The organism is Erwinia sp. LJJL01, from assembly GCF_047300805.2.
Taxonomy (GTDB): Bacteria; Pseudomonadota; Gammaproteobacteria; order Enterobacterales; family Enterobacteriaceae; genus Erwinia; species Erwinia aphidicola.
On record NZ_CP178576.1, the window covers coordinates 3657089 to 3768797 of the forward strand.

The following is a 111709-nucleotide window of genomic DNA, read 5'->3' on the forward strand; positions in this document are numbered from 1 at the left end:
TTCATGCACGACAAACCCCGGGTCTCTCAGGTATGATAGCGCCGCAAAATTTTCCCTCTCTTTAGAATTCAGGAACGTACACCATGCCAGTGTTACATAACCTTGTTTCCAATGAAGAGCTGAAGGCACGCATGCTGGCCGAAACCGAGCCGCGTACCACAGTCTCTTTTTATAAATACTTCACTATTGACGATCCGCGTGCGTTTCGCGACGCGCTCTACGTTACCCTCACCAAACTAAACGTGTTTGGCCGCGTCTACGTCGCCGCCGAGGGAATTAACGCGCAGGTCAGCGTTCCCGCCAGCCAGTACGAGCAGATGAAAGCCGCGCTGTACGCTTTCCACCCGGCGCTGAATAACCTGCGCATGAACATCGCGCTGGATGATGACGGTAAATCTTTCTGGGTACTGCGTCTGAAAGTACGTGAGCGCATTGTGGCTGACGGTATTACCGACGACAGCTTTGATGCCAGCGATGTCGGCGCCTATCTGAAAGCGGCGGAAGTGAACGCCATGCTGGACGATCCGCAAGCGGTGTTTGTCGATATGCGTAACCACTATGAGTATGAAGTGGGCCATTTTGAAAACGCGCTGGAGATCCCGGCGGATACTTTCCGCGACCAGCTGCCGATGGCAGTTGATATGCTGCAGCAGGATAAAGACAAAAAAATCGTCATGTACTGCACCGGGGGGATCCGCTGTGAGAAAGCCAGCGCCTGGATGCGTCATAACGGTTATGAGAATGTCTACCACATCGAAGGCGGAATTATTGAGTATGCCCGCCGCGCGCGCGAGCAGGGCTTACCGGTGCGCTTTAAAGGCAAAAACTTTGTCTTCGATGAGCGAATGGGCGAGCGGATTTCAGACGATGTGATTGCCAACTGCCACCAGTGCGGAGCGCCCTGTGACACCCATGTAAACTGCCTGAATGACGGCTGCCATCTGCTGTTCATCCAGTGCCCAAGCTGCGCCGAGAAGTTTCATAACTGCTGCAGCCCGCTCTGTATGGAAGAGCTGGCACTGCCGCCGGAAGAGCAGCGTGCGCGTCGTGCGGGCCGTGAAAACGGCAATAAGATTTTCAACAAGTCGCGCGGCCTGCTGAGCACCACCATGCATATTCCTGAAGAGTAACAGGCTGAACTCACCGGGCTCAGGCCCGGTGAGTGTGATGGCTACTGGCGCACGCCTTCCACCGAGATCATCAGCTCCACTTGCTGCGATGCCGGGCCCAAATCCTTATCAATGTTGAACTCTTTCAGCGCGATAGTTCCCGTTGCTTCAAAGCCAGCACGGTAGCCACCCCACGGATCTTTACCTTCCCCGGTCAGTTTTGCCGCCAGTTTTACCGGTTTAGTCACGCCGTTCAGCGTCAGGTCACCGTCTACGATCAGACCATCGCCCTGTTTGCTGACCTTGGTGGAAACAAACGTTGCCTGGGGGAACTTCCCGGCATTGAGGAAATCAGCGCTGCGCAGGTGCTTGTCACGCTCGGCGTGGTTAGTGTCGACGCTGCCGGTATTGATAGTCACGTTAACTTTGTCTTTGCCAGGGTCGGCCTGGTCAAAGGTAAAGCTGCCGTCGAAATCTTTAAACGTGCCGTAAAGCCAGCTGTAGCCCAGGTGCTTGATGCGGAACTGCACGAAAGCATGCTGCCCCTCTTTATCAATTTTGTAGTCGGCTGCGGCGGCTGTCCCCGCCGTCATCAGCAGGGCGGCGGTAGTGATGGCCAGAATACTTTTCTTCAACATGGTGTTCTCCATTCCAGAGGTTAATGGATGCGGCGGCCCAGCATCCTTTTCAAGGTAATATCACGATCGATAAAGTGGTGTTTTAGCGCGGCCAGGGCGTGCAGCCCGGAGAGGATCACCACGCTCCACGCCAGCCAAAGATGGACTTCCCCCGCCAGATCCGCCTGCTCGCCCAGCCCGGAAAACAGCGCAGGAACCGGCAGGATACCGAAGACATTGATCGGTTTGCCCTCTGCGGTAGAGATCAGATAACCGGTAATCAGAATGGCGAACAGCACGCCGTACAGCAGCAGATGCGCGGTGATGGCGCTATAGCGTACTAGCGGGGAATAGCTGCTGAGCGGTTTCGGCGGCGGCGAAACAAAGCGCCACACCACGCGTACAATCATGACCGCGAACAGCGTGATGCCGATGCTTTTGTGCAGTTCGGGAGCTTTGTGATACCAGGTATCATAATAACCGAGGGTGACCATCCACAGTCCGAGGGCAAACATTCCGTAGACCGCAGCCGCGACCAGCCAGTGCAGGGTGATGCTCAGTGAGCCATATTTTGCAGCGCTATTTTTTAACGGCATCCTGGGTTCCGCCAATAAGAATTTTAAGTCAGACTGACGGCGACAAGGGTGAAAATCAACAAATAAATTAACTGATTACTAAATTAAATCTCATCATGAAATATTTTGAATAAAATAATGGCTTATCACCAGTAAATCAGAAAGCGGGTGGCCTGATATGGCTCTGTGCTCGATTTTGTCGAGAAGATTTGCCATGGTGAGGGCAGGATCATGTTCTGTATTTTTGTCTTTAATTTCAATAAATGTCATTTTTATGTCACGTTATGTCAATAATACCTGCGGTGTAATAGTTATTTTGCTTAATGAATAGGGCGGGCGTGATAGCCGCCGGGGGCCGCCTGCCAGTGGACTCTATTAACCAGGGCGGAGAGGGTGGCGAATACGGCAGGTTTGCTCGCCAATGGCAGCGATTAGTATGGTTAACTTGAAAAATCACCGAATCTTGTATAGATTAAATTTGTGTAAGCAGCGGCAGTCTAAGATTTACCGTTCATTACCATCCGCATTTTCGCTGCGTTATAGCTTTCTTCCCCTCTGTTATTCCCCACTATTTTTCAGGCGACGAAAGCTATAAGGCTGCTCACTCACTACTAAAGGGAGCTGCTATGAGCAATACATCTGAAGGGCAACAGCCGCAGAAGAAGCATTTCTGGAACAAGAACAAAAGCGCGAAGAAGGAGCTGAGCGTCGATGATATTACTATCGTCGATAAAGACATGCTCAAGCGTGCGGTCGGCGCGGCCGCGCTGGGTAACGCCATGGAGTGGTTCGACTTCGGGGTTTACAGCTACCTGGCTGTGACTATCGGTAAAGTCTTCTTCCCCGGTGGCAGCCCGGCAGCGCAGCTGCTGGCGACCTTTGGGGCATTTGCCGCCGCCTTCCTGGTTCGCCCGGTGGGTGGACTGGTGTTTGGCCCGCTTGGCGACCGCATCGGACGCCAGAAGGTGCTGGCGATTACCATGATTATGATGTCGATCGGCACCTTCTGTATCGGGATTATTCCTGGCTATCACTCCATCGGGATTATGGCGCCCGTGCTGCTGCTGGCAGCGCGTCTGCTGCAGGGGTTCTCCACCGGCGGTGAATACGGCGGTGCAGCCACGTTTATTGCTGAGTATTCAACCGATGAGCGCCGCGGCTTTATGGGCAGCTGGCTGGAGTTCGGCACGCTCGGCGGCTATCTGCTGGGGGCGGGGCTGGTAACGGGCCTGACGGCGGCGATGCCGGAACAGGTCCTGCTTGACTGGGGCTGGCGTATTCCGTTCTTTATCGCGGCGCCGCTCGGCCTGTTTGGCCTCTATATTCGACTGAAGCTGGAAGAGACGCCGGCATTCCAGAAGCATATGGAAAAGCAGGAAGCGCTGGAGCACAGCAAACCGCGCCTTGGGTTGTGGCAGATGCTGAAGAAGTACCGTGCCTCAATGCTGAAATGTATTGGTCTGGTGCTGCTGTTTAACGTCTCCAACTATATGCTCACCTCGTATATGCCAAGCTACCTGACCGGGATCCTGGGTCTGAGCGAGCTGAGCAGCCTGCTGCTGATTCTGGTGGTGATGTTTGTCATGATGCCGCTGACCCTGTTCTGGGGCCACTGGAATGACCGTTTGGGCCGTCGTCCGGTGATCTGGGCCGGTGCCATCGGCCTGATCGTTATGGCAGTGCCGTGTATGATGCTGATTGGTACGGGCAACCTGTGGCTGGTGTTCCTGGGGCTGATTATTCTCGGGGTGATCCACACCTGCTTCAGCGGCTCAATGCCGGCGACATTACCGGCGCTGTTTGCCACCGATATTCGCTACAGCGCGCTGGCAATCGGCTTTAACCTGTCGGTTTCACTGTTCGGCGGCACCACGCCGCTGGTGACCACCTGGCTGGTGGAGAGCACCGGCAATCTGCTGATGCCGGCTTATTATCTGATGGGGGCGGGCGTTATCGGGGTGATTACGGTGTTCACGCTGCGTGAAACGGCGCGTAAGCCGCTGCGCGGCTCTGCACCCTCGGTCGGTAGCCGTGCCGAAGCACACCGCCTGGTCAATAAGCTGCGTCTGCGTCGTAAGAAAGAAGACGATGCCGCCAAAGCCGAAACGCTGACCAACAAATAACGGCCACTGACTGCCATTTAAAAAGGCTCACAGTTGAACTGTGAGCCTTTTTTTATCGTTTAATATTGCTGACGAACGTCAGGCGAAGCGCGATAAAGAGAACGGGGTTAAGTCGAACTCGCTGCTTTTACCCTGAGCAAACTGTGCGGCGATCTCACCCAGCACGCTGGCGAATTTAAACCCGTGCCCGCTCAGGCCGGTAATGATCATGCGATCGGTTTCACCAGGGAAGCGGTCGATAATAAAGTCTTCATCCGGTGAGTTATCGTAGGTACAGGCTTCACCGCGCAGGCAGACGCCGACCCCGGGTAAGAACTGACGCAGGAAGCCAAACAGTTCGTTGCCGTCCGCCGCCACGCTACCAAACGGCTTGCGGCCTGCCGGGGAGTCGATCGGCTGTCCGCCTTCATGCTTTCCGATTTTAATGGCGTTATTATCCGCCGGGAAGCCGTAATAGTGGGTGCCGTCCGGCATCTGCGCGGTAAATGCCGGAAATGTGTTGTTCTCGCTGTAGCGGCCGTCAGCCTGATGCCAGGCAAAGACCTTGCGCACCGGCGCGACCGGCAGAGCAGGGTAGAGCGTTTTCACCCAGGTGCCGGCACTCAGCAGCAGCTTGCGCCCCTGGTAAATCCCGTCTGCCGTGGTGACGGTTTGCAGGCCGTCCAGCGTGTCGATCTGGCTGACCGGGCAGTTAAACAGCTGCGCGCAGCCGGCTTCTTTCGCCAGACGGATCCAGCTTTTAATCGCCACTTCGGATTTCAGATAGCCGGAGCCGGGTTCAAAAACGCCGATATAGCCCTGCGGCACGCTGATTTGCGGCCAGCGCTGCACGATCTCGTCGCTGTTGAGGATCTGCACTTCAAGCTGGTACTGCTGCGCGCTTTGCATCACGTTCTGAATAAATTCGGACTCCTGCGGCGCGAAGTTGAGCACGCCGCTGCGCTGCATGATGCGTTCACCGCTCTGCTGCTCCAGCTCATCCCACAGCTGCTGGGCACGCAGCACCATCGGTACGTAGCGCGCACCTTCACCGTAAGCGTGACGAATTAAGCGGCTTTCACCATGATGGCTGCCTTCGCGGTGCGGCGGATGGTGACCGTCGATCATCAGTACCTTCAGGCCGGCCTGGGTGGCATACCATCCGGCGGCAGCCCCTACGGAACCACTGCCGACCACAATTAAATCGTAAACCATTTGCAGCACTCTTTTTTTTCAGGAGAGGGCAGCAGAATAGCAAATTATTGCGGGCATGAAAAAGGCACCCTGTTGTGGGTGCCCTTAGGCGAAACGTTGAGCGAATTAGTGCTTCTTGTAATCACGATCCTGGTAATCGGTCGCTTCAATCTTGGCAATGCCAGCTTCGAGAATGGAGATAAATTGTCTGGCAACATCAGTGGTCAGCCAGTAAGTCTGGCCTACATCGGCATCTTCGGCTTGCTGCTGATTAGAAGAGAGCGAATGCAGACGGATCATCATGGCATCATAGCTGTCTACAGTACTGATATCCCATCCGATGAGGGGATGTGTCTGGATGACTTCTTTGCTTCTGTCCATTAAAACCCCCTATAACTCGTGAATAATGACGATACCGGTCATACTTCAAGCTGCAGGTGCCTTGGCTTCTCTGGCTCACCCGAATCACTGACTGATGCAGGCTCATCGGGATTTGCTCATTTTCCGCCTTACTGCAACTCGAATTATTTAGGGTAACCAAGTGATTTTTCGAGGTTCAATGCGGCTTTTTTTCCATGGAGCACTGTCATTATAACAGCAATTCTCTCTTTCGCAGGATTAAATTTTAGCCTGGGTTAATATCGGGTGTTATTGGCACGCTTATTAAGCCGGGAGCCTGGGAAATAATCAACGTTAAGAGTAAAAGAAGGATTATTCAGGGCTGACTATCAGATTGTACTGATGGTGAACCCAAACGTTTTTCCAGCTCCTGCGCCAGCCGAATGAAATGCTGCTGTAGCTGTTCATCACGATTCTGGTTTTGCCCTTCAAGGCGTAAGCTGTGGATTAACAGCTGGTTAGCTTTGTCATCAAGGCAAAATGACAGCGTAGAAAACGCGTTTTCTAATACGGTCAGGCGGCGCTGTTGCTCGGCGATCATTGCCAGCAGCTCACCAAATGTCATTGCCTCTTCTGGATTATCGGCAGCCATGAAAAAAACCTCAGTAATTAATCACCGCCTCAGAATAGGTTATTCTGCCTGCGCCGTCTATCGGTGTTGCGGGGTAATAATTGGGCATAAAAAAGCCGGATAGCGTATCCGGCAAAAACGGCACAAGCGGTCGAAAGCGCAGCGCTTAATCGGTAATAAACCAGTCGTCGGCGCTTTCCCAGGTTTCCTGCAATATATCGGTGATGCGATCTTTGGCTTCTTTACCACCGCCCATCACCGTCAGGTTATTAGCGCTGGCGTAGCGTACCGAAATGGTATTGCTGCCATCCGGAAAATGCTGATCGATTCGTTTGCTAAGCTCCTGCGTCAGCGCGTCAATCGCGCCCGCGGGCAGGGATGTGGTTTTTGCTACAGTGACTTCAATACGCATGATAGCCTCCGGTTGAATTACTGTAAATATATACAGTAATACCAGCGTAAGCAAACATTATTACTGGAGCAGTGAAATGCCGGGGACGCCCGCTGAGGGATCGCCATAAACATCGATCTGAATATCATCGCGGGATGACAGGCGTCAGGTTTCATGAGGGAGGGCTGCTTTCCGCACCGGCATGAATACATCCCTGTAGCCTGGCTCACGGCCATCCCTGGCCGTAGGCCTGCTGCAATCAGCCCTCCCTCCTGCCACCCAAAGCCTCAGCGTCGCGGTTTAGAACCCACAGCGAGCACGATGATAGTGGGGGATGAGCTTGGCCTGAGGTAAGCCGGACGTCACGCGGCAGGGATGCCGCGTGCCGAGGCCCGCAGGGAGCGTCTTTTGCCGTTCCGGCGTGCTCAGGTTGAGCTCAGACCGGTTAGCGGACGATTAGCGATAGCAGTCATTTCAGGGGATCCCCAGAGGACGACTGCTTTTCTGGTCGTCCCGCTGGACAGGTTAACTCTCGACGCGCCAGTTCAGCGTCTCGCCGGCCAGGAACGGCACCAGCGTATGGCCATCGTTACCGACCTGTACGCTTTCCGGCACGGTCCACGGCTGGCGCACCAGCTTGAGGGTGCCTTCATTCAGCGGCAGCCCGTAGAAGTTAGGGCCATTTTCGGAGCAGAAGGCGGCAAAATGCGCCAGCGCGTCGATCTCTTCAAACACCGTGGCATAAGCGCTCAGCATAGACGGGGCGTTGAACACGCCGGCACAGCCACAGCTGGTCTCTTTACGGTCGCGGGTATGAGGTGCGGTATCCGTACCGAGGAAAAAGCGTGAGTGCCCGCTGGCAACCGCATCGCGCAGCGCCTGCTGATGGATGTTGCGCTTAAGGATTGGCAGGCAGTAAAGATGCGGGCGAATGCCGCCAACCAGCATGTGGTTGCGGTTAAACATCAGGTGCTGAGGGGTAATAGTGGCCGCAAGAAAACGATTGCCTTCCAGCACATAAGCAGCGGCTTCTTTGGTGGTGATGTGCTCGCACACCACCTTCAGCTCCGGAAACTGCTGGCGTAGCGGGTCAAGCACGCTTTCAATGAAACGCGCCTCACGGTCAAAGATATCGATATGGGCATCGGTCACCTCGCCGTGGATCAGCAGCGGCATACCGATCTTCTGCATGCGTTCCAGCACCGGAGCAATCGCCGCGATGCTGGTAACGCCATGCGCGGAGTTGGTAGTGGCATGCGCCGGGTAGAGTTTCGCCGCGGTAAACACCCCTTCATGAAAGCCCGTTTCGATTTCGTTCGGATCCAGGCCGTCGGTCAGGTAGCAGGTCATCAGCGGCGTAAAGGCGTGCGCGGCCGGAACGGCAGCCATGATGCGCTCGCGGTAGGCGCGGGCAGTGGCAACGCTGGTCACCGGCGGAACGAGGTTAGGCATCACAATGGCGCGGCCACAGACCTCACTGGTAAACGGCACCACGGCCTCCAGCATCTCACCATCGCGCAGATGGATATGCCAGTCATCAGGGCGGCGAATAATCAATTCTTGAGGTTGTGCGGTCATGCGATCTGCTCCGGCAAAGGGGTGGAATAGCTGTTTTTAGCCGGGTATAAAGATTAATGATAAAGCGCGGTGAATGCACCTGCTTTATACGCAGCGGGGAAAAAAACGCTGCGCGCAAGCCGCAGCGTTATCAGACGATCAGTCAGTAAATGGGATAATCAGCTCGCCCGGCTTCACTTCCAGCCCTTTGGCGAACCGTTTGGCCAGCGACTCGGCCTTACTGCGGTCGGTACTCAGCACGTAAGCGGGTTTCTGGTTGAAGTAACTTTTCAGCGACTCATTAAGATACGGCGTCAGGGTTTTCAGCACGCCCTGCATTTTTTCCGGCTGCACTTGCACATCCACCAGCTCCATATCTTTCAGATAGATAGCCCCTTCCTGCTGGTTAAACACCGGCTGTGCTTTCATTGTCAGCTTCATATCCGCTTTTTGCGGGCCAAACAGGGAAGTGATATTCACTTTGGCATTGCCGATCAGCGTGACTTTATTCGGCTCCTCGCGGCCAATCTGGCTGCTGAGGTCCGTCAGGGTGATATGGGCATCGGCCAGCCCGGCCACGCCAATCTGCTTCTCATAATTGTTGTGTTTCGCCAGCGCCTGATTAATTTCCTGCTCGCTGATGCTGTATTGGGCAATCTGATTACAGCCGGTGACTAAGCCTGCTAACAGCAGCGCACCAAGACCAAAAAATGTCTTCTTCATGTTATTCCTCTGTTTTATTCACCGGTCGACCCTACCGGGCAGCGAATAGCATGCACCACCGGGCGGCATTCGTCACCAGGACAACGCTTAACCGGCAGGGGGAAAGCACAACGGAATGTGTCGGGCCAGCAAAAACTGGCCCGGCAATATCAGGAAGCGACAGAGGATAACAGGTTGATTTGCGTCTGTTTAGCCATGTTATCGCGGTAATCCGCCACGCGGGAAGGGTACTCAATACCGGCTACCAGCGACAGCGAACGCAGCAGTGGGAACAGATGGATGTCGTCCAGCGACAGCTCGCCGCTGACGGCATTCGGCTTAACGATCAGCTTATCCAGCTTGCGCAGGTCATCATTGACGTTTTTAATCCAGCCCGCCGAGTGTTCGCGCAGCTCGGAAAAATCACCATAAGTGCCCTGCTTTTTGTTTTTGAAGTAGTCGCGCGCTTCCGGCGTGGCGAACTCGGCAAACGGCGCTTCCGCCACGCGCGGGATCAGCAGCTTGTTAACATAGCTGTTGATATGGCGCAGCCAGTCGGTGATGGCCGGATTGGTTTTTCCGGTCAGCAGCGGCTCGCGATCGATACGATCGATATAGTGCACGATATCCAGACTTTCCGGCATGCAGCTGCCGTCTTCCTTCATCAGAATCGGCGCCATTTTCTGACCAATCAGGCGGGTGGGCGTCGCTTCGTCATCGTTCAACATCACCACCAGCTCAACCGGAAGGTTTTTCAGGCCGAAGATCATGCGGGCTTTTACACAGAACGGGCAGTGTTCATAGATATAGAGTTTCACTATCAATTCCTTCTTTTGCGATATCGATGAATTAACATCAATTATCTGAATGTATTATGAAAGTATGGAAGAGAACCCGCAGAAGGGCAACCGCAGGGGCGGGTATGGCGAGGTTTTAAGCTTAATTTCGTGGATTATGCCATTTTTTATGCGGCAGCGTATTACCGGCAAACGGGATGGCGGTTATAGTGAAACGAGTAGAGTGACGCGCCGTGGTGCGCGGTCTCACTCCCCAACTCACAATGCTTTCCAGACACGTGTTTCAGGAGAAATGATGTTTGGCTATCGTACTGCTGCACCTAAAGTGCGCCTGACTACCGATCGTTTGGTGATTCGTCTGGTCAACGAACGTGATGCCTGGCGGCTGGCTGATTACTATGCTGAAAACCGTGCTTTTCTTAAACCGTGGGAACCGGTGCGCGATGAGAGCCACTGCTATCCCTCCGGCTGGCAGGCGCGGCTGGGGCTGATTGCTGAGATGCAGAAGCAGGGCAGTGCCTTCTACTTTGCGGTGATGGACTCGGACGAGAATGAAGTGCGCGGCGTAGCGAACTTTAGCAACGTGCTGCGCGGTTCGTTTCACGCCTGCTACCTCGGCTATTCGCTGGGGGAGAAGTGGCAGGGGCAGGGGATGATGTTCGAAGCGCTGCAAAGCGCAATTCGCTATATGCAGCGGCAGCAGCGCATGCACCGCATTATGGCTAACTATATGCCGCATAATCAGCGCAGCGGCAATTTACTGGCGCGCCTCGGTTTCGAAAAAGAGGGTTATGCCAAAGAGTACCTGCTGATCGATGGACGCTGGCAGGATCATGTCCTGACGGCACTGACCTCCCACGAATGGACGCCGGACCGGCGCGGAGTGTAATTTCACATGATCAAATCCCCTTTTACCGCCGTTGAAGCGCGGGTGATCGGCTGCCTGCTGGAAAAGCAGGTCACCACCCCGGACCAGTATCCCATGTCGCTGAACGGCGTAGTGACCGCCTGTAACCAGAAGTCTAACCGCGAGCCGGTAATGTCGCTGAGCGACAGCGAGGTGCAAAACACACTCGACCTGCTGGTAAAAAAACATCAGCTCACCGCGCTAAACGGCTTTGGTAGCCGGGTGGTGAAATATGAGCAGCGTTTCTGCAACTCGGAGTTTGGTCAGCTGAAGTTCACTCCTGCAGAGGTGGCGGTGATCGCCACGCTGCTGCTGCGCGGCGCCCAGACGCCGGGCGAGCTGCGCACGCGCAGTTCGCGCATGCATGACTTTGCCGATATGAACGAAGTGGAGCAGACGCTGGAGCGACTGACGCAGCGCGAAGACGGTGCGCTGGTCGTGCGGCTGGCGCGCGAGCCGGGCAAGCGTGAAAGCCGCTATATGCACCTGTTCAGCGGAGAGGTGGATGAGAGCCTGGCCGCCAGCCCGCAGCCGGAAACGGACAGCGGGCTGGAAGCGCGGGTACAGCTGCTGGAGCAGCAGGTCGCCACGCTGCAACAGCAGCTATCCGCGCTGCTGGCAGAGGGGGAGGGCACATGAGCGGCTTGAAAGTGGGCATCGTCGGGCTGGGCGGCATTGCGCAGAAAGCCTGGCTGCCGGTGGTGACCCGCACCGACGGCTGGCAGATTGCCGGGGCATTTTCGCCCAATCAGCAAAAAGCGCGCCCGGTCTGCGACAGCTACCGCATTCCGCTGCACGCATCGCTGGACGATCTCGCCGCCGCCAGCGATGCGGTGTTTGTCCACAGCAGCACCGCCAGCCACTATGAGATCGTTAATCGCCTGCTGCGCGCGGGCATCGATGTCTGCGTTGATAAGCCGCTCGCCGCTACGCTAAGCGAGGCCGAGCGGCTGGTGGCGCTGGCGGAAAAGCGCGGGCGCAAGCTGATGGTGGCGTTTAACCGCCGCTTTGCCCCGCGTTATCTGCAGCTGCAGGCGGCACTGCAACAGCCTGCGTCACTGCGCATGGATAAACATCGCAGCGACAGCGTCGGGCCCAACGATCTGCTGTTTACCCTGCTGGATGATTATCTGCACGTGGTGGATAGCGCGCTGTGGCTGTGCGGCGGGGAGGGTAAGCTGCAAAGCGGCACGATCCAGACTAACGACAGCGGGCAGATGCTCTACGCCGAACACCATTTTAGCGTGGGGGGGACGCAGGTGACCACCTGTATGCATCGCCGCGCCGGAAGCCAGATGGAGCGAGTGATGGCGGTCGATGATGGCGCAGTCTACCAGCTGAGCGAGATGCGTGACTGGCAGCAGGAGCAGGCGGGCGTCGTGACCATCGACCCGATCCCCGGCTGGCAAACCACGCTGGAGCAGCGCGGATTTGTCGGCGCGGCGCACCATTTCATCCGCTGCGCAGAAAATCAGACAATGCCGCAAACCAGCGGCGAGCAGGCGCTGATGGCGCAGCGGCTGGTGGAGAAATTATGGCGTGAAGCCGAGCGGGAATAGGGTACAGGGGCGGAGGGCGGACCGAAAAAGAGGGTCCGCCCCTACAACATCCTGTAGGGGGCGACCGCTTTTTGGGTCGCCCCGCGTTCATCGGGGATATACCCGGTAACAAACCGCTATGGTTATTTCCTTTTACTTCAGTAGACTATCCGCATCAAAAAACGATCGGGGTTCCCCGGTCCGTTATCCAGAACCAGGAAAGACATGAACCTGTTGAAATCACTGGCAGCGGTCAGCTCAATGACCCTGTTTTCACGCGTGCTGGGATTTGCCCGCGACGCGATTGTCGCGCGCGTATTTGGCGCCGGGATGGCAACCGATGCCTTTTTCGTCGCGTTTAAGCTGCCTAACCTGCTGCGACGCATCTTTGCCGAAGGGGCGTTCTCCCAGGCGTTTGTTCCTATTCTCGCCGAATACAAAAGTAAACAGGGTGAAGAAGCCACGCGCGTCTTTGTGGCTTATGTTTCCGGCTTGCTGACGCTGGCGCTGGCGATTGTCACGATTTTGGGGATGTTTGCTGCCCCGTGGGTGATCCTCGTCACTGCCCCCGGCTTTGCAGATACCGCCGATAAGTTCGCACTGACCTCATCGCTGCTGCGCGTGACCTTCCCGTATATCATGCTGATTTCACTGGCTTCGCTGGCCGGGGCGATCCTCAACACGTGGAACCGTTTTTCGGTCCCGGCGTTTGCCCCGACGCTGCTCAACGTCAGCATGATTGGTTTTGCGCTGTTTGCCGCACCGCACTTCCACCCGCCGGTGATGGCGCTGGCCTGGGCGGTCGTCGCCGGCGGCGTATTACAGCTTGGCTATCAGCTGCCGCATCTGAAAAAAATCGGCATGCTGGTGCTGCCGCGCCTTAACCTGAAGGATGCGGGCGTGTGGCGCGTGATGCGCCAGATGGGGCCGGCGATCCTTGGCGTGTCGGTCAGCCAGATCTCGCTGATCATTAATACCATTTTCGCCTCGTTCCTTGTTTCCGGCTCGGTGTCGTGGATGTACTACGCTGACCGCCTGATGGAGTTTCCCTCCGGGGTGCTGGGCGTGGCGCTGGGCACTATTTTGCTGCCGTCGCTGGCGAAGAGTTTTGCCAGCGGCGACCAGGCAGAGTATTCGCGCCTGATGGACTGGGGCCTGCGCCTCTGTTTCCTGCTGGCGCTGCCGAGCGCCGTGGCGTTAGGGATTCTGGCAAAACCGCTGACCGTTGCGCTATTTCAGTACGGCAAATTTACCGCCTTTGATGCCGCAATGACCCAGCGTGCGCTGGTGGCCTATTCGGTCGGTTTGATGGGGCTGATCGTGGTGAAGGTGCTGGCTCCGGGCTTCTACTCGCGGCAGAACATCAAAACGCCGGTGAAGATTGCTCTCTTCACGCTGCTGGCAACCCAGGCGATGAATCTGGCATTTATTGGTCCACTGAAGCATGCCGGACTGTCGCTGTCGATCGGTCTGGCGGCCTGCCTGAATGCCGCGCTGCTTTACTGGCAGCTGCGCAAGCAGGATATTTTCCAGCCGCAGCCGGGCTGGGCGAGTTTCCTGGTGCGTCTGTTCTTCGCCGTTGTGGCGATGGCGGCCGCGCTGGTCGGCGTGCTCTATCTGATGCCCGACTGGGCTACCGGCAACATGCTGTGGCGGTTAATCCGTCTGGCAGCGGTCTGTGCGGTGGGTGGCGGCGTCTACTTTGCCGTGCTGGGCCTGTTAGGTTTCCGCCCGCGTGATTTTGCCCGCCGCACCGTGGCATAAACAGAAAAACCCCGCAGCGCAGGCGCGGCGGGGTAAAGTCTGACAATAATTACGCTTTACGGCTGACGGGCGCGCTGTGGATCGCCTGGCCGTCGGGGCCATAAAATTTTTGTGACTGATAAGGCTTCAGTACCTGCAACGCATGCTCGTTATGACTGATTTGATGATTGAGCAGCATACCGTTGTGTAGATTGGTATCGCGTAATTTTACCGTGTGATCCTGAATCGATGACCAGCGTCTCGCCAGTTCCGCGTGGCGGCTGTAGGGCACGTGCAGCCCGGCCGCTTTTTCTTCATCGCGGCGCATTTTTTCCAGGAAGTCCAGGGTCGCAAGCAGCGAGCTTTTATCCTCGGTAATTCGCTGCAATAAGCTGCTGTTGACCTGACCCGCCGAGAGCTGTTCTTGCTCCGCATTCATCACATCGGCCAGCGACGAAAGAACTTCCAGCATTTTATCAAGCGTGTTGAGCAGCTTATCCATTGAGTTAATTACCTTGCAGTGAGTCTTTAGCTTCCTGAATCAGTGCGTCGGCGATTTTGCCGCTGTCCATCTTCAGTTCGCCGTTACGAATAGCGGTTTTCAGCTCTTCCACGCGGGCAGTATTAATGTCCTGTGAGCTGGCCTTGGTCAGCTGTGACTGTGCGCCACTCAGTACCACCTGGGTGCCGGCAGTTTCAGTAGTTTTGCTTTCTGCTGCGCGAGCCTTCGGCTGGGCAACATCATTAGTATCGCGTTGTTGAACGGTGCTGGCCGGGTTCAGTGGCTGGGTTCTGTCGATGCTCATATCTGGCTCCTGTTAACTCAGGTGTGACTACGCCTGATGCTCAATATTCTAATAGTACTACGGCTGTTATTAACACTATCGGCAGAACTGATGCCTTCTTTAGTGGTTTATAGCGATATCAGAATATTCCCATCCGAGTCGACTTTGCCCATCACAATCTGGCCGGAGCTCATGCGTACCCTGACCGACTGCAGGGCCGTTGCGTTGTTCATTGCTTTGCCTTCGCTGCTGATATTGAAGCCGTCGCCGCTGGCGGTCACGGTGACCATCTGCCCGGCTTTTACGCGCCACGGCTGGCGCATCATCATCTGGGTTACCGGCTGGCCGGGATTGATATCGCGCAGGGTGATGGCACCTACCGCATCTTCAGCTTTCATCAGCGTGCGGGCGGGCAGAGTATCTAAGCGGCCCTGCTGCATACGCAGATCGCCAGCGGCGATAGCGGTTCCGCGCGGCACCTGGCGGGTGGCCACCAGATAACTGCCGCTGACCTGCACCTGCACCTGAATATAGCGGCGGTTCTGATCGCAGTTGGCCGCGACGCTGATATTGCCCCACATGCGGCTGTTGCCCGGCAGGGAGAACTGCGGCGCATCACAGGCGGGCCACATATTCTGCGGTGTCTTCACCACCACGCTCAGGTTATCGGCACCCTGGCCGTTTTCCCCATAGCGGTTTTTAAAAAACTGGTTGAGCTGTGCGTTGAGATCGCCAGCAGTGGCGGTGACGCTCGCCAGGCTCAGCAGCGCGCTTAACAGCAGTGTGGCTCCACGCATGGCGCCCCCTCTTTTTTATCAACATGGCAGCGATTCTACCCTCGCGGGTGCGATGTCAAGGCGCAAATTAGCGACCATTTTTAGCGCTATTCAAACGATAGGCCTTCCCACCCCGAGATTATGCTGTCAGCTCTAAATTCTCACTTGCGGAGGACGCATGCTCGACAAACTGGACGCAGCACTACGGTTTAACACCGAAGCTCTGAACCTGCGCGCACAGCGGCAGGAGATCCTGGCATCCAACATCGCGAACGCAGACACGCCAGGCTATCAGGCGCGCGATATCGATTTCGCCAGCCAGATGAACAAGGTGATGGAACAGGGGCGGGCGCAGGGTTCCGGGCTACAGCTTGCGGTCACGTCGGCACGCCATATTCCTGCAGAAACGCTTCAACCCCCATCCATGGATTTGATGTACCGCATTCCTGACCAGCCTGCACTGGACGGAAACACGGTTGACATGGACCGGGAGCGTACCGAGTTTGCAGATAACAGCCTGAAATATCAGACCGATCTCACCATGATCAGCAGTCAGATCAAAGGCATGATGTCCGTGCTACAGGGGCAATAAGTTATGGCACTTTTGAACATTTTTGATATTGCCGGTTCGGCAATGGCTGCACAGTCACAGCGTCTGAACGTCAGCGCCAGTAACCTGGCCAACGCCGACAGCGTCACCGGGCCGGATGGTCAGCCCTACGTCGCGAAGCAGGTGGTTTTCCAGACTAACGCGATGCCGGGTTCACCGACCGGTGGCGTGAAGGTCGCTCAGGTGATCGACGACCCGGCGCCCGCGCGCCTGGTGTACGAGCCGGGTAACCCGATGGCGGATGCCAAAGGCTACGTGAAGATGCCGAACGTGGATGTCGTAGGGGAAACGGTGAACACCATGTCAGCTTCGCGCAGCTACCAGGCCAACGTTGAGGTTTTAAACACCGTTAAACAGATGATGATGAAAACCTTAACGCTGGGCCAATAAGGAGCTTCCCAATGAGTATTGCTGTAGGCGTAAACGAAAAACAGGCGACCACCACGTTAACGAACTCTTCATCCAGCTCTGATACCTCAGCAGCGGATCTCCAGAGTAACTTCCTGACGCTGCTGGTCACCCAGCTGCAGAACCAGGATCCGACCAATCCAATGGATAACAGTCAGCTGACCTCTCAGCTGGCGCAGATCAATACCCTGAGCGGGATTGAGAAGCTGAACACCACGCTGGGTTCCATTTCCGGGCAGATCACCAGCGGCCAGTCGCTGCAGGCATCGACCCTGATTGGCCACGGTGTGATGGTAGACGGTTCGCAGATCCTGGTCGGCAGCAGCACCACCACGCCGTTTGGGGTGGAACTGACTCAGGCCTCAACCAGCACCACCGCCACCATTAAAGATGCCAGCGGCGCAGTGGTTCAGACCATTGACCTTGGCGCACAGACTGCAGGGGTTCATACCTTCCAGTGGGATGGCAAAGCGGCAGATGGCACCACCGCGGCAGACGGCAAATATACCGTGTCTATCGCTGCCAGCAACGCCACCGGCCAGCTGGTCGCACAGCCGTTGAACTACGCCTACGTCAGCGGCGTAACCACAAATTCTACCGGTGCGGTGCTCGACCTCGGCACCATGGGCACGACAACCCTGGCTAACGTTCGTCAGATCGTTTAATCCACTAATTTTGCTTCAGGAGTGACAACATGGGCTTTTCACAGGCGGTCAGTGGCTTAAACGCTGCGTCCAGCAACCTCGACGTTATTGGTAACAATATCTCCAACTCCGCCACCGCGGGCTTTAAATCCAGCACTATCGCGTTTGCCGATATGTTTGCCGGTTCTAAAGTCGGCCTCGGCACCAAAGTGGCTGCTGTGGTGCAGGACTTTGGTGACGGTACCACCACCACCACCAGCCGCGGTCTTGACGTGGCGATCAGCTCTGCAGGCTTCTTCCGTATGGCCGACACCAGCGGCGCGGTCTATTACAGCCGTAACGGCCAGTTCACGCTGGACGCGGATCGCAACATCGTGAACATGCAGGGCCTGAAGCTGACCGGCTACCCGGCATCCGGCAACCCGGCCACCGTGCAGACCGGTGCTAACCCGGTGGCGCTGACCATTCCTGAAGCGTCCATGCCGGCCAAGATGACCAGCACCGCGTCACTGACTGCCACGCTGAACTCTTCCTCTGCCGCGACCACCGGTGCGTTTAACGCCTCCGACACGTCGACCTATGACAAAAAAACCTCGCTGACCGCGTATGACTCGCAGGGCAACGAGCACACCATCAACATGTACTTCGTCAAAACTGCGGACAACAGCTGGACCGTTCACGCGCAGGATGCCTCTGCTACTGACCCGTCCACCACCGACACCACCACTAACCTGGTGTTCGATACCAGCGGCGCCCTGACCACCGCCAGCGCCAAAGCGATTAGCGTGACCATGGACAACAAAGGTGGCAGCGTCACCGCCAGCCCGTTCAGTGTGGATATCACCGGCAGCCTGCAGCAGAACAACGGTGGGTCCACTTTTGGTAACCCAACGCAGAATGGTTATGCCCCGGGTGACCTGACCAGCTACCAGATCAATGACGACGGTACGCTGGTCGGTAACTACTCGAACGAAAAAACCCAGGTACTGGGTCAGATCGTGCTGGCGAACTTTGCTAACCCGGAAGGGCTGAAGTCGGAAGGCGACAACGTCTGGTCTGCCAGTGCTTCCTCTGGCCAGGCGCTGACCGGTATCGCCGGTACCGGTAACCTCGGTACGCTGACGGCGGGTGCGCTGGAGTCCTCCAACGTCGACCTGAGTAAAGAGCTGGTGAACATGATCGTGGCGCAGCGTAACTACCAGTCGAACGCGCAGACCATCAAAACTCAGGACCAGATCCTCAACACGCTGGTCAACCTGCGTTAATACGGTTAACAGGGGAGTTCAATGGATCACGCGATATATACCGCAATGGGGGCTGCCAGTCAGACCCTCGATCAGCAGGCAGTGACGGCGGCCAACCTCGCCAACGCCTCTACGCCGGGCTTTCGCGCACAGCTAAATGCCGCGCGCGCGGTGCCGGTGGAAGGCTTATCTCTGCCTACCCGTACGCTGGTCACGGCTTCAACGCCGGGATCGGATATGAGCCAGGGCGCGCTGGATTATACCGAGCGCCCGCTGGATGTGGCGATGCAGGGTGACGGCTGGCTGGCGGTGCAGACCGCTGACGGCACTGAAGCCTACACCCGCAACGGCAATATGGAAGTCAGCCCGGCCGGGCAGCTTACCGTGCAGGGCAACGTGGTGATGGGCGACGGCGGGCCGATTGCGGTGCCGCAGGGTTCGGAAATCACCATCGCGGCTGACGGTACCATTACCGCGCTGAATCCGGGCGATGCACCAAATGCCACGGTACAGCTGGGCAAGTTGAAGCTGGTGAAAGCCAGCGGTAGCGAACTTCAGCGCGGTGATGACGGCATGTTCCGTCTCACTGCCGCTGCCCAGACTACCCGCGGCGCAACGCTGCCGCTGGACGCGACGATGAAAGTGATGCCTGGCGTGCTGGAAGGTAGCAACGTCAGCACCACCCAGACCATGGTCGATATGATCGCCAACGCCCGTCGCTTTGAGATGCAGATGAAAGTGATCTCAAGCGTTGACGAGAACGAACAAAAAGCCAACCAGCTGCTGTCAATGGGCTGATCAGAGGAATAAACAGATGATCCGTTCTTTATGGATTGCCAAGACCGGCCTTGACGCTCAGCAGACCAATATGGACGTTATCGCCAACAACCTGGCCAACGTCAGTACCAACGGTTTCAAACGTCAGCGTGCGGTCTTTGAAGACCTGATGTACCAGACCATGCGTCAGCCGGGTGCGCAGTCATCCGATCAGACCACGCTGCCTTCCGGCTTGCAGATTGGTACCGGTACGCGTCCGGTTGCCACCGAGCGCCTGCACAATCAGGGCAACCTGTCGCAGACCGACTCGTCTAAAGACGTGGCGATTAACGGTCAGGGCTTCTTCTCGGTCCTGATGCCGGACGGCACCACGGCGTATACCCGCGATGGCTCTTTCCAGACTGACCAGAATGGCCAGCTGGTGACCAACGCCGGATTCCCGGTGCAGCCAGCCATCACCATCCCGGCTAACTCGCTGAGCATGACCGTCAGCCGTGACGGCGTAGTGAGCGTCACGCAGCAGGGCCAGACGAACCCGGTGCAGGTCGGTCAGCTGACCCTGAGCACCTTTGTCAACGATGCCGGCCTGGAAAGTATGGGTGAGAACCTGTATCAGGAAACTCAGGCCTCCGGTGCGCCAACCGAAAGTAACCCGGGCAACAACGGGGCCGGTACGCTGTATCAGGGCTACGTTGAAACCTCAAACGTTAACGTCGCAGAAGAGCTGGTCAGCATGATCCAGACCCAGCGCGCCTACGAAATTAACAGTAAGGCCGTCAGTACTTCCGACCAGATGCTGGCGAAGCTGACCCAGCTGTAATACGACGGAGAGCTTGACCGTCGCAGGTGCCGGGCTTTACTGCCCGGCCCGTTAATAAAATATTCACGTAATGAAAGGTTCATTTCCATGGCGCAGCAGATCTCATTGCCTGGACGTTTGTTAGTAGCCGCGATGCTGCTGACGCTTAACGGTTGTGCGTTAGTTCCCCGTAAGCCTCTGGTAGAAGGTTCGACAACGGCTCAGCCGCTGCCTGCTTCTCCGCCGGTGGTCAACGGCTCTATTTTTCAGGGTGTGATGCCAATGAACTACGGCTACCAGCCGCTGTTTGAGGATCGACGCCCGCGTAATATTGGCGACACATTAACCATCACGCTGCAGGAAAACGTCAGCGCGAGTAAGAGTTCTTCTGCCAATGCCGGACGTGACGGCAGCAGCAGCTTCGGGCTGACCGCCACGCCGAACGCGCTGGCTGGCCTGCTGGGCGGTGATAAAACCACCTTCGCCGGGGCCGGTAAAAATGATTTCGCCGGTAAGGGGGGCGCAACGGCCAATAACACCTTTACCGGTACGATTACCGTTACCGTCAATCAGGTACTGCCAAACGGCAACCTGAGCGTGGTCGGTGAGAAACAGATTGAGATTAATCAGGGAACTGAATTTATCCGCTTCTCCGGGGTGGTTAACCCACGCACGATTAGCGCCAGCAACAGCGTAGTATCAACCCAGGTGGCGGATGCGCGCATTGAGTACGTCGGTAACGGCTACATCAATGAAGCACAAACCATGGGCTGGCTGCAGCGGTTCTTCCTGAACATATCACCGATGTAAGAGGTTTTCATGCGTAATGTACTGATTCGATTTGCTTTGCTGCTGACGGTGGGGATCAGCGCCCTGGCGCAGGCCGATCGTATTCGCGATCTCACTACCGTTGGCGGAGTGCGCGATAACTCCCTGATCGGCTACGGCCTGGTGGTGGGGCTGGACGGCACCGGTGACCAGACTACCCAGACTCCGTTTACCACTCAGAGCCTGAGCAACATGCTGTCGCAGTTGGGGATCACCGTCCCCGCCGGCACCAATATGCAGCTGAAAAACGTCGCGGCGGTGATGGTTACCGCCAAGCTGCCGGCCTTTGGTCGCCAGGGGCAGGTGGTGGACGTGGTGGTTTCCTCTATGGGTAACGCCAAAAGCCTGCGCGGCGGTACGTTGCTGATGACTCCGCTGAAAGGCGTGGATAACCAGGTATATGCGCTGGCGCAGGGTAACGTGCTGATCGGCGGAGCCAGTGCCGCCGCCGGTGGCAGCAGCGTGCAGGTCAACCAGGTGAACGGCGGGCGCATTACCGGTGGCGCCACCATTGAACGTGAGCTGCCAAACAACTTCGGCAGCAGCAACGTGATTAACCTGTTCCTTAATCAGGAAGATTTCAGCATGGCGCAGCGCATCAGCGACGCCATCAACAGCCGCGGCGGCTATGGCATGGCGCAGGCGCTGGATGGCCGCACCATTCAGATCCGCAGCAGCGCTAACAGCACCTCGCAGGTGCGCCAGCTGGCCGATATTCAGAATATCGACGTCTCCGTGCCGATTCAGGATGCCAAAGTGATCATCAACTCGCGCACCGGCTCGGTGGTGATGAACCGGGAAGTGATGCTGAGCCAGTGTGCAGTGGCGCAGGGCAACCTGTCGGTGACGGTGAATCAGACTCAGAACGTCAGCCAGCCGAACACGCCGTTTGGCGGCGGTCAGACGGTGGTGACGCCACAGACGCAGATCGATCTGCGCCAGAGCGGCGGAGCGTTGCAGAGCGTGAATGCCAGCGCCAATCTCAACAGCGTGGTGCGCGCCCTGAATGCGCTGGGTGCAACGCCAATCGATCTTATGTCCATTCTACAGTCGATGCAGAGCGCCGGTTGCCTGCACGCCAAACTGGAAATTATCTGATGAGTGACACCAGCCAGTCGATGATGGGCGCGGCGTATGACAGCCGCTCGCTCAACAACCTGAAGCGCCTTGCCAGCAGCGATCCGAAAGCGCATGCGCTGCAGGTTGCTAAGCAGGTGGAAGGGATGTTCGTGCAGATGATGCTGAAAAGCATGCGTCAGGCGCTGCCGCAGGACGGCATGCTGAGCACCGAACAGACGCGGCTGTACACCTCAATGTATGACCAGCAGATCGGCCAGCAGATCGCCTCGAAGGGGTTAGGGCTGGCCGATATGATCGTCAAGCAGATGGAAACGCAGAAAGCCCCGGACGAAAAAGCCGGAACGGTGCCTATGCCGTTGGATAAAGCTTTTATCAACACGCTGCCGCCGCTGGCGATGGAACAGATGGTGCGTAAAGCGGTTCCGCGCTTCAACGCCAGCGAAATGCCGCTTTCCGGCGATAACAGCGACTTTATCGCCCAGCTGTCGCAGCCGGCAAAAGCCGCCAGCGAGCAGAGCGGAATTCCGCATCACCTGATCCTCGCCCAGGCGGCGCTGGAATCCGGCTGGGGGCAGCGCCAGATCCTGACGCGTGACGGTAAGCCGAGCTATAACGTCTTTGGCATCAAAGCTACGGGCAGCTGGCAGGGCAAAACCACCGACGTAATGACCACCGAATATGAGAACGGCGAAGCGAAGAAGGTGAAGCAGAAGTTCCGCGTTTATGACTCCTACTTCGACGCGCTGACCGACTACGTCAAACTGCTGAGCAACAACCCGCGCTACGCCGCCGTCACCACGGCAGCGTCACCGGAGCAGGGCGCCCAGGCCTTGCAGGCGGCGGGTTACGCGACCGATCCGAAATATGCACAGAAGCTGGTGGGGATGATCCAGCAGTTCAAAAACATGGGTGAAAAAGTGGTGAAAGCCTATGGTCAGGATATAAAAGATATCTCCACGTTATTCTGATTTTTTTGGCTTTTGGTCTCAAGTTTACCCCGGTTGTACCGATAACCTTTTCAGGCCGGATTTGAGTTAACCCAACTTACCGGCAAACGATTCGTCAATGCTGGCTCTGCAGTTGCCGGTTAACAAGGACCCGAAATGGCAAACTTAATTAATACCGCGATGAGCGGATTGAGCGCCGCCTCCGCCGCGCTGAATACCACCAGTAATAACATCACTAACTATGCCGTTAGCGGTTATTCACGCCAGACCACGGTCCTTGCCCAGACCGCCAGCACCCTGAGCGGCAACAACTATTACGGCAACGGGGCCAGCGTCTCGGCGGTGTATCGCGAATATGACCAGTTCATCACCAATCAGCTGCGTGCCGCCAGCACTCAGGCTAGCAGCATTAGCACGCAGTACAGCCAGATGTCGAATATCGACGATATGCTGTCCAGCACCACCAATACCCTGTCGAGCAACATCCAGGACTTCTTCAGCTCGCTGCAGAGTCTGGTCAGCAATGCCAGCGACTCCTCGTCGCGTACTGCCGTGCTGGGTAAAGCGGAAGGGCTGGTAAACCAGTTCAAGGTCACCGATACCTATCTGTCCAATCTGGACAGCAGCGTCAATACCTCTGTCACCTCGACCGTTGATCAGATCAATAACTACGCTAAGCAGATCGCGAACGTTAACCAGCAGATCGGCAAGCTGAAGGGTGCAGGAGCGGGCAGCGAACCGAATGACCTGCTGGATCAGCGCGATCAGCTGGTGAGCGAGTTGAATAAGCTGGTGGGTGTTACCGTCAATCAGCAGGATGGCGGCAGTTACAACATCTCCATCGGCAGCGGCGTCTCGCTGGTGCAGGGCAGCAGCTACAGCCAGCTGGCGGCCGTGCCGTCCAGCGCCGATCCGTCGCGTACCACTATCGCTACCGTGGATGCCACCACCGGCGCAAAAAGCGAACTGCCTGAATCACAGGTGACCAGCGGTTCACTCGGGGGCCTGCTGGCGTTCCGTAAAGAGCTCGACGGTGTGCGTAACCAGATTGGCCAGCTGGCAATGGCGCTCGGCACCAGCCTGAACACCCAGCACCAGGAAGGTGTGGATGCCAACGGCGATGCGGGCGGCGCGCTGTTCAGCCTCGGCAGCCCGGCGGTGGTCTCGAACACCAAAAACAGCGGTGGGGCATCGTTAAGCGCCACCTGGGCGGACACCACGAAGGTACAGGCCTCCAACTACACCGTCAGCTATGACGGCACTAACTGGACGGCAACACGCCTTTCCGACAACAGCAAAGCCGCTATCACCGTTGACAGCACCGCGCAGACGCTCTCTTTTGATGGTCTGACGCTCAGCTACGATAAGCTGCCTGCTGCCAAAGACAGCTTCACGGTCAAGCCGGTTGCCGACACCATTACCGGAATGAGCGTGCTGATCTCCGATGAAGGCAAACTGGCTGCCGCCAGTGCTGTCGGTGGCGCAAGTAACAACGAGAATGCGCAGAAGCTGCTGAATATCCAGACCGCCGGTGTGATTAACGGCAAAAGTACCCTGACTCAGGCCTATGCCAGCCTGGTGGCGGATGTGGGAAACAAAACCAGCACGCTGAAAACCACCAGTACCACGCAGACAGCGGTGGTGACGCAGCTGACCAATCAGCAGCAGTCTGTTTCCGGCGTCAACCTTGATGAAGAGTATGCCAACCTGACGCGTTATCAGCAGTACTATATGGCGAATGCCCAGGTACTGCAGACCGCTTCCACCCTTTTCCAGTCGCTGATGTCCGCAGTCAGCTGATTATTGCAGAGGAATTAAACCATGCGTCTTAGTACCAGCATGATCTATGACCAGCAGGCGCGCGGCATTGCCAACTCGCAGCAGAGCTGGTTGAAAGTCGGTGAGCAGCTCTCTACCGGTAAACGCGTCGTCAATCCGTCGGATGACCCAGTGGCAGCCGCGCAGGCGGTGGTGGTTTCCCAGGCTCAGGCCCAGACTGCGCAGTTCTCAACCGCGCGCGTGTTTGCTACGCAAAACCAGTCAACCGAAGACACTACGCTGAAGCAGGTTGCCGATGTGGTGATCGGCGCCCAGACTACCCTGGTCGCCGCGTCGAACGGGACGCTGTCTGATGATGACCGCGCCTCTTATGCCACTCAGCTGGAGGGCCTTCGTGCTCAGTTGCTGAACCTGGCTAACAGCACTGACGGTAATGGCCGCTATGTGTTTGCTGGCTACAAAAGCGACACTGCGCCGTTTGTGACCGACGCCACCACCGGTGAAACGACCTATGCCGGCGGTACCACGCCGATTACCCAGAAGGTAGACGCCAGCCGTACGCTGACGACCAACCATACCGGTGCACAGATTTTCGATTCACTGACCAGTAACGCGACGAAAGAGCCGGACGGTTCCAGCGGGGAGAGCAATATCTTCACCATGCTGGATACTGCGATTAAAGCGCTGAAGACACCGCTGGCTGATGCCGATCAGACCACTGTCGATTCCGCCTCCGCCGATATGGAAAAATCGATCCGTGGCCTTAAGAACGCGCTGAATAATGTCTCTACCGTGCGCGCGGAGGTGGGGACTAACCTGCAGGAGCTGACCAACCTCGACTCCAAAGGGGATGACACTACCCTGAACCTGAAAACTCAGCTAAGCGGGCTGGTAGATGCCGATACTACCGAAACTATCTCCAGCTACACCATGCAGCAGGCCGCTTTGCAGGCTTCCTACACCGTGTTCCAGCAGATGTCCAAGCTGTCGCTGTTCAAGCTAAATTCCTGATCCCCTTTTAAATTTTGAGCATGCTTAAACCGGGTGTGCTCAGTTTCCCCCGCTGTCGGTATTTACCTGCTGACAGCGGGATTTTTTTTGCCTGCTATTCCACTTTTGTGGCGGTGACTTCCCCGAGTAAAGCTTGCGTGCACAACGGGGCAGGGTTTGTGACCTGCGTTGAGCCGGGGGTAACTCCGGTGATCGGCCCGTTGGCAGCTGGATGCAGGCCGTGGCGTGGTGCAGGGATTATCGATACAGGCCAGAGACGGTAAGAGTCTGGCCGTGTGCGAGCAGGCATAGACGACAGGATGCGGGTGTGGGATTCACTGGCCGTTCAGGCATAAAAAAAGCCCCGGTCATCAGACCGGGGCTTTTTACTCAGCGGGACAGTTACGGACGCGTTGCCGGTGCCGTCGCCTGATGAGTTGCAGCATGACCGCCTGCGGAGCCTTTACCTTCAAAGTTGAAGTCAGGGCGCACCCAGTCGCTTTGGCGAGCAGGTTCTGGCTGGTAAGCCGGAGCCGGCGCTTTAGTCATTGGCGCGGTTGCATGGTGCTTGAAGCTGCTCTGGGCTGGCGCGGCAACGGCAGCAGTGGCCGGCTCGTCACGTGCCGGAACCGGAGCCTGTGGCTCGCTGATGTTCGCTGGCTGCTCAGCGGCAGCTTCTGGTGCATGCAGCACTTCGGCAACCTGCTGTTCAACTTCCGGGCTGACGTCAGCGGCAGTTTCATGCGCCAGTTCGCTGGCCGCTTCAGTCACCTGAGGCTGTTCAGTTTGCTGGGCTGCTTCCACCATTTCTGCCACGGCATCCACCGCTTCGAAAGCTGGTGCAGGCTGCGCCGGAACCGCTTCGGCTGCCGTTTCCTGTGCAACAACTTCGTCAGCGCTGGAGATCACAGCCGGCTCTTCGTTCACCGCAGCATCGATAGCTGAAGTGTCCGCCGCGTCCACCGGAGCAATCTCCGGCTGCATTTCCGGCTGGGGTTCTGCGATGTGCACAGGTTCAGCTTCGGGTGCTGGCACCGCTGGCGTCTGCGCAACCGGGGCCTCTGCCACGGCTGCCGGTGCAGTCACTTCCGTCGGAGCCGCTACTTCAGCAGGGGCCTCAACCGCAGCAGGTGCTTCAACCGCAGCAGGGGCTTCGATAGCAGCAACGGTTTCAACAGCGGCAACGGCGGCAGCGGTTTCCACGGCGGCAGGTTCTGCCACATCGGCGTGACCGTAAGCGGGAACCACTGACTGATGCTCAGCATGCGTTTCGTGGTCATTAACCTGAGCAACCGGATAGGAGACCCACACTTTCCCGGATGCCATCTCTGGCGATGCAGCAGCGTTAGCCAGCGGCATTGGTGACTGTGTTGGGTAACGCTCATCACGGTAACGGCGACGACGCTGACCGCTGACGCGCAGGTGGCGCGGCGAACGGCGTGAACGGCGCGGCATGTTGTTGCTTTCGCGATCTTCGCTGTCATCGGTTTCTGCTGCGGCTGGTTCATTCACAGCAGCTGATGGTGCAGCGGCTTGCGGTTCGAATGAGCGCGCGGCAGTCTGCTCGGCGGTTTCGATACGCACTTTCTGATTCAGCTGGCGCGGTTTACGGCGCGGCATCACCTGTACGTTCTCTTCCTGCGCATCCTGATTGTCATCAACAGCGGCGACGATCGGTTCAACAATCGCTTCTTCCTGCACAACCGGGCGTTTTTCTTCCTGGTTCTGCCCTGGGCGACGGCGCTGACGTTCCTGACGCGGCTGCGGCTGCGAAGGCTCGCTGCGCTCGAACTCGTCCGGCACCATGCGCTCGCTGCGTGGATCGTTCTGCTGCGAGTTGCGCTTGTTGTTATTGTTGCGGCGATTGTTATCACGGCCTTCACGCGCTTCATTGTTACGCTCGCGCGGGGCGCGATCGTTACGTTCAGTACGCTCGCCGTTGCGATCGGCATTACGATCGTTGCGCTCCGCGTTACGATCGTTGCGGTCGTTATTACGCTCACCACCACGCTCGTTACGCTCACCGCTACGTTCGTTGCGGTCACCGTAACGCTCATTGCGCTCGCCGTTGCGGTCACCATTACGGTCGCGACGGTTATTCTGGCGGCGGTTGTTGCGGCGTTCACCACGCGGTGCGGCTGCTTCTGGTGCTTTCTCTTCTACCACCGGCTGTACTGGCTGCGCCGGCGGTTTCTCTTCCGCGGCAAACATCTTCTTCAGCCCGGTTAAGAAGCGGCTCATCAGGCCCGGCTGAGTTGGGGCCGCAGGGGCTTTCGCTTCCGGTTTCGCAAGGGCGGCAGGAGCAGCTGCTGCGGTCACTTCTTCTACCGGTGACGGTGGTGCATCTGTCATCACGAAGGCGGCCAGAGCGGGCTGTTCAGGGCGCTTACGCTCGGAATGCTCTTCCTCAGACGGCAGGGCCATTTCGGCTTCGTGCAGCTTCGGCAGGTGGTAGCTCAGGGTTTGAGTCTCTTCGCCGTTACGCACGCGCAGCACGGAGTAGTGCGGAGTCTGCATCTGATCGTTTGGCACGATGATGGCTTTGACGCCACCCTGGCGCTTCTCGATGGCACTGACCGCTTCGCGCTTCTCGTTCAGCAGGTATGACGCTACCTGGACTGGAACAATCGCGTGAACTTCTTTGGTGTTCTCTTTCAGCGCTTCTTCTTCAATCAGACGCAGGATAGAGAGCGCCAGCGATTCGTTATCACGGATGGTGCCGGTACCGCTACAGCGTGGGCACACGTGATGGCTGGATTCACCCAGTGACGGGCTGAGACGCTGACGCGACATTTCCAGCAGGCCGAAGCGTGAAATATGGCTGATCTGAATACGCGCACGATCCTGGCGAACCGCTTCACGCAGGCGGTTTTCTACCGCACGCTGGTGGCGTACCGGGGTCATATCGATAAAGTCGATGACGATCAGGCCGCCGAGGTCACGCAGGCGCAGCTGGCGGGCGATTTCGTCAGCCGCTTCCAGGTTGGTGTTGAATGCGGTCTCTTCGATGTCGCCGCCGCGGGTTGCGCGCGCGGAGTTGATATCGATAGCGGTCAGGGCTTCGGTGGTGTCGATAACAATCGAGCCGCCGGAAGGCAGACGCACTTCACGCTGGAAAGCGGACTCGATCTGCGACTCAATCTGATAGTGGCTGAACAGCGGGATTTCACCGGTGTACAGTTTAATTTTGCTGCTGAAATCCGGGCGGCCCAGCGCGGCGATATGCTGGCGCGCCAGTTCGAGCACTTTCGGGTTGTCGATCAGGATTTCGCCGATGTCCTGGCGCAGATAGTCACGGAAAGCACGCACAATCACGTTGCTCTCCTGGTGGATCAGGAACGGAGCAGGGCGGCTGTCGGCGGCTTTCTTAATGGCGTCCCAGTGCTTCAGGCGGAAACTGAGGTCCCACTGCAGCGCATCGGCCTGTTTGCCAACGCCCGCAGTGCGCACGATCAGGCCCATGCCGTCTGGCAACTCAAGAGCCGAAAGGGCTTCTTTCAGTTCGGTACGGTCGTCACCCTCGATGCGGCGTGAAATCCCGCCTGCACGTGGGTTATTCGGCATCAGGACCAGATAGCTGCCTGCCAGGCTGATAAAGGTGGTCAGGGCAGCACCCTTGTTACCACGTTCTTCTTTATCAATCTGTACGATGACTTCCTGGCCTTCACGCAGTACGTCCTTAATATTTGGGCGGCCGTGTGCGTTGTAGTTAGCAGGGAAGTATTCGCGGGAGATTTCTTTCAGAGGTAGGAAACCGTGTCTTTCAGCGCCGTAGTCAACAAATGCGGCTTCCAGACTGGGTTCAATGCGGGTGATCTTGCCTTTATAGATGTTGGCTTTTTTCTGTTCGTGTCCAGGGCTTTCAATATCCAGATCGTACAGACGTTGTCCGTCCACGAGGGCAACACGCAACTCTTCCTGCTGAGTTGCGTTTATCAGCATTCTTTTCATCGTAACTTACTCATTATTCTTACATTAGTGACAAAGCTGCGGGCAAAGTAACGCTGGACGTGAAAGACCGATGACCCCGTGTCTCATCGCAAAGCCGTCAACCTCACGGATGTCGGCTGCTCTTGGGGCGCAAATACTCGGTAGCCTGTTTTACATATGGAAAAACAGCGCTTTGATAGGGAGAACCGCCAGTATAATACCAGGTGAACCAATCCCGTTTTCGTCCAGGCTGCAACCCGCAGCCCGCTAAATGCCTGATTGCACAATACGTCTTACGCCATTGCTGCGTGTATGGGCTATCCGGCAAAATTTCGTATTACACCCTTATCTTTCAACTGCCATATATAAGGAAGGCTGAAAGCTATCGGGTAAACGCTTTTTTCTTGCATTCACAAGTCTTAGCGTCAAAACGGAAACATTATTCCATTGCTAAGCGGGTGATCGCAAGATGACTTTCTCCGCGTTGAGAAGTTTCTCTCAGCTTTTAGAGCGAATTGCAGTGCTTTTCAGCAGATCGTCTAAAAACCGATCATAACCTCCTGCGAAACCGTCCAACTCAGTTAAGCACAGAAAAAGAGGTGGCGCTATCACAGCGCACTATTTAGAATCGCCAACCATGAAAACCAATACTCCAGCCGTACATTTTATTGCTATTTCTGCCGATGAGGCAGGACAGCGCATCGATAACTTTTTGCGCACCCAATTAAAAGGGGTGCCGAAGAGCATGATTTATCGCATTTTGCGTAAGGGCGAAGTGCGGGTGAACAAAAAGCGCATCAAGCCTGAATATAAGCTTGAGGCCGGGGATGAGGTGCGTATTCCGCCAGTGCGCGTGGCTGAACGTGAAGAAGAGAACGTTTCGCCGAAGTTGAGCAAAGTGGCTGCGCTGGAAGGCGCGATTGTCTACGAAGATGACCATATTCTGGTGATGAATAAGCCTTCCGGCACCGCGGTTCACGGCGGCAGCGGTCTGAGCTTTGGCGTGATTGAAGGCCTGCGCGCGCTGCGCCCGGATGCCCGCTTCCTCGAATTGGTGCACCGCCTGGACCGCGATACGTCCGGCATTCTGCTGGTGGCGAAGAAGCGCTCGGCGCTGCGCTCGCTGCACGAGCAGCTGCGGGAAAAGGGCATGCAGAAAGATTATCTGGCGCTGGTGCGCGGGCAGTGGCCTTCGCACGTGAAGGCGGTGCGTGCGCCATTGATGAAAAATATTCTGCAAAGCGGCGAGCGCATCGTCAAAGTGAACAGCGAAGGTAAGCCCTCCGAGACGCTGTTCAAAGTGGAAGAGCGCTACGCAATAGCAACGCTGGTGAAAGCCAGCCCGGTTACCGGGCGTACTCATCAGATCCGTGTGCATACGCTCCATGCCGGGCATCCGATTGCGTTTGACGATCGCTATGGTGAGGCCGAGTTTGACACGCAGCTGAGCGGCACCGGGCTTAAACGTCTGTTTCTGCATGCTGCCGCGCTGCGCTTCACCCATCCAGCGAGCGGCGAAGTGATGCGCGTGGAAGCACCACTGGACGACCAGCTCAAGCGCTGCCTGGATATCCTGCGGAAGCAGTTCCCGGCAACGTAACGTGTTATTTAACCGGGTCAGGCATGCCTGACCCGCATCACCGTCGCGCTATCATCCTAGCGGATTAACCCCTGCCTTTCTTAACATCTCACACAGCGCTATCAGCGGCAGCCCGACCAGCGTATTGGGGTCGCGCCCCGATAAACGGTCAAATAGCGTGATGCCCAGCCCCTCACTTTTAAAACTGCCTGCGCAGTTTAGCGGCTGTTCTTTGGCAACATAGGCCGCAATTTCACTGTCGCTTAATTCACGGAAATCAACGCTGAATGGCTCACAGATAAGTTGCGTTGTCCCTTCACGGCTGTCATGCAGTGCCAGGCCGGTGTAAAACACCACGCTGTGCCCGCTGGCGGCACGCAGCTGGGCGTGGGCATTCTCCTCGGTATGCGGTTTGCCGCAAATTTTGCCCGCGACCACGCAGACCTGATCTGAGCCGATAATCAGGTGATCGGGGTAGGCAGCCGCCAGTGCCTGAGCTTTCGCTGCCGCAAGGCGGGCCACCAAATCTGTCGCGGACTCCCCGGCTAGCGGGGTTTCATCAACCTGCGGTGCCGCAGTGACAAACGGCAGCTGAAGCTTGGTGAGCAGCGCCTTTCGGTAGGTGGACGTAGAGGCTAAAACCAGTTGGCGCATAATTTTTTCCAGAATATATAGCGAATCGGTGGCAGGCATTTTAAACTATGCGCCGCACAGGATGCGAATCATGGCTGAAAGATGCCGTTTTACGGCCTTTTTCTTTGACTCTATGTCGTTACAAAGTTAATATGCGCGCCCTATGCAAAAGGTAAAATTACCCCTGACTCTCGATGCGGTCCGAACCGCTCAAAAACGCCTGGACTACCAGGGTGTTTACACCCCTGAACAGGTTGAGCGTATCGCCGACTCGGTGGTTAGCGTGGACAGTGATGTTGAATGTGTGATGTCGTTTGCGATTGACGAACAGCGCCTGGCGGTACTGAAAGGTACGGCTGAAGTTTCTGTGACGCTGTGCTGCCAACGCTGCAATCAGACATTCCCGCATCATGTCCACGTATCGTACTGTTTCAGCCCGGTCGTCACTGACGAACAGGCCGAAGCATTGCCGGAAGCGTACGAGCCGATCAACGTCAACGAGTTTGGCGAAACCGATCTGCTGGCATTGGTTGAGGATGAAATCATTCTCGCCCTGCCTGTCGTTCCGGTGCATGATTCTGAACACTGTGAAGTGTCCGAGGCGGACATGGTCTTTGGCAAGTTGCCTGCAGAGGCAGAAAAACCAAACCCATTTGCCGTATTAGCCAGTTTAAAGCGTAAGTAATAGGAGTAAGGTCCATGGCCGTACAACAGAATAAACCAACCCGTTCCAAGCGTGGCATGCGTCGTTCACACGATGCCCTGACCACTGCAGCTCTTTCCGTAGACAAAGTTTCTGGCGAAACTCATCTGCGTCACCACATCACTGCGGATGGTTACTACCGCGGTCGCAAGGTCATCGTTAAGTAATTCCGCGGCTAGCGGAGCTATTTTGACACGATTGACCCTGGCGATAGATGCCATGGGCGGGGACTTCGGTCCCTGCGTGACAGTGCCTGCATCACTGCAGGCACTGGCATCTAACCCACATCTGCATCTTCTATTAGTCGGCGATCCCGACAAAATCACGTCATTACTTACCACAGCTGATTCTGCCCTCAGGGCGCGTCTGCAGATTATTGCTGCCGAATCGGTTATTGCCAGTGATGACAGCCCTTCAAAGGCGATTCGCGCCAGCCGCGGGTCATCCATGCGAATGGCGCTGGAGCAGGTGAAAGAAGGGCAGGCTCAGGCCTGCATTAGCGCGGGCAATACCGGGGCGCTGATGGGGCTGGCCAAACTATTATTAAAACCGCTGGACGGCATTGACCGCCCGGCGTTGGTGACCGTGTTACCGCATCAGCAGCACGGCAAGACCGTGGTTCTGGATTTAGGCGCTAACGTCGATTCTGACAGTGCTATGCTGGTGCAGTTTGCTGTTATGGGTGCGGTAATGGCGGAAGAAGTGTTAGCCATTACGCGCCCAAGAGTGGCACTACTTAATATTGGTCAGGAAGAGACCAAAGGGTTGATTTCGATTCGCGATGCGTCAGCCAGGCTGCGTGAAACGCCAGAAATTAACTATATTGGATACCTCGAAGGCAACGATCTTCTTACCGGTAAGACAGACGTGCTTGTCTGCGACGGTTTCGTGGGCAATGTCACGCTGAAAACGATGGAAGGCGTGGTAAGAATGTTCCTTTCGCTGTTGAAATCACAGGGCGAAGGTAAAAAGACGGTCTGGTGGTTGCGAGTGCTGGGGCGCGTTCTACAAAAGCGCCTGGCGAAGAAATTCGGCCATCTCAACCCCGACCAGTACAATGGCGCCTGTCTGTTAGGATTACGCGGCACCGTGATTAAGAGTCACGGTGCCGCGAATGAACGCGCATTTGCGGTGGCTATCCAACAGGCAGAGCAGGCGGTGCGGCGGCAAGTACCCGAGCGGATTGCTGCCCGCCTTCAAGCTGTATTACCTAAGAGTGACTGAGCGTACATGCATACGAAAATTATCGGTACGGGCAGCTATTTGCCCGAACAGGTGCGGACTAACGCCGATCTGGAAAAAATGGTGGATACGTCAGACGAGTGGATTGTCACTCGTACCGGTATCCGTGAACGTCGTATCGCCAGCCCGGATGAAACCGTGGCAACCATGGGTTTCCACGCTGCAGAACGTGCGCTGTCCATGGCCGGAATTGATAAGAACGACATTGGCCTGATCGTGGTTGCGACCACCTCCTCAAGTCACGCATTCCCAAGTTCCGCCTGCATGATCCAGCAAATGCTGGAGATTGATGATGCGGCATCTTTCGATCTGGCTGCCGCCTGCGCGGGTTTCACCTATGCGCTTAGCGTGGCCGACCAGTACATCAAAAACGGCGCAGTAAAACATGCCCTGGTGATCGGCGCTGATGTGCTGGCGCGCATGCTTGACCCTGAGGATCGCAGCACGATCATTCTGTTTGGTGATGGCGCAGGCGCAGTGGTACTGGGTGCCAGCGAAGAGCCGGGTATTATCTCGACTCACCTGCATGCCGATGGCCGCTATGGCCAGCTGCTGACCCTGTCAAATCAGGATCGTGAGCATCAGGATCAACCATCCTATGTGACCATGGCGGGTAACGAAGTCTTTAAAGTCGCCGTGACCGAGCTGGCACATATCGTTGACGAAACCCTTCAGGCCAATAATCTTGACCGCAGCGCCATCGACTGGCTGGTGCCGCATCAGGCTAACCTGCGTATCATCAGCGCCACCGCCCGCAAGCTGGGTATGGATATGGATAAAGTGGTGGTGACGCTCGATCGTCATGGCAACACCTCGGCGGCCTCGGTGCCGACGGCGCTGGATGAAGCGGTGCGCGATGGTCGTATTCAACGCGGCCAGTTAATCCTGCTGGAAGCCTTTGGCGGCGGGTTCACCTGGGGTTCGGCGCTGGTGCGCTTCTGATTATCTTTTTTGATTAATAAGAATTTTATTAATAAGTCATCGCGACTAACAGGAAATCACAATGACGCAATTTGCAATGGTTTTCCCTGGACAGGGATCTCAGGCGCTGGGCATGCTGGCCGATTTGGCGAGCGAAAACAAGCTTGTGGAAGAAACCTTTAGTGAAGCCTCTGCTGTGCTCGGTTATGACCTCTGGCAGCTGGTTCAACAGGGACCTGCTGAAGAGTTGAACAAAACCTGGCAAACTCAGCCTGCTTTACTGGCTGCATCTGTTGCCATTTTCCGCGTTTGGCAGGAAAAAGGCGGAAAAGCGCCGTCAATGCTTGCAGGCCACAGCCTGGGTGAGTACAGTGCGCTGGTTTGTGCAGGTGTCATTGCTTTTGCCGATGCGATCAAGCTGGTTGAGCTGCGTGGCAGACTGATGCAGGAAGCCGTTCCTGAAGGAACGGGCGCGATGCAGGCCATTATTGGTCTGGACGATGCGTCTATCGCCAAAGCCTGTGAAGACGCTGCGCAGGGGCAGGTTGTTTCTCCGGTAAACTTTAACTCCCCTGGCCAGGTCGTGATTGCCGGCAACAAAGAAGCCGTTGAGCGTGCGGGTGCTGCCTGTAAGGCCGCCGGCGCTAAACGCGCGTTGCCACTGCCAGTGAGCGTTCCGTCGCACTGCGCGCTGATGAAGCCCGCTGCGGATAAGCTGGCGGTAGCGCTGGAGCAACTTACCTTTAACGCCCCCGCCTTCCCGGTGGTGAATAACGTTGATGTGAAGTGCGAGACATCAGGCGAAGCGATTCGCAGTGCGCTGGTTCGCCAGCTGTACAGTCCGGTACGCTGGACAGAATGTGTAGAATTTATGGCTCAGCAGGGCGTCACTTCGCTGCTGGAAGTGGGCCCGGGTAAGGTTTTGACCGGGCTGACTAAACGTATTGTTGACACTCTGACGGCGGCGGCGGTAAACGACCAGGCCAGCCTGTCAGCGGCGCTTGAACAATAAACGAGGATGAACATGAACTTCGAAGGTAAAATCGCGCTGGTCACCGGTGCAAGCCGTGGAATTGGCCGTGCTATTGCAGAAACTCTGGTAGCTCGCGGTGCCAAAGTTGTGGGTACTGCAACCAGCCAAAGCGGTGCCGATGCTATCAGCGCCTATCTGGGTGATAACGGTAAAGGCCTGCTCCTGAACGTTACCGACTCAGCCTCGATTGAGAGCGTGTTGGAAAATATTCGTGCCGAATTTGGCGAAGTTGACATTTTAGTCAATAATGCAGGCATCACGCGTGATAATCTTCTGATGCGCATGAAGGACGATGAGTGGCAGGATATTCTGGACACCAATCTGACTTCCGTATTCCGCCTGTCGAAAGCGGTAATGCGTGCCATGATGAAAAAACGCGCGGGCCGAATTATTACCATTGGCTCCGTAGTTGGAACAATGGGTAATGCGGGCCAGGCAAACTACGCGGCAGCAAAAGCGGGTTTGATTGGCTTTAGCAAGTCACTGGCGCGTGAAATCGCGTCACGTGGCATTACCGTTAACGTCGTGGCACCCGGTTTCATTGAAACCGACATGACGCGTGCGCTGAGCGAAGATCAGCGTGCGGGCATTCTGGCGGAAGTGCCTGCAGGTCGCCTCGGCGGCGCGCAGGAAATCGCCAATGCCGTTGCATTTTTAGCCTCTGACGAGGCTGCGTACATCACTGGTGAAACGCTGCACGTCAACGGCGGAATGTATATGGTCTGATCATCACGAAAGTATTTGCGTTATTTGGGGTAAAAGCCGCAAAATAGCGTAAATCGTGGTCATACCAGCCGGGATTTAGTTGCATCTTTTTCAACATTTTATACACTACGAAAACCATCGCGAAAGCGAGTTTTGATAGGAAATTTAATAGTATGAGCACTATCGAAGAACGCGTTAAGAAAATCATTGGCGAGCAGCTGGGCGTTAAACAGGAAGAAGTTGTTAATACTGCCTCTTTTGTAGATGATCTGGGTGCTGATTCTCTTGATACCGTTGAGCTGGTAATGGCTCTGGAAGAAGAGTTCGATACCGAGATTCCGGACGAAGAAGCTGAGAAAATCACTACCGTTCAGGCTGCCATTGATTATATCAATTCAGCTCAGGCATAAGTGAACATCTCCAGGCGGTCATTCGACCGCCTGAGTTTTATCTGAACTTCCCACACAGTGTCAACTTTTCCCTCCCTGGAGGACGAACGTGTCTAAGCGTCGTGTAGTTGTGACTGGTCTTGGCATGTTATCTCCTGTCGGCAATACCGTAGAGTCCACCTGGAATGCTCTTGTTGCCGGTCAGAGTGGCATCAGCCTTATCGACCATTTTGATACTAGTGCCTACGCAACGCGTTTTGCTGGCTTAGTAAAAGATTTCAATTGTGATGAATTTATCTCGCGCAAAGATCAGCGCAAGATGGATGCTTTCATCCAATATGGCGTCGTCGCTGGCATTCAGGCCATGCACGATTCCGGCCTGGAGATCACCGAAGAGAACGCCGACCGTATTGGTGCCGCTATTGGTTCCGGTATTGGCGGGTTAGGTCTGATTGAAGAAAACCATGCCTCTCTGGTGAATGGTGGCCCGCGTAAAATCAGCCCGTTCTTTGTGCCTTCGACCATTGTGAACATGATTGCGGGTCATCTGACCATCATGTTCGGTATGAAAGGTCCTAGCATCTCTATCGCTACCGCCTGTACTTCCGGTGTGCATAACATCGGTCACGCTGCCCGTATCATCGCGTATAACGACGCGGATGTGATGCTGGCAGGCGGTGCTGAGAAAGCCAGTACCCCACTCGGCGTCGGTGGATTCGGGGCGGCACGTGCGCTCTCAACCCGCAACGAAAACCCGCAGGCGGCAAGCCGTCCGTGGGATAAAGACCGTGACGGTTTCGTCCTCGGTGACGGAGCAGGGTTAGTGGTGCTGGAAGAGTATGAGCACGCGAAAAAACGCGGTGCGAAAATCTATGCAGAAGTCGTTGGTTTCGGCATGAGCAGCGATGCTTATCATATGACTTCGCCACCAGAAAATGGTGCCGGTGCCGCACTGGCGATGGTTAATGCATTGAAAGATGCACAGCTGTCTGCGGAGCAGATTGGTTATATCAACGCGCACGGTACTTCGACGCCGGCCGGTGATAAAGCCGAAGCTCAGGCGGTGAAATCCGTGTTTGGTGCTTCAGCGCACAGCGTTATGGTCAGCTCGACCAAATCCATGACCGGGCATCTGCTCGGCGCGGCGGGGGCGGTGGAGTCTATTTTCACTATCCTTGCGCTGCGCGATCAGGTTATCCCACCCACCATCAATCTGGATAATCCGGATGAGGGTTGTGACCTGGATTTTGTCCCGCATACCGCACGTCAGGTGAAAGGTATGGAGTACAGCCTGTGTAACTCCTTCGGCTTTGGCGGAACTAACGGCTCGCTGATCTTCCGTAAAATCTGATCCTGCACGTACTTATCTAAGGCCCGCACCCAGCGGGCCTTTTTTATTTGTGGCCGTTGCGGGCCGGTTCTATACGCTTCATTACCTGGAATCAGATGATTCTGGCGCGCCGGACAGGTAATCTGTTCGGGTAAAAATTACGGAGAGCAAGCATGATGTGGGTGAATGGCCTGGCGCAGGAGAGCATTGACGCACGCGACCGTGCCGTGCAGTTTGGTGACGGCTGCTTTACGACCGCCCGTGTTCTGCACGGCAGTATGCTACGACCGCAAGCCCACCTCCAGCGGTTGCAACAGGCCTGCGAGCGCCTGAGGATCGCGGGGGTTGACTGGCAGCTCCTTGCGCAGGAAATCACGGCTATCGCCAGCACGATAGATGATGGCGTGCTGAAAGTGATTATTACGCGCGGTAGCGGCGGGCGTGGCTACAGCGCCAGCGGCTGCCAGCAGCCTGCTCGAATTATTTCACTCTCCGCCTGGCCCGTGCACTATCTCAGGTTGCGCCAGACCGGGGTGCGTCTGGCGCTCAGCACGGTCAGGTTGGGGAAAAATCCGCTACTGGCCGGGATAAAACACCTCAACCGCCTTGAGCAGGTGATGATCCGCACAGAGCTTGAGCAGACCGCCGCGGATGAGGCGCTGGTGCTTGACAGTGACGGCATGCTGGTGGAATGCTGTGCGGCAAATTTATTCTGGCGCGTGGGAAAACAGGTATTTACCCCCGATCTCAGCGCCTCCGGGGTGAACGGCATCCAGCGCCAGCAGGTGATGCAACAGGTCATCGCACTTGGTTATACCCTGAGCGAAGTGCGCCAGGGCTATGAGGTGTTGGCCGATGCGGAAGAAGTGCTGATTACCAACGCGCTGATGCCGATATTGCCGGTCAGCCAGATTGAGGCGTGGCGCTATACGTCACGCGACCTGTTCAGCCAGCTCAACCCTGATAATGAATGATGTGGAAACTTCATGACTAAAATCCGAAAGATACTCGTCGCGCTGCTGGCTATCGCCGTGCTGGCTGCCGCATTCAGCTACTGGAAAACGCGTCAGTTTGCCGATTCCGCCCTGACTATTGACAGTGAAACTCTCTTTACGCTGCCGGCCGGTTCCGGGCGAGTGGTACTGGAAGCGCAGCTGGAATCAAAACACATTATCAGCAGCACGCCGTGGTTTGGGATGTTGTTGAAGCTGGAACCGGAGCTGTCGAAATTCAAAGCCGGGACCTACCGCTTTACGCCAGAAATGACCGTGCGTGAGATGCTGCAACTGCTGGCCAGCGGTAAAGAAGCGCAGTTCCCGCTGCGTTTTGTTGAAGGTACGCGCATGCAGGAGTGGCTGAGCCAGCTACGCAGCGCGCCCTACATCAAGCACACGCTGAGCGACGATAAGCTGGCGACGGTGGCCGCTGCGCTCAAGTTAGAGGGCGAGCAGCAGGGCGTGGAAGGCTGGTTCTATCCGGATACTTACCTGTATACCGCAAACACCACCGATGTGGCGCTGCTGAACCGCGCCCATGAGCGCATGGAAAAACTGGTGGATAGCGTCTGGCAGGGCAAAATGGATGATCTGCCGTATAAAAGCAAAAATGATATGCTGACCATGGCCTCAATTGTTGAGAAAGAGACGGCGGTGAGTGAAGAACGCAGTAAAGTGGCCTCGGTGTTTATTAACCGCCTGCGCCTTGGTATGCGTCTGCAAACCGACCCAACCGTGATCTACGGGATGGGCGACAGCTATAAAGGCACCCTGACGCGTAAAGATCTGGAAACGCCGACCGCCTATAATACTTACACCATCAGCGGCCTGCCGCCAGGCCCGATTGCGATGCCGGGTAAGGCCTCCCTGGAAGCAGCAGCCCACCCTGAAAAGACCAACTTCCTCTATTTTGTCGCCGATGGGAAAGGGGGGCACACCTTTACTACCAACCTGGCGAGCCATAACAAAGCCGTGCAGGTGTATCGCCTCGCGCTGAAGGAAAAAAATGAACAGTAAATTTATCGTTATCGAAGGGCTGGAAGGCGCAGGAAAAACCACGGCACGCGATGCGATAGTCAGTGAACTGCAGCGCCACGGCATTAACGATATTGTTTTCACCCGCGAACCGGGCGGCACGCCGCTGGCCGAGAAACTGCGCGATTTAATCAAACAGGGCATTGAGGGGGAGCAGGTTACTGACCAGGCCGAGCTGCTGATGCTCTACGCCGCACGCGTGCAGCTGGTGGAAAACGTGATTAAACCTGCGCTGGCACGCGGTGCATGGGTGGTGGGCGATCGTCACGATCTCTCTTCTCAAGCCTACCAAGGGGGCGGGCGCGGTATGGACAGCAACCTGATGAGCAGCCTGAAGCAGGCCGTGCTGGGCGATTTCGCACCGGATTTGACCCTGTACCTTGACGTGACCCCGGAGATTGGCCTGCAGCGCGCGCGCGCGCGCGGTGAGCTCGACCGTATCGAACAGGAGTCGCTGAACTTCTTTACCCGCACGCGTGAGCGCTATCTTGCCCTGGCCGCCGCCGATAGCCGTATCCGCAGCGTGGATGCCACCCAGCCGCTGGAACAGGTCAGCGCCGCGCTGAAGGCCACGCTCAACCAGTGGCTACAGGAACAGCAATGAACTGGTATCCGTGGCTGAACCACAGCTATCGCCAGATCCTCAGCCAGCACCAGGCACAGCGCGGGCATCATGCCCTGCTGATTCAGGCGCTGCCCGGTATGGGGGACGATGCGCTGGCCTGGGGCATCAGCCGCTGGCTGATGTGCAAACAGCCGGACGGACTGAAAAGCTGCGGCGAGTGCCACCCCTGCCAGCTAATGCAGGCGGGGACGCATCCGGACTGGTATCGGCTGGAAGCGGAGAAGGGCAAAAGTTCGCTCGGCATTGATGCGGTACGTAACGTGACCGAGAAGCTCTGGCACCACGCGCAGCAGGGCGGGGCAAAAGTCGTCTGGCTACCGGATGCCGGGCAGCTGACCGAAGCGGCGGCCAATGCTTTACTGAAAACGCTGGAGGAGCCGCCGAAGAATACCTGGTTTCTTCTCAGCAGCCGTGAACCGTCGCGCCTGCTGCCAACGCTGCGCAGCCGCTGCCTGTTGTGGCACCTCGCGCCGCCGGATGAAGCACAAAGCCTGCAGTGGCTGCATAAGCAGTGTGCCGCCGGGCTGAATGAGCGCACCGCTGCGCTGCGCCTTGCCTCCGGGGCACCGGCGGCCGCGCTTGAACTGCTGCAAGAAAAAACCTGGCAGCAGCGCCAGCAGGTTTGTCAGGCGTTGCCTGCCGCCCTGCAGGGCGATACGCTGGGCCTGCTGCCTGCACTCAACCATGATGACGCTGCACGGCGCATCGGCTGGCTCTGTTCGCTGCTGGTGGATGCCGTCAAGTGGCAACAGGGCGGCGGGCAATATATCAGCAATGTTGACCGCCAGGCTGAAGTGATTCACCTTGCCAGCCTGCTGCCCTCGGCGGCGATCGATGCCAGCCTGCGCCAGTGGATGCAGTGCCGCGATCGTCTGCTCAATGTGGTCGCGGTTAACCGCGAGCTGCTGCTAACCGAACAGCTGCTGAGCTGGGAAGCTATTGTTAAACCGGCTGCGGCCGCTTCACCGAATTAGAGAGTAATGCGATGTTTTTAGTCGATTCCCACTGCCATCTTGATGGCCTGAATTATGAAACCCTGCATCAGGACGTGTCCGACGTGCTGGCCAAGGCCGCCGCGCGCGATGTGAAATTTATGCTGGCAGTGGCGACCACGCTGCCGGGGTACAAGGCCATGGTTGACCTGATTGGCGAGCGGCCAAACGTGGCCTACTCCTGCGGTGTGCATCCGCTGAATCAGGAAGAGGAGTACGACTTCGCCGAGCTGCGCGCCCTGGCAGCCCATCCGCGCGTGGTGGCGATGGGAGAAACTGGGCTGGACTACTTTTACCAGAAAGAGACCAAAGCGCGTCAGCAGGCCTCCTTCCGCGAGCATATCCGCGTAGGGCGCGATCTGAACAAACCGGTGATCGTCCACACCCGCGATGCGCGTGAAGACACGCTGGCGATCCTGCAGGAAGAGAAGGCCGACGAGTGCGGTGGCGTGCTGCACTGCTTTACCGAAGATCGTGAGACGGCCGAAAAGCTGTTGGATATGGGCTTTTACATCTCGTTCTCCGGCATTGCCACTTTCCGTAACGCGGAGCAGATCCGTGACGCGGCGCGCTACGTTCCGCTCGACCGCATGCTGGTCGAAACCGACTCGCCTTATCTGGCCCCGGTGCCGCATCGTGGTAAAGAAAACCAGCCGGCTTACACGCGCGATGTGGCGGAATATATGGCGGTGGTCAAAGGGGTGAGTATTGAAGAGATGGCCCAGGCCACTACGGAAAACTTCTCACGCCTGTTCCACGTCCCGATGTCGCGCCTCGCCGATTAATGATTGAGCAGCTATTTCTTTTATAGCTCGTAATTAATAGGCAGAAGTCGTAAAGTGCAGCGCCATTAAAGGCTGCTGCACTTTTTTTGTGCCGGAAAACGGCCCTTTTTTGCCGGAATCTTCTAAAGAAATGGCCCACGTTCAACGAAACGTGATAGCCATCAAACAAATTTTAACGGATTTATTTTACTCTTCGTAATAAATACCGAGAGCGCAAAGCGCTCCACCCGCAGCGGGTCCTCCCCCCTCTGCAACGCAGGCCGATCTCTCAGCCTGCGATAAAAAAAGCACTCATACTCAGGAGCTTTACACTATGTTCAAAAATGCATTTGCGAACCTGCAAAAGGTCGGTAAATCGCTGATGTTGCCCGTATCGGTTCTGCCGATCGCGGGTATTCTGCTGGGCGTTGGTTCTGCCAACTTCAGCTGGCTGCCTCTGGTAGTTTCACACGTTATGGCGGAAGCCGGTGGTTCGGTGTTCGCCAACATGCCGCTGATTTTTGCTATTGGTGTGGCGCTGGGCTTCACCAATAACGACGGCGTTTCAGCACTGGCGGCCGTAGTGGCCTACGGTATTATGGTGAAAACCATGGCCGTGGTCGCCCCGCTGGTATTACATCTGCCAGCCGAAGAAATTGCGGCGAAACACCTGGCGGACACCGGGGTACTGGGCGGTATTATTGCCGGTTCCATCGCCGCGTATATGTTTAACCGCTTCTACCGCATCAAGCTGCCTGAGTATCTGGGCTTCTTCGCCGGTAAACGCTTTGTGCCGATTATCTCCGGTTTCACCGCCATCTTCCTCGGCGTGATCCTCTCCTTTATCTGGCCACCGGTCGGTACCGCCATCCAGACGTTCTCACAGTGGGCGGCTTATCAGAACCCGGTTGTGGCCTTTGGTATCTATGGGGTGGTTGAGCGCTCGCTGGTGCCGTTTGGTCTGCATCATATCTGGAACGTACCTTTCCAGATGCAGATCGGTGAATACACCAACGCCGCGGGCCAGGTGTTCCATGGCGATATCCCTCGCTACATGGCGGGTGACCCGACTGCGGGCATGCTGTCCGGCGGCTTCCTGTTCAAAATGTATGGTCTGCCAGCGGCGGCAATCGCCATCTGGCACTCAGCGAAGCCTGAGAACCGCGCAAAAGTGGGCGGCATCATGATCTCCGCTGCGCTGACCTCGTTCCTGACCGGGATTACCGAACCGATCGAGTTCTCGTTCATGTTCGTTGCGCCAATCCTGTATGCCATCCACGCTATCCTGGCGGGCCTGGCCTTCCCAATCGCTATCCTGTTAGGCATGCGTGACGGCACCAGCTTCTCACACGGTCTGATCGACTTTATCGTGCTGAGCGGCAACAGCAGCCGCATCTGGCTGTTCCCTATTGTCGGGGTGGTTTACGCGCTGGTTTACTACACCGTGTTCCGCGTGCTGATTGTCAAACTGAACCTGAAAACCCCTGGCCGTGAAGATACCGCCAGCGAGCAGAGCACCAGTTCAGCCAGCGAAATGGCCGGTAACCTGGTGGCGGCATTTGGTGGCAAAGAGAACATCACCAACCTCGATGCCTGCATCACCCGTCTGCGCGTGAGCGTTGCCGACGTGGCAAAAGTTGACCAGGCTGGCCTGAAGAAACTGGGCGCTGCAGGGGTGGTTGTGGCAGGCTCCGGCGTTCAGGCAATTTTCGGCACAAAGTCCGATAACCTGAAAACCGAAATGGATGACTACATCCGTAACATGTAATTCATGACGTGAGTCGGGGACGGGCAATGCCCGTCCCTTTTTTTTATCTACAGCTCGATGAAGCGACTACAAATAGACCCGCAGATACTCCGTCAGGCACAGCAGCGCCATCGCCTGGCCGTAAGGCATCGAGGTCAGCGGTACCTGGCGATAGTAGTCGAGGTCATTGCCCATCGCGGTGCCGAATGAGACCTGCGTCAGCTCGCCTGCATCATTAATGCGCTCAATCACTCCCTGTAACGCCCGTTCCGCCACCGGCGTATAGTCGCGGCTGATATAGCGTTTGCGTATCGCTTTCAGTATCCCGTAGGCAAACCCGGCGGTAGCGGAGGCTTCCAGATACGAGTCGCTGTCGTCGAGCAGCGTATGCCACAGCCCGCTTTCATGCTGGCACTGCGCCAGCGCCCTGACCTGAGTCTCCAGCACCTGCAACAGATAGCGGCGCGTGGCGTGCTGTTCCGGCCAGTTCATCAGCTCGATAAAATCGGGGATGGCAATCGTCAGCCAGCTATTGCCACGCGCCCAGCGCGCTTCGGCAAAATTGTGCTGGCCGTCGAAGGTCCAGCCGTGGAACCACAGGCCGCTCTTACGATCCATCAGATACTGGGTGTGCAGCAGGAACTGATAGGTGGCTTCCTCGACGAATTCGGGGCGGTTCAGCAGCTGGCCGATCTTTGCCAGCGGCATCACGCTCATCATCAGCGTGTCATCCCACATCTGCTGGTGGTTCTCATTGTTATAAACCAGGTGCTGAATACCGTGATGTTCGGTGCGCGGCATCTCATACATCACCCACTCCGCCCAGCGCTCCAGCACCGGCAGCAGCGTCGGGTCGCGCGTCTCCTCATAGCGGCAGGCCAGCGTCAGAAACGGGCAGGCGGTGTTGACGTTTTTGGTCGGCGTGCCTTCTGCCAGCCGGGCGCGGAACCAGTCGTCAATACGTTGCAGCGTCAGCGGGTCCCCGGTCTGCTGGTAATAGTGATACATGCCGTACAGCCCGATGCCATGCGTCCACTCCCAGCCCGCCCAGCCTTTGGTGTCAATCACCCGGCCATCGTCAAGGCGCAGCAGAAACTCGCCGCTTTCGTCGGTAATGCTCACCAGATTGTCGCTGACGCGGGCAATCAGTTTGCTCAGTTCGGGCTTAGGCAGCAGGAATTCGGGCTGGCGCAGCAGCGCGCTGTACTTAACCGGGTAGACTGTCATCATGGTGCTCCTGAGGTCGGATAGCAGGGAAGGTGGGCGCCTGCGGCAGCATAGCTGCCGCAGGTTTATTACGGTTGAGGTAGCCAATATTGTTATTACCCCACAGATTTTCATAGGCCATGCCGGTCAGCGTCTCGACGGTGGCGCGTGCCTGCGCGCTTAACTGCTGAGGTACCGGCCCATCAGCCGCGCGCATCTTCAGCGTCTCTTCGCGCAGCGTGCGGTGCGTGTGCAGGTTGAGCTTAAAGCGCAGTGAGATAACAAAGCCGCAGGTCAGTATTGCCAGCGTGCCGACGCTGAGGATAAAGATAATCGTATGGCTGACCTGCGGCAGCTGCTCTGACCTGCCGGAGACAAAGCCGGAAAGCTGCAGCACGATGCCCACCACCATCACGGCACCTGCCTGCGAGGCTTTGCGCGTCAGCGTCATGATGCCGGCAAAAATCCCCTCGCGGCGCTGGCCGGTAATCGCCTCATCGACATCGGCAATGTAGGTGTAAATGTTCCACGGGATGTAATTAATGCCGCCGCGACCCAGCCCGGCCACTGCAGAGATCAGCACCAGCAGCGCCAGGCTGTTGCTCATCCCGGCATACCACAGCAGCGCATAGGAGAGGGAGCTGGCGGCGAATAGCGCCACCACCAGGCGGTAAGCCGGGGCCGGGCCGATACGAATGCACAGCGGGATCATGCCGATCACCGCAATAAACTGCAGAACCGCCATGGTGCCCATCAGATTGGCAGCCAGCTGCGCACCCTGCATCAGCACAAACACCACGTACCAGGTAAACACCGCGTTAAACACGTCCTGCGCAATATAGCCGCCGAGATACATCCCCAGATGCTGGCGGAAGATACGAATGCGCAGCGCGGAAGCCAGCTCCACATACAGCCGTTGCAGGCTCTGACGCAGGTTAAGCTGCTGTTTCTCCGCCATGGCGCGCTGCGACTCGGCCGACAGGGCATCTGCCGGGCGCTCCCAGGTGAACGCCCACACCAGCATCAGCACGATGGCGCACAGGGTGGAGAACACCAGGCTGGCATAGAAAAATGACACCGCATTGTCCTTGCCAAAAATCCCCAGCAGAATGCCGGGCAGAAACGCGGCGAGGATGGTTGAGAGCTGGGCCAGTGCGATGCGCGCGCCGGAAAAGCGGGTTTTCTGCTTAAAATCGTCGGTCATTTCCGGTACCAGGGTTTCATACGGCACCAGCACCATGGTGTAGACGATATCAAACGCCAGGTAGGTCAGCAGATACCACAGATAGCTCATCTCTCCGACCCACATCAGGCTGTAGCTGAATACGCCGGGAATACCGAGCAGGATGAAGAATTTACGGCGGCCAAAGCGTTTTCCCAGCCGGGTGGTACCGAAGTTGTCGGTGAGAAACCCCATTAACGGACTGATCGCCGCATCCAGCACGCGGGCAAGGGCAAAGATAAAAGTCGCTTCAATCGGCGTCATGCCGCAGAAGGTGGTATAGAAATAGAGCAGCCAGGCGGCAGTCAGCGCCGTGGTCCCGGCACCGAGGAAATCCCCGGAGCCGTAGGCAAGGTAATTCACCAGTCCGATCTTGCGAGTGTGCATCAGGAAAGCTCCTTTGCTGTAGGGTGGCTTCAACCACGTATTCCGGACAACTCAGAACGGATGGTGGAAAAGTAGAGTGTTCCCAACCATTCAACCTTGTCGTTTTTGCCAGCAAATTGAGTAGAGTGGCAAAATCACCGTGATTACCTTGCGGGATCTCTAAATTTATAAAACAGTGTTTCGTTTTTATCGAAAATGGCAGTTCATTCTGCGAAGCGTCACGCAAAAATAATTTTTTGACGGGCGGGCGGGGGCATAACGTCGTAAAGCCGTGCGATTAGCGAAAGAAAAGTCAGTTGCAGGTTGAAAGAAAAGGATTCTCTCGCTCATACTGCGGTAACTTATATTACGCTCAAGGACATGCAGCATGGCTGAAGAAACCATTTTCAGTAAAATCATCCGCCGTGAGATCCCGGCCGACATCATTTTTCAGGATGAGCTGGTTACCGCATTTCGCGATATCTCCCCGCAGGCACCGACGCATATTCTGATTGTGCCGAATATCTTAATCCCTACCGCCAATGATGTTGGCGCCGCGCATGAAGCTGCGCTGGGGCGCATGATGACGGTTGCGGCGAAAATCGCTAAAGATCAGGGCATCGCCGATGATGGCTATCGCCTGATCATGAACTGCAATAAGCACGGGGGTCAGGAGGTGTATCACATCCACCTGCACCTGCTCGGCGGCCGTCCTTTAGGCCCAATGCTGGCGTCCTGAACGCCAACGACTACGGACACAAATCTATGCGGGCAAGCGTAACGGCACTCACGTTACTGGTAGCGTTAGCCGGATGCAGCAGCGAGCGCACCACCATCAATACCTCACAGTCGTTAGTGATGGAGTCGGCCGTGCTGTCGGCGGGCATTACCACCGATGAACCGAATATTGGCGAAAGGGAAGGGCAGCAGCGCGCCACCACCGTGCTGTTTAATCAGCAGGAAAAGCCGGTTCAGGTCACTTATCGCTTCTACTGGTATGATGATAAAGGGTTAGAGATCTTACCTTTTGAGCGCCCGCGCACGGTGACAGTCCCCGCGCATGGTAAAGCCGACATCTCATCCCAAACCGGTAATTTGACGGCGAGCAAAGTTCGTCTCTACCTGTATCTGTAAGGAGTTAAGTGTGAACAGGAATATCTTTAAGCTCTCAGGCGTGCTGCTACTGGCGCTGATTCTGAGCGGCTGTATCAATAATCAACAGCAGCAGCAGCCTGAGCAACCCGCCAAGGTTGAGCCCGTGCAGCCGCCGGTCACCGTGCCGGAGCAGCCAAAACCGGAACCGGGCCAGAACGTACCGCAGCCGCCAAAAATGCAGACCATCAACTGGCCTGCCAGCGTATCACCGCTGGTGGCGCAGATGCTGAAAGCAGACGGCGTCACGGCGGGCAGCGTACTGCTGGTGGATAACGTGAAGAACAGCACTAACGGCAGCCTGCAGAGCGCGAAAGCGACCGCGGCGCTGCAAAGCTCGCTGGCGAACAACGCGCAGTTTACCCTCGTCACCTCACAGCAGCTGGCGGTAGCGAAACAGACGCTGGGGCTCTCCGCAGAGGACAGTCTGGTGTCGCGCAGCAAAGCGATTGGCCTGGCGCGCTATGTCGGCGCCCAGTACGTGCTGTACAGCAATGCCGAAGGTGACGTGAAGTCACCGACGCTGCAGATGCAGCTGATGCTGGTGCAGACCGGCGAAATCATCTGGTCAGGCAGCGGTGCCGTCCAGCACTGATCCCGCGCTCGACAGGCTGATCGGGCAACAGTTTCCGGCGGCGAGTGCCGCCGGTTCCTTTTCTGCGCTCAGCGGATTGAGCGGCTACAGCGTGCAGGTCTCGCTGGGCGATCGCAAATTTCTGGCACGGCGGGCAGCCAGCGGGCAGACCATGCCGGGGGTTGACCGCCAGCGCGAATATCGTCTGCTGCGTAAGCTGGCCGCCAGTGGCCTGACGCCTGGCGTACACGGCAGGAATAGCGACTGGCTGCTGCTGGGGTGGCAGCCAGGCGACGTACTGAGCGCCGGGCAGCTGGACAGCTGGCTGGAGGGGCTGGTGGATGAGGTTGTCAGCTTACATCACCAGCCGCTGAGCGGTTATCGCCTGCAGCTGATGCCGCTGCTGATGGATTACTGGCAGCGCAGCCAGCCGCAGCGCCGCACCGTTCAGTGGCTGCGCGCGCTGCGGCAGCTGCAGCGTCAGGGTCAACCGCATCCGCTGCGGCTGGCGGTGCTGCATATGGATCTCCACTGCGGAAATCTGGTCGCCGAAGGCAGCCGGCTGCGCTTTATTGACTGGGAGTACGCAGCGGATGGCGATGTGGCGCTGGAGCTGGCCGCCATCATCAGCGCCAATGGGCTGGACGGCGCGCAGCAACAGCGGCTTATTACCCGTTATGCCAAGCGTCAGCAGCTGAACATTGACGCGCTGAGCGGCCAGATCCAGCGCTGGCAGCCGTGGCTGTCTCTGCTGGCGACCAGCTGGTACGAGCTGCGGGCGCAGCAGAGCGGTGAACAACATTTTTATACGCTGGCAGCAGAAGGCTGGCAGCAACGACAGAACAAGAGGTGAAGTGTGGGACCGGTAATGTTAGATGTGCTCGGCTGCGAGCTGGATGCGGAAGAGCGTGAGATTTTACAGCATCCGCTGGTAGGGGGGCTGATCCTGTTTAGCCGCAACTATCATGACCCGGCGCAGCTGCGTGAGCTGGTACGGCAGATCCGCAGCGCTTCGCGCAACCGGCTGGTGGTGGCAGTGGACCAGGAAGGCGGCCGCGTGCAGCGTTTCCGCGACGGCTTTACCCGTCTGCCGGCGATGCAGGCGTTTGCTGCGCTGAATGATGCGGCCAGCGCGGAACAGCTGGCGCAGCAGGCAGGCTGGCTGATGGCCTCGGAGATGATCGCCATGGACATCGACATCAGTTTTGCCCCGGTGCTGGATATCGGCCACGGTAGCGCGGCGATTGGCGAGCGCTCTTTCCACGAAGACCCGGCAATTGCCCTGCAAATGGCGCGCTGTTTTATTCGCGGCATGCATGATGCCGGCATGAAGACCACCGGAAAACATTTTCCCGGACATGGTGCCGTCAGTGCGGACTCGCATAAAGAGACACCGCGAGATACGCGCAGCGAGGCGGAGATCCGCCATCATGATATGCCGATCTTTCAGCAGCTGATCGCCGAGCAGGCGCTGGACGCTATTATGCCTGCCCATGTTATCTATACTGAAGTCGATCCGCGCCCGGCCAGCGGCTCATCACACTGGCTGAAAACGGTACTGCGTAAGGAGCTGGGCTTTAACGGGGTGATCTTCTCTGACGATTTGTCGATGGAAGGCGCGGCGATTATGGGCAGCTACGCAGAGCGTGGCCAGGCGGCGCTGGATGCCGGTTGCGATATGATCCTGGTGTGTAATAACCGCGCAGGCGCGGTCAGCGTGCTGGATAACCTGTCGCCGATCAATGCAGAAAGGGTCGCTCAGCTCTACCATCGGGGAACCTTTACCCGTCAGCAACTGCAGGAATCGTCGCGCTGGAAGGAGACGAGCAACGCGTTAAATACGCTGCAGGAGCGCTGGCTGGCCCATAAAGCGGCTGCGGGCATCTGACAACAGGCTGCCCGTGGCGAATCACAATGAGGATGACGATGATTATCTATCTGCATGGTTTTGATTCAAACAGCCCGGGCAATCACGAAAAAGTGTTGCAGCTTCAGTTCATCGACCCGGACGTGCGCCTGCTCAGCTACAGCACCCGCCATCCTAAACATGATATGCAGCATCTGCTCAAAGAAACCGACAAGATGCTGCGTCAGAGCGATGACGATCGCCCGCTGATTTGCGGCGTGGGGCTGGGCGGTTATTGGGCCGAGCGTATTGGCTTTCTCTGCAATGTGCGCCAGGTGATGTTTAACCCCAATCTGTGGCCGAATGAAGTGATGGACGGCAAGATTGATCGTCCGGAAGAGTACCTGGATATTGACACCAAGTGCGTCAACCACTTTCGCGAACAGAATCGTCAGCGCGGGCTGGTGTTTCTCTCCCGCCATGACGATGCGCTCGACAGCACCCGCAGCGCGCAGGCCTTACACCACTATTACGAAGTGGTGTGGGATGAAGTTGAGGGCCACAAGTTCCGTAACATCTCCCACCATCTGCCGCGCATTAACGCCTTCAAAACACTCGGTTAAACCGCCGCACCCGGCGTCACATCCAGCCGCTGAAGCCCGCTAAAGTGCGGGCTGATTTTGTGGTCTTTATTCGTACTATTCTTAGTTTTGCTAATAACATTGACCAGGATCAATTTTCTTATAGCAGATGATTTCCTCCGTGTTATTCTGACCCCAGCTCGCGAATTAATATCGCCAACCCTATGTTAATTAAGGTTATTTATTTAACTTTTAATTAACGATTGGTTCACTTTTACAGGGGGTCGTTTGACAACACCTATGAAGAAAATTGTGATTATCGGCGGAGGTGCCGGGGGACTTGAACTGGCTACTCAGCTCGGCCATAAGCTGGGCCGCAAGAAGAAAGCCCAGATTACCCTGGTCGACCGCAACCATAGCCATTTATGGAAGCCGTTGCTGCATGAAGTCGCCACCGGATCGCTGGATGAAGGCATCGACGGTCTGAGCTATCTGGCTCATGCCCACAAGCATGGCTTCAGCTTCCAGCTTGGCACCTTGACCAACCTCGACCGCGAAAATAGCCGCCTGCAGCTGGCGGAAATCCGCGATGCGCAGGGTGAAGTGCTGGTACCGGAACGCGAGCTGGCCTACGACACGCTGGTGATGGCGCTGGGCAGTACCTCCAACGACTTCGGTACGCCGGGCGTGAAGGATAACTGTATCTTCCTCGATAACCCGCACCAGGCGCGCCGTTTCCACAACGAAATGCTGAACCTGTTCCTGAAGTTCTCTGCCAGCGAAGGCACGCAGGAGAAGGTCAATATCGCTATCGTTGGCGGCGGTGCCACCGGCGTAGAGCTGTCAGCCGAGCTGCACAACGCGGTTAAGCAGCTGCACAGCTATGGCTATAAAGGTCTGGATAACCAGGCGCTGAACGTCACGCTGGTGGAAGCCGGTGAGCGCATTCTGCCTGCGCTGCCGCCGCGTATCTCCAGCGCCGCCCACCAGGAGCTGAGCAAAATCGGCGTGCGCGTTCTGACGCAAACCATGGTGACCAGCGCAGACAAGAAAGGCCTGAACACCAAGTCCGGCGAATTTATCGAAGCTGATCTGATGGTCTGGGCTGCAGGCATCAAAGCACCGGACTTTATGAAAGATCTGGGCGGTCTGGAAACCAACCGCATCAACCAGCTGGTGGTTGAGCCAACGCTGCAAACCACGCGCGACCCGAATATCTACGCGATTGGCGACTGCGCTTCCTGCGCGCTGCCGTCCGGGGGTTTTGTACCGCCGCGTGCGCAGTCCGCGCACCAGATGGCTTCCCGCGTGCTGGCCAACATTCTGGCAGAGATGAAAGGGCAGCCGCAGAAGCCCTACGTCTATAAAGATCATGGCTCGCTGGTCTCCCTGTCCCGTTTCAGCACCGTGGGCAGCCTGATGGGTAACCTGATGCGCGGTTCAATGATGGTCGAAGGGCGCATTGCGCGTTTCGTTTACATCTCACTGTATCGTATGCACCAGGTGGCGCTGCACGGCTACTTTAAAACCGGTCTGATGATGCTGGTGGGCAGTATTAACCGTGTGATCCGTCCACGAATGAAGCTGCATTAATCCCGCCGCTTTCTGTAAAATAAACGGCTTATAGTGCCACTAGCTATAAGCCGTTGTTCTGATAGCGCCGTCTGAACCCCCCGTTAAGAACTCTCTTAAAAGCTTTCTCTTATCATGCGCTGGCCCTTTTTCTTCCAGTATTCTTATTGTCACATTCGCTCACACAACGCAAACTCAAGACTCATTACCACGGCGCGTCGCGCACGCCGGGAATGCCGTAGCTGTTACAGGACGTCTCAGCAGGCAATCATGCGCGGTAACAATTTCAGGAGGTTTTCCTGTGAATAAATCAATGTTAGCGGGTATTGGCATCGGTGTAGCAGCCGCCCTGGGTGTGGCCGCTGTGGCAAGTATGAACGTGTTCGATCGCGGACCGCAGTACGCGCAGGTGCTCTCTGCAACGCCAATCAAAGAGACGCTGAAGAACCCTCGTCAGGAGTGCCGCAACGTTACGCTGACGCATCGTCGCGCCGTGCAGGATGAAAATCGCATTGCCGGTTCAGTGCTGGGCGCGGTAGCGGGCGGGGTACTGGGTCACCAGTTTGGTGGCGGTCGTGGTCGCGATGTGGCAACGGTAGCGGGTGCGCTGGCCGGCGGCTACGGTGGTAATCAGGTGCAGGGCGCCCTGCAGGATCGCGATACTTACACCACTTCCGAGCAGCGTTGCAAAACCGTTTACGACAAGCAGGAAAAGATGCTGGGCTATGACGTCACCTATAAAATTGGTGACCAGCAGGGTAAAATCCGCATGGAAAACGACCCAGGCACGCGCATCCCGCTCGATAATAACGGTCAGCTGGTGCTGAGCGACAAAGCGTAATAGCATCCTGGCGCGATGTTTTGTAGGGGCGGACCTTCTTTTACGGTCCGCCCCTAATATTTGGGCCGACCCGAAAAGCGGTCGGCCCCTACAATATTCAGGTTATCGGCATCACCTGTAGGGGCGGACCCTTTTTTTCGGTCCGCCCTTGTTGTTTGCGTTATGAGTTACGCTGCCGCGTTCTCCAGCATCTTATCCATGAACTCCCGCACCCAGCCCATACGCACTTTGCGCTCGCCGAGGTCGCGCATAAACTTAATGCGCGTCGGGCCGTCCAGCCGCCACTGCTGCGGATCTTTCTGCAACAGGCCAATCAGCCAGGCCGGGTCGACCTTATTTTTCTCGGCGAACTCAACGAAGCCGCCTTTCTCGCTGGCTTCCACCTTACGCACGCCCAGCTTCTTCGCCACCAGACGCAGCCCGGCGATATCCAGCAGGTTACGCGCTGCATCCGGCAGCAGGCCAAAGCGGTCGATCAGCTCAACCTTGAGGTCATCCAGCTCGCCGGACTCCTGCGCGCTGGCAATCCGCTTATAGAAGGAGAGGCGGGTATTAACATCCGGGATAAAGTCATCCGGCAGCAGCGCAGGCATGCGCAGCTCGATCTCCGTCTGGCTGTTGGTGAGATCCTCCAGCGAGGGTTCACGGCCCTCCTTCAGCGCATCCACGGCATTTTCCAGCAGCTCCATATACAGCGAGAAGCCGATCGTCTCCATCTGGCCGCTCTGACCTTCTCCCAGCAGCTCACCGGCACCACGGATTTCCAGATCGTGCGTTGCCAGCGCGAAGCCCGCGCCCAAATCTTCCAGCGAAGCCAGAGCCTCCAGGCGTTTGTGCGCGTCGGTGGTCATCGCTTTCGGGTGTGGCGTCAACAGCCAGGCGTAGGCCTGGTGGTGAGAACGGCCCACGCGGCCACGCAGCTGGTGAAGCTGCGCCAGACCAAAGTGATCGGCACGTTCGATAATAATGGTATTCGCGGTCGGGATATCGATGCCGGTTTCGATGATGGTGGTACACACCAGCACGTTAAACCGCTGGTGGTGGAAATCGTTCATCACCCGTTCCAGCTCGCGCTCGCGCATCTGACCATGGCCGATAGCGACACGCGCTTCAGGCACCAGTTCGGAGAGACGCTGTGCGGCCTTCTCGATATTTTCGACGTCGTTGTAGAGGTAATAAACCTGGCCGCCGCGCAGCACTTCACGCAGGATCGCCTCGCGCACCACCAGCTCATCGTACTGGCGCACAAAGGTTTTTACCGCCAGGCGGCGGGCCGGTGGCGTGGCAATAATCGACAGATCGCGCATCCCACTCATCGCCATATTCAGCGTGCGTGGGATCGGCGTGGCGGTCAGCGTCAGAATATCCACATCGGCACGCATCGCTTTGATGCGCTCTTTATGCCGTACGCCGAAGCGGTGCTCTTCATCGACGATCAGCAGGCCGAGATCGCGCCATTTGATCTCACTCTGCAACAGCTTGTGTGTGCCGATCAGAATATCAACCTTGCCTTCCTGCGCCTCGCTCAGCACCTGCACCTGCTCTTTGGCGGTACGGAAGCGGGACAGCATCTCAATGCGCACCGGCCAGTTGGCGAAGCGGTCGCGGAAGTTATCGTAATGCTGCTGGGCCAGCAGGGTGGTCGGCACCAGCACCGCCACCTGCTTGTGGTTTTCCACCGCGAGGAAGGCGGCACGCATTGCCACTTCGGTTTTACCAAAGCCCACGTCGCCACACACCAGGCGGTCCATCGCCAGCGGCTGGCACATATCGCTCAGCACGGCATTAATAGCAGCGGACTGGTCAGGGGTGGTTTCGAACGGGAAGCTCTCGCAAAACAGCTGATACTGTTCCCGGTCATGCTTAAAGGCAAAGCCGGTTTTGGCGGCACGCTGGGCATAGATATCCAGCAGTTCGGCGGCCACATCGCGCACTTTTTCTGCCGCTTTCTGGCGCGCGCGCGACCAGGCATCGCTGCCCAGCTTGTGCAGCGGCGCGTTCTCTTCGGCACCGCCCGCGTAGCGGCTGATCAGATGCAGAGACGACACCGGTACATACAGCTTGGCATCGCCGGCATACGCCAGCATCAGATACTCCGCCTGGATACCGCCGGTTTCCAGCGTGGTCAGGCCGATATAGCGCCCGACGCCGTGCTCCAGATGCACCACCGGCTGGCCCGGATGCAGTTCCGCGAGGTTGCGGATCAGCACGTCCGGGTTGATGGTGCGGCGGCTGTCCTGGCGACGACGGCTAACGCGCTCGCCCAGCAGATCGCTTTCGCAGATCAGCGCGCGGTTACGCAGGCCGTCGATAAAACCGTGTTCGCTGGCGCCGATCAGCAGATAGTGGCCTGGCGCCTGCGCATCCGGCAGCGAGTGGATCGCCGTCGGCTTCAGCTTGATGCGCGCCAGCAGCTCCTGCAATGCTTCGCGGCGGCCTTCGCTCTCTACCGAGAACACCACCGGGCCGCTGAAACTCTCCAGAAAACGGCGCAGGGCATCAAGCGGTGCTTTGGCCTGGGCCTGCACCGCCAGATCCGGCAGCGTTTCATAATGCAGATTGGTATTGGCGGCTTTATCGGCCAACAGTTCGGTTTTCAGCTGCACGCGCGGCCACTGCTTCAGTTCGCCAAACAGCTCATCACTGCGCAGCCACAGGGTTGGCGGCGGCAGCAGTGGACGCATCGGGTCGACGCGGCGGTTCTCATAGCGGGCGTTAACATCCTGCCAGAAACGTTCGGCGCTGGCTTCCAGGTCGCCGGAAATGATCAGCAGCGTATTGGCCGGCAGATAGCTGAATAACGGCTGCAGCGGCTGCTCGAAGAACAGCGGCTGCCAGTATTCGATCCCGGCGGGCAGGGTGCCTTTGCTCACCTGCTGATAGATATGCTCGGCTTCACGACGCACGTCAAAATGTTCGCGCCACTGGGTGCGGAACAGCTCAATCGCGGCTTTATCGGTCGGGAACTCATGCGCGGGCAGCAGATTAATCGCCGCGACCTCTTCCTGAGTGCGCTGGCTGTCGACGTCAAACAGCCGCAGGCTGTCGATGTCATCATCGAAAAAGTCAATGCGGTAGGGGCGGTCGCTGCCCATCGGGTAAAGGTCAAGCAGTGCGCCACGGGTGGCAAACTCACCGTGTTCCATCACCTGATCCACGCTGCGATAGCCCGCCTGTTCCAGCTGGGCGCGCAGCTTGTCGCGCGACAGCTTTTGCCCTTTTTGCATCACCAGCGCATGGCCGTGCAGGAAGCTGTGCGGGCAGACACGCTGCATCAGCGTGTTAACCGGCAGGATCAGCACGCCGCGCTCAAGCGTCGGCAGTTGATACAGGGTGGAGAGTCGCGAGGAGATAATTTCCTGATGCGGCGAAAAACTGTCAAAAGGCAGCGTTTCCCAGTCCGCCAGCGCCATCACCGGCTGATCGGTAAACTGTTTAATTTCATCCTGCAGGCGCAGTGCATTCTGCATATCCGGTGCAATCAATACCACCGGGCCTTGATGACGTTCAACCATTTCGGCACATTCAACGGCACAGGCTGCACCGGTTAATTGCCCCAGCTGGCGCTGGTCGCCTGCTCTGGTCGGCAGGTCGTAGCGGTAGAGTTCTGGCATAATCAGTTAGACGGTCTCTTGGCAAAGGGGAGATCGGAAAACCGCTGTGGTGCCGGGCGGTCCCGATTCAGCTACGCGGAGTATACCTTGATTTTAGCGGCAGTTGGGCATCCCGGCCTATTTTGGTGATTGCTGCGTATAGTGCATGCGCGGGCGGTCAATATTCGCCCAGATCAGCTCATTCTCACCATGATAGCTATGGTTGCCATCGTCCCACTTGACGTAGTAACCGGCGGGCTGGTCACCCTGTTCGAAAACATTCAGCACCACGCCTTTAATCTGTCCGGTTTTATGGCGCACGATACTGCCTTGTGGATATCTGGACATCGTTAACCCCCGCAGATACCGCCAGTAATGGATGCCATCATAGTCGCAGGGTTAACCGTCGATCATTGTCATTGAGATCAAAAAACCGACAATTAACCCCTTAATTTTGTTCAGACGTCACCGGTATTATCATCCTCAACGGCCTGATAGATACGCTGCAGGATATCCGGGAAGGCTGACTGCACGCGGCTCCAGCTGGGGATAAAGGGTTTCTCATTCGGGCGTTCAATAAACGACTGCCCGGCGTCGAGAATGGCCTGAGTAAACATCTCCACGGCGGCTTCCTCCGCATGCTGGTCGAACTTCAGGCCATTCATCGTCGCTTCATGGTTATAGATCTCCATCATATCCAGCGCGTTACGATAGTAGGTGGCTTTCAGCACGCGGAAGGAGTCGCTGGTGATATTAACGCCCATGGTGGCCATTTTACGCAGCAGCGACTGCACAATGTCGTTACTCATGCGCTTCAGTCCCCCGGTGCCATCCTCTTCGGCCAGCGGCTGATGCTTATGGTCGTAGTTATCGGCAATCTCCACCTGGCAACTCTGCCGCGTGGTGTAGTTGCGATAGATCTCGGACAGCACGCCAATCTCCAACCCCCAGTCGCCGGGAATTTTAATGCCGTTCAGTACATGGGTGCGCATGGCGAACTCGCCGGAGAGCGGGTAGCGGAAGCTGGAGAGATAGTCGAGATACTCCGAATGGCCGTACACCTTTTGCAGCGAGCGCAGCAGTGGGCCAACCAGCAGGCGGCCAACGCGGCCATTCAGCTTGCCATCCGCGACGCGGGCATAGAACCCTTTGCAGAACTCATACTGGAAGCTGGGGTTCGCCAGCGGGTAGAGCAGGCGGGCCAGCATGCCGCGCTCATAGGTGACGATATCGCAATCGTGCAGCGCCACGCAGGCGGTTTTATCGGAAGCAAGGGTGTAGCCGGTGCAGAACCAGACGTTACGCCCTTTACCCGGCTGCGCAGGGGAAAGCCCCTCTTTATCCAGTTCGGCATCCAGCGCTTTCAGGCGCGGGCCGTCGTTCCACAAAATACGATGGCGCTGAGGCAGGCGCGAAAAGAACTCGCGGGCATGCAGGAACTGATCGCGGTCGGCGCGATCCAGCCCAATCACGATCTCGGCCAGGTAAGGGACTTTCGCCAGCTCATCGACGATATGGCTGAGGGCCGGACCTTCCAGTTCCGAATAAAGGGAAGGGAGGATCAGCCCCATTTTGCGCTTGCGTGAGAAGCGCGTAAGCTCTTTTTCCAGCTCCTCCACGCTGCGCCCCGTCAGGTTATGAAAGTTAGTAATGACGCCGTTCTGGTAAAAATCGCTCATCGCTTACCTCGTAAAGGTGACCTCAGCTTACTGAGTGATAAAATGCTCAAGCCCTTCGCACCAGCCTTGCGGGCCAAAATGTTCGGTGTGATAGATATGGTGCTTATCCTGACGCTGCAAAATGACCGGATTTTTACTGTAGCCGTTAATCACTACCGCATAATCAACGGCGTCCAGCATCTCCGCATCGTTAGGGCCGTCCCCCAGGCCAATGGTGAGCGGTGGCCCCGCCGGGTGAGGGTAGTGCTGGAGCAACCAGCGCAGCGCCGCGCCTTTACCACATCCACTGCGCACCACGGACCAGAAGCGCCCGCCCTGGATCAGGGTGAGATCCTGCTGCGCCAGATGCTGGCGGAACTCGGTGAAACGCTCCTCGCTGTCGCGCCAGATAAGGCTTTCCGAGGCCTCGCGCTGGCGTGCTAAAGCCGCCTGATGCGGGGCCAGCCCGGTCCAGTCGGAGACCTCCTTTTCACTGACTTCGGCAAAGCCGATGAACCTGAAGCCGTGCTGCTGTTTCAGGCGCTGCAGCGTGCGGCACAGCGTGGCGTAATCGGTGCCGCCCGACTCCCTGAAAGGGCCAGCGCCGCTGCCGTCATCCCACTGCACCAGCGCGCCATTTTCAGCTATAAACGGCGCACCGGCGATCCCCAGCTGATCTTGCAGCGGGACGATCTCTGCTGCAGTCTTACTGGAGCAGATAACCAGCGGGATGTGCTGCGCATGCAGGCGTGCCAGCCAGGGTTCGGCGGGTTGCCAGCTATAGGTATGATGGTCCAGTAGCGAACCGTCGAGATCGGTGATAATCATCACCGGGTCCTGCAACGTCGGCATTGGCAATACCTCATAAGTGACGGTGAGCATTGAGTATAGTCCAGAGTTTCACAGGCGCAGGGAGGGCGTAAAGCGCTCGATAGCGGTTCGACAACTCCAGGAATTATCTTAAAAGCGAGTAAGAAAAGTGACGCGAGTGACAGTCGCGGGCGGTGCGAAAGATCAGCAGTGGCGCAGGCTGTAGCCGAGAAGCTTGTACAGGCTGTGGATTTTTGTACAAATTAAACGGAAGTTAGGAGTTGTCTTAGTCAGACAATGCGTTACTCTGATGACGTCAATGAATTACCCAAGTAACGAATTCATTTCCTGTGAGAATACTTTATCCCGGCCAGTCACTGGCTGGGATTTTTTTTGCTCAGGCAGAAATCGCAGGCAAAAAAAAAGCCCGCGCTGCGCGGGCAAAATCCTTGTTACTTTTGGTAGGCGGTCTCCACTCACGCTAACATCCAGGGGTGGAGACAGCCTTTCTGCGCCTTTGGGGTTGGTGCAGTGAGCAGATTCTAAGATTAACCCCTGTCAGGAGTCTCACCGCGAAACGTAAAGAAAGCGAAAAAGTGAGACAACAGAAGACTTTACGCAGCTTTACGCGCTAACGACGCGATGATTTTTTTGGCTAGCTATACTGATCAACGGGTTAACCCCTGACAAAAACAGAAAACGGAGAGTGTATGGACTTTTTACGCATTGTGATTGCGATTCTTTTACCCCCACTGGGCGTGTTTATGCAGGTTGGTTTTGGCGGAGCATTCTGGCTGAATATCCTGCTGACGCTGTGCGGCTACATCCCCGGTATCATCCACGCGGTGTGGGTGATTGCACGTCGCTAACTGACCAGACTGCTGCGCGCCATAAAATACTCGGTTAAACTGAAGCAAATCAGGCTTGGGAGAGACCATGAAAGTTAATGAGCGCGTAACGGTAAAAACTGACGGCGGACCACGCCGTCCGGGGACGGTTCTGGCAGTGGAAGAGTTTAGCGAAGGCACCATGTTCCTGGTGGCGCTGGAGGATTATCCACTGGGGATCTGGTTCTTTAATGAATCTGGCCACGAAGACGGCATTTTCGTCGAACCGCACCCGTAACCAAAGAGGGGACAGTCATCGCTGTCACGTCGTGGCGAGGCACGCCTCGCCCGCTTCAGGCCAGCCCTGAATGCGCCGGCACAAAATTTCCTCGCCCGCCCGCAATTCCCCACAAAACGCCGTACCGACCCTTATCAACCCAAAAACTCTCGCCAGCATTGGCCTTACACTGTTTTTAACCGCCGAAAACAGTCAGGGATCCCTATGCTAATGCCGCTTGTGCCTGCCGTTGCCGAATGGCAGCGCGATGACTACCTGTTAAGCAGCGACCCGCAAAAAATCGATATCGCCTGGGTCCACCACCACATCTCCGAACACAGCTACTGGGCGCAGGGGCAAACGCTGGAAATGACCGAGCGCTCCCTCGCGGCCTCAATGCCCTTCGGCATCTATTACCAGCAGCAGCAGGTAGGTTTTGGCCGCCTGATCACCGACTACAGCCGCTTTGCCTATCTCAGCGACGTGATGATCGACGAAGCGCACCGTGGTAAAGGCTTAGGGCGCTGGTTTGCCGCCGCTATTGTCCATCACCCTGAACTGAAAACCATCAAACGCTGGATGCTGGCGACCGATGACGCGCACGACGTATACCGTCGGGCGGGCTGGAAGCCGGTGGCACAGCCGCAACGCTTGATGGAATTTATTCCTACCCCACCAGAGGATCGCACTCCATGACCTACCGCGTTGGCGTCGATATCGGCGGCTCGTTTACTGACTTTGCGCTGCTTGACGAGCGTGATAACAGCATCCGTACCCTGAAAGTCTTGTCGCGGCCCGACAGCCCCGGCAGTGAAATTACCACCGGGCTGGCGGCGTTTCAGCAGCGCGATGGCATCAATCCGGCTGATATCCACTACTTCACCCACGGCACCACCGTTGGCGTGAATGCGGTGATCCAGCGCAAAGGCGTCAAGCTGGCGCTGTTCGCCACCGAGGGGTTCTGCGACGTGCTGGAGCTGGCCCGCCTGAAAATCCCTCATATCCACGACCTGTTCTCACGCCGCCCGGCCCCGCTGATCGCCCGCGACCGCGTCTTCGCCATCAAAGAGCGCAGCGACCGCGACGGCAACGTGCTGCAGCCGGTCGAGCGCCAGAGCGTGGTAGACGCGGTAGACAGGGCGCGCGCTGCGGGGTGCCAGGGGATAGTCGTCTCGCTGCTGCATAGCTATCGCAACGGCAGTAACGAAGCGCAGGTGCGCGCGATCGTCGCCGAAATTGCACCCGATCTGCTGACCTCCTGCTCGGCCGAGATCTGGCCGATTATCCGTGAATACGAACGCACCATCACTGCGGTGATCAACGCCTATGTACAGCCAAAAGTGATCCACTACCTTGACGCGTTCGAACGCGCCCTGAAAGAGATGGGCGTGCCGGTGCCGCCGCGCATCACCAAATCCAACGGCGGAGTGATGGCGCTGGCGCAGGCCAAAGCCGAGTGCGTACAGATGGTGCTATCCGGCACCGCTTCCGGCGTGATGGGTGCCAGCTATATTGCCGAAAGCTGCGGCTTTGACCGCCTGCTCAGCCTCGATATCGGCGGCACCAGCGCCGATGTGGCGGTGATTATCGATGGCCGCCCGGAGTACGGCAGTGGCGAAATTATCGGGGATTTCCCCATCTACATTCCGTCAGTGTCGGTCACCTCGGTGGGTCAGGGCGGCGGGTCGATCGCCTGGATCGACAGTCTCGGCGTCCTGCAGGTCGGGCCGGACAGCGCCGGTTCGCTGCCGGGGCCAGTCTGCTTCCGGCGCGGCGGCAGCGAAGCCACCGCCACCGATGCCTTTGCCGCCTGCGGGCTCATTGGTCACGGCGACCTCGGCTATAACGCGGTGCAGGTCGACGTGGCCGGGGCGCGCGCGGCGGTGGCAAAACTGGCGGCACCGCTCGGTATCACTATTGAGGAGACGGCGGAAAATATTATCGCGCTGGCGATCTCCAGCATGTACAGCGACACCAGTGGGCTGATTTCACGCTTCGGCCTCGATCCCCGTGAGTTCTACTTCCTCGCCTTCGGCGGCGCCGGGCCGATGATGGGCTGCTTCCTGGCGCGTAAGCTGAAGCTGAAAGGCGTCGTGGTTCCCCCTACGCCTGGGGTGCTGTCGGCGCTTGGCGGGCTGGTGGCCGACATAAAAAATGACTTTATCCGCACGCTGTACTGCGAGCTGACGCTGGCGGTTACGGACGACTTGCAGGTCAACGCGAGCGAACTCCGTCGCGACGCTGAAGGCTGGCTGACGCGGGAATACGGTGCCGATCTGCCGTATCAGCTGAGCTTCTCCGCCGATATGCGCTACCGCGGGCAGTCGTTTGAAATTGACGTGGCGCTGCAGGAAGCCTGGCTACTGGCGGGCGATCTCGCCGCCGTGCGTGCGGCATTTGATGCCCACCACACGCGCCTGTTCGGTCACCACGACCAGCACGCGGCGGTACAGCTGATCAACCTGCGGCTGGTGCTCTCCTCACCGACGCCGAAACCTCGCCTTAGTACGCTGGCGCAGGCCACTGACCCGGTGGCCGTAGTGCGTGAAGTGGAGGCGTGGATCGACGGCCAGTGGTGGCAGGTTGGCGTGGTCGCCCGCAGCGCGCTATTGGCCGGGCACCAGCTGGATGGCCCGGTGATTATCACCCAGGACGACTGTACCACCTGTGTTCCACCGCAGATGCAGGTCGACGTCGACCGCTTTGGCAACCTGATTATTACCCCGCAAACCGGAGCGCATCATGGCAATTGATGGTCGTAACCTGCAAATCCTCGCTAACTACTGCGCGGCCGCCGCCGATGCGATGGCGTTTACCCTGATGCGCACCGCCCACTCGACCTTTGTTAAAGAGACGGAGGACTTCTCCTGCCAGATCGTCAGCCGCAGCGGAATGGCGTTTGCCTCACCGCGCAGCTTCGGCGCGCCGTGGTACAGCGGTATCGACTACGGCCCGGTACTGGAACTGATCGACGGCTACCGGGAAGGGGACATCTGCATCACTAACGACGCCTACGCGGGCAATGTGGCCACCCATTCGCCGGATATCCATATCTGGAAGCCGGTGTTTTATCAAGGTGAGGTCGCGTGCTTTGTGGTCGGGCATATCCACAATACCGACGTCGGCGGCGCTGTTCCGGCCTCGCTGTCGCGCTCGCTGAGTGAAATTGTGCAGGAGGGGATCCGCATTCCGCCGCTAAAAATCATCAGCGCTGGGGTGCTGAACGAAGAGGTGGCGCGCATAATGCGCCTCAACGTCCGTGCGCCGGATCAGAACTGGGGCGACTTCAACGCGCAGATCGCCTCGGTCAACATCGGCGAACGCAAGGTGCAGGAGATTATCGCCCGCTTCGGCATTGACGATTTCCTCAGCGGTATTGAGGGGATTCTCGACTATGCCGAGCAGCAGGCACGCAGCATAATCAGCACCATTCCCGACGGCGACTATTTTTACGCCGACTATGCCGATGAAGACGGTGAGGGCGGCTATCCGTGCCGCATCGCCGTCACGCTGCGGGTAACGGGCGAGCGGCTGGAGCTGGATTATACCGGCAGCGATCCGCAGCTGATGTCGTCGCTGAATATGCCCACCGGCGGGCGCGAGCGTCATCCGCTGGCGCTGGTCGGCGTCACCTATGTGCTCTCTACCCTTGACCGTTCGCTGCTGCTCAATGCCGGAACGCTGCGCCCGACGCGGGCTATTCTGCCGCCTGGCACCATTATGAACTGCGAAGCGCCAGCGGCGGTGGGAATGCGCTCACTGACCTGCGCGATGTCGCAGATCGCCACCGTGGGGGCTTTCTCGCTGGCGATGCCGGAGCGCCTGCCGGCCAATTCGCCGGGCGGCAATTCCATTATTAATATTCGCACCGTTGACGGGCAGAACCGCAGCGTGGTGGCCTCGCTCGGCCCGGTAGGCGGCGGCGCGGGTGGCACGCCCAGGCACGATGGCCCGGACGGTTCGGGCGGCCTCTCGGCGTTCCTGAAAAATACTCCCATCGAGATTAACGAAGCGGAGGTGCCGGTACGCTTTCATCGCTACGGTTTGGCCGCCGACAGCGCCGGGGCCGGGGAGTTTCGCGGCGGGCTGGCAACGGAGATGGCGTTTGAGGTGTTCGCACCCAATACCACCATTACGGCGCGAAACCGTAACCGCTCGGTGTTCTCTTCGGCGGGCGCCGCCGGTGGCCGGGCGGGCAGCACTTCGTGGTTCCGCACCGAACACGCCGACGGGCGCGTCACTGAACACGGCAATACCGATGTGATCCACTGCGGGCCGGGGGATGTGGTGGCGATCAAAGGGCCGGGCGCGGGCGGCTACGGGCTGGCGAAGAACCGCAGCCCGCAGGCGGTATTGCAGGATGTGCAGTGCGGTTTTGTCAGCGAACAGGCGGCGCGCGAGCAGTACGGCGTGGCGCTGCAGAACGGAGAGATTGACGAGGTCGGCAGCGCCCGTCTGCGCAGCGCGATGGCGGATGCCAGCGGGGAACACTTTGACGTGGGCAGCGCCCGACGCGAGTTTGAAAGCCTGTGGACGCCGCAGCGCTATCAGCTGCTCACCAACTTCCTCGCGCAGCGCCCGGTCGTGTGGCGTCACTTCCTCAAGCACCAGGTGTTTGCGGCGGTGCAGGCAGGTGAAGGCCGTGAATTAGCGCTCGATCAGCAGATGTCTCAGCTATTTGCGCGCTTATTGCAACGCTTCCCGGCGCTGAACGTCCCGCAATCAATGTAACGCTGATGTAGGGCCCTGCTTTATTTGACCAGCGCCAGCGAAAAGCCATCCCAGCCTTTGGCGCCCACGGTTTGAATCGCGGTGGCGTCAAGGCGCGGATGGCTGCCCATCATCGACAAAAAATCACGCACGCCCTGCAGGTTCCAGTCGCTGGTGTCGCCGTCGGCCACGCGCCCGTTGCGGATCACGTTATCGCCAATAATTAACGTTCCGGAACGGGAATAGGTAATCGCCCATTCAAGGTAAGCCGGGTTATTACGCTTGTCGGCATCGATGAAAATCATATCGAACGGCGCGGACCCGGCGAGAGTGGGCAGGGTATCCAGCGCTGCGCCGACGCGGATAGTTACCTTACTCTCCAGCCCGGCATGACGAATGTTTTTCGCCGCAATTTCGGCATGATGCGCTTCATATTCCAGGGTGATCACTTTGCCATCCTCCGGCAGCGCACGAGCCAGCCAGATGGTGCTGTAGCCGCCCAGCGTGCCAATCTCCAGAATGCGTTTTGCCCCGACCATTCTGGCGAACAGCTGCAGCAGCTTGCCCTGGTTGGGGGCGACATCAATTGCCGGTAAACCCGCCGCCTGGTTCGCCTCCAGCGCCGCAAGCAGTGCCTCATCCTGCACCACCAGCTGCTCCACCAGATAGTCGTCGACCTGCGCCCAGCGTTGTTGATTCATCGTTTGTCCCTGCTGAATGGTAAATCGCTAATTATAGATGGGTTGAGGCGGGCGAGATGCCACAGCAGGGGGATATTTTTGATGTATGCAGGTCTACTGTAGTGGCCGACCTTCTTTTCCGGTCGGCCTTCAGCAAAATAGTGCGGGTTGACCGAAAAAGAGGGTCAACCCCTACGCCGTCACCCTGGCAACAAATTGCGGGTCGGCCTTCAGTTAGCGATATCAGTTGCGGCAGGTTTCCTGCTGCGGCGATCGCGCATCGGGGATAAGGGTTAACAGCCCGCAGAACGCCATGCCAACGCCAATCCACAGCGGGGCGCTCAGGCCAAAGCCGTACTCAATGCCCAGCCCGCCGAGCAGCGACCCCAGCATCAGGCCGAGGGTGATCATCGAAGCGTGCAGCGTATTCACCAGCTGACGGTTGCCGGCCGCGCCCATCACCCGCGTCACCATCGCCGGGTTCATCGTTACCCCGGTCAAGCCGACGCCGACCACCGCCGCCACGGCAATCACCGGCTGCGCAATGTAAAGCGCAAACAGCGTCATAAACAGCATCAGGCACAGCAGGCCAAAGATAATCACCGGCAGCGCAAAGCGCTGTGCCAGCCTGCCGACCACCGCATTGCCCAGTACCGTAGCGGCGCCGTAAATCACCAGTAGCCAGGTAATGCTCCCGGCGCTAAAGCCAGTCTCGTTGCTCAGGATCGGCGTGAAGTAGCTGAAGCCAGCAAAGGTCGCGCCGATGATCATCATGCTGGTACTGTAGGTGCGCCACAGCAGCGGGTTTTTCAGCGCCCGCAGCTCGTCGCCCAGACTGATATCTTCCGCTTGCAACGATTTTGGCAACGTCAGCCGCGTCAGCCACAGCGCCAGCAGCGTAATCCCCACCACCGACCAGAAACTGACGCGCCAGCCCGCGAGGTTACCAATAAAGCTCGCCAGCGGCAGACCGATAACGGTGCCGATCATCAGCCCACCCAGCACCACGGTGATCGCGCGTGAGATCAGCTCCGGCTTCACCAGCCTGACGCCAGTACTCACCGCGCAGCCAATGAATGCCCCGGCAACCGCCCCGGTCATAATGCGCGCCGCCATCAGCAGCGGGTAGTTGCTGGCAATGGCACCGAGCGCCTGGCTGGTAATAAACAGCCCGAGGAGAATAAACAGCCCGCGGCGCGGCGGCTGCTTCAGCAGCAGCAGGGTCAGCAGCGGGCCGCCGAGCGCCATCGCCAGCGCATACACGGTGATCAAATAGCCCGCCATCGGCAGGCTGATGTTCAGGTCGGCCGTCATGATATTCATCATCGCCGCCACCTGGAATTCGCTGGTTACCATGGCAAAAACGCCGAATCCCAGCGTATACACGGCCGCAGGCAGAGAAGTGGAAGTTGCAGACATAACGTTTCCCAGAGAAGAAGAAGCAAAGAGGCAAAGTGTAGACGTTGTTCTGTGTTTGCTAGTTAGCGCACCATGCTCACCCACTCGCGGCGCTTTTTAAAAACCTTCATCACTCCTTAACCGCACTGTCACACAACCCGGCCATCTTAGTGTGCAACCTGGTGGGGAGCGTTAAGGCAAATTGCTACCCCCGCTGAACGGACGGCTTCGCGGAGATTTTTTACATGCTCAACTTATCCAGACATCCGACCACTTTGTATCAGGCCATCGCCGCCCAGCTGGAGGAGGAGCTGCGCAACCGCTATCGCTGCGGGGAGTATCTGCCCTCCGAAAAACAGCTGGCCGCAAACTATGCCGTCAATCGCCACACCCTGCGCCGTGCGGTGGATGAGCTGGTGGATAAAGGGCTGGTTCAGCGCCGCCAGGGCGTGGGTATTCTGGTGCTGATGCGCCCGTATAACTACCCGCTGCATGCCCAGGCGCGCTTCAGCCAGAACCTGCTGGAGCAGGGTAGCCACCCGACCAGCGAGCGTCTGCTGGCGGTACTGCGCCCGTGCAATGCGGAAGTCGCCAGCGCTCTGGCGTGCAAAGAGGGCGACACGGTTGTCCACCTGCGCACGCTGCGCCGGGTCAACGGCGTGCCGGTCTGCGTGATTAATCACTACCTGCCCGATCTGAGCTGGTGGCCGCAGCTACAGCAGTTTAACAGCGGCTCACTGCACGATTTCATTCAGCAGCACCTCACCGCCGGGCTGACGCGCAAGCAGACGCGCATCACTGCCCGCCGCGCCCAGGCAAAAGAGAGTGGCCTGCTGGAAGTGGCCCTGCACGCGCCGCTGCTGTGCGTGCGCACCCTGAACACCTGTACCGACAGCGGCAGCATGGCGGAATACTCCGTCAGCCTGACGCGTGCCGATATGATCGAACTGACGCTGGAGCACTAAATGGAAGCAAACAAGGCACGTCAGCACTGGCTCTCCGTGCTGGCTCACAGCCAGCCTGCAGAGTTGCTGGCGCACTGGCCGCAGGATCTGAAGGCGGATTATCAGCTGCTGCGCCCGGCAGAAACCGGCCTGACTCGCCTGCAGGCGCGCATGGGTGGCACCGGTAAACGCTTTATTCTGGGCGATACCACCGTGACCCGTGCCGTGGTGCGGCTGGCAAACGGGCTGTGCGGATACAGCTACATTCTTGGCCGCGATAAAGATCATGCCGAACGCTGTGCGCTGCTGGATGCCCTGCTGCAAAGCGACGGTATGCAGCATCTGCATCAGCACATTATTGCGCCGCTGGCGGCCCTGCGTCAGGAGCAGCAGACGCTGCGCTCACGCGAAGTGGCCAGCAGCCGCGTTGACTTCTTTACCCTTGTCCGGGGAGATAACTGATGACCTTACTTGCCAGCTTTAGCCATCCTGTTGCTGATGCCCAGCGCGCCTTTCGCCGCATTCTGAAAGCGATGAGCGAGCCGGGCGTAATGGTGTCGTTGCCCGCGCTGCCGGCCTGGGGGCGTGCTTCTCCGGCCGCCACGGCGGTATTAATGACGCTGGTCGACCGCGAAACGCCGCTGTGGATCGACCAGGCGCTGAACGATGATGCGCTGCTCAGCAACCTGCGTTTCCATACCGGGGCGCCGGTCACCGCGCGTACCGACGCCCCCTTTGCCCTGCTGCACGCCGCTGACGGCACGGAGATAAGCCAGTTCTCTGCGGGGGATAACGTCGCGCCGGAGAAAAGCACCACGCTGATTATCGACGTGCCTGCCCTGAGCGGCGGACTGACGTTACGCCTGCGCGGGCCGGGCCTGATGGAGCGCCGCGCCATTGCGCCGCAGCTGCCGGAAAGCGTGCTCAGCTACCTGCGTAACCGCGCGCATCACTTCCCGCAGGGCATCGACCTGATCTTTACCTGCGGTGAAAACATGATGGCGCTGCCGCGCAGCACCGTTGTGGAGGTGTGCTGATGTACGTTGCCGTTAAAGGGGGCGAGAAGGCGATAGCCGCCGCCCATCAGCTGCAGGAGAGCCTGCGCCGTGGCGATGCGAACCGGGCTGAAATCCGCTGTGAACAGATTGATCAGCAGCTGGGTCTGGCCGTGGATCGCGTGATGACCGAAGGCGGCATTCACGACCGCCAACTGGCGGCGCTGGCGATCAAACAGGCGAGCGGCGATCTGGTGGAAGCCATCTTCCTGCTGCGTGCCTACCGCACCACGCTGCCGCGCCTGGCGGACAGCCTGCCGCTCGACAGTGCGGCGATGCGCGTCGAGCGCCGCATCTCGGCGGTGTATAAGGATCTGCCTGGGGGGCAGCTGCTCGGGCCGACCTACGACTACACCCATCGCCTGCTCGATTTCACCCTGCTGGCAGAGGGCAAAACGCCGCCCACGCCGCGTGCCGAACAGCCGCTACAGGCAGAGTGCCCGCATATGTTTGACCTGATGACGCGCGAAGGGCTGGCGCTGCGTGAGGAAGATGACGGCAGTGAACCTGTCGATATCACCCAGGATGCGCCATCCTACCCGATGCCGCGCTCGGCGCGCCTGCAGCAGCTGGTGCGCGGTGACGAAGGTTTCCTGCTGGCGCTCGGCTACTCCACCCAGCGCGGCTACGGGCGTACCCACCCGTTTGCCGGGGAGATCCGTACCGGCTATGTCACGGTGGAGATCTGCCCGGAAGAGCTGGGCTTCCCGCTGGAAATTGGCGAAGTGCTGCTGACCGAGTGCGAGATGGTCAACGGCTTTACCACCCCGGCAGATCGGGCGCCGCACTTCACCCGGGGTTACGGGCTGGTGTTTGGCCGCGCCGAGCGCAAGGCGATGGCGATGGCGCTGGTGGACCGTGCGCTACAAACCGATGAGCACGGCGAGCGCATTACCAGCCCGGCGCAGGACGAAGAGTTTGTGCTGTCGCACGCCGATAACGTCGAGGCAGCGGGTTTTGTCTCGCACCTGAAACTTCCCCACTACGTTGATTTCCAGGCCGAGCTTGAACTGCTCAAGCGCCTGCGTGCTGAATACCAGGAGAAACACCGTGACTGAACTCAGCGGTTACAACCCCGGCTACCTTGATGAGCAGAGCAAGCGCACCATCCGGCGCGCCATCCTCAAGGCGGTGGCGATCCCCGGCTATCAGGTGCCGTTTGGCGGGCGTGAAATGCCGATGCCTTACGGCTGGGGCACCGGCGGGATCCAGCTGACCGCCAGCGTGATTGGCGAAAATGACGTGCTGAAGGTGATCGACCAGGGCGCGGACGACACCACCAACGCCGTGTCAATCCGCCGCTTCTTCCAGCGCGTCAGCGGGGCAGCCACCACGGAGCGCACCGTGGATGCCACGCTGATCCAGACGCGTCACCGCATCCCGGAAACGCCGCTGGTCGAGGATCAAATCCTGATTTATCAGGTGCCGATCCCGGAACCGCTGCGCTTTATTGAACCGCGTGAGACGGAAACCCGCACCATGCACGCGCTGGAGGAGTACGGCATCATGCAGGTGAAGCTGTATGAAGATATCGCCCGCTACGGCCATATCGCCACCACCTACGCCTACCCGGTGAAGGTCAACGATCGCTACGTGATGGACCCGTCGCCAATCCCGAAATTCGACAACCCGAAGATGGATATGATGCCTGCGCTCCAGCTGTTCGGCGCCGGGCGCGAAAAGCGTATCTACGCGCTGCCGCCGTATACCAAAGTGGAGAGCCTCGATTTCGACGACCATCCGTTCAGCGTGCAGCAGTGGTCTGAACCCTGCGCGCTGTGCGGCTCGCGCGACAGCTATCTGGATGAAGTGGTGATGGATGATGCCGGCACGCGCATGTTTGTCTGTTCGGATACCGATTACTGCCATCAGCAACAAGAGAATCAGCCATGAACCGTGAATCTCCGCTGCTGGCGGTCAATCAGTTAACCCATCTTTATGCGCCGGGCAAAGGCTTTAGCGACGTGTCGTTTGAGCTCTATCCGGGGGAAGTATTAGGCATCGTCGGCGAGTCCGGCTCCGGTAAAACCACGCTGCTGAAGGCCATCTCGGCGCGGCTGACGCCGCAGCAGGGCGAGATTATCTACCAGGGCCAGGATCTCTACGCGATGAGCGAGAGCGAGCGCCGCCGTCTGCTGCGCACCGAGTGGGGCGTGGTGCATCAATACCCGATGGACGGCCTGCGCGCGCAGGTCTCTGCCGGGGGCAATATCGGCGAGCGCCTGATGGCGGTGGGGCAGCGTCATTATGGTGAGATCCGCCACACCGCAGGCAAATGGCTGCAGGACGTGGAGATCCCACTGGCGCGTATTGATGACCTGCCGGGCACCTTCTCCGGCGGTATGCAGCAGCGTTTGCAGATTGCGCGCAACCTGGTGACCCATCCTAAACTGGTGTTTATGGACGAGCCAACCGGTGGGCTGGATGTTTCGGTGCAGGCGCGCCTGCTCGATTTGCTGCGCAGCCTGGTGCGTGATTTGAATCTCGCGGTGGTGATTGTCACGCACGACCTCGGCGTGGCCCGCCTGCTGGCGCATCGCCTGCTGGTGATGAAGCAGGGCGCGGTGGTCGAGAGCGGCCTGACCGACCGGGTGCTGGACGATCCGCATCATCCGTATACCCAGCTGCTGGTGTCATCCATTTTATAATTCATCCTGTAGGGGGCGACCTTCTTTTCCGGTCGCCCCGGCAGGAGGCACGGGAATCACTATGAACCTGAAACTGCGCGTCGAAAATCTGTCGAAAACATTTGTGATGCATAACCAGCACGGCGCGGAACTGCCGGTGTTACGCAACGCCTCACTGCAGGTGGCGGCGGGGGAGTGCGTGGTGCTGCACGGCCATTCCGGCAGCGGCAAATCAACCCTGCTGCGCTCGCTGTATGCCAACTACCTGCCGGATAGCGGCCATATCTGGGTGGATCATCAGCAGCAGTGGGTTGATCTGGTCAGCGCCCCGGCGCGCCAGATCCTCAGCATCCGCCGCGATACGCTGGGCTGGGTCAGCCAGTTTCTGCGCGTCATCCCGCGTATCTCCACGCTGGAAGTGGTGATGCAGCCGCTGCTGGAGCGCGGCGTGGATCGTGCCGAGAGCGCCGCGCGCGCGAGCGATCTGCTGGGGCGCCTCAACGTACCGCAACGCCTGTGGGCGCTGGCGCCGTCAACCTTCTCCGGCGGTGAGCAGCAGCGCGTTAACATTGCGCGCGGCTTTATTGCCGAGTCGCCGATCCTGCTGCTGGATGAGCCGACCGCCTCGCTCGACAGCGTTAACAGTGCGGCGGTGGTCGGGCTGATTGAACAGGCGCGCCAGCGCGGTGCCGCCATCGTCGGAATTTTTCATGATAACGCGGTGCGCGATCGCATCGCTGACCGTCTGCATGTGATGCAACCCGCTGCTGTGGAGCACGCCGTATGATTATCAACAACGTTAAGCTAATTCTGGAAAATGAAGTCGTGGCAGGATCGCTGGCCTGCGAGAACGGCATCATCTCCGCCTTCTCCGATACGCCAAGCCAGCTGCCCTGCGCGATTGACGGCGAGGGCGGCTGGCTGATGCCGGGCATGGTCGAGCTGCATACGGATAATCTCGACAAGTTTTTTACCCCGCGCCCCAAGGTTGACTGGCCGGCGCACTCGGCGATGAGCGGCCACGACGCGCTGATTATTGCCAGCGGCATTACCACGGTGCTGGATGCGATTGGCGTGGGCGACGTGCGCGACGGCGGCCACCGTATGGAAAATCTTAACAAAATGATCGATGCGATACGGCACAGCCAGAAGCATGGCCTGAACCGCGCCGAGCACCGCCTGCACCTGCGCTGCGAGCTGCCTCACGACTCCACGCTGCCGCTGTTCGAGCAGCTGATGTGTAACCCGGCGCTGTCGCTGGTGTCGCTGATGGACCATTCGCCGGGCCAGCGTCAGTATGTGTCACTCGACGCCTGGCGCACCTACTTTGGCGGCAAGTACCAGCTCAGCGATGCGCAGCTGGATCAATATCAGGCCGATCAGCTGCGCCTGGCCGCCCGCTGGTCGCAGCCGAACCGTGAAGCGATCGCCGCATGGTGCCGCCAGTACCATATTCCGCTGGCCAGCCACGACGACGCGACTGACCAACACGTGGTGGAGTCGAAAGGGGTGGGCAGTACCATCGCCGAATTCCCGACCACGGTCGAAGCGGCACGCGCTTCCCATGAGATGGGTTTGCAGGTGCTGATGGGCGCGCCGAACATCGTGCGCGGCGGCTCGCACTCCGGCAACGTCTCGGCGGCGGAACTGGCTTCCCTCGGGCTGCTGGATATTCTCTCCTCCGACTATTACCCCGGCAGCCTGCTGGATGCCGCGTTCCGCATTGCCCGCGATGAGCAGAACGGCATTGCGCTGCCTGCGGCCGTTGCGCTGGTCACGCGCAATCCGGCCCAGTCCATTGGCCTGCACGATCGCGGAGTCATCGCCGAAGGCAAGCGTGCGGATATGGTGCTGGTGCGCCAGCATCGCGAGCAGGTGTATGTGAAAAGCGTTTGGGCGCAGGGGCGGACGGTGTTCTGATGGGGCGGCTGATCTGGCTGATGGGGCCATCCGGATCCGGCAAGGACAGCCTGCTGCTGGCGCTGCGCGAGTGTGCGCCGCCGCAGGTGGTCGTGGCGCATCGCTATATTACCCGCAGCGCGACGGCAGGGGGCGAGAATCACGTCGCCCTCAGCGAGCATGAGTTTATGCGGCGGCGCGAGTATGGTCTGTTTGCCCTCGACTGGCAGGCGCACCAGTTTTACTACGCGCTGGGTATCGAGATCGACCAGTGGCTGGCAAGCGGGCTGGACGTGGTGGTTAACGGTTCGCGGCTGCATCTGGCCGCCGCGCAGCAGCGCTACGGCGAGCGGCTGCTGGCGGTCTGTTTGCAGGTGTCGCCCGACGTGCTGGCGGCGCGCCTGCGGCTGCGCGGGCGCGAAGATGAAGCGGAGATCGCGCAGCGCCTGCGCCGGGCCGCGGAGCCGGTTGGCGCAGGCTGCCTGACGCTGAACAACGACGGTGAGCCGGGCAGGACATTGCAGGGGCTGTTATGCCTGCTGGATGGTGATAACCCTGGCCATCAGCGCTCTGGATCGTCGCTGACGTAGCCGAAAAACAGATTATGCGGATCCCAGGCGGCTCTCAGTTCATTGAGCCGCTGCCACTTTTGTTCGGAAAAGCAGAGCTGTGCCAGTTCCGGTGCCAGCGAGAGGTCTGTTTCGTTGATGTAGTAGCCGCTGACCCAGGGCTTAACCGCGGCATTCATTTTTTTCATCAGCCGCTGGTTAGCGGCGATCTCCTGCTGGTTTTCACCAATCAGATACCATGAAACGTAGTGGGGGGCCCACCAGGTAAAACTGCAGGGTTCTGGCACGGTAGGGTTGGTATCAATGACTGAAAATCCGAACGAGCGTGAGTCGGGCGCCTCCTGTTCCAGCAGCTGCGCGATAACCGGCAGCACTTCCTCAGGATGCTCAGTAAAAAATGCGCTTTCACTGGTGCGGCTGGTGCTGTAAGCGTCAGTGGCACCCAGCGCGTCGAACAGCTCCAGGTAGTTAAGGGTGCGGTTGTGAGTACTTTGTAATGAGCAGATCTGGGGCAATCTGCTGTGGTTAAAAATTTCAGCCACCTCAGTGGCGGAACTGAGGTTCTCGCCAAAGGAGACAACGTTCAGAACATAGTGCCAGCGCTGTTCTGCCGGGGGAGTACCAGCAGGGGAAAACTTGCCCAGAGCACCAAGAATTTCTGAACGCTGGTTATTTGCGGGTAACAGCCTCAGAATCTCTTCCAGCGCCGGACGCAGCTTTTCCAGTGGAAAATAGAAGGTGTTCATCACGGCGGCCGGTGCCGGGTGTAGCTGCAGCTTATAGCGCAGCACCACGGCAAAAAAACCGGGCCCCACGCCGCGCATCGCCCAGTATAAATCGGGATTTTCTGTCGCAGAGGTGGTGACGATACGGCCGTCTGCCAGCATCAGCTCTGCCGCCAGCACGGAGGCACAGCCCATACCATAAGCCGGCATGTTCCAGCCCATTCCGCCCCCCAACAGGAAGCCACCCAGCGCGACAAAACCCGTGTGCGCGCCGGGGAAAACCAGCCCGTACTGGAAGGTAGCCTGATTAAGCTGCTGGCTGAACACGCCCGGACCTGCCCAGGCCGTTTTGGCCCCGGCATCAATGGCGATAGCGCTGAATAATGATAAATCGACGGTGACGGCATTATGGCGTAACGGTGCCAGAGTGATGTTGTGGCCGGAACTGCGCAGTGCAACCTGATGCCCGGACTGAGCTGCCCAGCCCAGCAGCAGCTTAAGATCGTCACTGTCCTGCGGCTGGGCGATAAGCGCGGGGAAACGCTGCGGCTTTTTACTGTACCAGGTCATTGCCCAGAACCAGCGTAACCACTCTGGATCGGTCTGCCATACCAACACGCCTTTGAATGACTGCAGCAGCAGCGTTTTGCTCTCTCTGGCAAAGCCCGCTGCGGGGCGGATCCATCCCGGCAATATCACGCTCAATGCCGTTAACGCTTTAATCAGGCGGCGGCGCAAAAGTGAATGATTGTTCATACCATCCTCAGCTTAACCATCAGTGATTATTAACAGGCAACTTGCTGAAATAGTTCGCCAGCCGTTTCATATCTTCCGCAGTCAGATTTTGGCTAATGTTTTCCATCATTCCGTTTTTACGGCGGCCGGCGCGAAATGCCTGGAGTTGACTCTCCAGATAAGGTGCCTTTTGGCCGGCCAGATTTGGCCATTGCGGCGACTGACTGATACCGCCGGGTCCATGGCAGCTCATGCAACCACTGGCTTTGGCCAGCTGTTCAATCGTCCCGGCGGGGTAAGTCATATCACTGTCAGTCAGGTGGGCTTCTGCGGATAAAGTGGCGGCGGTAAGGGCGGCAAACAGCAGGCAGTTAAGCTGGCGGGTTATTCTGACTCTCATAAAAGTTCCTTTTTCGCGATAATCCTGATTCAGGGTTGCGCAGCGGGGAGTTGTTTACGCAATACGGATACGGCCGTTTCTGGGACCGCTGCCGACTGATTGCCCCAGGATGAACGAATAAAGCTCAGTACGTCGGCAATCTGTCGGTCGTTTAATCTGCCGGCAAAACCCGGCATCGAATAATAAGGGCCGGGCGATGCGCTTGCAGGCTGAGTCGCGCCGTTCAGAACAATGCTGATTAACCCTGCCGGATCTGCCGAGTTAACCGCAGAATTAACAGCCAGTGCGGGGAATTTTTTACGGTAGCCAAGGCCGTTAGTTAAATGACACCCTGAGCAGTTTTTTAAATAGACTTCCGCACCCGCTTTTGACAGATCCCCACGGCTAAATGCCGTAAAAGTGCGGGTACTATAGAAAAGTTGAGGTTGTTGAATCGCGGGGGACAATGAGCGCAGATAGTCAGCCATCGCCTGAAGATCCGGCTGAGTCATATATTGGGTTGAGTGGCTCACCACATCAGACATCGGGCCAAAGGTTGCCGCGTTGTCCGTAACGCCGGTCTTTAACAGCTCAACCAGTTCATCCCGCTGCCAGTTTCCCAGCCCGCTGCGCAGCTCTGCACGTAACGAAGGGGCCGCATAGCCGTCAATAACCTGCGCACCGGACAGGTAATGGCGATCGCTGTCGTCATAAGCGACTTCCTGTAAGGTGGCTGCCCGTGGTGTATGGCAGGCTCCGCAATGTCCTAATCCCTCAACATAATAGGCACCCAGTTTTACCGGATCTTCTGGCGCATTCTGTGGGACTGGCCCCGTTTTTGGCGCAAACAGCCAGCGCCACCATGTCACTGGCCAGCGCAACGATAATGGCCAGGGGATGCTATTTTTCGCGCTGGCGCAAGGCACAGCGTCAATGCCGTGGATGAAATAAGCGTAGAGCGCCTGCATATCGTGGTGGGAAATACGACGGTAAGAAGGCCAGGGCATCGCCGGGTAGAGTGTGGTGCCATCCTTGCGAATACCCTGTCTGACGGCGTTGTCAAAATCAGCATAGCTCAGGGTGCCGATGCCAAACTGTTTATCCGGGGTGATATTTGGCGGCACCATGCCGCCAATCGGTGAGGGGATAGGCGCGCCACCGCTGAAAGGGGGCTTACCTGGCTGGCTATGGCAGGCTACACAGTCACCCACGCGAGCCAGATAAGCACCGCGCTGGATCAGTTCAGGCGTTGCGCTGATGGACTGCTTTACTGCAGCAGTTTGGGGGGGCGGAATGACAAGGGTGATACCCCAGGCAATAACGATCAGCGTCAATGGCAGCGCAATCGCGATCTCTTTCCAACCCATTTTATACCAGCGGCCCTGACTGACTAATTCTCGGCGACCGGCAGTCAACATCCTGTTTTTTCTGCACATAATCTTCCTTAATAATGACAAACCTGGCTACCAGATGAGGCGGAGTAGGCCGCTGTTTTTTGCCCGTAAAGATTATTCGCTGTTGCGCCGTCGGGTTAGCCACAATGTGCCTGGAAAATGTACGATTGTGCTATTTTCGTGACTCGCCGGAAGAATTGTTGTATTAGTTCAGGCTCCAGGGGGAGCCCGGCAACGGGCTGAGAAATCGCAAGCGCAAGCGGCGCGATGACCCTTAACACCTGATCCGGATAATGCCGGCGAAGGGATGGGGCAATTTACCTGACTTTTGCCGGTAGTCTTTCCTCAAGGACTACCCGATGACCGAACGTTTTACCGAAACACTGCGCAGTTTAAGCCAGCCACGCTGGTCACAGGCCGTCTCGCATCGCTTTGTGCACGAGCTGTATCATGGCACCGTCGACCGCCAGGTGATGATCACCTACCTGGTTCAGGATCACCGTTTTCTCGACAGCTTTCTCACCTTAGTCGGTGCCGCTATTGCCAGCGCCGACAGCGTTGACGCGCGGCTGCGCTTTGGCCGCTGCGCTGGAATGGTCTCCTCCGAGGAGAATACCTATTTCCTGCGCGCTTTCGACGCGCTGGACGTCAGCGCGGCGCAGCGTCACAACACGCCCGATAGCGCACCCACCGCCGGGTTTAAGGCACTGATGCTGGAAGCGGCGGAAACCCGCAGCTATGCGGCGATCCTCACCGTGCTTAACGTCGCCGAATGGCTCTACCTTGACTGGGCCGCGCAGGCACCACAGCCGCTGCCAACGAGTTTTGTTCATGCCGAGTGGATTACGCTGCACGATAACCCCGACTTCCGCGAATTCGTGGCTTTCCTGCGGCGTGAACTCGATCGCGTCGGGCCAGCCCAGCGTGCGCAGTGCGAGGCGTTTTTCCAGCGCGCAGTCACGCTGGAGCTGGCATTTTTCGACGCGGCTTACGCCTAATCGCTTTTTAACGCTTCGGTGACGTGGCCAATGGCGCGAACGACGTCGTCGGAGCTGTCGCGGATATCGGCAATCACGCCGCCGGCTTCCTGCACCAGCGCCAGGCCGCGGTCGGCACGCTGCAGATTTGAGGTGATGCCTTTCTGCGCCTTGCTCGCCAGCAGGTGATTCTGCTGCACCCTCTGTTCGATTTCGCTGGTGGCGCGATTGATGTTTTGCGCCAGCGTGCGCACTTCATTGGCGACCACGGCAAAGCTGCGGCCGTGCGTGCCTGCGCGCGCGGCCTCTACCGCCGCATTGAGTGCCAGCAGGTTGGTCTGGTCGGCGATGCGGCGAATGCTGCTGACAATCTGCCCGATACTGTCCGAGGAGTCGCCCAGCCCGGTGATATCACCGGAAATGCCGTGCAGTTCACCCGCCAGCTCGTTCATGGTCTGCACGCTGTTGGCAATGACGCTGGCGCCGCGCATGCTGCTCTCGCTGGTTTGCAGGGCGGTTTGATAAGCCTGCTGGGCGGCATCGCGCTCCAGCTGGTTTTTCTCCACCTGGGCGGTGACGTCGGTGGCGAATTTCACCACTTTATACAGCTCACCGCTGTCATCGAACACCGGGTTATAGGTGGCGCGCAGCCAGATAGTGGCACCTTGCTTATTCACACGCTGGAACTGGCCGGAAATAAACTCACCGCGGTTAAGCTTCTGCCAGAACAGTGTGTAATCCGGGCTGCTGCGCAGCTCGGCAGAGCAGAACTGGCTGTGGTGCGTGCCGATAACTTCGCTGGCGCGATATCCCATGGTTTTGAGAAAGTTGTCGTTGGCTTTCAGCACTTCACCCTTCAGGTTAAAGGCAATCACCGCCATCGAGCGTTCAATCGCATTGGTCATTGCCCGCTGCTCCTGGGCGTCGATAATGCGTGAGGTAATGTCGGTAGCGAGCTTGACGATTTTGAACACGCGACCGTGACGATCCCGCACCGGAACATAGTTGGCTTCGAGCCACACCGGTCGATTGTCTTTCGCCACGCGCAGAAACTTATCGCTGAAGCTTTCCCCCCGATTCAGGCGCATCCAGAACTGCTGATACTGGCGCGACCGCAGCAGATCCGGCGTACAGAACATGCTGTGATGCTGGCCAACTATCTCATCTGATTTATAACCCATCTTCTCCAGAAACAGGGCATTTGCGGTGATAATGGTGCCATCGGCCATGAATTCAATCATGGCGATAGAGTCGTTTAACGAGTCGAGCGTGGCAGAAGAGTGTGAGCGTTTCTGCCACGCAAGGCGTGACGTGATTCCTGATGCAATAGTAGAAAACATGGTGAACCTTATTATTAGATTGGGTCTCGTCAGGATTATCGGCGCGACGCGTTAAAGATTCAGTCAATGCGTGCGCTTTGCAGGCCTTTTTTGGCCCTGTCATGTTTTCATCACTCCCGCGTCATTAAACCTTCATCCGCCACATGGTTAATAGGGCGCACAAGCAAAAGCGCTAACCCGATACGGTAAAAAATATGGCACAGGCACTGTTAAAAATTGCCCCCACGCAGCATACGGTTCCGCAAACGGCGCTCCGCCCGAAAGTGCTGGCGGTGAGTGGCCTTGGCAAGTCCTACGGCACGCAGAATCCTGTCCTGCACGATATCAATTTCGACCTGTATGGCGGTGAGCTGGTGGCGGTAATTGGGCGTTCCGGTGCCGGGAAGTCCACGCTGCTACACGTGCTGAACGGCACTATTCCGGCCAGCGAAGGGGAGATCATTAACTTCCGCAATAATGGACAGCAGCAGAACATCGTTGAGCTGAACTCCCGTCAGATGCGCCAGTGGCGCAGCGACTGCGGCATGATCTTCCAGGACTTCTGCCTGGTGCCGCGCCTGGATGTGCTGACCAATGTCCTGCTGGGCCGCCTGAGCCAGACCTCGACGCTGAAATCATTCTTTAAGGTGTTTCCCGATGCCGATCGCGCTCGTGCGATTGGCCTGCTGGAGTGGCTGAATATGCTGCCGCAGGCGCTGCAGCGCGCCGAAAATCTTTCCGGTGGGCAGATGCAGCGCGTGGCGATCTGCCGGGCGCTGATGCAGAACCCTAAAATTCTGCTGGCCGATGAGCCGGTCGCCTCGCTCGACCCGAAAAATACCCGCCGCATTATGGACGTGCTGCGCCAGGTAAGCGACAACGGCATCAGCGTGATGGTCAACCTGCACTCGGTTGAGCTGGTGAAAGAGTACTGTACGCGCGCCATTGGCATTGCTAAGGGGCGCATTGTGTTTGACGGGCATCCGGGCGATTTGACCGACGATCTGCTCTATACCCTGTATGGCGACGACAACCAGCAACGTAATTAACCTTCACTTTGGGATACGGAACTCAGCAATGAAAAAAATCATTCTTACCGCAGCGATTGCGACAGTTTTTGCCGCTAATGTTTCAGCTGCCGATGCACCAAAGGAACTGAATTTAGGCATCCTCGGCGGCCAGAACGCCACGCAGCAGATTGGTGATAACCAGTGCGTGAAGGCGTTCTTCGATAAAGAGCTGAACGTGGATACCAAACTGCGCAACTCTTCAGACTACTCTGGGGTGATTCAGGGGCTGCTGGGTGGCAAAGTGGATATGGTGTTGAGCATGTCACCCTCGTCTTATGCCTCGGTGTACATCAACGATCCGAAAGCGGTCGACGTGGTGGGCATCGTGGTTGACGACGCCGACAAATCACGCGGTTACCATTCGGTGGTGGTGGTGAAAGCGGACAGCCCGTACAAAACGCTGGCCGATCTGAAAGGGAAATCTTTTGGCATGGCAGACCCGGACTCGACCTCCGGCTTCCTGACCCCCAACCAGAGCTTTAAGAAAGATTTTGGCGGCTCGGTGGATGACAAATATAACGGCCACTTCTCCAGCGTCACCTTCTCCGGCGGCCACGAGCAGGATGTGCTCGGCGTGCTGAACGGCCAGTTTGACGGCGCGGTAACCTGGGCTTCAATGATCGGCGACTACAACACCGGCTACACCAGCGGCGCATTCACCCGCATGATCCGTGCCGGTCAGCCTGACCTGATGAAGAAAATTCGTATTATCTGGCAATCGCCGCTGATCCCGAACGGCCCGATTCTGGTCAGCAACAAGCTGCCGGCTGATTTTAAAGCGAAGCTGATTACCGCCATCAAAAAACTGGATAAAGAGCAGCACAGCTGCTTCGTGAAGGCCGTGGGCGGCGCACAGCACATTGGTCCGGCGACCGTGGCTGACTACCAGGCGATTATCGATATGAAACGCGAGCTGACCAAAGCCCGCTAATTGCCCGCCATTTTCCGCATCTGAGGGCCGGTTTCGCCGGCCCTTCACTCAGGTATCCGCATGACCAATCCCGACTTTGAACGTTACTATCAGCAGATCCGCGGCAGGCAAAAGCGCGACACCCTGCTGTGGTCGCTGACGCTGGCCGCGCTCTATCTGGCCTCCGGCAATATGGCGGAATTTAATCTGCACACCGTATGGGTGTCGATGCCGCACTTCTTTGATTACCTCGGCGAAACCATACCGGTGCTGCACCCGGACAAGCTGTTTGCCGACAGCCATACCGAAGGGTCGTTCGCTTACTGGGGTTACCGTCTGCACATCCAGCTGCCGCTGATTTGGGAAACCCTGCAGCTGGCGCTGGCGGCGACGCTGGTCTCGGTGCTTATCGCCGGGATGCTGGCCTTCCTTGCCGCCAGCAATACCCAGACTCCGCGCGGATTGAGCTTTGCCATCCGCAGCAGCGTGGCTTTTCTGCGCACCATGCCCGAGCTGGCGTGGGCGGTAATGTTTGTGATGGCGTTTGGTATTGGGGTAATCCCCGGCTTCCTGGCGCTGGCGCTGCACACCATTGGCAGCCTGACCAAGCTGTTCTATGAGGCGATAGAAAGCGCTTCCGATAAGCCGGTACGCGGGCTGGCCGCCTGCGGTGCCTCGTCGCTGCAGCGCATGCGTTTTGCCCTGTGGCCGCAGGTGAAACCGGTATTTCTCTCCTACGGATTTATGCGCCTGGAGGTCAACTTCCGTCAGTCAACCATTCTCGGGCTGGTGGGCGCGGGGGGGATCGGCCAGGAGCTGATGACCAATATTAAACTCGACCGCTACGACCAGGTGAGCATGACGCTGCTGCTGATTATCGTGGTGGTGTCGCTGCTGGATACTTTCTCCGGCAAGATCCGCCAGCGCGTGGTAGAGGGGAAAAACGCATGATTGGACTGATTGGTAATGAACAGCTGGACGGCATGAAGCAGCAGCATCAGGCGCTGTTTGCCGTACAGAAGCGCTACCTGCGCAAAACCGCGCTGATTGCCGCCGCCATTTTGCTCTATTACGTTTTCTTTTTTGCTGCGTTCGGTATCAGCTGGCAGCAGCTGACTGTTGGCATGGGGCAGCTGGGGCACTATTTCCTGCGCATGTTTGTCTGGCATGACGTGGCAAACTGGCCGTTTGCCTACTACTTCGGCCAGATCTTTATCACCATTGCCATTGTGTTTGCCGGCACCATCACCGCGACGGTGATTGCGCTTCCGCTGTCGTTCCTGGCGGCGCGTAACGTGATGCATTCGCCCGTGCTGCGCCCGGTGGCGCTGCTGATGCGGCGGCTGCTGGATATTCTGCGCGGGATTGATATGGCGATCTGGGGGTTGATTTTCGTGCGGGCAGTGGGCATGGGGCCGCTGGCCGGGGTACTGGCAATTATCATGCAGGACGTGGGCCTGCTGGGGAAGCTGTACGCGGAGGGGCACGAAGCGGTGGAGCGCTCACCGGGGCGCGGGCTGACGGCGGTGGGCGCCAACAGCCTGCAAAAACACCGTTACGGTATCTTTACCCAGTCGTTTCCGGCGTTTCTGGCGCTCAGCCTGTATCAGATTGAGTCAAACACCCGCTCAGCGGCAGTGCTCGGCTTTGTCGGCGCGGGTGGAGTGGGGCTGGTGTATGCCGAGAATATGCGACTGTGGAACTGGGATGTGGTGATGTTTATCACCCTGATTATGGTGGTGATTGTGATGGCGATGGACCACCTGTCCGCGAAGCTGCGTAAGCGCTATATCCGCGGCCAGGCAGTACCATTGTTTGGCCAGGAATAACGTTTCAACGGGTCGACCGAAAAAAAAGGTCGACCCCTACGTGTAAGGCAGCCTGGGTTTTGTAGGGGCGGACCCTCTTTTTCGGTCCGCCCGGCATCAATCGCGCACCCGGTCCCACCATAGCTGATGCAGCTCGTAATAACGGTCGCCCGGCTCGGGCTGTTTATCCCAGGGTTTATCGATGATGTAATGGATATTCTTCACCCGCGCCAGATCCCAGATTTTCGGGTGCTGGTGCGGCAACGTTTTCAGCGCGTTGTAAAGGTAAGGCAGCGGCTGCCAGCGGCCGTGATAAAACTGATTGAGGAAGTCCTGCTCGGCAAACAGAAAACCGGACAGGTCGTCCAGCGCCGCCAGCTGGGCCAGCATCTCGTCAAATACCGCGCGGTCCGGCTTCAGCAGCAGGAAACCGCCATTCAGATAGTTATCCACCTTGTCCAGCTGCTCAACATGGTCCACGCCTTCACACCAGCTGTAGAAGCAGTTTTCCGGCACCCAGTCGGCCGGATAGCTGGCAATACGGTTGGGATTGCAGCGGCAGGCGTGGCACGCCGCGATAGTGTCGGGCGCCAGCGGCTGGGTGAACAGCTCATCCATGTTCTGCGTCACCAGCATATCCGCATCCAGAAACGCCACGCGCTCAAACTCCGTCAGCGTCCACGCCGCCAGCTTGGTCCACACCTCGGCGAAACGCGCGTTGGCATAGCTGTTGGCGAGTGAGGGATTGGGGCTAAGCGGGGCGACATCACGCAGCAGGCAGCCTTGCTGTTCCAGCACCTGACGGGCGGCGGCATCAATATTTTCCGTCACCATCACCACCAGCGGATAGCGGCTCTCCACGGCGCGCAACGATTTCTGCAGCGCCTCTACGCCAACCACATAGCCCGGCTGCGTCAGCAGGGTAACCCATGCCATCATAGTGAATCTCCCTGATCCAGCAGCTGCTGGCTGAATGCATTACTGAATTTGTGCTGCGGGTCCAGCGCTTCACGCACTTCGCGGAATGCGGCCATCTGCGGGTAAATCTCATCCCAGTGATACAGTGATGCATCGAAGTATTTGCCCCAGTGCGGCCTGCCGCCTTCTTCCGCCAGCAGTTTTTCAACTTCACGCAGGAAAGCCACGCCGTCGGCAGAGAGCGAGCCATCTTCCGCGTAATAGACCACAAAGCCAAAGTAGCAGCTGGGCTGCTGCCAGGCGGGGCTGAGCCAGCTCTGCGAGGCGCCGGTACAGCGCAGGATCACCGGGTAGTGCATATGGGGATTGGTGTCGCTGTGCCACTGCTTGATGCGGGCAATCACAGCCGCCGTGCGCGCCAGCGGAATGGCGATCTCCACGTTAATCTGCGGCGTGGCGATGCCGCGACAGAACACCTGATAAACATCGCCGGTCACGTCGGAGAAGTCCTTGAAGCGCGTGACGGTGCGGAACGGTTTGCCGTTATCATCAACGATCTGCGTGTCGTTGCGCATATGTTCCAGCGTCTGGTCAATGGTCTGATTCATCGCGTCGCTGGTCTCTTCCTGCTTCACCAGGTCGCCATGATTCTCACGGTACTGCGCACGCTCTTCATTGGTGGCGCTGCGGGCGGCCCAGACATGAACCTGATTCTCACCGGGGAACCACCAGGCTTTACTCAGCGCGTAGTCGTTGTTCCACGTCAGCAGGTCTTGTTCCAGCGTGTCGGCACTGACGGCATTTTTAAAACAGGTGTAAATCTCACTGGGGCAGGTACGCAGCGTGACCGCCGTGACCACGCCCAGGCTGCCCAGACCCAGCTGCACCGCCGGGAACCACGGGTGCTGACGATCGAAAGTCTGCACGCTGCCGTCGGCCAGCACCATGCGAATACTCAGCGCTTCATCGCCGATGGAGCTCTGCTGTAGCCCCTGGCCGTGGGTGCCGGTAGCCAGCGCACCGGCCAGGGTCTGCGCAGCGATCACGCCGGGGGAGGCGGGCAGCATACGGCCCATCGCAGACAGCAGTTCATAGACCTCATGCAGCGGCGTACCGCCGGCAAAGGTGGCGCTGTCGGCATCGCTGCTAATCAGCCCGCGCAGGGCGGAGGTATCAATCAGGCGGTCGCCGCGCTGCTGCAGCTCCAGCATGCGCCCGGGCGACATACGGCTGCCCATTACGCGCACTTTGCCGGTAGATTTGGCCAGCATCGCCTGCAGCTCACTTTCACTGGCGGGGGTGGCCACGCTGCTGGTGTCGGCAAGGGTGGCATTTTGCGCCCAGTTCCACAGTTTGCTTTCCTGCGGCGATATCTGCGGCTGCCGGCGTGGATAACCAGCGGATTCACGTGTCATTGACGGCTCCTGTTCAGGACAATCACGGTGTGGTGATAAAATGGCGAGGATACTTACTGAGATTAAGCGTAGACGAAAAGCCCCGTTATTGCTGCATAGCGGGGCGAAAAAATTGTACGTTAATTTTATTGTTGTACAGATTTAGCTGGCGGGACGCAGGTAGCGCAGCGTGGCATCAACCACCAGCTTGCGGTTGCGGGTGAGGCTCTGCTCCTCACTTTCGTTACCGCCGAACAGGGTTTTAAACGTGTAGTGGTTGGCAACGTTGTGAAAGCTGATGCTGCTAATCAGGCGGTGAACGTCCACCGTGGTGACGTGCGGGTCAAACTCGCCGCTCTGCTTGCCGCGCTGTAGCACGCTGTCCAGTACCGCCAGCGCGCTCTGGTTCAGCGTAATGATGGTGGCCGACTGGCTAATATAGCGGCCGCGCATCAGGTTTTCGCTGCAGATTAAGCGCATAAAATCCGGGTGGCTGATGTGGTAGTCGAAGCTGGCTTCCGCGAGGCGCGCTATCGCCAGCGAGGGCGTCATCTCGGCCAGATTAAGCCCGGTTTCATGCTGGCGAATTTCCCGGTAGACATGGTGCAGGACATCAACGTACAGCTGCTCTTTATTGCTGAAGTGATACACCACCATGCGCTTGGTGGTTTGCGCGTTTTCGGCGATCTGCTCCATACGTGCCCCCTGCAGGCCAAATTCGGCAAAGGTGGCCAGCGCGCTGGCGAGGATACGTTTTTTTAACCCTTCGGGATCGTTCTTGCGTTTGGCGGGGGCTGGCATAACGGCTAAATATCCATTTAATTTCAGTGGAAACCACCGCCAGATTAACGTCAGCGCGCGCGATTTACAAATCGCGCCGGGTTACATCGCAGAAAACCACGGGTGGGTGCGCTCAATCACGCTGGTCTGATGCTGCCTGATGCGTTTCGCCAGCTTGGCGCTGTCGGGCAGATCGTGGCCGCGCAGCACGGTTTCCGCCGTGGCGCCAAAGGTGATAATGCCGCGGGTGGCAATATCAGCCGCCGCGATATAATCGGTGAGCCGATCCGGATTATCGCGGCTGGCTGCCGCTTTTTCCCGACAGTTGGCCAGCAGTTCCTGCAGCACGCAGTAAAGTTCATGCGTCTCCCCCAGCAGCGCCACGCGGCCGCTGGATTTCTTCAACACCTGCTTCACGCGGGTAAACGCCAGCTGAGTATCCTGGGCGCTGAACAGGGCTTCCAGCGTTTGCTGCCAGCGCTGATAGGTGCGCAGGAACAGGGCGTTTTTCACCAGCGCCGGGCTGGCGTGCTGCCAGTCAAAGCGCTTACTCAGCTTTGCCACCTTGTGCTGAAGCTTGTCGAACTGGCCTTCATCGATCGGCTTTTCTGGCATCAGCGGCGTGAGCTGGTCAATGAACGCCTCGATCTCCGCCTGTGCGTCCGGCGACAGCTTGGGTAGCGTTTTGCGCTGCTGCAACAGCTTCAGCAGGGTGAGATCGTAAAAGGCGGCGCTCACCATTTCACCCGCCAGCAGCGCGCGGTTTACGGCGTGGATCACCTGTTCCGACTGCACGCTGGAGCGCTGTGCCAGCAGGGAGGCGTGCAGTTGACTATAAGCCGGAGAGGGGCTGAGCACTGTATTCATGGTGAGCCTCGCGCTGTCAGGTAGCCCGGCCGATGCCGGAGAGTGCCACAGAGTATGGCAGATTATCACCCGCAGTTCAGTTTGCATGCGCATTGTCGCGGCGCCACTCGGTGGGCGAGCAGTGAAAGTGCTGCTGGAACACTTTGGCAAACTGCATCTGGCTGGCATAACCCAATGAATAAGCGATGATTTTAATCGGCAGGCTGCGATCCATCAGCAGCGAGGTTGCCGCATTCATGCGCAGTAGCAGCAGATACTGTTTCGGACCATAGCCAAACTGTTGCTGAAACAGGCGGCTAAGATAGCTGCGGTCAATATTACAATAATCAGCTACCGCGCCAATGGTGAAGTGATGATGGTGGTGGCGCTCAATAAACTGGATGGCATTATCCAGATGACGGTTGCCGCTGCTGACCTCTTCGCTGGCCGTAATACGTGCATTGGCGATGAGCGCATCGAGAAACAGGCAGGTCATCCCGGCAATACGCAGCGAGTGTACCGGATCGAGCGCCACCAGCTGCTGCAAATACTGCCCCTCCACGCTGGGAAAACGTGCCTCTTTCGGCCGCCAGAGCGGCATGTCCCGCCGTAATCCGCATTTCTCCAGGCTGCGTTGGGCGATCAACCCGTCAAGCTCAATCCACATATACTCCCACGGCTGCTTTTTGTCGGCGGTGTAGGTAGTGATTTCATGCGGATGAATCAGAAACGCTTCTCCTTTTCCGACCGGCCAGCTCTGTTCGCCGCTGTACAACGTGCCGCTGCCTGCTATCACATAATGTAAAAGGTAGTGCTGGCGTACCGCCGGGCCATAGCTGTGCTGACGTGCGCAGACTTCGTGACCGTACTGATAGATATTCAGGCCGAACTGGGCGATATCATCGGGGTGGATATCTTTTTGCATCTTTTTTTCTCATTGAATTTCAGCTGAGTACAGCATGTTTCCGTTCTCATCGTTTCGCCACGTATCAGTTATTGTGACCACCTGTCTGTTTTACCTGGCCGTATAACGCTAATTAGCGAGCCAGATCACAGTTCAATTTCGCGGTCATTTTTCACCATATCAATGTCAAAAAATGACATATCAAGCTTTGCCGTACCTGCCTAAAGTGGGTTCACTTCACCTCACAACTGACAGGAATACAGCAATGAAAATTACGTTTCTCGGTGCGGGCAGTACGGTGTTTGCCAAGAATGTGCTTGGCGATATTCTGGCGACCCCGGCGCTACAGCAGGTTGATATTGCGCTGTACGACATTGATGCCGGGCGGCTGGAGGATTCGTGGCAGATGCTGAATAACCTCAACGCCAATCTCTGCCAGGGGAAAGCGCGCATTGAAAAATTTGTCGGTGCTGAGCAACGGCGCCGGGCGCTGGACGGGGCGCGCTATGTGATCAATGCCATTCAGGTGGGCGGCTACGATCCTTGTACCATCACTGATTTTGAAGTAGCGAAGAAATATGGGCTGCGTCAGACCATCGCCGATACGCTGGGCATTGGCGGCATTTTTCGCGCGCTGCGCACCATTCCGGTGATGCTGGAGTTTGCCCGTGAAATGGAGGAGGTGTGCCCTGACGCCTGGCTGTTCAACTACACCAACCCGATGGCATCGCTGACCGGTGCAATGCTGCAACATACCGGCATTAAGACCGTCGGGCTGTGCCACAGCGTGCAGGTCTGTGCGGAGACGCTGCTGAAGTCGGTGGATATCAGCACCGAGGGGGTGCAGTGGCAAATTGCCGGGATCAACCATATGGCCTGGCTGCTGAATATTACCCGCGATGGCGAAGACCTCTACCCGGAAATTAAGCGCCGCGCCGCCGCGCTCACCCACAAGCACGACGATATGGTGCGCCATGAAATTATGCGGGTGTTCGGCTATTACGTTACCGAATCCTCCGAGCACAATGCGGAATATATGCCGTACTGGATCAAGCGTCATTACCCCGAACTGATCGAACGTTTTAACATTCCTCTCGACGAATACCCGCGCCGCTGCATTGAGCAGATCGACCGCTGGCATCAGCAGCGCGACAGGCTGACGCAAAATGAAAATCTCAGCCACGCGCGCAGCCATGAATATGCCTCATGGATGATTGAAGCGATGGAAACCAACGCGCCGTATAAAATCGGTGGCAACGTGATGAACCACGGGCTAATTACTAACCTGCCGCGTGAAGCCTGCGTGGAGGTGCCTTGCCTGGTGGACGGGCAGGGGATTACTCCGTGCTACATCGGCGACCTGCCGCCGCAGCTGGCGGCGCTAAACCGCACCAACATCAACACCCAGCTGTTAACCATTGAAGCGGCGATTAGCGGCAAAAAAGAGCATATCTATCACGCCGCGCTGCTTGACCCGCACACCTCTGCCGAGCTGTCGATTGATGACACGGTACGCCTGTGCGACGAGCTGATCGCCGCCCATGGCGCCTGGCTGCCAGCCTACCGTTAATCGCCGGAGCGGCCCGGTAAGGGGGCTGCTCTTAACTGCACTATTGATACGGGCCGCAAACGATGAGTGTTTCGCTTAAAACCAAAGTCAGTTACGGACTGGGTGCCTTCGGAAAAGACTTTGCCATCGGCATTATCTATATGTACCTGATGTACTACTACACCGACGTGGTGGGTGTCTCGGTCAGCATGGTGGCTTCGCTGTTTCTGGTGGCGCGCATCCTCGATGCTTTTTTTGACCCGGTCATGGGCTGGATTGTCGAGCGCACCCGCACGCGCTGGGGCAAGTTCAAACCGTGGATTTTGATTGGCACGCTGAGTAACTCGGTGGTGCTGGTATCGGTATTCTGCGCGCACCATTTTGAGGGCGGGGCGCTGATTGCCTGGATCTGGGCCACCTATCTGCTGTGGGGCTTCACTTACACCCTGATGGACGTACCGTTCTGGTCGCTGGTGCCCTGCATTACCCTCGACAAGCGCGAGCGCGAGGCGCTGATCCCGTGGCCGCGCTTCTTTGCCAGCCTCGCCGGGTACACCACCGGGGTGATTGGCCTGCCGCTGGTGAACTATCTGGGGAACGGCAATAAAGGTGAGGGGTTTATGCTGTTCTCGCTGATCCTCGTGGTGTTCTTTATCCTCTCGGCCATCATTACGCTGCGCAATATCGAAGAGAAATACTCCTCCTCGGCGCTGCCAAATGCGCCGGAGCAGACCACCATCAAAGCGGTGCTTGGCATGATTTTCCGCAACCGCCCGCTGTTTGCCCTGCTGCTGATGGCGCTGGCGTGGAATCTCGCGCACAACATCATCACCGCGTTTGCCATCTATTACTTTACCTATGTGGTGGGCAAGGCCGAGCTGTTCCCGTGGTACATGATGTACGCCGGGATAGCTAGCCTGATCACCATTCTCTGCTTCCCGAAGCTGGTGGCACGCTTCTCACGGCGGGCTATCTGGATCAGCGCATCAGTGCTGCCGGTGCTCAGCTGCGTGCTGCTGCTGTTTGTCGGGCTGTATGCGCCGCAGAGCGCCACGCTGATCTCGCTATCGGGGATCCTGGTGAATATTGGCAGTGGCTTCTTCTGGGTGATGCTGGTGATCATGGTGGCGGACACCGTGGATTATGGCGATTACGCGCTCGGCGTGCGCATTGAGAGTATCGCCTTCTCGGTGCAGACCATGGTGGTGAAAGCCGGGGCGGCCTTTGCCGGGCTGCTGATTGGCGTGATGCTGGGCCTGGTGGGCTATGTGCCCGGCGTGCAGCAGTCCGCCAGCACCATTATGGGCATGCAGGGCATTATGGTTGGCCTGCCGCTGCTGTTCTTCGTTCTCACCCTGTGGATCTACCTGCGTCACTACAAGCTGGACGGTGAGATCCTTCATCAGATGCAGCGCGCGCTGCAGCTGAAATATCATCCTCAAGCGGGGGAGAGGAGCAAGGTCGCGCCGATGCCGCTGCCGGAAAGCGAACCGCAGTTCAGCGTACGTCAGGCCGCCGACCCGCGCGGCTCCTGAAGCGGTATCCGCATTAAATAAGCGGAAATGTAAGCGCTGATTGCTAATTGTAATGTTATAAAGTAACAGTTATCATCCGCAGCGCGGGCGTAAGCCTGCGCTGTTCCATTTTCTGGATAAAGGACTGATACCTGATGCGCATTTCTGTTTTCTCCCCGCTGCTGGCGCTAATGCTGAGTGCCGCCGCCATCGCCGCACCTGAGCGCGTGGCCTCGCTGGTCGCACCGTTCGAAATCAAAGGCACTGACCCGACGCTCTCCGGCGATATCTTCTTAAAAATGTCGATTGTTGAAACCCTGGTCAATGCTGACTCTGCCGGGCAGCCACTGCCCGGCCTGGCAACCCGCTGGACGGTTGCCGACGATGGCCTGCTGTGGCGCTTTACCCTACGGCCGGGGGTGAAGTTTCACGACGGCAGCCCGCTGACCGCCGCCAGCGTGGTGAATGCGCTGGAGGTGGCGCGCAGCAAGCCGGGCCTGCTGGATAAAGCGCCGATTACGGCGATCCGCGCCGAGGGCGAGCAGGTCGTGATTGCCCTGAGCCAGCCATTTACCCCGCTGCTGAGCATGCTGGCGGAAAACCGCGCGCAGATCCTCGCGCCGGCTTCCTATGATGCACAGCACAAAGTTGTGCAGGTAATCGGCAGCGGGCCGTACCGCCTGACCTCTCTGCAGGCGCCGCAGAAACTCAGCGTGGCGCGCTTTAGCGGCTACTGGGGGGCGCAGCCTGCCATTGCTGAAGCCAGCTATATGGCGGTGGGGCGGGCAGAAACGCGCGCGCTGCTGGCGGAGAGCGGCAGTGCCGATATGGTGCTGAATCTCGATCCGGCCAGCCGCAGCCGCCTGAAAAACAGTGCCAAAATTCAGCTGCTGGCGGTGTCGATCCCCCGCAGCGTGCTGCTGAAGGTGAATGCCGGCAACCCGCTGCTGAGCGAGGTGCGCGTGCGGCAGGCGCTGAGCCTCGCCATTGACCGTGCCGCGATTGCCCGTGCCATCCTGCGCTACCCGGCCGCCGCCGGGCAGCTGTTCCCGCCGTCTGTCACGCAGTGGCACAACGCCAGCCTGATGCCGCTGGCGTGCGATCCCGCGCGGGCCCAGGCGCTGTTAAGCCAGCTGGGCTGGCAGCCGGGAGCCGATGGCGTGCTGCAGCGCGACGGCAAACCGTTCACGCTGACGCTCACGACCTATCCCGACCGCCCGGAGCTGCCGCTGATCGCCGCCGCGATTCAGCAGCAGCTGCGAGAAATCGGTCTACAGGTGGCGATCAACGCCACCAACTCCGGGGAGATCGCGGCGAAGCACCATGACGGCTCGCTGGAACTGGCGCTGGTGGCGCGCAACTTTGCGCTGACCCCCGATCCGCTCGGCACGCTGCTGCAGGACTACCCGCCGCAGGGCGGCGACTGGGGCGCGATGAACTGGAGCAACGCCACCTTTAATCAGACGCTGGCCGATCTGGTACAGGGGCGTGACCCGGCACGGGCAGCGGCCGAACGCCAGCAGCTGACGCGCATTCTGCACAGCGAGCTGCCGACCATTCCGGTGGCGTGGTATCAGCAGACCGCCGCGGTCTCCACCCGCCTGAGCGGCGCGGCGCTGGATCCGTTCGAGCGCAGCTTCGGGCTGGAGAAAATGAGGTGGGCTGAATGATGCGTATGCTGGGCTATCGCCTGTTACAGGCCGGCTTTGTTGCCCTGCTGGTGGGCGGCCTGACGTTTGTGCTGATGCGCTCGCTGCCGGGTGATATGGCTTACCGCATCGCCGCCGGGCGCTACGGCTACGACCGCGTTGATGCCGCCGCTGCCCGCGCGGTGCAGCAGGAGCTGGGGCTGGATCGCCCTGCCTGGCAGGCACTGGTCGACTGGTTTATCCAGCTGCTGCATTTTAATCCCGGCAATTCGCTGGTCTCCGGCGAGCCGGTGATGGCCGAGATTGGTCATCAGCTGGGGCAGACCCTGCTGCTGGCGGCCGTGGCGCTGGTGATGTCGCTGCTGCTCGGGCCGCCGCTTGGTATCTTTGCCGCACTCAATCCGGGGGGCAGGCTGGATCGTCTGCTGCTGGCGCTCTCCACCATCCTGCGCGCGCTGCCGCACTTCGTGCTGGGGCTGATTCTGGTGCTGATTTTTGCCCTGACGCTCGGGCTGCTGCCCGCTGCCGGATACGGTGACGTGCAGCATGTGCTGCTGCCCGCTTTAACGCTGGCGCTTGGGCTGGCGGCGGTGTCGAGCCGCGTGGCGCGCAACGCCATGCGTCAGGTCGCTGGCTCGGCCTGGTACAGCTTTGGCCGCACCAAAGGGCTGAAGGAGGGCATGCTGTTCTGGCGTCACGGCCTGCGCAACGTCAGCGTGCCGCTGGTGACTTATCTCAGCGTGCAGTTTATCTATCTGATTGAGGGCGTGATTGTGGTGGAAACCCTGTTTGCCTGGCCGGGGATTGGTCATGCACTGGTGCATGCCATTTTTGCCCGCGATGTGCCAATGATCCAGGGCAGCGCGCTGGTGATGGGGCTGCTGTTTGTCCTGCTTAACGCGGCCAGCGACGCGCTGTGCTGGTGGCTCGACCCACGGAGGAAAACCGCATGATGAAGCTGTTACGCCGCACTTCGGGCGCACAGCGCACCGGGGCCGGACTGCTGGCACTGCTGCTTATTTTCGCCTTTGTACTGCCGCTGCTCTGGCCGCAGGACCCGCTACGCCAGAAGCTGACGCTGGCCCTGCAGTGGCCGACTTTTGACGCACCGCTCGGATATGACCATCTGGGCCGTTCGCTGTTTGCCCGCCTGACGGCGGCGATCCGCCTGTCGCTCGGGCTGGCGCTGGTGAGCGTGCTGAGTGCGATGCTCCCCGGCGTGCTGCTGGGGGTGCTGGCCGCCTGGCGCGGCGGCATCGTCGAGCGCAGCGTGTCGCTGCTGGCCGATGCCTTTCTGGCGCTGCCGGGGCTGCTGCTGGTGCTGCTGCTGACGGCCGTGGTGCCGGACTCCGCGGTGATGCTGTACGTCGGCATTTCGCTGCTGCTGTGGGTGGAGTATTTCCGCATCAGCCGCGCCATTGCCCGCCCGCTGTTGAGCTCTCCGGCGGTACAGGCCTCCCGCCTGCTGGGTTTTGGTCCCTGGCTGATTTTCCGTCGTCACCTGTGGCCGGAGATGGCCCCGGTGGTGCTGACCGTCGCCGCTTTTGGCGCGGCCAGCGCGGTGATGGCTATTGCCGCGCTGGGTTTTGTCAGCGTCGGCGTGCGTCCTCCCACGCCTGAACTCGGGCTGATGATGACCGAACTGTTGCCATATTACCAGGAAGCCCCCTATGCGCTGCTGCAGCCGGTAATGGTGGTGTTCCTGCTGGTGTTAAGCCTGCTGCTGCTGGCAGGGAAGGAGAAAGCATGATGCTGATGGAAGTAAAACAGGCCGCGGTCAGCGGCGGCGATCTCGCCGTGCTGCCTGTCTCGTTCAGCCTGGCCGCCGGGCAGCCGTTCACGCTGCTGGGGGAGACCGGGTCGGGCAAGAGCCTGCTGGCGCAGGCGGTGACCGGCCTGCTGCCGCGCGAGTTCACCGCCAGCGGAACGCTGCATTTTGAGGGTCAGCAGCTGCCGCTCGCCAGCCGCCCGGCGCGCGCGCTGTGGGGGCATACGCTCGGCATTCTGCCGCAGGAGCCGTGGCTGGCGCTCGACCCGACCATGCGCGCCGGTGAGCAGGTGGCGGAGAGCTATCGCCTGGTGCGCGCCATGAGCAAAACACGGGCGCGCCAGGCGGCACAGGCGGATTTGGCGGCGCTGGGTGTGGCGCATGCGGCCGACCGCCTGCCGCAGGCGCTGTCCGGAGGCATGGCCCAGCGGGTAGCCTTTGCCGCTGCCCGTGCCGGGGGCGCAAAGATTATCGTCGCCGATGAGCCGACCAAAGGGCTCGACGTGGCGCGGCGCGATGAGGTGATTGCGCTGCTGCTGGCGGAGGTTAACGCGGGCGGCGCCCTGTTGACGGTGACGCACGATATCGAACTGGCGCGGCAAATCGGTGGCGACGTGGCGGTAATGCTTAAAGGCGAGATCGTCGAGCGCGGCAGCGCACAGCAGGTGCTGAGCGCGCCACAGCACCCTTATACGCAGGCACTGCTGGCGGCGGACCCGTCACGCTGGGCGCCACGGCAGAGCGCTGAGCATCTGGGCAAAGTGGTGCTGGAGGCGCGCAATCTCAGCAAAAGCCGCGCCGGGCGTCAGCTGTTCAGCGGCCAGTCGCTGTGCATCCACGCCGGAGAGGTTATCGGCATCACCGGGCCCAGCGGCTGCGGCAAAAGCAGCTTCGGCGATATCCTGCTTGACCTGCTGAGCGCCGACAGTGGAGAGGTGCTGCGCGATGCCACGCTGGCTGCGGTGAAGTATCAGAAAATCTTTCAGGATCCGCCATCCGCTTTTGCGCCGCGCGTGACGCTGCGCCAGGCGCTGATGGATGTGGTGAAACTCCACGGGCTGGATGAAGGGCGGATTGCGCCGCTGATGCAGCGGCTAAAGCTGCGCCCGGCGCTGCTGCACCGCTATCCCGGGGAGATCTCAGGCGGGGAGCTGCAGCGTTTTGCCCTGCTGCGCGCGCTGCTGCCTGAACCGGTATTTTTGTTCGCCGATGAGCCGACTTCACGCCTCGATCTGCTCACCCAGCAGCAGACCATTGAACTGCTGGTGGAGGTCGCAACGGAACAGAACTGCGCGCTGCTGGTGGTCAGCCACGACGAGGCGCTGATTGAGCATATCAGCCACCGCCGCATACGGCTGGGGTAGAGAGGAGGTCACCATTAAAAAGGGCCAGGTATTTACCTGGCCGGTCCGTTTACTGCTCAGGGTGATATTCGAGATTGATCGGCTCATCCGGCAGTTTGGTGAAGTTGCGGATTATGGTGTGATAATCCGCCGTGGGATTGACGTCCTTAAACTGCTGCGGATAGAAGTCCTTCGCCAGCATTTCCATGCCGATAATATTGTACGGATGGTTGTAGAAGTGGTGATAGACCGCCGCGACCTTGCCCGCTTTCACCGCCGGAATATCCTTCACGCCGGTGCGATTGCGCAGGTGGTCAAAGCTGGCTTTGATCTCGCTGACGTCGGTGTTGTAGCCCAGTGGGATCACCGCGTTACCTTTGCCGCCGCGCTTTGAGCCGCTCATCACGTAGTAATCGGGGTTCATGCTGATCACCTTCTCAACGGCTACCGTGCCGCTGGTGCCGGGCAGCAGCTCAGAACCGATGTTTTTCGCGCCGGTTGCCTCAATCAGGCCGCCCCAGCCGTTGTGACCGTGAGTAAAGCAGCAGGACTCGCCGCCGCCGCCCACGCCAGCGATGGGCTCAACGAACACGGTCGGCTTAGGGGTAACATCTTTCACCGCGGCCTGCATGGCGCTCAGCTTGTGCTGATACCAGTCGGTGTAGGCTTTGGCGTTGGCTTCCTTGTTCAGCACCTGGCCGAGCAGAGTGACGCTGGCGGCAGTGTGCTCAACCGGGTGCAGTTCATCATCCACGAATAGCACCGGGATGTTCAGGGCGCTGAGCTGGGCCAGCACGCCGGTCTGCTTCAGGGCGGGTTTGGCGCGCAGCTGGGCAATCATCAGGTCCGGCTGCTTAGCGATCACCGTTTCAAGATTCACTTCGCCCTGGTCAGAGAAGCCCATGTCGAGGATCTCCTGCGCCTGCGGCCACTTCTGCTTCAGCATATTCCAGCTGCCGGTATCCTGCTTTTTCATCAGGTTGTTCCACGCCACCACGCGCTGGAACGGATTATCACGGTCCAGCAGCGCCAGGCTGAGGATCTCACGGCCATCCTGCAAAATGACGCGCTTTGGCTCCTGCTTAATGACCACTTTCTGCCCGTCCATATCGGTGACGGTCAGCGGGTAAGTCGTAGCAAAAGCCAGCGAGGGCAGGGTGCAGAGTAGCAGGGCAGGTACAGCGCCTATCTTGGAGCGGATTTTCATGGTGATACGGTCCCGTATGAAATGAGATGATAATCGTTATCATTTTTATTCAGCGCATCTTAAACCAAAGTTCAAGGCGTTTCGAGGCATCAACAATATTCTGTTACCGGGTTTCACAATTGGTTTCTGAGTTGCGTGCCGCTTTCCAAAATCGCCCCAACAATCTGATTTTAAAATCCAGCTCAATTACCCTTATCCGCATCTCAGGCAATCAGGCCTGGAACGTGGGTTTAGCAACGCGTGCTTAACGAAATTTCAGGGATTGTGAATATCGCAATTTGCGATAATATCAGGAGGCAGCAATGAGAGTGATCACGGCACGAGCCATCGTTGAGGCAATGAAAAAGTATGGGCAGTGGAAGGCAGGTCTGAAGCTCTGGCTGGATGTGTTCAACACCCCTTCCTTACGCTTCGAGTCTTTACTTCAGCTGCGCGCGACCAGACCCGCTCAAAGAGGTAAATCATGAGAACAATGACGTTAAACGCCAGCCAGCTTGATGGCCTGATCGCCAGCCTGCCGCTGCTGCTGCAAACCGCTGCCGCACAGCTGGAGCCGCTGTCGGTACTCTTACGCGCCTGCACGCTGCCGGTTGAGAACGAAGCGGATTTACAGGGGCGGATGGCGCTGATTGATGAACTGTACTCGCACGCCAGTGACGTAGAGCACTTTGCCGCTCAGTGCGCCGAACGGGTCAGCGACCGGGTGTACGAGTATGAGATGAAGCAGCTGCAGGTTCCCAATGTTACGCCCGGCGAAGCGCTCTCAATGCTGATGAAAGCACGCAAAATCCGCCAGGCTGACCTGCGCCAGATTGCCACGCAGAGCGTTATTTCAGAGGTGATCCACGGCAAACGATCTCTCACCGTTGAGCAGATCAAAGCACTGGCAAGATTCTTCCGCGTGCCGCTGGAAACCTTTATGGGGCAGCCCTGAAGCGGCGCGGTTTTTCACGGCGGAACCCCAGCCCGATGATCCAGCCAAACACGTAGGGCAGAAACGGGTAGCGTCTAATGATGCGCGGCAGCGGACTGGTTTGCCCCGCCGGGCGCTGCTTGCCGCTCATTTTTATCTGGATAAACTGCGTGGCGCTGGTTGGGAACTGACGGCGTTTTTGCACCTTATTGAGCTGGCGCAGGCTGACGCTGCCTTTTAGCAGGCTGGCGGTAAGCAGCCTGGCGCTGGCGACCGCGTCCTGAATCGCCAGGTTGACGCCGACCCCACCGATTGGCGACATCGCATGGGCGGCGTCGCCGATGCACAGCAGGCCCGGTTTGGCCCAGCTGTCCAGCCGGTCAATGCGAATGTCGAGCAGCCTGAACTGCTGCCAGTCGGTCAGATCGGACATTCGCGTGATGGGGAAGGGCGCGACGTCGGCAATCTGCTGCTTAAACGGCTCCAGACCGTTCTCCCGGATGGCAGCAAATTGCCCTTTGGTAATCGAGTAGCCGCACTGCCAGAAGCTGCCGCGATCGAGCATGATAAAGTTCTGTCGCGGCCCCTTGTGGCCGGTATTCCACTCCGGATCGTCCTCACGTTTATCAAGCTGGAACCACAGCACGTCGCGCGGTGAGCCGAACGATCGTCCGCTCAGGCCAGCCTGCTGCCGCACCGCAGAGTGCCGCCCGTCACAGCCCACCACCAGCTGCGCGCGAATTTCCAGCTTGCCGTCAGGTCCGCTGGCCGTGACGCCGCGCACGACGCCGTCCTCAGTGATTAATTCCTCAAGGGCGGTCGACTGGCGCAGCTGGAAGCCGGGCAGGGCAGAAGCTTTGCCGGCAAGAAAATTCAGAAAGTCCCACTGCGGCATAAACGCCATAAAACGGCACTTCACCGGCAGGCGGGTGAAATTCGCCAGCGTGACCTCTTCGCCGCCCAGCTCCGCCTGCAGGCGCGGCACGCGCTGGTGCGGCAGGCTCAGCAGCTGGTCCAGCAGGCCAAGGTGGTGCATGATTTGCAGCGTGGAGGGGTGGATAGTGTCACCGCGAAAATCACGCAAAAAATCCGCGTGCTTCTCAATCACTACCACCTGCACACCGGCACGCGCCAGCAGATAGCCGAGCATCAACCCGGCCGGGCCGCCGCCGACGATGCAGCAGTCGGTGGTTAATCGTTCAGGTGCCAAAGAGTGCATGAAAACCTCGCGCCAAAAAAACAGATGATAATAATTATCATTATCTGACCGTTTGCGCCAGCGCGGGAGGAATTAATGCACCTCGACCGCGTACTTTTCCACCGGGGTGATCTTCTTGATTAGCTGGTTATCAAACAGGAACTGCTCGTAGGCCTGATAGCGCTGGTCGTCGAGCTGCGCCGGATTTTTGGCAAACAGCGGCAGCGTTTTCTGCCATGCAACGTGGTTCAGCTCGGTGTTCAGTTCGGGATGCGCTTTGGCAAACGCCTGCCAGCTCTCTTCCGGATGCGCCAGCAGGTAGTCGGTGCCTTTCTGCAGCGCGGCGAGGAATTTCTTCACCTTCGGCGCATTCACCGCGTCGCGATTGGCAACAATCACCAGCTCGTCATAGGCCGGAACGCCATAATCCTCAACGTTAAACACCACCGGATTTTTCCCCTGTAGCCTCAGCTCCTGCGCTTCAATATTGCGGTAGCCGCCAATCACCGCATCCACCTGGCCTGCCAGCAGCGCGCTGGTCAGCTGGAAGTTGACATTAATCAGCTTAATGTCCTGCGGATTAACGTTTTCATGCTTCAGCATAGTACCTAGCGTTGCCTGCTCTATGCCGCTGACCGAGTAGCCGATCTTCTTGCCTTTCAGCCCGGCGGGCGAGGTGATGCTTTTATCCAGTGTCATCACCGTGTTCAGCGGTGAGTCGATCAGCGTGCCGACGCGCACCAGCGGCAGGCCTTCATCGGCAAAGAAGTGTAATTGCGGCTGATAGGTGATGGCGAGATCGGCCTGTTTAGCCGCCACCAGGCGCGGCGGCAGTGACGGATCCGAAGGCGGGACGATCTTCACGTCCAGCCCCTCCGCTTTAAATGCGCCAATCTGTTCGGCCACCATAATCGGCGCGTGATCGGGGTTAATGTACCAGTCGAGGATCAGCGTCAGCTTTTCAGTAGCCTGGGCGCTGCACGCGGCGCCCAGCAGCAGTGCACAGAGGGTTTTTTTGAACATGGTTATGACCTTTTATAGTGTGTTAGTGGTTTTCAGGTGCCCAGTTAACCAGGCGCTGCAGCAGCGCATCGACCGCCAGCCACAGCAGAACCGTCATCAGGACCAGGATAAACAGCGCGGCAAAGCACTGAGCGGTCTGCATGCGGGCATTGGCATTCAGCATCACGTAGCCCAGTCCTTCGGCGGAACCGACCCACTCACCGATAATGGCACCGATAGGGGCTACCGCCGCGGCCATGCGCAGGCCGGAAGCGAACGCGGGCAGCGCGGCCATCAGGCGGATGTGGCGCAGCTGCGCCCAGCGTGAAGCGCCCATGGTGCGGGCCAGGTCGAGCCAGTCACGGTTAACGCGCCGCAGCCCGTCATAAAATGCAGAGGTGACCGGGAAGAAGATCACCAGTACCGCCATCGCCACCTTGGCGCTGATGCCGAAGCCGAACCACAGCACCAGCAGCGGAGCAAGCGCAAAGACCGGGATTGCCTGGCTGGTCAGCACCAGCGGCATCATCCAGCGCTGTAAACGCGGCGAGAAGGTCATCGCCAGCGCCAGCAGTGAACCGAGTAGTACGCCGATCGCCAGCCCGCTGAGCACTTCCGACGCGGTGATCAGGCTGTGCCAGGCCAGAAACGCCCGGTCATCCCACAGCGCCCTCGCCACCGCAACCGGCGACGGCAGCAGAAAGGCCGGGATATCGGTCAGCGTCGCCAGCCACCACAGCACCATCAGCCCGGCGAAGATCGCCAGCCCGCGCAGGCTGCGGGCGCGTTTTCCTGTGCAGTGCATCATCATCCTGCCGCCCTCAGCAGCTGTTGCAGCAGTTCACCCTGGCTTTTCAGCAGGTCAGGATCGTCCGGCGCGCGCGGTGGCTGCCCACCGATGGCGTGGCCGTCATCAATTCCCGCCGGGTAGCCGGAGAGGACCAGCAGCTGGTGGCTGAGGCGACAGGCTTCCATCGGGTCGTGAGTGATCAGCAGTACGGTATGGTCGCTGAGCAGGTCGGCGGCCAGCGTCTGGATCCTGGCACGCGTCAGGGTGTCCAGCGCTGAAAACGGTTCATCCATCAGCACTACCGGGCGCCGCTCGTACAGCGTGCGGGCAATCGCCGCGCGCTGGCGCATGCCGCCGGAGAGCGCCGCCGGACGCTCGGTTGCCTGCTCAGCCAGCCCGACCCGCTCCAGCAGATGCTGCGCCCAGGGCAGGTCGGCTTTTTCGCCGCGCAGGCGCGCGCCGAGCGTGATGTTGTCTATCACCGACAGCCACGGAAGCAGCAGATCCTTCTGGCCCATATACGCAATGCGCCCCGCCAGCGGCAGGCCATCGCTGCCGCACACCTGGCCCGCATCGGCGGTAGCCAGACCGGCGATGACCTTCAGCAGGCTGGTTTTGCCACAGCCGCTGGCGCCCAGCAGCGCCGCAAAGCTGCCGCCTTTGATGTCAAAATTGAGGTGTTGAAAGATAGTGCGCCGGCCAAAACTCAGGCTGAGGTCGCGCACGGCAATACCAGGGGGCATCATGGTGCGGGCACCGCATTCAGCCCCATCTGCCAGAAGGCCGCTTCCAGCCGGGTGGCGGTGGTGAAGATCTCGCTGAGGCTGGCGATGCGGCTCTCTGCTGCGCGCTGCTGACCCACCGTTTCCAGCAGCCCAATCGCCGCCTGCACGCCGCAAAGATAATCGGCATCGCCGTAGTTACGGATCCACGAGGCATACGGGCTGCCGTCGAGCCGGGTTTGCGGGTCGTTGAGCAGGCGCAGGCCGATTTCGGCATAGCCCGCCACGCAGGGTAGCAGAGCGGCCAGCAGCTCCAGCGCATCGCCGGAGTGGCCGATATCCAGCACGTAGCGGGTGTAGTTCATGGTCTCCGCCGCTTCCGGCTCGGCTGCCATCTGTGCTTCACTCAGCCCCCAGCTTGCGCAGTAGCCAACGTGCAGCGGCAGTTCATTGACGATAGCGTTGAGTGAGGCGGTGGCGGCGCGCATTTCCGGCAGGGTACGCAGCTTGGAAACCAGCAGGGCATAGGCGCGGGCAAAGTGGATCAGGAACAGATAGTCCTGGGTCAGGTAACGACGAAACGCAACGTCGGGCAGGGTAGCGTCAGCCAGCTGCTGCAAAAACGGGTGATCGACGTAGTGGTGCCATTCAGGGCCCGCCTGCTGGCGTAAACGGCCGTACAAACCCTGGCTGAAATCGATGTGGGAAACGGGGTGAGACACGGGACCTCCATAAATTCAGTGGAGATCCGGGCACGCAGAGGTATGAACAGGCACATGATCGATGCCAACCCGTCCCTTCGCTGGCATGACCCAGATCAGGTTCAAAGGGTTCGGCTTACGCCATCTCAGCCCATTACAGGACACCCCTCGGAGCAGCCTGTTATACGATATTTCATTTTTGATTACAATCCTTGCTTAGTCAGGCACGGCGAGTTAGGAATAGTATTATCTCCACGCAATTTCCACTCAGGAAAACCTTATGAAAAGTATTGGATTTCTGTCGTTTGGTCACTGGACACCTTCGCCGCAGTCCGGCACGCGTTCTGCTGCCGACGCGCTGTTGCAATCCATCGATCTGGCGGTCGCGGCCGAAGAGCTGGGCGCGGACGGCGCTTACTTTCGCGTGCATCACTTCGCCCGCCAGCTCAGCTCTCCGTTCCCGCTGCTGGCCGCCGTGGGCGCCAAAACCCGCCGTATTGAGATCGGCACGGGCGTCATCGATATGCGCTATGAGAACCCGCTGTACATGGCTGAAGATGCCGGTTCCGCCGATCTGATCTCCGGCGGGCGCCTGCAGCTCGGCATCAGCCGCGGTTCGCCGGAGCAGGTGATCGACGGCTGGCGCTATTTCGGCTATCAGCCCGCCGAAGGTGAGAACGAGTCGGATATGGCGCGTCATCACACCGAAGTGCTGCTCGACGTGCTGCGCGGCGAAGGCTTCGCTAAGCCGAACCCGCAGCCGATGTTCCCTAATCCACCGGGCATGCTGCGCGTGGAGCCTTACTCGGAAGGGCTGCGCGAGCGTATCTGGTGGGGCGCAGGCTCCAATGCCACGGCGGTGTGGGCGGCGAAGCTGGGAATGAACCTGCAAAGCTCAACGCTGAAGGATGATGAAACCGGCGAGCCGTTCCATATTCAGCAGGCGAAGCAGATCCGCGCCTACCGTGAAGCCTGGAAAGCGGCCGGACACGCCCGCACGCCGCGCGTCTCCGTTAGCCGCAGTATTTTCGCGCTGGTGAATCAGCAGGACCGTATGTACTTCGGCAACAGCGGTAAGGACGCGGATCAGGTCGGCTACCTCGACGAGAAAACCCGCGCCATTTTTGGCCGCAGCTACGCCGCCGAGCCGGATGTGCTGATTAAACAGCTGGCAGAGGATGAAGCGATTGCCGAAGCCGACACGCTGCTGCTGACCGTTCCGAATCAGCTGGGCGTGGATTACTGCGCGCACACCATCGAGGCGATACTGAAGCACGTTGCTCCAGGGCTGGGCTGGCGAAAATAGTCAGAACGGATAAAGATGCCAGGTCTCTTCAATCCCCTGCGCCCGATAAGATATTCATCCGGCGTGAGGGGTTGTTCTGGAAAAGATTATCCAACATCCAGTGACACAGAGACCTACCAGTAAAAATGGCAGCATAATGATATTGAGTTGATGCCATCCAAAGTACTCCAGAGCTGCAGCGGACAGCAGCGAAGCAGCTGACGAGAAGAGATAACGTAATGTTTCACTGGCCGTTTGGGCTGCTTTGCGCATGCTGGAATCATTTCCTAGCGAAAGAAGAATGGAGCTGGTGACGAAACTCAGATTCCAACCCACTCCGAGCAGGGCAAGTGACCAGTAGAATGTAGCCAGCTGAGTCCCTTGCATGCCAACCAAAGCAGCAAGTACTGTCAAACTGATCCCAATCATAAGGCTCATGCCGGCACCCAATTTGCGGAAAGTATAACCCGCCACTAGAGAGGGGGCATACATGCCGACTAAATGCCATTGCATGACGGCAGCACCCTCCTTCATCGTTAGGCCGGCCTTTACAATTGCCAGAGGTGCAGAACTCATCATTAACATCATGACGCTGGTAATCAGCACACCATTTATTGTGGCAACCAGATAAACGGGTTTCTTGAGGGCAGCATAATTGCCAGCCCACTCAGCCTTTGAGGCTTCTGCAAGTGCAGGCTTACCATCTGTCTTATAAAAACAGACTAACAGTAGTGCTGAGACCAGTATCAGAATACTCACAGTCAGATAGGAACCGGTAAAAAGTGAAGAGGGGTAGAGAGATGCGCTCCATACCGCCAGGCCCGGCCCGAGAAAGGCAGCAATCACTCCCCCTGCCAGCACCAGCGATACTGCAAACTGTTTCAATTCCTGTCTCACCAGATCACCTGCTGCCAGCCGGTAAAACTGTGCTGAGGCCTGAAAAGCGCCAACCAGTAAGCAACCCAGGCACAACCCCCAGAAGTGAGGTATTAATGTCGATATCGTTGAGATGAGTGCTCCAGCCACACCGATACAGCACCCTGTTAACAGTGCGTTACGTCTACCATGATAACGAATCTGCCATCCCAAAATGGGCATGATTAACGCACCACCCACGGTCAGTAAGGCAAAAGGAATGGTTGCTAGTTCAGGATGCAGTGTTAAAGACTGTCCAGCCAGACTGGTAATGGTAAGGTCTATTGAAATAGCTGCAGTAAACAGCACCTGGCAAAGAGTCAGGATCCAGACTTCTTTTGGCATGGAGGTCATCTTACCTCCAGACGTGCTGCTGCCCTTAGGGTTGCAGCCAGCCGGAGCAGCTGACGCTGTTCGGCATGGTGTTGCAGGCGCTCAACGCGCTCAGGAGTTTCCAGTTCTGTAAGCGTATAAAGTGGTTCAGGACCGTATTCAATTCCTAACTGGATATCCTTTACCGTCTCAGTTCCCAGCAGTCGCTCCATCACCGTCAAGGCGAGATCGATTCCAGCAGAAATCCCGGCACCGGTGATGCGGTTACCATCTACGACTACCCGCTGTTTAACCGGAATTGCTCTGAGGTATTCCAGCTGCAGCAGCGACATCCAGTGGCTGGTTGCACGGAAACCTTCGAGAAGACCAGCAGCGCCCAGCACCAGAGAACCGGTACAGACAGAAGCGATAACTGAAGCACTCGCAGCCTGACGGCGGATAAAATCCAGGGTCAGTTCATCATCCATCAGGGCTATCTGACCACTACCACCGGGGATGCAGATCACATCCAGCACCGGTGATGTTGCAAATGTTTGGGTGGGTAGAATTGACCATCCTGAACCGGTCTTTACGGGAAGGAGCGTTTTCCAAATCAGATGAACGTCGCAGCGGCTGCTGGCTGCAAATACTTCTGCCGGCCCGGTGAGGTCGAGTTGAGTTACCTGCGGGAAAAGTAACAGACCGACTTGCAAAGGCTTATTGATCATATCCGATACTCCGTTGTCAGAGATTGCCAGTGAAGAGGTGAGTGGCTGAGGAATCCCCAGAAATGACTTCAATCGCTAAACGTCCGCTAACCGGTCTGAGCTCAGCCTGAGCACGCCGGAACGGCAAAAGACGCTCCCTGCGGGCCTCGGCATGCGGCATCCCTGCCGCGTGACGTCCGGCTTACCTCAGGCTGAGCCCATCCCCCGCTATCATCGTGCTCGCTGTGGCTTTCAAACCGCGACGCTGCGGCTTTGGGTGCAAGGGGGGAGGGCTGATTGCAGCAGGCCCACGGCCAGGGATGGCCGTGAGCCAGGCTACAGGGATGTATTCATGCCGGTGCGGAAAGCAGCCCTCCCTCCTGAAACCGGGCACCTGTCATCCCGCAACAATATTCAATCAATTTTTGTGGGGATACCTCAGAGGCGAGTGGTGATATCGAACTGCACATGCCTCCCTTTCTGGTGCTCTCTAAATATCTCTCTACCCTGATTAATAAATGTTTCATGTTCAGGCGTCGCTTCGGAAGGAGCATAGGACAGTGATAAAAGTTTCCCTTTCATCTGATCTTCCTCAACAGAGATGTTTTTGTATTAGATGCTTAGTTCCAGATTCATAGTATTTTCATTAGGGTGTTAAAAGATAAATTACTTTCTTTTTTTTACCTCAAGTGTGAATGATCTAATTTGGCATCAATGATTCATAAAATTATAAATGATGCACTTAACATGTTTTAAAATAACGGTGATGTCTACTGAGAGCAATGACTAATATCGGGGTATTACTGCCATGACACGTAAGATAGGACTGTATGTTTTTGAAGGATTTCAACTGCTTGATATGTCAGGGCCTGCAACCGCCTTTGAGGTCGCCAGCCAGGTTATTCCTGGAAGTTATGAGTTGAGTGTTATTTCTCATCAGCAGGGGATAATATCGAGTTCTGGTGGGGTTGGAACGGTAGCTAATTCTTGTCATCCCCTTGATTATGATACGTTAATGATTGTGGGTGGACCCGGTATCTCGACTATGGTGGAGAATGTGCCACTTCAACAATATATCCGCAAAGCTGCGGCGAAAGTTCGCCGTCTGGCAAGCGTATGCTCAGGTGCGTTTCTGCTTGCCTCCTCCGGTGTCCTTAATGGACACCGGGCGACAACTCACTGGTGTCGGGCGGAGCAACTGGCCAGAGATTATCCTAAAGTCAGGGTGGAATTTGACAGTATCTATGTCTGTGATGGAAAGATTTGGACATCGGCGGGAATTACCGCTGGCATTGACCTGGCACTGGCATTAATTGCAGAGGATCTGGGACGTTCGGTGGCTACTCAGGTCGCCAGACAGCTGGTGGTATATTATCGCCGCCCTGGTCGTTATTCACAAAAGTCCGTCTTGCTGGAGATCGCACCCAGTGCTGGATTATTTAGCGAACTGATGGGCTGGGTTCGGGAACATCTTGATGAAGTCCTGGTGGTTGAGTGTCTTGCCGACCGTATGGCGATGAGCCCCAGAAACTTTTCCCGAGCCTTCCGCAGGGAAACGGGTATAACACCGGCGAAAGCAGTGGAACAGTTACGCCTTGAAGTTGCCAGCGCTCGAATAGAGCAGGGGCACGATAATTTTGACAATATTGCAGCAAGTGTTGGTTTTATATCGGCAGAGAGGATGCGCAAGGCATTTTTGCGTACCTCCGGGGAGTCGCCGCAAACCCTACGTCATCGTGCACAGAATGACTAACTGTAGAACAACCAGGGGAAGGTCGCGTTGAATTATAAAGTCCGCTCAGGATCCCCTTCACGGACTTTTAATCAGGCAGCGTTATTTAGCCAGTAGCTCTTTACGGATGATCTCGGCACCCGCGCTCAAGGCATCGAGCTTGCCTCTTGCCACGCCACGCGGCAGCGGGATCATGCCGCAGTTGGTGCAAGGGTAGAGCTTGTCGGCATCGACGAACTGCAGCGCTTTGCGCAGCGTCGCGGCGACCTCTTCGGGGGTTTCAATATTGTTAGTTGCCACGTCAATGGCGCCCACCATCACTTTTTTCCCGCGGATCAGCTCCAGCAGCTCCATAGGAACATGCGAGTTCTGACATTCGAGTGAAATAATGTCGATATTCGATTTTTGCAGCTTCGGAAAAATCTCTTCGTACTGGCGCCACTCGGAACCCAGCGTCTTTTTCCAGTCGGTATTCGCTTTGATGCCGTAGCCGTAGCAAATATGCACAGCCGTTTCGCACTTCAGCCCTTCGATGGCCCTTTCCAGAGTGGCGATACCCCAGTCATTCACCTCATCAAAGAAGACGTTAAACGCTGGCTCATCGAACTGGATAATATCCACACCCACCGCTTCCAGCTCTTTCGCTTCTTCATTCAGGATCTTAGCGAATTCCCACGCCAGTTTTTCACGGCTTTTATAGTGATTATCATACAGGGTATCGATCATCGTCATCGGACCCGGCAGGGCCCACTTAATTGGCTTGTCAGTCTGCTGACGCAGGAACTTAGCGTCCTCGACAAAGACCGACTTTTTGCGGCTTACCGGACCCACGACGGTCGGCACGCTGGCGTCGTAACGGTCGCGAATCTTAACGATTTCACGCTGCGCGAAATCCACGCCTTCGAGATGCTCAATAAAGGTGGTGACGAAATGTTGGCGTGTCTGTTCGCCATCGCTGACAATATCAATGCCCGCCTGCTGCTGGTCTTCCAGGCAGAGACGCAGAGCGTCTTTCTTGCCGTCAATCAGTTCCTGATCCTGCAATTTCCACGGCGACCATAAAACTTCAGGCTGTGCCAGCCAGGAGGGTTTAGGCAAGCTGCCAGCAGAGGAAGTGGGTAATAACTTTTTCATAATAGGTGACCTTGTAATTTCTGAATCAAAGAACGGTATCTGCAGACCATTGCTTAAGAACATTCTGGTAAGGCTTAATGAATTTCTCTTCAGTCAATTTGCCCTGCTCAACGGCCAGCTGGCTGCGTTCTTCGCGATCGTAAACAATTTTAGTTAATGCATAGTCCTGACTGTTCAGGCTTGGCTGATACTCTTGTCCCGCGACTGAATTCGCGTTGTAAATTTCAGGACGGTAAATTCTCTGGAACGTTTCCATCGTACTGATGGTGCTGATCAGCTCAAGATCCGTATAGTCGTTAATTAAGTCACCGGAGAAATAGAAGGCCAGAGGCGCGACTGCATTTGGCGGCATAAAGTAGCGCGCCTCCAAACCCATTTTCTTGAAATAGTGATCGGTCATGGACAGCGCATTCTGCCGATATTCAACGCCCAGTACCGGATGCTGATAGTCGGTGCGGTGATAGGTATTTTTGCTGGACACGCTCAGGCAGATAACCGGCTGCTTCTTGAAGTTTTCTTTGTAGGTGCTTGAGTTAACGAAAGTTTTAAACAGATTCCCGTGCAGCGCACCAAAATTATCCGGCGTGCTGAAGCTGGACCGTTTTTTGTTATGCTCTAACAGCACCACGCTGAAGTCATAATCACGCACGTAAGAAGAGAAATTATTGCCGACAATCCCCTCAATGCGCTGATTGTTTTTACGATCGACGATATGGGTTTTCAATATTTCAATCACCGGGAAGGGAACGCCTTTGCCTTCCACATCCATCTCAACAGAGACGATCTCAAGCTCCACGGCGTAACGATCGCCGTTGGGATTATCCTCGCGCGCTAGGCTATTAAAACGATCGTCAATCATCGTCAGGGCATTACGCAAGTTTTCCTGACGCATCTCACCGCGCGCTAAATTAGCGAAGTTGGTGGTAATACGAGTATTCTCAGAGGGGTTATAATTCTCATCGAAAGTGAGGCTTTTAAGCGTAAATTTTAATTTATTATTCATGGCGATGAAGTATCCTGATTTCTGATATAAAACCTGAATTATTTATTCAGTGCTTTCAAATTTTCTTTTCTGGTTTTATTATTCAGATGGTCTAAATAAAATAGCAGTAGGTACTTTATGCCAGAGTCACTGATTGAGGAAAAGTGATTTAATTTCATTGCTGCATGAGCCATCTTCATGATCGCACGAAGGGCAGAAGGCGCATGAGGTAACTGTATGAATTTATTGTTATTATGATAACATCTGGCACAGGATCTGCGCCAGAAGCGGGTATCGCAGCGATTACTTCTTCTTATCCAGCCGCGACTTTAAATCGGCAAACGGATTATAGGTGGCTGCGCCTACATCATTCTGCGCATCTTCCCCGGCGACCACGCGGGTGCCGTACTGGTCGGCTTCCGTATATTTCTCATGTTCGTGGTCGTGGCAATAGAGGCACAGCAACTCCCAGTTACTGCCGTCTTCCGGATTGTTGGTATGATCGTGGTCGATATGGTGAACCGTTAATTCACGCAGGTTTGAATAAACAAACTCGCGCGCGCAGCGTCCACAAACCCAGGGATAGATTTTCAGGGCTTTTTCACGATAGCCGGGTTCCAGCCGCGCATAGTTGTTGGGGATCAGAGCCATTGCTGAGGTTACCTGCATCTAATGTTCATTTACGATAGTGCTGCCAATATATCCCACAATGGTGCAGAACCAGAAACAGGAAGTGACTTTTGCAAAATTAATGCCGCAAAGTGCGCGGGTTATACTCGGCCCTCCAGCCACAGCCTCAGAAGCCCTCTCAGGAATTCCTGCTCCATGGCATTTTTAACAAAATGTTTGCCATTCCACAAAACCCCGTTAAGCCGGCAAAAAGTAGTCCTGCACCGACAAAGCCTGATAAAAGAAACAGCCTGCTGTCAACGGCGTATCCCAAAACAACACCGGTAAGAACAAGCGTGCCCGCAGCAATCTGGACTTGCCTCATAACAGGCAGTGGTTGCTTTTTGTCTTCGATTGTCGGAAGGCCGACGCGCTTCCACGCGTTAATGCCACCTGACATCAGTAAAACCGACGCAGGGCTTGCGGCATGGGTCAGCGCGTTAGCATTTTGAACCGTGCGCATTCCTGCCTGGCAGTGGAAAATGACAGGCTGTCGCGCCGCATTTTCCACCGTTTTACCTGCCGTAATCTCAGTGAGCGGAAGCGAGTTCGCATGGGG

Annotated in this window: 113 protein-coding genes and 2 riboswitches (1 of these 115 only partly in view); of the genes, 69 read left to right on the forward strand and 44 right to left on the reverse strand. The window is 57.8% G+C overall.

Features of this window, described 5'->3' with window-relative positions; translation table 11 throughout:
- Nucleotides 1–83: 83 nt before the first annotated feature.
- Nucleotides 84–1130, forward strand: a complete 1047-nt coding sequence (locus tag ACLI4M_RS18095) for a rhodanese-related sulfurtransferase (protein WP_048916429.1) — start codon at nt 84–86, stop codon at nt 1128–1130.
- A 41-nt stretch (nt 1131–1171) separates the two neighbouring features.
- Here ACLI4M_RS18095 and ACLI4M_RS18100 read toward each other — a convergent pair whose 3' ends face one another.
- From ACLI4M_RS18100 to ACLI4M_RS18110, 3 genes are all read right to left on the reverse strand, one after another.
- Nucleotides 1172–1747: a YceI family protein gene (locus tag ACLI4M_RS18100; RefSeq protein ID WP_133623966.1), complete on the reverse strand. Its 576-nt coding sequence runs from the start codon at nt 1745–1747 to the stop codon at nt 1172–1174.
- A 20-nt stretch (nt 1748–1767) separates the two neighbouring features.
- Nucleotides 1768–2322: a cytochrome b gene (locus ACLI4M_RS18105; RefSeq protein WP_048916428.1), complete on the reverse strand. Its 555-nt coding sequence runs from the start codon at nt 2320–2322 to the stop codon at nt 1768–1770.
- Between the two features lie 93 nt (nt 2323–2415).
- The gene (locus tag ACLI4M_RS18110; RefSeq protein ID WP_166643185.1) at nt 2416–2571 is read right to left on the reverse strand and encodes a hypothetical protein; all 156 of its coding nucleotides are present in this window, start codon (nt 2569–2571) and stop codon (nt 2416–2418) included.
- 356 nt (nt 2572–2927) lie between these two features.
- Here ACLI4M_RS18110 and proP point away from each other — a divergent pair, with 356 nt between their 5' ends.
- Nucleotides 2928–4424, forward strand: coding sequence for a glycine betaine/L-proline transporter ProP (gene proP / locus ACLI4M_RS18115; protein WP_062818134.1), 1497 nt, complete (start codon nt 2928–2930; stop codon nt 4422–4424).
- Between the two features lie 78 nt (nt 4425–4502).
- Here proP and solA read toward each other — a convergent pair whose 3' ends face one another.
- The 7 genes from solA to grxB form a co-directional block, all read right to left on the reverse strand.
- Nucleotides 4503–5618, reverse strand: coding sequence for an N-methyl-L-tryptophan oxidase (solA, locus tag ACLI4M_RS18120; protein WP_048916426.1), 1116 nt, complete (start codon nt 5616–5618; stop codon nt 4503–4505).
- A gap of 105 nt (nt 5619–5723) precedes the next feature.
- A complete protein-coding gene (gene bssS, locus ACLI4M_RS18125) occupies nt 5724–5978 on the reverse strand; it encodes a biofilm formation regulator BssS (protein ID WP_048916424.1) in 255 nt (84 codons plus the stop codon).
- A 334-nt stretch (nt 5979–6312) separates the two neighbouring features.
- Entirely contained in the window at nt 6313–6588 is a 276-nt protein-coding gene (locus tag ACLI4M_RS18130; RefSeq protein ID WP_133623965.1) for a hypothetical protein, read from the reverse strand.
- Nucleotides 6589–6733: 145 nt separating this feature from the next.
- A complete protein-coding gene (gene dinI, locus ACLI4M_RS18135; RefSeq protein ID WP_048916422.1) occupies nt 6734–6979 on the reverse strand; it encodes a DNA damage-inducible protein I in 246 nt (81 codons plus the stop codon).
- 504 nt (nt 6980–7483) lie between these two features.
- Nucleotides 7484–8536, reverse strand: coding sequence for a dihydroorotase (gene pyrC / locus ACLI4M_RS18140; protein WP_133623964.1), 1053 nt, complete (start codon nt 8534–8536; stop codon nt 7484–7486).
- 138 nt (nt 8537–8674) lie between these two features.
- Nucleotides 8675–9238: a lipoprotein gene (locus tag ACLI4M_RS18145; protein ID WP_133623963.1), complete on the reverse strand. Its 564-nt coding sequence runs from the start codon at nt 9236–9238 to the stop codon at nt 8675–8677.
- 149 nt (nt 9239–9387) lie between these two features.
- Nucleotides 9388–10035, reverse strand: coding sequence for a glutaredoxin 2 (gene grxB / locus ACLI4M_RS18150; protein ID WP_048916419.1), 648 nt, complete (start codon nt 10033–10035; stop codon nt 9388–9390).
- A gap of 274 nt (nt 10036–10309) precedes the next feature.
- Here grxB and rimJ point away from each other — a divergent pair, with 274 nt between their 5' ends.
- The 4 genes from rimJ (at nt 10310) to murJ (ending at nt 14223) form a co-directional block, all read left to right on the forward strand.
- Complete coding sequence (gene rimJ, locus ACLI4M_RS18155; protein ID WP_133625089.1) at nt 10310–10903, forward strand: ribosomal protein S5-alanine N-acetyltransferase; 594 nt, start codon at nt 10310–10312, stop codon at nt 10901–10903.
- 6 nt (nt 10904–10909) lie between these two features.
- Nucleotides 10910–11560, forward strand: coding sequence for a DUF480 domain-containing protein (locus ACLI4M_RS18160; RefSeq protein WP_133623962.1), 651 nt, complete (start codon nt 10910–10912; stop codon nt 11558–11560).
- Nucleotides 11557–12480, forward strand: a complete 924-nt coding sequence (locus ACLI4M_RS18165) for a Gfo/Idh/MocA family protein (protein ID WP_133623961.1) — start codon at nt 11557–11559, stop codon at nt 12478–12480. Before ACLI4M_RS18160 ends, ACLI4M_RS18165 begins: the two co-directional genes overlap by 4 nt.
- Before the next feature lie 204 nt (nt 12481–12684).
- Nucleotides 12685–14223 (forward strand): murein biosynthesis integral membrane protein MurJ, encoded by a 1539-nt coding sequence (gene murJ / locus ACLI4M_RS18170; protein ID WP_133623960.1) that lies wholly within the window; start codon nt 12685–12687, stop codon nt 14221–14223.
- A gap of 49 nt (nt 14224–14272) precedes the next feature.
- On the opposite strand, the gene flgN is transcribed toward murJ, so the two are convergent.
- The 3 genes from flgN to flgA all read right to left on the reverse strand — a co-directional run bounded on the left by flgN (nt 14273) and on the right by flgA (nt 15784).
- Nucleotides 14273–14704 carry a flagellar export chaperone FlgN gene (gene flgN / locus ACLI4M_RS18175; protein WP_048916414.1) on the reverse strand — a complete coding sequence of 144 codons (432 nt, stop codon included), beginning with the start codon at nt 14702–14704 and terminating at the stop codon, nt 14273–14275.
- A 4-nt stretch (nt 14705–14708) separates the two neighbouring features.
- The gene (flgM, locus tag ACLI4M_RS18180) at nt 14709–15008 is read right to left on the reverse strand and encodes a flagellar biosynthesis anti-sigma factor FlgM (protein WP_048916413.1); all 300 of its coding nucleotides are present in this window, start codon (nt 15006–15008) and stop codon (nt 14709–14711) included.
- Nucleotides 15009–15115: 107 nt separating this feature from the next.
- Nucleotides 15116–15784, reverse strand: a complete 669-nt coding sequence (flgA, locus tag ACLI4M_RS18185; protein WP_048916412.1) for a flagellar basal body P-ring formation chaperone FlgA — start codon at nt 15782–15784, stop codon at nt 15116–15118.
- Nucleotides 15785–15941: 157 nt separating this feature from the next.
- Here flgA and flgB point away from each other — a divergent pair, with 157 nt between their 5' ends.
- The 11 genes from flgB to flgL all read left to right on the forward strand — a co-directional run bounded on the left by flgB (nt 15942) and on the right by flgL (nt 25890).
- A complete protein-coding gene (flgB, locus tag ACLI4M_RS18190) occupies nt 15942–16355 on the forward strand; it encodes a flagellar basal body rod protein FlgB (protein WP_048916411.1) in 414 nt (137 codons plus the stop codon).
- A 3-nt stretch (nt 16356–16358) separates the two neighbouring features.
- Nucleotides 16359–16763, forward strand: coding sequence for a flagellar basal body rod protein FlgC (flgC, locus tag ACLI4M_RS18195; RefSeq protein WP_048916410.1), 405 nt, complete (start codon nt 16359–16361; stop codon nt 16761–16763).
- An 11-nt stretch (nt 16764–16774) separates the two neighbouring features.
- Nucleotides 16775–17446, forward strand: coding sequence for a flagellar hook assembly protein FlgD (gene flgD, locus ACLI4M_RS18200; RefSeq protein WP_133623959.1), 672 nt, complete (start codon nt 16775–16777; stop codon nt 17444–17446).
- A gap of 29 nt (nt 17447–17475) precedes the next feature.
- Entirely contained in the window at nt 17476–18690 is a 1215-nt protein-coding gene (gene flgE, locus ACLI4M_RS18205; RefSeq protein ID WP_133623958.1) for a flagellar hook protein FlgE, read from the forward strand.
- A gap of 21 nt (nt 18691–18711) precedes the next feature.
- On the forward strand, nt 18712–19467 hold the full coding sequence (locus tag ACLI4M_RS18210) for a flagellar basal body rod protein FlgF (RefSeq protein WP_048916407.1): 756 nt from the start codon (nt 18712–18714) through the stop codon (nt 19465–19467).
- 16 nt (nt 19468–19483) lie between these two features.
- Nucleotides 19484–20266 carry a flagellar basal-body rod protein FlgG gene (flgG, locus tag ACLI4M_RS18215; protein ID WP_048916406.1) on the forward strand — a complete coding sequence of 261 codons (783 nt, stop codon included), beginning with the start codon at nt 19484–19486 and terminating at the stop codon, nt 20264–20266.
- Nucleotides 20267–20353: 87 nt separating this feature from the next.
- On the forward strand, nt 20354–21055 hold the full coding sequence (locus ACLI4M_RS18220) for a flagellar basal body L-ring protein FlgH (RefSeq protein WP_048916405.1): 702 nt from the start codon (nt 20354–20356) through the stop codon (nt 21053–21055).
- A 9-nt stretch (nt 21056–21064) separates the two neighbouring features.
- Nucleotides 21065–22171 carry a flagellar basal body P-ring protein FlgI gene (locus tag ACLI4M_RS18225; RefSeq protein WP_133623957.1) on the forward strand — a complete coding sequence of 369 codons (1107 nt, stop codon included), beginning with the start codon at nt 21065–21067 and terminating at the stop codon, nt 22169–22171.
- Nucleotides 22171–23121 carry a flagellar assembly peptidoglycan hydrolase FlgJ gene (gene flgJ / locus ACLI4M_RS18230; protein WP_133623956.1) on the forward strand — a complete coding sequence of 317 codons (951 nt, stop codon included), beginning with the start codon at nt 22171–22173 and terminating at the stop codon, nt 23119–23121. Before ACLI4M_RS18225 ends, flgJ begins: the two co-directional genes overlap by 1 nt.
- A gap of 135 nt (nt 23122–23256) precedes the next feature.
- On the forward strand, nt 23257–24900 hold the full coding sequence (gene flgK, locus ACLI4M_RS18235) for a flagellar hook-associated protein FlgK (RefSeq protein WP_133623955.1): 1644 nt from the start codon (nt 23257–23259) through the stop codon (nt 24898–24900).
- Nucleotides 24901–24921: 21 nt separating this feature from the next.
- Complete coding sequence (flgL, locus tag ACLI4M_RS18240; RefSeq protein WP_133623954.1) at nt 24922–25890, forward strand: flagellar hook-associated protein FlgL; 969 nt, start codon at nt 24922–24924, stop codon at nt 25888–25890.
- A gap of 381 nt (nt 25891–26271) precedes the next feature.
- Here flgL and rne read toward each other — a convergent pair whose 3' ends face one another.
- Nucleotides 26272–29820 carry a ribonuclease E gene (rne, locus tag ACLI4M_RS18245; RefSeq protein ID WP_133623953.1) on the reverse strand — a complete coding sequence of 1183 codons (3549 nt, stop codon included), beginning with the start codon at nt 29818–29820 and terminating at the stop codon, nt 26272–26274.
- 616 nt (nt 29821–30436) lie between these two features.
- On the opposite strand from rne, the gene rluC reads away from it, so the two are divergent.
- Nucleotides 30437–31399: a 23S rRNA pseudouridine(955/2504/2580) synthase RluC gene (gene rluC / locus ACLI4M_RS18250; RefSeq protein WP_133623951.1), complete on the forward strand. Its 963-nt coding sequence runs from the start codon at nt 30437–30439 to the stop codon at nt 31397–31399.
- Between the two features lie 51 nt (nt 31400–31450).
- Here rluC and ACLI4M_RS18255 read toward each other — a convergent pair whose 3' ends face one another.
- Nucleotides 31451–32032, reverse strand: coding sequence for a Maf family protein (locus tag ACLI4M_RS18255; protein ID WP_133623950.1), 582 nt, complete (start codon nt 32030–32032; stop codon nt 31451–31453).
- 142 nt (nt 32033–32174) lie between these two features.
- Between ACLI4M_RS18255 and yceD the strand changes: the two genes are divergently transcribed.
- The 14 genes from yceD (at nt 32175) to ptsG (ending at nt 44513) form a co-directional block, all read left to right on the forward strand.
- On the forward strand, nt 32175–32696 hold the full coding sequence (gene yceD / locus ACLI4M_RS18260; RefSeq protein ID WP_133623949.1) for a 23S rRNA accumulation protein YceD: 522 nt from the start codon (nt 32175–32177) through the stop codon (nt 32694–32696).
- 14 nt (nt 32697–32710) lie between these two features.
- On the forward strand, nt 32711–32881 hold the full coding sequence (gene rpmF, locus ACLI4M_RS18265; RefSeq protein WP_003849870.1) for a 50S ribosomal protein L32: 171 nt from the start codon (nt 32711–32713) through the stop codon (nt 32879–32881).
- 22 nt (nt 32882–32903) lie between these two features.
- Nucleotides 32904–33938, forward strand: a complete 1035-nt coding sequence (gene plsX, locus ACLI4M_RS18270; RefSeq protein WP_099753394.1) for a phosphate acyltransferase PlsX — start codon at nt 32904–32906, stop codon at nt 33936–33938.
- 6 nt (nt 33939–33944) lie between these two features.
- Nucleotides 33945–34898 (forward strand): beta-ketoacyl-ACP synthase III, encoded by a 954-nt coding sequence (locus ACLI4M_RS18275; protein ID WP_048916395.1) that lies wholly within the window; start codon nt 33945–33947, stop codon nt 34896–34898.
- 61 nt (nt 34899–34959) lie between these two features.
- Nucleotides 34960–35889, forward strand: coding sequence for an ACP S-malonyltransferase (gene fabD / locus ACLI4M_RS18280; protein WP_048916393.1), 930 nt, complete (start codon nt 34960–34962; stop codon nt 35887–35889).
- 12 nt (nt 35890–35901) lie between these two features.
- Nucleotides 35902–36636, forward strand: coding sequence for a 3-oxoacyl-ACP reductase FabG (gene fabG, locus ACLI4M_RS18285; RefSeq protein ID WP_048916392.1), 735 nt, complete (start codon nt 35902–35904; stop codon nt 36634–36636).
- Nucleotides 36637–36788: 152 nt separating this feature from the next.
- Nucleotides 36789–37025, forward strand: a complete 237-nt coding sequence (gene acpP / locus ACLI4M_RS18290) for an acyl carrier protein (protein WP_048916391.1) — start codon at nt 36789–36791, stop codon at nt 37023–37025.
- Between the two features lie 88 nt (nt 37026–37113).
- Complete coding sequence (gene fabF, locus ACLI4M_RS18295) at nt 37114–38355, forward strand: beta-ketoacyl-ACP synthase II (protein WP_048916390.1); 1242 nt, start codon at nt 37114–37116, stop codon at nt 38353–38355.
- 152 nt (nt 38356–38507) lie between these two features.
- The gene (gene pabC / locus ACLI4M_RS18300; RefSeq protein ID WP_133623948.1) at nt 38508–39308 is read left to right on the forward strand and encodes an aminodeoxychorismate lyase; all 801 of its coding nucleotides are present in this window, start codon (nt 38508–38510) and stop codon (nt 39306–39308) included.
- Nucleotides 39309–39320: 12 nt separating this feature from the next.
- Nucleotides 39321–40346, forward strand: coding sequence for a cell division protein YceG (gene yceG / locus ACLI4M_RS18305; RefSeq protein ID WP_133623947.1), 1026 nt, complete (start codon nt 39321–39323; stop codon nt 40344–40346).
- On the forward strand, nt 40336–40968 hold the full coding sequence (gene tmk, locus ACLI4M_RS18310) for a dTMP kinase (RefSeq protein ID WP_133623946.1): 633 nt from the start codon (nt 40336–40338) through the stop codon (nt 40966–40968). Before yceG ends, tmk begins: the two co-directional genes overlap by 11 nt.
- Nucleotides 40965–41963 (forward strand): DNA polymerase III subunit delta', encoded by a 999-nt coding sequence (holB, locus tag ACLI4M_RS18315; RefSeq protein ID WP_048916386.1) that lies wholly within the window; start codon nt 40965–40967, stop codon nt 41961–41963. The genes tmk and holB overlap by 4 nt, the downstream gene beginning before the upstream one ends.
- Before the next feature lie 11 nt (nt 41964–41974).
- A complete protein-coding gene (locus tag ACLI4M_RS18320) occupies nt 41975–42766 on the forward strand; it encodes a metal-dependent hydrolase (protein WP_099753398.1) in 792 nt (263 codons plus the stop codon).
- 313 nt (nt 42767–43079) lie between these two features.
- On the forward strand, nt 43080–44513 hold the full coding sequence (gene ptsG / locus ACLI4M_RS18325) for a PTS glucose transporter subunit IIBC (RefSeq protein WP_048916384.1): 1434 nt from the start codon (nt 43080–43082) through the stop codon (nt 44511–44513).
- Between the two features lie 66 nt (nt 44514–44579).
- On the opposite strand, the gene ACLI4M_RS18330 is transcribed toward ptsG, so the two are convergent.
- Together ACLI4M_RS18330 and ACLI4M_RS18335 are read right to left on the reverse strand one after the other, a co-directional pair.
- Nucleotides 44580–45719: a glycoside hydrolase family 88/105 protein gene (locus ACLI4M_RS18330; RefSeq protein WP_133625088.1), complete on the reverse strand. Its 1140-nt coding sequence runs from the start codon at nt 45717–45719 to the stop codon at nt 44580–44582.
- The gene (locus tag ACLI4M_RS18335; RefSeq protein WP_133623945.1) at nt 45700–47307 is read right to left on the reverse strand and encodes an MFS transporter; all 1608 of its coding nucleotides are present in this window, start codon (nt 47305–47307) and stop codon (nt 45700–45702) included. The genes ACLI4M_RS18330 and ACLI4M_RS18335 overlap by 20 nt, the downstream gene beginning before the upstream one ends.
- Before the next feature lie 367 nt (nt 47308–47674).
- On the opposite strand from ACLI4M_RS18335, the gene hinT reads away from it, so the two are divergent.
- The 8 genes from hinT (at nt 47675) to ACLI4M_RS18375 (ending at nt 53852) form a co-directional block, all read left to right on the forward strand.
- Nucleotides 47675–48025 (forward strand): purine nucleoside phosphoramidase, encoded by a 351-nt coding sequence (gene hinT / locus ACLI4M_RS18340; RefSeq protein WP_133623944.1) that lies wholly within the window; start codon nt 47675–47677, stop codon nt 48023–48025.
- A gap of 26 nt (nt 48026–48051) precedes the next feature.
- Entirely contained in the window at nt 48052–48420 is a 369-nt protein-coding gene (locus ACLI4M_RS18345; protein WP_099753402.1) for a YcfL family protein, read from the forward strand.
- 22 nt (nt 48421–48442) lie between these two features.
- Nucleotides 48443–49033, forward strand: coding sequence for a penicillin-binding protein activator LpoB (gene lpoB, locus ACLI4M_RS18350; RefSeq protein WP_099753418.1), 591 nt, complete (start codon nt 48443–48445; stop codon nt 49031–49033).
- The gene (gene thiK / locus ACLI4M_RS18355) at nt 49017–49865 is read left to right on the forward strand and encodes a thiamine kinase (protein WP_133623943.1); all 849 of its coding nucleotides are present in this window, start codon (nt 49017–49019) and stop codon (nt 49863–49865) included. Before lpoB ends, thiK begins: the two co-directional genes overlap by 17 nt.
- 15 nt (nt 49866–49880) lie before the next feature.
- A complete protein-coding gene (gene nagZ, locus ACLI4M_RS18360; protein ID WP_180276708.1) occupies nt 49881–50900 on the forward strand; it encodes a beta-N-acetylhexosaminidase in 1020 nt (339 codons plus the stop codon).
- A 38-nt stretch (nt 50901–50938) separates the two neighbouring features.
- Nucleotides 50939–51481, forward strand: a complete 543-nt coding sequence (ycfP, locus tag ACLI4M_RS18365; protein ID WP_133623942.1) for an alpha/beta hydrolase YcfP — start codon at nt 50939–50941, stop codon at nt 51479–51481.
- 246 nt (nt 51482–51727) lie between these two features.
- Complete coding sequence (locus ACLI4M_RS18370) at nt 51728–53032, forward strand: NAD(P)/FAD-dependent oxidoreductase (RefSeq protein WP_048916376.1); 1305 nt, start codon at nt 51728–51730, stop codon at nt 53030–53032.
- Between the two features lie 280 nt (nt 53033–53312).
- Nucleotides 53313–53852: a glycine zipper 2TM domain-containing protein gene (locus ACLI4M_RS18375; RefSeq protein ID WP_048916375.1), complete on the forward strand. Its 540-nt coding sequence runs from the start codon at nt 53313–53315 to the stop codon at nt 53850–53852.
- A gap of 167 nt (nt 53853–54019) precedes the next feature.
- On the opposite strand, the gene mfd is transcribed toward ACLI4M_RS18375, so the two are convergent.
- From mfd to ACLI4M_RS18395, 4 genes are all read right to left on the reverse strand, one after another.
- The gene (mfd, locus tag ACLI4M_RS18380; protein ID WP_133623941.1) at nt 54020–57466 is read right to left on the reverse strand and encodes a transcription-repair coupling factor; all 3447 of its coding nucleotides are present in this window, start codon (nt 57464–57466) and stop codon (nt 54020–54022) included.
- 117 nt (nt 57467–57583) lie between these two features.
- Entirely contained in the window at nt 57584–57793 is a 210-nt protein-coding gene (locus tag ACLI4M_RS18385; protein ID WP_048916373.1) for a hypothetical protein, read from the reverse strand.
- Nucleotides 57794–57903: 110 nt separating this feature from the next.
- Nucleotides 57904–59124 carry a glycosyl transferase gene (locus tag ACLI4M_RS18390; protein WP_048916372.1) on the reverse strand — a complete coding sequence of 407 codons (1221 nt, stop codon included), beginning with the start codon at nt 59122–59124 and terminating at the stop codon, nt 57904–57906.
- Nucleotides 59125–59151: 27 nt separating this feature from the next.
- Nucleotides 59152–59955, reverse strand: coding sequence for a mannosyl-3-phosphoglycerate phosphatase-related protein (locus tag ACLI4M_RS18395; protein ID WP_133625087.1), 804 nt, complete (start codon nt 59953–59955; stop codon nt 59152–59154).
- A 668-nt stretch (nt 59956–60623) separates the two neighbouring features.
- On the opposite strand from ACLI4M_RS18395, the gene ACLI4M_RS18400 reads away from it, so the two are divergent.
- From ACLI4M_RS18400 to ACLI4M_RS18420, 5 genes are all read left to right on the forward strand, one after another.
- Nucleotides 60624–60782 carry a YqaE/Pmp3 family membrane protein gene (locus ACLI4M_RS18400; RefSeq protein WP_048916370.1) on the forward strand — a complete coding sequence of 53 codons (159 nt, stop codon included), beginning with the start codon at nt 60624–60626 and terminating at the stop codon, nt 60780–60782.
- 67 nt (nt 60783–60849) lie between these two features.
- Nucleotides 60850–61038 carry a protein DsrB gene (gene dsrB / locus ACLI4M_RS18405; RefSeq protein WP_133623940.1) on the forward strand — a complete coding sequence of 63 codons (189 nt, stop codon included), beginning with the start codon at nt 60850–60852 and terminating at the stop codon, nt 61036–61038.
- Between the two features lie 204 nt (nt 61039–61242).
- Complete coding sequence (locus ACLI4M_RS18410) at nt 61243–61713, forward strand: GNAT family N-acetyltransferase (RefSeq protein WP_099753407.1); 471 nt, start codon at nt 61243–61245, stop codon at nt 61711–61713.
- On the forward strand, nt 61710–63770 hold the full coding sequence (locus tag ACLI4M_RS18415) for a hydantoinase/oxoprolinase family protein (RefSeq protein WP_133623939.1): 2061 nt from the start codon (nt 61710–61712) through the stop codon (nt 63768–63770). Before ACLI4M_RS18410 ends, ACLI4M_RS18415 begins: the two co-directional genes overlap by 4 nt.
- Nucleotides 63760–65748, forward strand: coding sequence for a hydantoinase B/oxoprolinase family protein (locus ACLI4M_RS18420; protein WP_133623938.1), 1989 nt, complete (start codon nt 63760–63762; stop codon nt 65746–65748). The genes ACLI4M_RS18415 and ACLI4M_RS18420 overlap by 11 nt, the downstream gene beginning before the upstream one ends.
- Nucleotides 65749–65768: 20 nt before the next feature.
- Here ACLI4M_RS18420 and ACLI4M_RS18425 read toward each other — a convergent pair whose 3' ends face one another.
- Nucleotides 65769–66428, reverse strand: a complete 660-nt coding sequence (locus ACLI4M_RS18425; protein ID WP_048918507.1) for an O-methyltransferase — start codon at nt 66426–66428, stop codon at nt 65769–65771.
- Nucleotides 66429–66650: 222 nt separating this feature from the next.
- Nucleotides 66651–67826, reverse strand: coding sequence for an MFS transporter (locus ACLI4M_RS18430; RefSeq protein WP_133623937.1), 1176 nt, complete (start codon nt 67824–67826; stop codon nt 66651–66653).
- Between the two features lie 224 nt (nt 67827–68050).
- Between ACLI4M_RS18430 and phnF the strand changes: the two genes are divergently transcribed.
- From phnF to phnN, 9 genes are all read left to right on the forward strand, one after another.
- A complete protein-coding gene (phnF, locus tag ACLI4M_RS18435) occupies nt 68051–68770 on the forward strand; it encodes a phosphonate metabolism transcriptional regulator PhnF (protein WP_048918505.1) in 720 nt (239 codons plus the stop codon).
- Entirely contained in the window at nt 68771–69211 is a 441-nt protein-coding gene (gene phnG, locus ACLI4M_RS18440) for a phosphonate C-P lyase system protein PhnG (protein WP_133623936.1), read from the forward strand.
- Nucleotides 69211–69786 (forward strand): phosphonate C-P lyase system protein PhnH, encoded by a 576-nt coding sequence (gene phnH, locus ACLI4M_RS18445; protein WP_048918503.1) that lies wholly within the window; start codon nt 69211–69213, stop codon nt 69784–69786. The genes phnG and phnH overlap by 1 nt, the downstream gene beginning before the upstream one ends.
- Complete coding sequence (locus tag ACLI4M_RS18450; RefSeq protein ID WP_048918502.1) at nt 69786–70862, forward strand: carbon-phosphorus lyase complex subunit PhnI; 1077 nt, start codon at nt 69786–69788, stop codon at nt 70860–70862. Before phnH ends, ACLI4M_RS18450 begins: the two co-directional genes overlap by 1 nt.
- Nucleotides 70855–71697, forward strand: a complete 843-nt coding sequence (locus ACLI4M_RS18455) for an alpha-D-ribose 1-methylphosphonate 5-phosphate C-P-lyase PhnJ (protein WP_048918501.1) — start codon at nt 70855–70857, stop codon at nt 71695–71697. Before ACLI4M_RS18450 ends, ACLI4M_RS18455 begins: the two co-directional genes overlap by 8 nt.
- Nucleotides 71694–72452, forward strand: coding sequence for a phosphonate C-P lyase system protein PhnK (phnK, locus tag ACLI4M_RS18460; RefSeq protein ID WP_133623935.1), 759 nt, complete (start codon nt 71694–71696; stop codon nt 72450–72452). Before ACLI4M_RS18455 ends, phnK begins: the two co-directional genes overlap by 4 nt.
- 61 nt (nt 72453–72513) lie before the next feature.
- Entirely contained in the window at nt 72514–73218 is a 705-nt protein-coding gene (gene phnL, locus ACLI4M_RS18465) for a phosphonate C-P lyase system protein PhnL (RefSeq protein WP_133623934.1), read from the forward strand.
- The gene (gene phnM, locus ACLI4M_RS18470) at nt 73215–74351 is read left to right on the forward strand and encodes an alpha-D-ribose 1-methylphosphonate 5-triphosphate diphosphatase (RefSeq protein ID WP_133623933.1); all 1137 of its coding nucleotides are present in this window, start codon (nt 73215–73217) and stop codon (nt 74349–74351) included. The genes phnL and phnM overlap by 4 nt, the downstream gene beginning before the upstream one ends.
- Nucleotides 74351–74920, forward strand: a complete 570-nt coding sequence (gene phnN, locus ACLI4M_RS18475; protein ID WP_133623932.1) for a ribose 1,5-bisphosphokinase — start codon at nt 74351–74353, stop codon at nt 74918–74920. The genes phnM and phnN overlap by 1 nt, the downstream gene beginning before the upstream one ends.
- Here the strand turns inward: phnN and ACLI4M_RS18480 are convergent.
- From ACLI4M_RS18480 to ACLI4M_RS18490, 3 genes are read right to left on the reverse strand one after another with little or no spacing between them, the layout of a single operon-like run.
- Entirely contained in the window at nt 74893–76380 is a 1488-nt protein-coding gene (locus ACLI4M_RS18480) for an FAD-binding oxidoreductase (RefSeq protein WP_133623931.1), read from the reverse strand. The two genes, phnN and ACLI4M_RS18480, sit on opposite strands and share 28 nt — an antisense overlap.
- Before the next feature lie 19 nt (nt 76381–76399).
- Complete coding sequence (locus tag ACLI4M_RS18485) at nt 76400–76759, reverse strand: c-type cytochrome (protein WP_053110492.1); 360 nt, start codon at nt 76757–76759, stop codon at nt 76400–76402.
- Nucleotides 76760–76788: 29 nt separating this feature from the next.
- On the reverse strand, nt 76789–78105 hold the full coding sequence (locus tag ACLI4M_RS18490) for a c-type cytochrome (protein WP_133623930.1): 1317 nt from the start codon (nt 78103–78105) through the stop codon (nt 76789–76791).
- A 237-nt stretch (nt 78106–78342) separates the two neighbouring features.
- A riboswitch (TPP riboswitch) is annotated at nt 78343–78457 on the forward strand.
- A gap of 34 nt (nt 78458–78491) precedes the next feature.
- On the opposite strand from ACLI4M_RS18490, the gene ACLI4M_RS18495 reads away from it, so the two are divergent.
- Nucleotides 78492–79130 carry a TenA family protein gene (locus ACLI4M_RS18495; protein ID WP_133623929.1) on the forward strand — a complete coding sequence of 213 codons (639 nt, stop codon included), beginning with the start codon at nt 78492–78494 and terminating at the stop codon, nt 79128–79130.
- On the opposite strand, the gene ACLI4M_RS18500 is transcribed toward ACLI4M_RS18495, so the two are convergent.
- On the reverse strand, nt 79127–80449 hold the full coding sequence (locus tag ACLI4M_RS18500; protein ID WP_133623928.1) for a methyl-accepting chemotaxis protein: 1323 nt from the start codon (nt 80447–80449) through the stop codon (nt 79127–79129). The two genes, ACLI4M_RS18495 and ACLI4M_RS18500, sit on opposite strands and share 4 nt — an antisense overlap.
- A gap of 194 nt (nt 80450–80643) precedes the next feature.
- Here ACLI4M_RS18500 and phnC point away from each other — a divergent pair, with 194 nt between their 5' ends.
- From phnC to phnE (ACLI4M_RS18520), 4 genes are read left to right on the forward strand one after another with little or no spacing between them, the layout of a single operon-like run.
- Nucleotides 80644–81477, forward strand: coding sequence for a phosphonate ABC transporter ATP-binding protein (phnC, locus tag ACLI4M_RS18505; protein WP_133623927.1), 834 nt, complete (start codon nt 80644–80646; stop codon nt 81475–81477).
- Nucleotides 81478–81505: 28 nt separating this feature from the next.
- The gene (phnD, locus tag ACLI4M_RS18510; RefSeq protein ID WP_133623926.1) at nt 81506–82429 is read left to right on the forward strand and encodes a phosphonate ABC transporter substrate-binding protein; all 924 of its coding nucleotides are present in this window, start codon (nt 81506–81508) and stop codon (nt 82427–82429) included.
- A 60-nt stretch (nt 82430–82489) separates the two neighbouring features.
- On the forward strand, nt 82490–83359 hold the full coding sequence (phnE, locus tag ACLI4M_RS18515) for a phosphonate ABC transporter, permease protein PhnE (protein WP_099755054.1): 870 nt from the start codon (nt 82490–82492) through the stop codon (nt 83357–83359).
- Complete coding sequence (gene phnE, locus ACLI4M_RS18520; protein WP_133623925.1) at nt 83356–84237, forward strand: phosphonate ABC transporter, permease protein PhnE; 882 nt, start codon at nt 83356–83358, stop codon at nt 84235–84237. The genes phnE (ACLI4M_RS18515) and phnE (ACLI4M_RS18520) overlap by 4 nt, the downstream gene beginning before the upstream one ends.
- A 96-nt stretch (nt 84238–84333) precedes the next feature.
- On the opposite strand, the gene ACLI4M_RS18525 is transcribed toward phnE (ACLI4M_RS18520), so the two are convergent.
- The 5 genes from ACLI4M_RS18525 to ACLI4M_RS18545 form a co-directional block, all read right to left on the reverse strand.
- A complete protein-coding gene (locus ACLI4M_RS18525) occupies nt 84334–85155 on the reverse strand; it encodes a glycosyltransferase family 8 protein (RefSeq protein ID WP_133623924.1) in 822 nt (273 codons plus the stop codon).
- Nucleotides 85152–86549, reverse strand: a complete 1398-nt coding sequence (locus tag ACLI4M_RS18530) for a D-arabinono-1,4-lactone oxidase (protein ID WP_133623923.1) — start codon at nt 86547–86549, stop codon at nt 85152–85154. The genes ACLI4M_RS18525 and ACLI4M_RS18530 overlap by 4 nt, the downstream gene beginning before the upstream one ends.
- Nucleotides 86550–86690: 141 nt before the next feature.
- Entirely contained in the window at nt 86691–87329 is a 639-nt protein-coding gene (locus ACLI4M_RS18535; RefSeq protein WP_133623922.1) for a TetR family transcriptional regulator, read from the reverse strand.
- An 81-nt stretch (nt 87330–87410) separates the two neighbouring features.
- Nucleotides 87411–88175: a hypothetical protein gene (locus ACLI4M_RS18540; RefSeq protein ID WP_048915669.1), complete on the reverse strand. Its 765-nt coding sequence runs from the start codon at nt 88173–88175 to the stop codon at nt 87411–87413.
- 76 nt (nt 88176–88251) lie between these two features.
- Nucleotides 88252–89079 carry an AraC family transcriptional regulator gene (locus ACLI4M_RS18545; RefSeq protein WP_133623921.1) on the reverse strand — a complete coding sequence of 276 codons (828 nt, stop codon included), beginning with the start codon at nt 89077–89079 and terminating at the stop codon, nt 88252–88254.
- Between the two features lie 244 nt (nt 89080–89323).
- Here ACLI4M_RS18545 and ACLI4M_RS18550 point away from each other — a divergent pair, with 244 nt between their 5' ends.
- From ACLI4M_RS18550 to ACLI4M_RS18575, 6 genes are all read left to right on the forward strand, one after another.
- Nucleotides 89324–90628, forward strand: a complete 1305-nt coding sequence (locus ACLI4M_RS18550; protein ID WP_133623920.1) for an alpha-glucosidase/alpha-galactosidase — start codon at nt 89324–89326, stop codon at nt 90626–90628.
- Between the two features lie 62 nt (nt 90629–90690).
- Nucleotides 90691–92142, forward strand: coding sequence for a melibiose:sodium transporter MelB (gene melB / locus ACLI4M_RS18555; protein WP_133623919.1), 1452 nt, complete (start codon nt 90691–90693; stop codon nt 92140–92142).
- 134 nt (nt 92143–92276) lie between these two features.
- Nucleotides 92277–93791: an ABC transporter substrate-binding protein gene (locus tag ACLI4M_RS18560; protein ID WP_133623918.1), complete on the forward strand. Its 1515-nt coding sequence runs from the start codon at nt 92277–92279 to the stop codon at nt 93789–93791.
- The gene (locus ACLI4M_RS18565) at nt 93788–94723 is read left to right on the forward strand and encodes an ABC transporter permease (RefSeq protein ID WP_133623917.1); all 936 of its coding nucleotides are present in this window, start codon (nt 93788–93790) and stop codon (nt 94721–94723) included. The genes ACLI4M_RS18560 and ACLI4M_RS18565 overlap by 4 nt, the downstream gene beginning before the upstream one ends.
- Nucleotides 94720–95520: an ABC transporter permease gene (locus ACLI4M_RS18570; RefSeq protein WP_048915675.1), complete on the forward strand. Its 801-nt coding sequence runs from the start codon at nt 94720–94722 to the stop codon at nt 95518–95520. The genes ACLI4M_RS18565 and ACLI4M_RS18570 overlap by 4 nt, the downstream gene beginning before the upstream one ends.
- On the forward strand, nt 95517–96902 hold the full coding sequence (locus ACLI4M_RS18575) for an ABC transporter ATP-binding protein (RefSeq protein ID WP_133623916.1): 1386 nt from the start codon (nt 95517–95519) through the stop codon (nt 96900–96902). The genes ACLI4M_RS18570 and ACLI4M_RS18575 overlap by 4 nt, the downstream gene beginning before the upstream one ends.
- A gap of 49 nt (nt 96903–96951) precedes the next feature.
- On the opposite strand, the gene ACLI4M_RS18580 is transcribed toward ACLI4M_RS18575, so the two are convergent.
- Nucleotides 96952–98088, reverse strand: a complete 1137-nt coding sequence (locus ACLI4M_RS18580; RefSeq protein WP_133623915.1) for an ABC transporter substrate-binding protein — start codon at nt 98086–98088, stop codon at nt 96952–96954.
- Nucleotides 98089–98390: 302 nt separating this feature from the next.
- Here ACLI4M_RS18580 and ACLI4M_RS18585 point away from each other — a divergent pair, with 302 nt between their 5' ends.
- Nucleotides 98391–98555: a hypothetical protein gene (locus tag ACLI4M_RS18585; RefSeq protein ID WP_166643184.1), complete on the forward strand. Its 165-nt coding sequence runs from the start codon at nt 98391–98393 to the stop codon at nt 98553–98555.
- Entirely contained in the window at nt 98552–99022 is a 471-nt protein-coding gene (locus tag ACLI4M_RS18590; protein ID WP_133623914.1) for a helix-turn-helix domain-containing protein, read from the forward strand. The genes ACLI4M_RS18585 and ACLI4M_RS18590 overlap by 4 nt, the downstream gene beginning before the upstream one ends.
- On the opposite strand, the gene ACLI4M_RS18595 is transcribed toward ACLI4M_RS18590, so the two are convergent.
- The 5 genes from ACLI4M_RS18595 to ACLI4M_RS18615 form a co-directional block, all read right to left on the reverse strand.
- Nucleotides 99006–100220: an FAD-dependent oxidoreductase gene (locus ACLI4M_RS18595; RefSeq protein ID WP_133623913.1), complete on the reverse strand. Its 1215-nt coding sequence runs from the start codon at nt 100218–100220 to the stop codon at nt 99006–99008. The two genes, ACLI4M_RS18590 and ACLI4M_RS18595, sit on opposite strands and share 17 nt — an antisense overlap.
- A 72-nt stretch (nt 100221–100292) precedes the next feature.
- Entirely contained in the window at nt 100293–101222 is a 930-nt protein-coding gene (locus tag ACLI4M_RS18600) for an ABC transporter substrate-binding protein (protein ID WP_133623912.1), read from the reverse strand.
- Between the two features lie 22 nt (nt 101223–101244).
- Entirely contained in the window at nt 101245–102012 is a 768-nt protein-coding gene (locus ACLI4M_RS18605; RefSeq protein ID WP_133623911.1) for an ABC transporter permease, read from the reverse strand.
- The gene (locus ACLI4M_RS18610) at nt 102009–102737 is read right to left on the reverse strand and encodes an ABC transporter ATP-binding protein (protein ID WP_133623910.1); all 729 of its coding nucleotides are present in this window, start codon (nt 102735–102737) and stop codon (nt 102009–102011) included. The genes ACLI4M_RS18605 and ACLI4M_RS18610 overlap by 4 nt, the downstream gene beginning before the upstream one ends.
- A complete protein-coding gene (locus ACLI4M_RS18615) occupies nt 102734–103414 on the reverse strand; it encodes a TenA family protein (protein ID WP_133625086.1) in 681 nt (226 codons plus the stop codon). Before ACLI4M_RS18615 ends, ACLI4M_RS18610 begins: the two co-directional genes overlap by 4 nt.
- Before the next feature lie 76 nt (nt 103415–103490).
- Nucleotides 103491–103593, reverse strand: a riboswitch (TPP riboswitch).
- A gap of 101 nt (nt 103594–103694) precedes the next feature.
- Between ACLI4M_RS18615 and ACLI4M_RS18620 the strand changes: the two genes are divergently transcribed.
- Nucleotides 103695–104720 carry an LLM class flavin-dependent oxidoreductase gene (locus tag ACLI4M_RS18620; RefSeq protein ID WP_133623909.1) on the forward strand — a complete coding sequence of 342 codons (1026 nt, stop codon included), beginning with the start codon at nt 103695–103697 and terminating at the stop codon, nt 104718–104720.
- 54 nt (nt 104721–104774) lie between these two features.
- Here the strand turns inward: ACLI4M_RS18620 and ACLI4M_RS18625 are convergent, their stop codons facing one another.
- Complete coding sequence (locus tag ACLI4M_RS18625; protein WP_133623908.1) at nt 104775–105968, reverse strand: MFS transporter; 1194 nt, start codon at nt 105966–105968, stop codon at nt 104775–104777.
- On the reverse strand, nt 105965–106654 hold the full coding sequence (locus tag ACLI4M_RS18630) for a DJ-1/PfpI family protein (RefSeq protein ID WP_133623907.1): 690 nt from the start codon (nt 106652–106654) through the stop codon (nt 105965–105967). The genes ACLI4M_RS18625 and ACLI4M_RS18630 overlap by 4 nt, the downstream gene beginning before the upstream one ends.
- A gap of 787 nt (nt 106655–107441) precedes the next feature.
- Here ACLI4M_RS18630 and ACLI4M_RS18635 point away from each other — a divergent pair.
- Complete coding sequence (locus tag ACLI4M_RS18635; RefSeq protein ID WP_133623906.1) at nt 107442–108386, forward strand: GlxA family transcriptional regulator; 945 nt, start codon at nt 107442–107444, stop codon at nt 108384–108386.
- An 81-nt stretch (nt 108387–108467) separates the two neighbouring features.
- Here ACLI4M_RS18635 and ACLI4M_RS18640 read toward each other — a convergent pair whose 3' ends face one another.
- The 4 genes from ACLI4M_RS18640 to ACLI4M_RS18655 form a co-directional block, all read right to left on the reverse strand.
- Entirely contained in the window at nt 108468–109499 is a 1032-nt protein-coding gene (locus tag ACLI4M_RS18640) for a methionine synthase (RefSeq protein WP_048915684.1), read from the reverse strand.
- A 25-nt stretch (nt 109500–109524) separates the two neighbouring features.
- Nucleotides 109525–110502, reverse strand: coding sequence for a DUF1852 domain-containing protein (locus tag ACLI4M_RS18645; RefSeq protein WP_133623905.1), 978 nt, complete (start codon nt 110500–110502; stop codon nt 109525–109527).
- A 282-nt stretch (nt 110503–110784) separates the two neighbouring features.
- A complete protein-coding gene (gene yajD / locus ACLI4M_RS18650; protein ID WP_133623904.1) occupies nt 110785–111132 on the reverse strand; it encodes an HNH nuclease YajD in 348 nt (115 codons plus the stop codon).
- Between the two features lie 157 nt (nt 111133–111289).
- Nucleotides 111290–111709: the 3' portion of a rhodanese family protein gene (locus ACLI4M_RS18655; RefSeq protein ID WP_133623903.1), read on the reverse strand. 105 nt of this gene lie beyond the right edge of the window; 420 of the gene's 525 nt are visible here — the last part of the coding sequence; its start codon lies off the right edge, out of view — the gene reads right to left on this strand; its stop codon occupies nt 111290–111292.

Excerpts from the sequence above, each read along its gene's own strand:
- ACLI4M_RS18095 (WP_048916429.1), top strand. The coding sequence starts at position 84 with ATGCCAGTGTTACATAACCTTGTTTCCAATGAAGAGCTGAAGGCACGC.
- ACLI4M_RS18100 (WP_133623966.1), bottom strand. The coding sequence starts at position 1,747 with ATGTTGAAGAAAAGTATTCTGGCCATCACTACCGCCGCCCTGCTGATG.
- ACLI4M_RS18105 (WP_048916428.1), bottom strand. The coding sequence starts at position 2,322 with ATGCCGTTAAAAAATAGCGCTGCAAAATATGGCTCACTGAGCATCACC.
- ACLI4M_RS18110 (WP_166643185.1), bottom strand. The coding sequence starts at position 2,571 with ATGACATTTATTGAAATTAAAGACAAAAATACAGAACATGATCCTGCC.
- proP (WP_062818134.1), top strand. The coding sequence starts at position 2,928 with ATGAGCAATACATCTGAAGGGCAACAGCCGCAGAAGAAGCATTTCTGG.
- solA (WP_048916426.1), bottom strand. The coding sequence starts at position 5,618 with ATGGTTTACGATTTAATTGTGGTCGGCAGTGGTTCCGTAGGGGCTGCC.
- bssS (WP_048916424.1), bottom strand. The coding sequence starts at position 5,978 with ATGGACAGAAGCAAAGAAGTCATCCAGACACATCCCCTCATCGGATGG.
- ACLI4M_RS18130 (WP_133623965.1), bottom strand. The coding sequence starts at position 6,588 with ATGGCTGCCGATAATCCAGAAGAGGCAATGACATTTGGTGAGCTGCTG.
- dinI (WP_048916422.1), bottom strand. The coding sequence starts at position 6,979 with ATGCGTATTGAAGTCACTGTAGCAAAAACCACATCCCTGCCCGCGGGC.
- pyrC (WP_133623964.1), bottom strand. The coding sequence starts at position 8,536 with ATGACCGCACAACCTCAAGAATTGATTATTCGCCGCCCTGATGACTGG.
- ACLI4M_RS18145 (WP_133623963.1), bottom strand. The coding sequence starts at position 9,238 with ATGAAGAAGACATTTTTTGGTCTTGGTGCGCTGCTGTTAGCAGGCTTA.
- rimJ (WP_133625089.1), top strand. The coding sequence starts at position 10,310 with ATGTTTGGCTATCGTACTGCTGCACCTAAAGTGCGCCTGACTACCGAT.
- ACLI4M_RS18160 (WP_133623962.1), top strand. The coding sequence starts at position 10,910 with ATGATCAAATCCCCTTTTACCGCCGTTGAAGCGCGGGTGATCGGCTGC.
- ACLI4M_RS18165 (WP_133623961.1), top strand. The coding sequence starts at position 11,557 with ATGAGCGGCTTGAAAGTGGGCATCGTCGGGCTGGGCGGCATTGCGCAG.
- murJ (WP_133623960.1), top strand. The coding sequence starts at position 12,685 with ATGAACCTGTTGAAATCACTGGCAGCGGTCAGCTCAATGACCCTGTTT.
- flgN (WP_048916414.1), bottom strand. The coding sequence starts at position 14,704 with ATGGATAAGCTGCTCAACACGCTTGATAAAATGCTGGAAGTTCTTTCG.
- flgM (WP_048916413.1), bottom strand. The coding sequence starts at position 15,008 with ATGAGCATCGACAGAACCCAGCCACTGAACCCGGCCAGCACCGTTCAA.
- flgA (WP_048916412.1), bottom strand. The coding sequence starts at position 15,784 with ATGCGTGGAGCCACACTGCTGTTAAGCGCGCTGCTGAGCCTGGCGAGC.
- flgB (WP_048916411.1), top strand. The coding sequence starts at position 15,942 with ATGCTCGACAAACTGGACGCAGCACTACGGTTTAACACCGAAGCTCTG.
- flgC (WP_048916410.1), top strand. The coding sequence starts at position 16,359 with ATGGCACTTTTGAACATTTTTGATATTGCCGGTTCGGCAATGGCTGCA.
- flgD (WP_133623959.1), top strand. The coding sequence starts at position 16,775 with ATGAGTATTGCTGTAGGCGTAAACGAAAAACAGGCGACCACCACGTTA.
- flgE (WP_133623958.1), top strand. The coding sequence starts at position 17,476 with ATGGGCTTTTCACAGGCGGTCAGTGGCTTAAACGCTGCGTCCAGCAAC.
- ACLI4M_RS18210 (WP_048916407.1), top strand. The coding sequence starts at position 18,712 with ATGGATCACGCGATATATACCGCAATGGGGGCTGCCAGTCAGACCCTC.
- flgG (WP_048916406.1), top strand. The coding sequence starts at position 19,484 with ATGATCCGTTCTTTATGGATTGCCAAGACCGGCCTTGACGCTCAGCAG.
- ACLI4M_RS18220 (WP_048916405.1), top strand. The coding sequence starts at position 20,354 with ATGGCGCAGCAGATCTCATTGCCTGGACGTTTGTTAGTAGCCGCGATG.
- ACLI4M_RS18225 (WP_133623957.1), top strand. The coding sequence starts at position 21,065 with ATGCGTAATGTACTGATTCGATTTGCTTTGCTGCTGACGGTGGGGATC.
- flgJ (WP_133623956.1), top strand. The coding sequence starts at position 22,171 with ATGAGTGACACCAGCCAGTCGATGATGGGCGCGGCGTATGACAGCCGC.
- flgK (WP_133623955.1), top strand. The coding sequence starts at position 23,257 with ATGGCAAACTTAATTAATACCGCGATGAGCGGATTGAGCGCCGCCTCC.
- flgL (WP_133623954.1), top strand. The coding sequence starts at position 24,922 with ATGCGTCTTAGTACCAGCATGATCTATGACCAGCAGGCGCGCGGCATT.
- rne (WP_133623953.1), bottom strand. The coding sequence starts at position 29,820 with ATGAAAAGAATGCTGATAAACGCAACTCAGCAGGAAGAGTTGCGTGTT.
- rluC (WP_133623951.1), top strand. The coding sequence starts at position 30,437 with ATGAAAACCAATACTCCAGCCGTACATTTTATTGCTATTTCTGCCGAT.
- ACLI4M_RS18255 (WP_133623950.1), bottom strand. The coding sequence starts at position 32,032 with ATGCGCCAACTGGTTTTAGCCTCTACGTCCACCTACCGAAAGGCGCTG.
- yceD (WP_133623949.1), top strand. The coding sequence starts at position 32,175 with ATGCAAAAGGTAAAATTACCCCTGACTCTCGATGCGGTCCGAACCGCT.
- rpmF (WP_003849870.1), top strand. The coding sequence starts at position 32,711 with ATGGCCGTACAACAGAATAAACCAACCCGTTCCAAGCGTGGCATGCGT.
- ACLI4M_RS18275 (WP_048916395.1), top strand. The coding sequence starts at position 33,945 with ATGCATACGAAAATTATCGGTACGGGCAGCTATTTGCCCGAACAGGTG.
- fabD (WP_048916393.1), top strand. The coding sequence starts at position 34,960 with ATGACGCAATTTGCAATGGTTTTCCCTGGACAGGGATCTCAGGCGCTG.
- fabG (WP_048916392.1), top strand. The coding sequence starts at position 35,902 with ATGAACTTCGAAGGTAAAATCGCGCTGGTCACCGGTGCAAGCCGTGGA.
- acpP (WP_048916391.1), top strand. The coding sequence starts at position 36,789 with ATGAGCACTATCGAAGAACGCGTTAAGAAAATCATTGGCGAGCAGCTG.
- pabC (WP_133623948.1), top strand. The coding sequence starts at position 38,508 with ATGATGTGGGTGAATGGCCTGGCGCAGGAGAGCATTGACGCACGCGAC.
- yceG (WP_133623947.1), top strand. The coding sequence starts at position 39,321 with ATGACTAAAATCCGAAAGATACTCGTCGCGCTGCTGGCTATCGCCGTG.
- tmk (WP_133623946.1), top strand. The coding sequence starts at position 40,336 with ATGAACAGTAAATTTATCGTTATCGAAGGGCTGGAAGGCGCAGGAAAA.
- holB (WP_048916386.1), top strand. The coding sequence starts at position 40,965 with ATGAACTGGTATCCGTGGCTGAACCACAGCTATCGCCAGATCCTCAGC.
- ACLI4M_RS18320 (WP_099753398.1), top strand. The coding sequence starts at position 41,975 with ATGTTTTTAGTCGATTCCCACTGCCATCTTGATGGCCTGAATTATGAA.
- ptsG (WP_048916384.1), top strand. The coding sequence starts at position 43,080 with ATGTTCAAAAATGCATTTGCGAACCTGCAAAAGGTCGGTAAATCGCTG.
- ACLI4M_RS18330 (WP_133625088.1), bottom strand. The coding sequence starts at position 45,719 with ATGACAGTCTACCCGGTTAAGTACAGCGCGCTGCTGCGCCAGCCCGAA.
- ACLI4M_RS18335 (WP_133623945.1), bottom strand. The coding sequence starts at position 47,307 with ATGCACACTCGCAAGATCGGACTGGTGAATTACCTTGCCTACGGCTCC.
- hinT (WP_133623944.1), top strand. The coding sequence starts at position 47,675 with ATGGCTGAAGAAACCATTTTCAGTAAAATCATCCGCCGTGAGATCCCG.
- ACLI4M_RS18345 (WP_099753402.1), top strand. The coding sequence starts at position 48,052 with ATGCGGGCAAGCGTAACGGCACTCACGTTACTGGTAGCGTTAGCCGGA.
- nagZ (WP_180276708.1), top strand. The coding sequence starts at position 49,881 with ATGTTAGATGTGCTCGGCTGCGAGCTGGATGCGGAAGAGCGTGAGATT.
- ycfP (WP_133623942.1), top strand. The coding sequence starts at position 50,939 with ATGATTATCTATCTGCATGGTTTTGATTCAAACAGCCCGGGCAATCAC.
- mfd (WP_133623941.1), bottom strand. The coding sequence starts at position 57,466 with ATGCCAGAACTCTACCGCTACGACCTGCCGACCAGAGCAGGCGACCAG.
- ACLI4M_RS18385 (WP_048916373.1), bottom strand. The coding sequence starts at position 57,793 with ATGTCCAGATATCCACAAGGCAGTATCGTGCGCCATAAAACCGGACAG.
- ACLI4M_RS18390 (WP_048916372.1), bottom strand. The coding sequence starts at position 59,124 with ATGAGCGATTTTTACCAGAACGGCGTCATTACTAACTTTCATAACCTG.
- ACLI4M_RS18395 (WP_133625087.1), bottom strand. The coding sequence starts at position 59,955 with ATGCCGACGTTGCAGGACCCGGTGATGATTATCACCGATCTCGACGGT.
- ACLI4M_RS18400 (WP_048916370.1), top strand. The coding sequence starts at position 60,624 with ATGGACTTTTTACGCATTGTGATTGCGATTCTTTTACCCCCACTGGGC.
- dsrB (WP_133623940.1), top strand. The coding sequence starts at position 60,850 with ATGAAAGTTAATGAGCGCGTAACGGTAAAAACTGACGGCGGACCACGC.
- ACLI4M_RS18410 (WP_099753407.1), top strand. The coding sequence starts at position 61,243 with ATGCTAATGCCGCTTGTGCCTGCCGTTGCCGAATGGCAGCGCGATGAC.
- ACLI4M_RS18415 (WP_133623939.1), top strand. The coding sequence starts at position 61,710 with ATGACCTACCGCGTTGGCGTCGATATCGGCGGCTCGTTTACTGACTTT.
- ACLI4M_RS18420 (WP_133623938.1), top strand. The coding sequence starts at position 63,760 with ATGGCAATTGATGGTCGTAACCTGCAAATCCTCGCTAACTACTGCGCG.
- ACLI4M_RS18425 (WP_048918507.1), bottom strand. The coding sequence starts at position 66,428 with ATGAATCAACAACGCTGGGCGCAGGTCGACGACTATCTGGTGGAGCAG.
- ACLI4M_RS18430 (WP_133623937.1), bottom strand. The coding sequence starts at position 67,826 with ATGTCTGCAACTTCCACTTCTCTGCCTGCGGCCGTGTATACGCTGGGA.
- phnF (WP_048918505.1), top strand. The coding sequence starts at position 68,051 with ATGCTCAACTTATCCAGACATCCGACCACTTTGTATCAGGCCATCGCC.
- phnG (WP_133623936.1), top strand. The coding sequence starts at position 68,771 with ATGGAAGCAAACAAGGCACGTCAGCACTGGCTCTCCGTGCTGGCTCAC.
- phnH (WP_048918503.1), top strand. The coding sequence starts at position 69,211 with ATGACCTTACTTGCCAGCTTTAGCCATCCTGTTGCTGATGCCCAGCGC.
- ACLI4M_RS18450 (WP_048918502.1), top strand. The coding sequence starts at position 69,786 with ATGTACGTTGCCGTTAAAGGGGGCGAGAAGGCGATAGCCGCCGCCCAT.
- phnK (WP_133623935.1), top strand. The coding sequence starts at position 71,694 with ATGAACCGTGAATCTCCGCTGCTGGCGGTCAATCAGTTAACCCATCTT.
- phnL (WP_133623934.1), top strand. The coding sequence starts at position 72,514 with ATGAACCTGAAACTGCGCGTCGAAAATCTGTCGAAAACATTTGTGATG.
- phnM (WP_133623933.1), top strand. The coding sequence starts at position 73,215 with ATGATTATCAACAACGTTAAGCTAATTCTGGAAAATGAAGTCGTGGCA.
- phnN (WP_133623932.1), top strand. The coding sequence starts at position 74,351 with ATGGGGCGGCTGATCTGGCTGATGGGGCCATCCGGATCCGGCAAGGAC.
- ACLI4M_RS18480 (WP_133623931.1), bottom strand. The coding sequence starts at position 76,380 with ATGAACAATCATTCACTTTTGCGCCGCCGCCTGATTAAAGCGTTAACG.
- ACLI4M_RS18485 (WP_053110492.1), bottom strand. The coding sequence starts at position 76,759 with ATGAGAGTCAGAATAACCCGCCAGCTTAACTGCCTGCTGTTTGCCGCC.
- ACLI4M_RS18490 (WP_133623930.1), bottom strand. The coding sequence starts at position 78,105 with ATGGGTTGGAAAGAGATCGCGATTGCGCTGCCATTGACGCTGATCGTT.
- ACLI4M_RS18495 (WP_133623929.1), top strand. The coding sequence starts at position 78,492 with ATGACCGAACGTTTTACCGAAACACTGCGCAGTTTAAGCCAGCCACGC.
- ACLI4M_RS18500 (WP_133623928.1), bottom strand. The coding sequence starts at position 80,449 with ATGTTTTCTACTATTGCATCAGGAATCACGTCACGCCTTGCGTGGCAG.
- phnC (WP_133623927.1), top strand. The coding sequence starts at position 80,644 with ATGGCACAGGCACTGTTAAAAATTGCCCCCACGCAGCATACGGTTCCG.
- phnD (WP_133623926.1), top strand. The coding sequence starts at position 81,506 with ATGAAAAAAATCATTCTTACCGCAGCGATTGCGACAGTTTTTGCCGCT.
- phnE (WP_099755054.1), top strand. The coding sequence starts at position 82,490 with ATGACCAATCCCGACTTTGAACGTTACTATCAGCAGATCCGCGGCAGG.
- phnE (WP_133623925.1), top strand. The coding sequence starts at position 83,356 with ATGATTGGACTGATTGGTAATGAACAGCTGGACGGCATGAAGCAGCAG.
- ACLI4M_RS18525 (WP_133623924.1), bottom strand. The coding sequence starts at position 85,155 with ATGATGGCATGGGTTACCCTGCTGACGCAGCCGGGCTATGTGGTTGGC.
- ACLI4M_RS18530 (WP_133623923.1), bottom strand. The coding sequence starts at position 86,549 with ATGACACGTGAATCCGCTGGTTATCCACGCCGGCAGCCGCAGATATCG.
- ACLI4M_RS18535 (WP_133623922.1), bottom strand. The coding sequence starts at position 87,329 with ATGCCAGCCCCCGCCAAACGCAAGAACGATCCCGAAGGGTTAAAAAAA.
- ACLI4M_RS18540 (WP_048915669.1), bottom strand. The coding sequence starts at position 88,175 with ATGAATACAGTGCTCAGCCCCTCTCCGGCTTATAGTCAACTGCACGCC.
- ACLI4M_RS18545 (WP_133623921.1), bottom strand. The coding sequence starts at position 89,079 with ATGCAAAAAGATATCCACCCCGATGATATCGCCCAGTTCGGCCTGAAT.
- ACLI4M_RS18550 (WP_133623920.1), top strand. The coding sequence starts at position 89,324 with ATGAAAATTACGTTTCTCGGTGCGGGCAGTACGGTGTTTGCCAAGAAT.
- melB (WP_133623919.1), top strand. The coding sequence starts at position 90,691 with ATGAGTGTTTCGCTTAAAACCAAAGTCAGTTACGGACTGGGTGCCTTC.
- ACLI4M_RS18560 (WP_133623918.1), top strand. The coding sequence starts at position 92,277 with ATGCGCATTTCTGTTTTCTCCCCGCTGCTGGCGCTAATGCTGAGTGCC.
- ACLI4M_RS18565 (WP_133623917.1), top strand. The coding sequence starts at position 93,788 with ATGATGCGTATGCTGGGCTATCGCCTGTTACAGGCCGGCTTTGTTGCC.
- ACLI4M_RS18570 (WP_048915675.1), top strand. The coding sequence starts at position 94,720 with ATGATGAAGCTGTTACGCCGCACTTCGGGCGCACAGCGCACCGGGGCC.
- ACLI4M_RS18575 (WP_133623916.1), top strand. The coding sequence starts at position 95,517 with ATGATGCTGATGGAAGTAAAACAGGCCGCGGTCAGCGGCGGCGATCTC.
- ACLI4M_RS18580 (WP_133623915.1), bottom strand. The coding sequence starts at position 98,088 with ATGAAAATCCGCTCCAAGATAGGCGCTGTACCTGCCCTGCTACTCTGC.
- ACLI4M_RS18585 (WP_166643184.1), top strand. The coding sequence starts at position 98,391 with ATGAGAGTGATCACGGCACGAGCCATCGTTGAGGCAATGAAAAAGTAT.
- ACLI4M_RS18590 (WP_133623914.1), top strand. The coding sequence starts at position 98,552 with ATGAGAACAATGACGTTAAACGCCAGCCAGCTTGATGGCCTGATCGCC.
- ACLI4M_RS18595 (WP_133623913.1), bottom strand. The coding sequence starts at position 100,220 with ATGCACTCTTTGGCACCTGAACGATTAACCACCGACTGCTGCATCGTC.
- ACLI4M_RS18600 (WP_133623912.1), bottom strand. The coding sequence starts at position 101,222 with ATGTTCAAAAAAACCCTCTGTGCACTGCTGCTGGGCGCCGCGTGCAGC.
- ACLI4M_RS18605 (WP_133623911.1), bottom strand. The coding sequence starts at position 102,012 with ATGATGATGCACTGCACAGGAAAACGCGCCCGCAGCCTGCGCGGGCTG.
- ACLI4M_RS18610 (WP_133623910.1), bottom strand. The coding sequence starts at position 102,737 with ATGATGCCCCCTGGTATTGCCGTGCGCGACCTCAGCCTGAGTTTTGGC.
- ACLI4M_RS18620 (WP_133623909.1), top strand. The coding sequence starts at position 103,695 with ATGAAAAGTATTGGATTTCTGTCGTTTGGTCACTGGACACCTTCGCCG.
- ACLI4M_RS18625 (WP_133623908.1), bottom strand. The coding sequence starts at position 105,968 with ATGACCTCCATGCCAAAAGAAGTCTGGATCCTGACTCTTTGCCAGGTG.
- ACLI4M_RS18630 (WP_133623907.1), bottom strand. The coding sequence starts at position 106,654 with ATGATCAATAAGCCTTTGCAAGTCGGTCTGTTACTTTTCCCGCAGGTA.
- ACLI4M_RS18635 (WP_133623906.1), top strand. The coding sequence starts at position 107,442 with ATGACACGTAAGATAGGACTGTATGTTTTTGAAGGATTTCAACTGCTT.
- ACLI4M_RS18640 (WP_048915684.1), bottom strand. The coding sequence starts at position 109,499 with ATGAAAAAGTTATTACCCACTTCCTCTGCTGGCAGCTTGCCTAAACCC.
- ACLI4M_RS18645 (WP_133623905.1), bottom strand. The coding sequence starts at position 110,502 with ATGAATAATAAATTAAAATTTACGCTTAAAAGCCTCACTTTCGATGAG.
- yajD (WP_133623904.1), bottom strand. The coding sequence starts at position 111,132 with ATGGCTCTGATCCCCAACAACTATGCGCGGCTGGAACCCGGCTATCGT.